General features: G+C 62.9%; 103 protein-coding genes and 1 other RNA gene (1 of these 104 only partly in view). 39 read left to right on the top strand and 65 right to left on the bottom strand.

All coding sequences use genetic code 11. The features are described 5' to 3' along the window. Positions 1 to 90: 90 nt before the first annotated feature. From fnrA to OCX61_RS07800, 4 genes are all read left to right on the top strand, one after another. Entirely contained in the window at positions 91 to 825 is a 735-nt protein-coding gene (fnrA, locus tag OCX61_RS07815) for a Crp/Fnr family transcriptional regulator FnrA (protein ID WP_261943288.1), read from the top strand. A 55-nt stretch (positions 826 to 880) separates the two neighbouring features. Next, on the top strand, positions 881 to 1429 hold the full coding sequence (locus tag OCX61_RS07810) for an adenine phosphoribosyltransferase (protein ID WP_009683910.1): 549 nt from the start codon (positions 881 to 883) through the stop codon (positions 1427 to 1429). Between the two features lie 448 nt (positions 1430 to 1877). Continuing rightward, entirely contained in the window at positions 1878 to 2762 is an 885-nt protein-coding gene (gene murI / locus OCX61_RS07805) for a glutamate racemase (RefSeq protein ID WP_261943287.1), read from the top strand. A 101-nt stretch (positions 2763 to 2863) separates the two neighbouring features. Further along, positions 2864 to 4081: an MFS transporter gene (locus OCX61_RS07800; protein ID WP_261943286.1), complete on the top strand. Its 1218-nt coding sequence runs from the start codon at positions 2864 to 2866 to the stop codon at positions 4079 to 4081. Positions 4082 to 4181: 100 nt separating this feature from the next. Here OCX61_RS07800 and recR read toward each other — a convergent pair whose 3' ends face one another. From recR to dnaX, 3 genes are all read right to left on the bottom strand, one after another. Continuing rightward, entirely contained in the window at positions 4182 to 4784 is a 603-nt protein-coding gene (recR, locus tag OCX61_RS07795; RefSeq protein ID WP_261943285.1) for a recombination mediator RecR, read from the bottom strand. An 88-nt stretch (positions 4785 to 4872) separates the two neighbouring features. Continuing rightward, positions 4873 to 5208: a YbaB/EbfC family nucleoid-associated protein gene (locus OCX61_RS07790; RefSeq protein WP_056801432.1), complete on the bottom strand. Its 336-nt coding sequence runs from the start codon at positions 5206 to 5208 to the stop codon at positions 4873 to 4875. A gap of 64 nt (positions 5209 to 5272) precedes the next feature. Next, positions 5273 to 7318: a DNA polymerase III subunit gamma/tau gene (gene dnaX, locus OCX61_RS07785; protein ID WP_261943284.1), complete on the bottom strand. Its 2046-nt coding sequence runs from the start codon at positions 7316 to 7318 to the stop codon at positions 5273 to 5275. A 123-nt stretch (positions 7319 to 7441) separates the two neighbouring features. On the opposite strand from dnaX, the gene OCX61_RS07780 reads away from it, so the two are divergent. Next, the gene (locus OCX61_RS07780) at positions 7442 to 8212 is read left to right on the top strand and encodes a substrate-binding periplasmic protein (RefSeq protein ID WP_261943283.1); all 771 of its coding nucleotides are present in this window, start codon (positions 7442 to 7444) and stop codon (positions 8210 to 8212) included. 255 nt (positions 8213 to 8467) lie between these two features. Here the strand turns inward: OCX61_RS07780 and OCX61_RS07775 are convergent, their stop codons facing one another. From OCX61_RS07775 to OCX61_RS07750, 6 genes are all read right to left on the bottom strand, one after another. Then, positions 8468 to 9421 carry an EamA family transporter gene (locus OCX61_RS07775; RefSeq protein ID WP_261943282.1) on the bottom strand — a complete coding sequence of 318 codons (954 nt, stop codon included), beginning with the start codon at positions 9419 to 9421 and terminating at the stop codon, positions 8468 to 8470. 208 nt (positions 9422 to 9629) lie between these two features. After that, an RNA gene (gene ffs / locus OCX61_RS07770) (signal recognition particle sRNA small type) lies at positions 9630 to 9726 on the bottom strand. Positions 9727 to 9938: 212 nt separating this feature from the next. Next, on the bottom strand, positions 9939 to 12269 hold the full coding sequence (gene ligA, locus OCX61_RS07765) for an NAD-dependent DNA ligase LigA (protein ID WP_261943281.1): 2331 nt from the start codon (positions 12267 to 12269) through the stop codon (positions 9939 to 9941). A 236-nt stretch (positions 12270 to 12505) separates the two neighbouring features. Further along, the gene (gene zipA / locus OCX61_RS07760; protein ID WP_261943280.1) at positions 12506 to 13396 is read right to left on the bottom strand and encodes a cell division protein ZipA; all 891 of its coding nucleotides are present in this window, start codon (positions 13394 to 13396) and stop codon (positions 12506 to 12508) included. Positions 13397 to 13600: 204 nt separating this feature from the next. Further along, on the bottom strand, positions 13601 to 17089 hold the full coding sequence (gene smc, locus OCX61_RS07755) for a chromosome segregation protein SMC (RefSeq protein WP_261943279.1): 3489 nt from the start codon (positions 17087 to 17089) through the stop codon (positions 13601 to 13603). A 3-nt stretch (positions 17090 to 17092) separates the two neighbouring features. Next, positions 17093 to 17752, bottom strand: coding sequence for a GntR family transcriptional regulator (locus tag OCX61_RS07750; RefSeq protein ID WP_261943278.1), 660 nt, complete (start codon positions 17750 to 17752; stop codon positions 17093 to 17095). A gap of 267 nt (positions 17753 to 18019) precedes the next feature. Here OCX61_RS07750 and xdhA point away from each other — a divergent pair, with 267 nt between their 5' ends. The 4 genes from xdhA to guaD all read left to right on the top strand — a co-directional run bounded on the left by xdhA (position 18020) and on the right by guaD (position 24157). Then, on the top strand, positions 18020 to 19474 hold the full coding sequence (gene xdhA / locus OCX61_RS07745; RefSeq protein ID WP_261943277.1) for a xanthine dehydrogenase small subunit: 1455 nt from the start codon (positions 18020 to 18022) through the stop codon (positions 19472 to 19474). After that, positions 19467 to 21866 (top strand): xanthine dehydrogenase molybdopterin binding subunit, encoded by a 2400-nt coding sequence (gene xdhB, locus OCX61_RS07740; RefSeq protein WP_261943276.1) that lies wholly within the window; start codon positions 19467 to 19469, stop codon positions 21864 to 21866. Before xdhA ends, xdhB begins: the two co-directional genes overlap by 8 nt. 130 nt (positions 21867 to 21996) lie before the next feature. After that, positions 21997 to 22842, top strand: a complete 846-nt coding sequence (gene xdhC / locus OCX61_RS07735; protein WP_261943275.1) for a xanthine dehydrogenase accessory protein XdhC — start codon at positions 21997 to 21999, stop codon at positions 22840 to 22842. Positions 22843 to 22852: 10 nt separating this feature from the next. Then, a complete protein-coding gene (gene guaD, locus OCX61_RS07730) occupies positions 22853 to 24157 on the top strand; it encodes a guanine deaminase (protein ID WP_261943274.1) in 1305 nt (434 codons plus the stop codon). Here guaD and aqpZ read toward each other — a convergent pair. Together aqpZ and OCX61_RS07720 are read right to left on the bottom strand one after the other, a co-directional pair. Continuing rightward, entirely contained in the window at positions 24154 to 24852 is a 699-nt protein-coding gene (gene aqpZ / locus OCX61_RS07725; protein ID WP_261943273.1) for an aquaporin Z, read from the bottom strand. The genes guaD and aqpZ overlap by 4 nt on opposite strands. 153 nt (positions 24853 to 25005) lie before the next feature. Further along, on the bottom strand, positions 25006 to 25761 hold the full coding sequence (locus OCX61_RS07720) for a GntR family transcriptional regulator (protein ID WP_261943272.1): 756 nt from the start codon (positions 25759 to 25761) through the stop codon (positions 25006 to 25008). 285 nt (positions 25762 to 26046) lie between these two features. Here OCX61_RS07720 and OCX61_RS07715 point away from each other — a divergent pair, with 285 nt between their 5' ends. Further along, the gene (locus OCX61_RS07715; RefSeq protein ID WP_400810113.1) at positions 26047 to 27396 is read left to right on the top strand and encodes an NCS2 family permease; all 1350 of its coding nucleotides are present in this window, start codon (positions 26047 to 26049) and stop codon (positions 27394 to 27396) included. A gap of 244 nt (positions 27397 to 27640) precedes the next feature. Here OCX61_RS07715 and uraH read toward each other — a convergent pair whose 3' ends face one another. Further along, positions 27641 to 27994 (bottom strand): hydroxyisourate hydrolase, encoded by a 354-nt coding sequence (gene uraH, locus OCX61_RS07710; RefSeq protein ID WP_261943271.1) that lies wholly within the window; start codon positions 27992 to 27994, stop codon positions 27641 to 27643. A gap of 376 nt (positions 27995 to 28370) precedes the next feature. Here uraH and puuE point away from each other — a divergent pair, with 376 nt between their 5' ends. From puuE to OCX61_RS07675, 7 genes are all read left to right on the top strand, one after another. After that, the gene (puuE, locus tag OCX61_RS07705; RefSeq protein WP_085677852.1) at positions 28371 to 29297 is read left to right on the top strand and encodes an allantoinase PuuE; all 927 of its coding nucleotides are present in this window, start codon (positions 28371 to 28373) and stop codon (positions 29295 to 29297) included. Further along, on the top strand, positions 29297 to 29812 hold the full coding sequence (uraD, locus tag OCX61_RS07700) for a 2-oxo-4-hydroxy-4-carboxy-5-ureidoimidazoline decarboxylase (RefSeq protein WP_133974293.1): 516 nt from the start codon (positions 29297 to 29299) through the stop codon (positions 29810 to 29812). Before puuE ends, uraD begins: the two co-directional genes overlap by 1 nt. 49 nt (positions 29813 to 29861) lie before the next feature. After that, positions 29862 to 30365 carry an ureidoglycolate lyase gene (locus tag OCX61_RS07695; RefSeq protein ID WP_003254333.1) on the top strand — a complete coding sequence of 168 codons (504 nt, stop codon included), beginning with the start codon at positions 29862 to 29864 and terminating at the stop codon, positions 30363 to 30365. 45 nt (positions 30366 to 30410) lie between these two features. Next, on the top strand, positions 30411 to 31739 hold the full coding sequence (locus OCX61_RS07690; protein ID WP_261943270.1) for a urate hydroxylase PuuD: 1329 nt from the start codon (positions 30411 to 30413) through the stop codon (positions 31737 to 31739). Between the two features lie 214 nt (positions 31740 to 31953). Continuing rightward, positions 31954 to 33309 (top strand): nucleobase:cation symporter-2 family protein, encoded by a 1356-nt coding sequence (locus OCX61_RS07685; RefSeq protein ID WP_261943269.1) that lies wholly within the window; start codon positions 31954 to 31956, stop codon positions 33307 to 33309. A 144-nt stretch (positions 33310 to 33453) separates the two neighbouring features. Continuing rightward, entirely contained in the window at positions 33454 to 34239 is a 786-nt protein-coding gene (locus OCX61_RS07680; protein ID WP_261943268.1) for an outer membrane protein OmpK, read from the top strand. A gap of 353 nt (positions 34240 to 34592) precedes the next feature. After that, the gene (locus tag OCX61_RS07675) at positions 34593 to 35375 is read left to right on the top strand and encodes an outer membrane protein OmpK (RefSeq protein ID WP_261943267.1); all 783 of its coding nucleotides are present in this window, start codon (positions 34593 to 34595) and stop codon (positions 35373 to 35375) included. A 66-nt stretch (positions 35376 to 35441) separates the two neighbouring features. Here the strand turns inward: OCX61_RS07675 and OCX61_RS07670 are convergent, their stop codons facing one another. Further along, on the bottom strand, positions 35442 to 35753 hold the full coding sequence (locus tag OCX61_RS07670) for a hypothetical protein (RefSeq protein ID WP_261943266.1): 312 nt from the start codon (positions 35751 to 35753) through the stop codon (positions 35442 to 35444). Positions 35754 to 35906: 153 nt separating this feature from the next. Between OCX61_RS07670 and OCX61_RS07665 the strand changes: the two genes are divergently transcribed. Continuing rightward, positions 35907 to 37850: an LTA synthase family protein gene (locus tag OCX61_RS07665; RefSeq protein ID WP_261943265.1), complete on the top strand. Its 1944-nt coding sequence runs from the start codon at positions 35907 to 35909 to the stop codon at positions 37848 to 37850. A 202-nt stretch (positions 37851 to 38052) separates the two neighbouring features. On the opposite strand, the gene OCX61_RS07660 is transcribed toward OCX61_RS07665, so the two are convergent. Continuing rightward, positions 38053 to 38967, bottom strand: a complete 915-nt coding sequence (locus OCX61_RS07660) for a DUF808 domain-containing protein (protein ID WP_261943264.1) — start codon at positions 38965 to 38967, stop codon at positions 38053 to 38055. Between the two features lie 132 nt (positions 38968 to 39099). Between OCX61_RS07660 and OCX61_RS07655 the strand changes: the two genes are divergently transcribed. Then, positions 39100 to 39711: a TetR/AcrR family transcriptional regulator gene (locus tag OCX61_RS07655; RefSeq protein ID WP_261943263.1), complete on the top strand. Its 612-nt coding sequence runs from the start codon at positions 39100 to 39102 to the stop codon at positions 39709 to 39711. 111 nt (positions 39712 to 39822) lie between these two features. Here the strand turns inward: OCX61_RS07655 and OCX61_RS07650 are convergent, their stop codons facing one another. Beyond that, complete coding sequence (locus OCX61_RS07650) at positions 39823 to 40263, bottom strand: GlcG/HbpS family heme-binding protein (protein WP_261943262.1); 441 nt, start codon at positions 40261 to 40263, stop codon at positions 39823 to 39825. 257 nt (positions 40264 to 40520) lie between these two features. On the opposite strand from OCX61_RS07650, the gene gcl reads away from it, so the two are divergent. The 8 genes from gcl to OCX61_RS07610 all read left to right on the top strand — a co-directional run bounded on the left by gcl (position 40521) and on the right by OCX61_RS07610 (position 50272). Further along, positions 40521 to 42296 carry a glyoxylate carboligase gene (gcl, locus tag OCX61_RS07645; protein ID WP_085601235.1) on the top strand — a complete coding sequence of 592 codons (1776 nt, stop codon included), beginning with the start codon at positions 40521 to 40523 and terminating at the stop codon, positions 42294 to 42296. A gap of 68 nt (positions 42297 to 42364) precedes the next feature. Continuing rightward, positions 42365 to 43147, top strand: coding sequence for a hydroxypyruvate isomerase (hyi, locus tag OCX61_RS07640; RefSeq protein WP_261943261.1), 783 nt, complete (start codon positions 42365 to 42367; stop codon positions 43145 to 43147). A gap of 166 nt (positions 43148 to 43313) precedes the next feature. After that, positions 43314 to 44207 (top strand): 2-hydroxy-3-oxopropionate reductase, encoded by an 894-nt coding sequence (locus tag OCX61_RS07635; protein ID WP_261943260.1) that lies wholly within the window; start codon positions 43314 to 43316, stop codon positions 44205 to 44207. A gap of 242 nt (positions 44208 to 44449) precedes the next feature. Next, positions 44450 to 45724, top strand: a complete 1275-nt coding sequence (locus tag OCX61_RS07630; protein WP_261943259.1) for a glycerate kinase type-2 family protein — start codon at positions 44450 to 44452, stop codon at positions 45722 to 45724. Beyond that, positions 45721 to 47136, top strand: coding sequence for a pyruvate kinase (pyk, locus tag OCX61_RS07625; RefSeq protein ID WP_261943258.1), 1416 nt, complete (start codon positions 45721 to 45723; stop codon positions 47134 to 47136). The genes OCX61_RS07630 and pyk overlap by 4 nt, the downstream gene beginning before the upstream one ends. A gap of 186 nt (positions 47137 to 47322) precedes the next feature. After that, positions 47323 to 48195 carry an urea transporter gene (locus tag OCX61_RS07620; RefSeq protein ID WP_261943257.1) on the top strand — a complete coding sequence of 291 codons (873 nt, stop codon included), beginning with the start codon at positions 47323 to 47325 and terminating at the stop codon, positions 48193 to 48195. Between the two features lie 45 nt (positions 48196 to 48240). Then, positions 48241 to 49062 (top strand): ion transporter, encoded by an 822-nt coding sequence (locus tag OCX61_RS07615; protein ID WP_261943256.1) that lies wholly within the window; start codon positions 48241 to 48243, stop codon positions 49060 to 49062. A 208-nt stretch (positions 49063 to 49270) separates the two neighbouring features. Next, positions 49271 to 50272, top strand: a complete 1002-nt coding sequence (locus tag OCX61_RS07610; RefSeq protein ID WP_186603284.1) for a sulfate ABC transporter substrate-binding protein — start codon at positions 49271 to 49273, stop codon at positions 50270 to 50272. A 273-nt stretch (positions 50273 to 50545) separates the two neighbouring features. On the opposite strand, the gene OCX61_RS07605 is transcribed toward OCX61_RS07610, so the two are convergent. Both OCX61_RS07605 and OCX61_RS07600 read right to left on the bottom strand, forming a co-directional pair. Continuing rightward, positions 50546 to 51472, bottom strand: a complete 927-nt coding sequence (locus tag OCX61_RS07605) for a class I SAM-dependent methyltransferase (protein ID WP_261943255.1) — start codon at positions 51470 to 51472, stop codon at positions 50546 to 50548. A 33-nt stretch (positions 51473 to 51505) separates the two neighbouring features. Next, positions 51506 to 52402, bottom strand: a complete 897-nt coding sequence (locus tag OCX61_RS07600; protein WP_261943254.1) for a DMT family transporter — start codon at positions 52400 to 52402, stop codon at positions 51506 to 51508. 133 nt (positions 52403 to 52535) lie between these two features. Here OCX61_RS07600 and OCX61_RS07595 point away from each other — a divergent pair, with 133 nt between their 5' ends. The 3 genes from OCX61_RS07595 to OCX61_RS07585 all read left to right on the top strand — a co-directional run bounded on the left by OCX61_RS07595 (position 52536) and on the right by OCX61_RS07585 (position 55759). After that, entirely contained in the window at positions 52536 to 52973 is a 438-nt protein-coding gene (locus OCX61_RS07595) for an Lrp/AsnC family transcriptional regulator (protein WP_261943253.1), read from the top strand. 508 nt (positions 52974 to 53481) lie between these two features. Then, positions 53482 to 55014, top strand: coding sequence for an NCS1 family nucleobase:cation symporter-1 (locus OCX61_RS07590; RefSeq protein WP_261943252.1), 1533 nt, complete (start codon positions 53482 to 53484; stop codon positions 55012 to 55014). 16 nt (positions 55015 to 55030) lie between these two features. Next, positions 55031 to 55759, top strand: a complete 729-nt coding sequence (locus OCX61_RS07585; protein ID WP_261943251.1) for an aspartate/glutamate racemase family protein — start codon at positions 55031 to 55033, stop codon at positions 55757 to 55759. 118 nt (positions 55760 to 55877) lie between these two features. Here OCX61_RS07585 and OCX61_RS07580 read toward each other — a convergent pair whose 3' ends face one another. From OCX61_RS07580 to OCX61_RS07570, 3 genes are all read right to left on the bottom strand, one after another. Further along, positions 55878 to 57071 (bottom strand): D-amino acid dehydrogenase, encoded by a 1194-nt coding sequence (locus OCX61_RS07580; protein ID WP_261943250.1) that lies wholly within the window; start codon positions 57069 to 57071, stop codon positions 55878 to 55880. A 45-nt stretch (positions 57072 to 57116) separates the two neighbouring features. Continuing rightward, on the bottom strand, positions 57117 to 57779 hold the full coding sequence (locus OCX61_RS07575) for a histidine phosphatase family protein (RefSeq protein ID WP_261943249.1): 663 nt from the start codon (positions 57777 to 57779) through the stop codon (positions 57117 to 57119). Between the two features lie 520 nt (positions 57780 to 58299). Next, positions 58300 to 58638, bottom strand: coding sequence for an FKBP-type peptidyl-prolyl cis-trans isomerase (locus OCX61_RS07570; protein WP_261943248.1), 339 nt, complete (start codon positions 58636 to 58638; stop codon positions 58300 to 58302). A 242-nt stretch (positions 58639 to 58880) separates the two neighbouring features. Here OCX61_RS07570 and OCX61_RS07565 point away from each other — a divergent pair, with 242 nt between their 5' ends. The 6 genes from OCX61_RS07565 to OCX61_RS07540 all read left to right on the top strand — a co-directional run bounded on the left by OCX61_RS07565 (position 58881) and on the right by OCX61_RS07540 (position 69475). Further along, entirely contained in the window at positions 58881 to 59564 is a 684-nt protein-coding gene (locus tag OCX61_RS07565) for a hypothetical protein (RefSeq protein WP_261943247.1), read from the top strand. Positions 59565 to 59663: 99 nt separating this feature from the next. Then, complete coding sequence (locus OCX61_RS07560; RefSeq protein ID WP_261943246.1) at positions 59664 to 61121, top strand: Ig-like domain-containing protein; 1458 nt, start codon at positions 59664 to 59666, stop codon at positions 61119 to 61121. A 115-nt stretch (positions 61122 to 61236) separates the two neighbouring features. Continuing rightward, positions 61237 to 63573, top strand: coding sequence for a hypothetical protein (locus tag OCX61_RS07555; protein WP_261943245.1), 2337 nt, complete (start codon positions 61237 to 61239; stop codon positions 63571 to 63573). A 278-nt stretch (positions 63574 to 63851) separates the two neighbouring features. Beyond that, positions 63852 to 66089 carry an autotransporter outer membrane beta-barrel domain-containing protein gene (locus OCX61_RS07550; RefSeq protein ID WP_261943244.1) on the top strand — a complete coding sequence of 746 codons (2238 nt, stop codon included), beginning with the start codon at positions 63852 to 63854 and terminating at the stop codon, positions 66087 to 66089. A 271-nt stretch (positions 66090 to 66360) separates the two neighbouring features. Next, positions 66361 to 68376, top strand: coding sequence for a hypothetical protein (locus OCX61_RS07545; protein WP_261943243.1), 2016 nt, complete (start codon positions 66361 to 66363; stop codon positions 68374 to 68376). 208 nt (positions 68377 to 68584) lie between these two features. Continuing rightward, positions 68585 to 69475, top strand: a complete 891-nt coding sequence (locus tag OCX61_RS07540; RefSeq protein WP_261943242.1) for a hypothetical protein — start codon at positions 68585 to 68587, stop codon at positions 69473 to 69475. A 63-nt stretch (positions 69476 to 69538) separates the two neighbouring features. Here the strand turns inward: OCX61_RS07540 and OCX61_RS07535 are convergent, their stop codons facing one another. The 12 genes from OCX61_RS07535 to ccmA all read right to left on the bottom strand — a co-directional run bounded on the left by OCX61_RS07535 (position 69539) and on the right by ccmA (position 79077). Continuing rightward, positions 69539 to 70327 (bottom strand): PhzF family protein, encoded by a 789-nt coding sequence (locus OCX61_RS07535; protein ID WP_261943241.1) that lies wholly within the window; start codon positions 70325 to 70327, stop codon positions 69539 to 69541. A 45-nt stretch (positions 70328 to 70372) separates the two neighbouring features. Then, positions 70373 to 71311, bottom strand: a complete 939-nt coding sequence (locus OCX61_RS07530; protein WP_261943240.1) for a 2-hydroxyacid dehydrogenase — start codon at positions 71309 to 71311, stop codon at positions 70373 to 70375. 426 nt (positions 71312 to 71737) lie between these two features. Further along, positions 71738 to 72157, bottom strand: a complete 420-nt coding sequence (locus OCX61_RS07525; RefSeq protein ID WP_261943239.1) for a hypothetical protein — start codon at positions 72155 to 72157, stop codon at positions 71738 to 71740. 12 nt (positions 72158 to 72169) lie between these two features. Further along, positions 72170 to 73360 (bottom strand): c-type cytochrome biogenesis protein CcmI, encoded by a 1191-nt coding sequence (ccmI, locus tag OCX61_RS07520; RefSeq protein ID WP_261943238.1) that lies wholly within the window; start codon positions 73358 to 73360, stop codon positions 72170 to 72172. Then, positions 73353 to 73829: a cytochrome c-type biogenesis protein gene (locus tag OCX61_RS07515; RefSeq protein WP_261943237.1), complete on the bottom strand. Its 477-nt coding sequence runs from the start codon at positions 73827 to 73829 to the stop codon at positions 73353 to 73355. The genes ccmI and OCX61_RS07515 overlap by 8 nt, the downstream gene beginning before the upstream one ends. After that, positions 73826 to 74362 (bottom strand): DsbE family thiol:disulfide interchange protein, encoded by a 537-nt coding sequence (locus OCX61_RS07510; RefSeq protein WP_261943236.1) that lies wholly within the window; start codon positions 74360 to 74362, stop codon positions 73826 to 73828. Before OCX61_RS07510 ends, OCX61_RS07515 begins: the two co-directional genes overlap by 4 nt. Then, complete coding sequence (locus OCX61_RS07505) at positions 74359 to 76332, bottom strand: heme lyase CcmF/NrfE family subunit (protein WP_261944279.1); 1974 nt, start codon at positions 76330 to 76332, stop codon at positions 74359 to 74361. Before OCX61_RS07505 ends, OCX61_RS07510 begins: the two co-directional genes overlap by 4 nt. Positions 76333 to 76343: 11 nt before the next feature. After that, entirely contained in the window at positions 76344 to 76799 is a 456-nt protein-coding gene (gene ccmE, locus OCX61_RS07500) for a cytochrome c maturation protein CcmE (protein WP_261943235.1), read from the bottom strand. Beyond that, complete coding sequence (gene ccmD / locus OCX61_RS07495) at positions 76796 to 76972, bottom strand: heme exporter protein CcmD (protein WP_261943234.1); 177 nt, start codon at positions 76970 to 76972, stop codon at positions 76796 to 76798. The genes ccmE and ccmD overlap by 4 nt, the downstream gene beginning before the upstream one ends. Beyond that, complete coding sequence (locus tag OCX61_RS07490) at positions 76969 to 77736, bottom strand: heme ABC transporter permease (RefSeq protein WP_060508368.1); 768 nt, start codon at positions 77734 to 77736, stop codon at positions 76969 to 76971. The genes ccmD and OCX61_RS07490 overlap by 4 nt, the downstream gene beginning before the upstream one ends. Before the next feature lie 43 nt (positions 77737 to 77779). After that, positions 77780 to 78457 (bottom strand): heme exporter protein CcmB, encoded by a 678-nt coding sequence (gene ccmB / locus OCX61_RS07485; protein ID WP_371263234.1) that lies wholly within the window; start codon positions 78455 to 78457, stop codon positions 77780 to 77782. Beyond that, positions 78445 to 79077 carry a cytochrome c biogenesis heme-transporting ATPase CcmA gene (gene ccmA / locus OCX61_RS07480; RefSeq protein WP_261943233.1) on the bottom strand — a complete coding sequence of 211 codons (633 nt, stop codon included), beginning with the start codon at positions 79075 to 79077 and terminating at the stop codon, positions 78445 to 78447. The genes ccmB and ccmA overlap by 13 nt, the downstream gene beginning before the upstream one ends. A gap of 132 nt (positions 79078 to 79209) precedes the next feature. On the opposite strand from ccmA, the gene fliK reads away from it, so the two are divergent. The 3 genes from fliK to OCX61_RS07465 all read left to right on the top strand — a co-directional run bounded on the left by fliK (position 79210) and on the right by OCX61_RS07465 (position 83924). Continuing rightward, a complete protein-coding gene (fliK, locus tag OCX61_RS07475; protein ID WP_261943232.1) occupies positions 79210 to 80766 on the top strand; it encodes a flagellar hook-length control protein FliK in 1557 nt (518 codons plus the stop codon). Continuing rightward, positions 80763 to 81104: an EscU/YscU/HrcU family type III secretion system export apparatus switch protein gene (locus OCX61_RS07470; protein WP_261943231.1), complete on the top strand. Its 342-nt coding sequence runs from the start codon at positions 80763 to 80765 to the stop codon at positions 81102 to 81104. Before fliK ends, OCX61_RS07470 begins: the two co-directional genes overlap by 4 nt. A 66-nt stretch (positions 81105 to 81170) precedes the next feature. After that, positions 81171 to 83924, top strand: a complete 2754-nt coding sequence (locus OCX61_RS07465) for a dermonecrotic toxin domain-containing protein (protein ID WP_261943230.1) — start codon at positions 81171 to 81173, stop codon at positions 83922 to 83924. 36 nt (positions 83925 to 83960) lie between these two features. On the opposite strand, the gene OCX61_RS07460 is transcribed toward OCX61_RS07465, so the two are convergent. The 33 genes from OCX61_RS07460 to OCX61_RS07300 form a co-directional block, all read right to left on the bottom strand. Continuing rightward, positions 83961 to 84356 carry a DUF2802 domain-containing protein gene (locus OCX61_RS07460; RefSeq protein ID WP_261943229.1) on the bottom strand — a complete coding sequence of 132 codons (396 nt, stop codon included), beginning with the start codon at positions 84354 to 84356 and terminating at the stop codon, positions 83961 to 83963. A gap of 1 nt (position 84357) precedes the next feature. Further along, positions 84358 to 84837 (bottom strand): chemotaxis protein CheW, encoded by a 480-nt coding sequence (locus tag OCX61_RS07455; protein ID WP_016393802.1) that lies wholly within the window; start codon positions 84835 to 84837, stop codon positions 84358 to 84360. Between the two features lie 43 nt (positions 84838 to 84880). Continuing rightward, complete coding sequence (locus OCX61_RS07450; RefSeq protein WP_261943228.1) at positions 84881 to 85780, bottom strand: CheW domain-containing protein; 900 nt, start codon at positions 85778 to 85780, stop codon at positions 84881 to 84883. Continuing rightward, positions 85777 to 86568 carry a ParA family protein gene (locus OCX61_RS07445; RefSeq protein ID WP_261943227.1) on the bottom strand — a complete coding sequence of 264 codons (792 nt, stop codon included), beginning with the start codon at positions 86566 to 86568 and terminating at the stop codon, positions 85777 to 85779. The genes OCX61_RS07450 and OCX61_RS07445 overlap by 4 nt, the downstream gene beginning before the upstream one ends. A gap of 211 nt (positions 86569 to 86779) precedes the next feature. Beyond that, the gene (gene motD, locus OCX61_RS07440) at positions 86780 to 87637 is read right to left on the bottom strand and encodes a flagellar motor protein MotD (RefSeq protein WP_261943226.1); all 858 of its coding nucleotides are present in this window, start codon (positions 87635 to 87637) and stop codon (positions 86780 to 86782) included. 3 nt (positions 87638 to 87640) lie between these two features. Next, positions 87641 to 88381, bottom strand: a complete 741-nt coding sequence (locus tag OCX61_RS07435; RefSeq protein WP_261943225.1) for a flagellar motor protein — start codon at positions 88379 to 88381, stop codon at positions 87641 to 87643. Then, on the bottom strand, positions 88381 to 89511 hold the full coding sequence (locus tag OCX61_RS07430; RefSeq protein WP_261943224.1) for a protein-glutamate methylesterase/protein-glutamine glutaminase: 1131 nt from the start codon (positions 89509 to 89511) through the stop codon (positions 88381 to 88383). The genes OCX61_RS07435 and OCX61_RS07430 overlap by 1 nt, the downstream gene beginning before the upstream one ends. Positions 89512 to 89558: 47 nt before the next feature. Next, positions 89559 to 91784, bottom strand: a complete 2226-nt coding sequence (locus tag OCX61_RS07425; RefSeq protein ID WP_261943223.1) for a chemotaxis protein CheA — start codon at positions 91782 to 91784, stop codon at positions 89559 to 89561. A 12-nt stretch (positions 91785 to 91796) separates the two neighbouring features. Next, complete coding sequence (locus OCX61_RS07420) at positions 91797 to 92585, bottom strand: protein phosphatase CheZ (protein ID WP_261943222.1); 789 nt, start codon at positions 92583 to 92585, stop codon at positions 91797 to 91799. 20 nt (positions 92586 to 92605) lie between these two features. Continuing rightward, the gene (locus OCX61_RS07415; protein WP_197891551.1) at positions 92606 to 92980 is read right to left on the bottom strand and encodes a chemotaxis response regulator CheY; all 375 of its coding nucleotides are present in this window, start codon (positions 92978 to 92980) and stop codon (positions 92606 to 92608) included. A 119-nt stretch (positions 92981 to 93099) separates the two neighbouring features. Beyond that, the gene (gene fliA, locus OCX61_RS07410; protein WP_261943221.1) at positions 93100 to 93840 is read right to left on the bottom strand and encodes an RNA polymerase sigma factor FliA; all 741 of its coding nucleotides are present in this window, start codon (positions 93838 to 93840) and stop codon (positions 93100 to 93102) included. Then, positions 93837 to 94670: a flagellar synthesis regulator FleN gene (fleN, locus tag OCX61_RS07405; RefSeq protein ID WP_054884183.1), complete on the bottom strand. Its 834-nt coding sequence runs from the start codon at positions 94668 to 94670 to the stop codon at positions 93837 to 93839. The genes fliA and fleN overlap by 4 nt, the downstream gene beginning before the upstream one ends. A gap of 93 nt (positions 94671 to 94763) precedes the next feature. Beyond that, complete coding sequence (gene flhF / locus OCX61_RS07400; RefSeq protein ID WP_261943220.1) at positions 94764 to 96071, bottom strand: flagellar biosynthesis GTPase FlhF; 1308 nt, start codon at positions 96069 to 96071, stop codon at positions 94764 to 94766. A gap of 11 nt (positions 96072 to 96082) precedes the next feature. Next, positions 96083 to 98212: a flagellar biosynthesis protein FlhA gene (flhA, locus tag OCX61_RS07395; protein WP_261943219.1), complete on the bottom strand. Its 2130-nt coding sequence runs from the start codon at positions 98210 to 98212 to the stop codon at positions 96083 to 96085. A gap of 114 nt (positions 98213 to 98326) precedes the next feature. Next, the gene (gene flhB, locus OCX61_RS07390) at positions 98327 to 99469 is read right to left on the bottom strand and encodes a flagellar biosynthesis protein FlhB (protein ID WP_261943218.1); all 1143 of its coding nucleotides are present in this window, start codon (positions 99467 to 99469) and stop codon (positions 98327 to 98329) included. A gap of 2 nt (positions 99470 to 99471) precedes the next feature. Further along, positions 99472 to 100248 (bottom strand): flagellar biosynthetic protein FliR, encoded by a 777-nt coding sequence (gene fliR, locus OCX61_RS07385; RefSeq protein ID WP_261943217.1) that lies wholly within the window; start codon positions 100246 to 100248, stop codon positions 99472 to 99474. Positions 100249 to 100255: 7 nt separating this feature from the next. Then, on the bottom strand, positions 100256 to 100525 hold the full coding sequence (gene fliQ, locus OCX61_RS07380) for a flagellar biosynthesis protein FliQ (RefSeq protein WP_027921194.1): 270 nt from the start codon (positions 100523 to 100525) through the stop codon (positions 100256 to 100258). A 21-nt stretch (positions 100526 to 100546) separates the two neighbouring features. Continuing rightward, a complete protein-coding gene (gene fliP, locus OCX61_RS07375; RefSeq protein WP_400810146.1) occupies positions 100547 to 101326 on the bottom strand; it encodes a flagellar type III secretion system pore protein FliP in 780 nt (259 codons plus the stop codon). Further along, on the bottom strand, positions 101326 to 101772 hold the full coding sequence (gene fliO / locus OCX61_RS07370) for a flagellar biosynthetic protein FliO (protein ID WP_261943216.1): 447 nt from the start codon (positions 101770 to 101772) through the stop codon (positions 101326 to 101328). Before fliO ends, fliP begins: the two co-directional genes overlap by 1 nt. Before the next feature lie 12 nt (positions 101773 to 101784). Beyond that, positions 101785 to 102249 (bottom strand): flagellar motor switch protein FliN, encoded by a 465-nt coding sequence (fliN, locus tag OCX61_RS07365; RefSeq protein ID WP_110636814.1) that lies wholly within the window; start codon positions 102247 to 102249, stop codon positions 101785 to 101787. Positions 102250 to 102296: 47 nt separating this feature from the next. Then, on the bottom strand, positions 102297 to 103265 hold the full coding sequence (gene fliM / locus OCX61_RS07360) for a flagellar motor switch protein FliM (protein WP_027921190.1): 969 nt from the start codon (positions 103263 to 103265) through the stop codon (positions 102297 to 102299). 9 nt (positions 103266 to 103274) lie between these two features. Further along, the gene (fliL, locus tag OCX61_RS07355; RefSeq protein ID WP_261943215.1) at positions 103275 to 103772 is read right to left on the bottom strand and encodes a flagellar basal body-associated protein FliL; all 498 of its coding nucleotides are present in this window, start codon (positions 103770 to 103772) and stop codon (positions 103275 to 103277) included. 366 nt (positions 103773 to 104138) lie between these two features. Next, complete coding sequence (locus tag OCX61_RS07350) at positions 104139 to 105443, bottom strand: flagellar hook-length control protein FliK (RefSeq protein ID WP_261943214.1); 1305 nt, start codon at positions 105441 to 105443, stop codon at positions 104139 to 104141. Positions 105444 to 105514: 71 nt separating this feature from the next. Continuing rightward, complete coding sequence (locus OCX61_RS07345) at positions 105515 to 105862, bottom strand: Hpt domain-containing protein (RefSeq protein WP_261943213.1); 348 nt, start codon at positions 105860 to 105862, stop codon at positions 105515 to 105517. Positions 105863 to 105922: 60 nt separating this feature from the next. Beyond that, positions 105923 to 107614 (bottom strand): fused response regulator/phosphatase, encoded by a 1692-nt coding sequence (locus tag OCX61_RS07340; protein ID WP_261943212.1) that lies wholly within the window; start codon positions 107612 to 107614, stop codon positions 105923 to 105925. An 8-nt stretch (positions 107615 to 107622) separates the two neighbouring features. Next, entirely contained in the window at positions 107623 to 107928 is a 306-nt protein-coding gene (locus tag OCX61_RS07335) for an STAS domain-containing protein (protein WP_110636523.1), read from the bottom strand. Between the two features lie 187 nt (positions 107929 to 108115). Beyond that, positions 108116 to 108568, bottom strand: a complete 453-nt coding sequence (gene fliJ / locus OCX61_RS07330; protein ID WP_261943211.1) for a flagellar export protein FliJ — start codon at positions 108566 to 108568, stop codon at positions 108116 to 108118. A 6-nt stretch (positions 108569 to 108574) separates the two neighbouring features. Then, complete coding sequence (gene fliI / locus OCX61_RS07325) at positions 108575 to 109933, bottom strand: flagellar protein export ATPase FliI (RefSeq protein ID WP_261943210.1); 1359 nt, start codon at positions 109931 to 109933, stop codon at positions 108575 to 108577. Beyond that, the gene (fliH, locus tag OCX61_RS07320; protein ID WP_261943209.1) at positions 109923 to 110687 is read right to left on the bottom strand and encodes a flagellar assembly protein FliH; all 765 of its coding nucleotides are present in this window, start codon (positions 110685 to 110687) and stop codon (positions 109923 to 109925) included. Before fliH ends, fliI begins: the two co-directional genes overlap by 11 nt. A gap of 141 nt (positions 110688 to 110828) precedes the next feature. Then, positions 110829 to 111848, bottom strand: coding sequence for a flagellar motor switch protein FliG (gene fliG, locus OCX61_RS07315; protein ID WP_054887156.1), 1020 nt, complete (start codon positions 111846 to 111848; stop codon positions 110829 to 110831). Then, positions 111841 to 113616, bottom strand: a complete 1776-nt coding sequence (gene fliF / locus OCX61_RS07310) for a flagellar basal-body MS-ring/collar protein FliF (protein WP_261943208.1) — start codon at positions 113614 to 113616, stop codon at positions 111841 to 111843. Before fliF ends, fliG begins: the two co-directional genes overlap by 8 nt. A 15-nt stretch (positions 113617 to 113631) precedes the next feature. Beyond that, positions 113632 to 113964 carry a flagellar hook-basal body complex protein FliE gene (gene fliE / locus OCX61_RS07305; protein ID WP_060508304.1) on the bottom strand — a complete coding sequence of 111 codons (333 nt, stop codon included), beginning with the start codon at positions 113962 to 113964 and terminating at the stop codon, positions 113632 to 113634. Between the two features lie 106 nt (positions 113965 to 114070). Continuing rightward, positions 114071 to 115343, bottom strand: partial view of a sigma-54-dependent transcriptional regulator gene (locus OCX61_RS07300; RefSeq protein ID WP_261943207.1) — the 3' portion only. The gene runs 104 nt beyond the window's last position; only the last 1273 of its 1377 coding nucleotides appear in the window; its start codon lies beyond the right edge, outside the window; its stop codon occupies positions 114071 to 114073.

Raw genomic sequence — 115343 nt, 5'->3', positions numbered from 1 at the left:
TTCGCACCATCCTAGCGGACACTGGCCTACACCCTCTGTCGTGAGTTACCCTTACGACTTATGTGTGCTTTCCCACAAGGATCGATTCAAATGTCCGAGCCAGTCAAACTGCGCCCTCAAAACCAGGCCCATTGCAAGGACTGCAGCCTGGCCCCTCTGTGCCTGCCTCTTTCGCTCAACCTGGAAGACATGGATGCACTGGATGAAATCGTCAAGCGCGGGCGCCCGCTGAAAAAAGGCGAGTTCCTGTTCCGCCAGGGTGACAATTTTGGCTCGGTTTACGCCGTACGTTCCGGCGCCCTCAAGACCTTCAGCCTGAGCGACAGCGGCGAAGAACAGATCACCGGCTTCCACCTGCCCAGCGAGCTGGTCGGCCTGTCCGGCATGGACACCGAGGCCTACCCGGTGTCGGCCCAGGCCCAGGAAACCACCTCGGTCTGTGAAATCCCCTTCGAGCGCCTCGATGAGCTTTCCGTTCAGTTGCCACAGCTGCGTCGCCAACTGATGCGAGTAATGAGCCGCGAAATCCGCGACGACCAGCAGATGATGCTGCTGCTGTCGAAGAAGACCGCCGACGAACGCATCGCCACCTTCCTGGTCAACCTGTCTGCGCGCTTCCGCGCCCGCGGCTACTCGGCCAACCAGTTCCGCCTGAGCATGTCGCGCAACGAGATCGGCAACTACCTGGGGCTGGCGGTGGAAACCGTGTCCCGGGTGTTCACGCGCTTCCAGCAGAACGGCCTGATCCGCGCCGAAGGCAAGGAAGTGCACATCCTCGACCCGATCCAGCTGTGTGCGCTGGCCGGCGGTGCAATCGAGGCCTGAGGGCCGCGTTTAGCGGGTATACTTTGGCATTCGTTTTCCCAGGATACCCGCAACAATGCACAGCGACGCCTTCGACCTCAAAGCCCTGATCCGCCCGGTAGTGGACTTCCCCAAGCCCGGCGTGATCTTCCGCGACATCACCCCGCTGTTCCAGTCGCCGCGCGGGCTGCGCTATGTGGCCGACCAGTTCATCGAGCGTTACGTCGAGGCTGAGTTCAGCCACATCGGCGCCATGGACGCCCGTGGCTTCCTGATTGGCTCGATCATCGCCCATCAATTGAACAAGCCGCTGATCCTGTTCCGCAAACAAGGCAAGCTGCCGGCTGACGTCTTGAGCGAGGGTTACCAGACCGAATACGGCGAGGCCTTCCTGGAAGTGCATGCCGACAGCCTGTGCGAAGGCGATTCGGTGCTGATCTTCGATGACCTGATTGCCACCGGCGGCACCTTGCTGGCCGCCGCCAACCTGGTGCGTCGCACCGGGGCACAGGTGTTCGAAGCGGCGGCGATCATCGACCTGCCGGAGCTGGATGGCTCGCGCCGACTGCAGGCGGCCGGGGTGCCGACCTTCTGCCTGACCGAGTTTTCCCTGAGCGAATACTGAGTTGCATTCAGGGCTGCTTTGCAGCCCATTCGCAAACAAGCCCGCCATACATGAGCAGTGCGGTAGCCTCACGTCCACCAGGCTGCTCATCCCCCCTCGAAATTAAACCCAAATGAAGGATTCGCTGGTTTTCCAGACGGTGCGGATTTTGTTCGTCGCATCGAAGCAATTTCATGCTTTTTCTTCCAAACAGAAAACTTGTCTCATGCAAACGCAAGAAATTAGCTACAGCATGAGAACTGTCCCCGCACTAAAGTCCTACCACAAAGCCTTCGATAATAAATCGCAATAATTACCGATGCGTGCACGCGCGAACGGCTTTCGAGGCTAACTACGGGGCCAGCGCCCGCTGGCTATCAAGGTTGGTGTTCACGTCAAGCTTGAGGAGCTCGCGCAAGATGCGGAACTCGGTCGCCACGCGTGCCATTAACGCATAAGGCTTAAATCGATGCCTATTCAGAAAGTGCTCTGTGCAACGGCCCTTACTTCTTGGCCAAATGACAACGCCGTATTCGATAGTCGACAACTGCTGGATTCCACATATCGCCCTGTAGTGGTACTGGACTCCGGCGTGGGTGGCTTGACGCTGGTAAGACAGCTGGAGCAATTAGCTCCAGAGGTGAGCATTCTCTATGTGGCGGATAACGGTTGGTTCCCTTACGGCAGCAAATCTGTGGCGACAGTCGCTTGCCGAGTGCAACAGCTGCTTGATCAGGTTTGCACGCGGGTCGATCCGCTGGCAGTCGTCATAGCATGCAATACGGCCTCGATAGCGCTAATCGACCATGGCCGCGTACCGTTCACTAAAGGGTATTTCCTGGTGACCCCACCCTTGGAAGAGGCTGTTCGAGCTTCTGCAAATGGAAAAATAGCTCTACTTGCAACCCTTGGCACTATTAAAAGCAAACATATCAGCACGACACTGGCTAAAGCCAGAACGCGCGCACAGATATGGCCAATAGCAGCCCAACGACTTGTCGAACTGTCTGAATATAAACTGGCTGGGCAACCGACCAGTCTCGCCTGCTTCTCCGAGCTTATCGACAGACACCTGACAACTGGGCAACGACTGGAAATTGACACTGTAATTCTGGGCTGCACACACTTCCCCCATCTACTGGGAGATTTGAAAACACTATTTCCGTCCGCCATCAAGTGGATTGATCCAGCAAAAGAAGTCGCACTACAAATAGCCTCTTCAATAAAAATTAACATCTCCACCCTGGGTCCGCCACCGAGGACCGTCATCTTTACCAGCATGCCGGGAACACGAAACTCTCAGCATGCATTCTCTAATTATGGGTTTCACGCAGCGTATTCATTTCTTACCTGACCACATCGTTACCCAAGGCTACCCGCGCCTGGTCGGGGCCATATGGCGACCCGCCCCGGATAGAAAAATATTCCTGCCTGCCTCAAAAGGAATTTAAGCAGATGAATCAGTTCAATCGCCGGTATCGATGGATAATCTTAGGCGCCGCCACGGCAGCACAAGCGAGCGCCTGCTTCTTCGTCCAAGGCCTTGGATCTATTGCACCGGACATCAAGTCCGAAATGAACCTTAGTAGCTGGCAGATCGGTGCGCTGGTTTCAGCTGCACAACTAATCCCCCTTGCCGGGCTTTTGATTGCTGGCGAACTACTGGACAGATACAGTGAACGGTTTGTTGTGGGTATAGGGACACTTATCGTTGGCTTTTCATTGTACGCAGCCATGCTGGCCAATTCGTATACGGAGTTACTTATCGCCCTGACAGCCTTGGGTTTCGGTTACAGCACTGCCCAACCAGGGGGAAGCAAATCGGTATCTCAGTGGTTCAAAGGAGACCAGCTAGGCTTTGCAATGGGCATTCGACAAGCCGGGTTACCACTGGGTGGTGCAATGGCTACGCTATTACTTCCCGTCATTGCCAGCCGATACTCCATTCACGCTGCTTTCCTGGCAGGCAGTTTGATAGCGATGCTAGGTGGCATTATGTTTATGCTTATTTACAGAACACCAGAACCACCACCCTTTACCGCAAAGAAACCAATCAATTTAACCTTGGCGGTTTCATCGCGGATTTCGATGGCAAAGCATCCCACCCTGCAAAAAATCATGCTGTCCGGCGCCAGCCTTACCGCCTCCCAGTATGCGATTTCAGTATTCTTGGTCTCGTACCTACACAGCTCCCTTGGGCTTGAAAGCTCCACCGCCACCATGATGTTCTTCGTAGTGCTCGGCGCTGGAATCGCCGGAAGAGTTATCCTCGCGAGCTGGAGCGACCATTGCAAGGCAGGTAGATACTTCCCCGTGTTGACCTGTCTTGGAAGCGTAGCTGTACTATTGATGATGTTGCCATTTTTGAAATGCCAAGATTTGGCAATCGTCAGCGTGTTCATGGCGCTGGTAGGCTTCTTTGCATATGGGTGGTATGGCCCTTGGGTCGCCTACATTGCAGAAGCTGCCCCGGCTGATCGCCAGGGCTTCGCACTGGGAATGGCCATGACGGCCAACCAGGTTTCGGTAGTGGTGGTGCCTCCGATCATTGGCCTATCGCAAGATGGCCTCGGCACCTTTACCTATGCCTGGACTGCGCTGGCAATTATTTGCGCCATTGTGCTGGTAACTACTGGCAAATGGAGCCATGCAGCCAAGCCAAGGATAGGGTGAACCAGGCAGCCGTCCGATAAGCGACTGCATGAGCCAGTCCAGGTCACCTTACCGGCAACCTCGCCAAGAACGGTCCGCCAAGCAGCCCCACAATCTCGAATTACAGGGATATCGGTCGGCGCCCGGCAAAGGCATGCGCCAGTGTCCCACCATCAACCAGTTCCAGTTCGCCGCCCAATGGCACACCATGGGCAATCCGCGAAGCTACCAAGCCCTTTTCGGCTAGCAACTGGGCGATGTAATGCGCCGTTGCCTCACCCTCCACGGTCGGGTTGGTCGCCAGGATCACTTCGGTGAAACTGCCCTGCTCCTCGATCCGCGCCATCAGCTGCGGCACACCGATCGCCTCAGGCCCCAGGCCATCGAGCGGCGACAAGTGCCCCTTGAGCACGAAGTAGCGCCCGCGGTAGCCGGTCTGCTCCACCGCATACACATCCATCGGCCCTTCCACCACGCACAGCTGCGTGTCGTCACGACGCGGGTCGCTGCACTGCGGGCACAACTCCTGCTCGGTCAGGGTGCGGCACTGACGGCAATGGCCAACGCCCTCCATGGCTTGGCTCAGGGCCTGAGCCAGGCGGGTGCCGCCGCTGCGGTCGCGCTCCAGCAGTTGCAAGGCCATACGCTGGGCGGTTTTCTGGCCGACGCCGGGCAAGATGCGCAAGGCATCGATCAATTGGCGGATCAGGGGGCTGAAACTCATGTATATGGGCCTGCAAATTCAGGAAACAGAATGAACAAGGGAGCAACGACCGCATGGCCGTTACTCCCCATTTTGAAGCAAGAGCCGATCAGAACGGCATCTTGAAGCCCGGCGGCAGCTGCATGCCAGCGGTCATGCCGCCCATTTTTTCCTGGCTGTTCTGCTCGATCTTGCGCACGGCATCGTTCAGCGCAGCGGCGATCAGGTCTTCCAGCACTTCCTTGTCGTCTTCATCGGTCGACATCAGGCTCTGGTCGATGCTGACACGCTTGACGTCGTGACGACCGGTCATCACCACGCTCACCAAGCCGCCACCGGACTGGCCGGTGACTTCGGCGTTGGCCAGCTCTTCCTGCATCTTCTGCATCTTTTCCTGCATCTGCTGGGCCTGCTTCATCAGGCCGGCCATGCCACCTTTCATCATGGGGGTATACCTCGATTGGGTCATGTGATGCGGCCCTGCACGGGGCCGGCCGCATGGTTATCGGTTATTGGCCCTGGCTGACCAGAGCGTCCACAGGCTCAATAGTATCCTGTCGCACCTTGGCACCGAACTGCTTGATCATCTGCTGGATGAGCGGATCCTGCTCGATAGAGGTCACGGCATCCTGCTGACGCTCGGCACGTTTGCGCGCCGCTGCCTGCGCCGGGGTTTCCTGCTCCGGCAGGACCAGTTCGATACGCAGGTTCAGCGTGCGCCCCAGGTGCTGGTTGAGCGCCTCGTTGAGCCGGCGTTGCTGGGTGGTATTGAACAACGCGCCCTGGCCTGGGTCCAGGTGCAGCAGCCAGTCGTCACCATCAGCCGCGATCAGCGTACAGTTTGCTGCGATGTTGCCTGTCATCCCAGATACAGGCAACTGTGGGAATAATTCCAGCCATTGCAGAGCCAGCCCTGTCGCAGGCTTGGCAGCCGGCAACGGCTGGGGGGCGGCGACCGGCTTTTCTTCCTGGACGTGCTCTGCCAACTCGTCGAGGTAGCTGAAGCCTACCGGGTCGCTTTCGCCCCCGTAATAGTCCTCATCCATTGGCGGCTCGTCGTCGCGGTCCATGCCAACCGCAGCGTAAGCCGACGGGTCGAAGGGCGGCTCGTCGTAGGCAGGCTGGGTGTTTTGCGCGGCGGCAACCGGTGCTGGGGCTGGAGCCGGAGCCTGTACAGGCTCGGGCGCAGGCGCGGCAACGGGCTCCTCCCAAGGCAGGTCGATGACCTCTTCGACCACCACCGACTCAGGCGCGGCAACTTCGGGCTCTGGTTCAGGTTCTGGTTCCGGGGCCGCCTCCGCAACCGGTGCGACCTCAGCCTGTGGGGCAGCCGCCTGCGGCGCAGGCTGCGACACCGCAACGGCAGGCGCCTCGACCACAACGGCTGGCGCTGCCACCGGGGTTGCCGGATCAGCTGTGGCCTGGCTGATCCCCACTGGCTTTAGCACCGGCTTCGGCGCATCGTCGGTATCAGCCGGGCGGAACGCCAGCATCCGCAGCAGGACCATTTCGAATCCACCCCGCGGATCCGGCGCCAACGGCAGGTCGCGGCGGCCGATCAGGCCCATCTGGTAGTAGAACTGCACGTCTTCGGCCGGCAACGCCGAGGCCAGCGCCAGCACCCGGTCGCGATCGCCCTGGCCGTTGTCCACTGCCTCGGGCAGCGCCTGGGCGATGGCCACGCGGTGCAGCACATTGAGCATTTCGGCCAGCACGCCGCTCCAGTCCGGCCCCTGCTCGGCAAGGTTGCGCACGGCCTCGAGCAGCGCCCGCGCATCCCCTTCGAGCAGCGCCTGCAGCACACCATAAACCTGGCCGTGATCGAGACTGCCGAGCATGGCGCGTACATCAGCAGCCAATACCTTGCCCTCACCGAAGGCGATGGCCTGGTCGGTGAGGCTCATGGCGTCACGCATCGAACCGTCGGCAGCACGGCCAAGCAGCCACAGGGCATCCGCCTCGAACGGCACGTTTTCGGCCTGCAACACATGGCTCAGGTGCTCGACCACCCGCTCCGGGCTCATGTTCTTCAGCGAGAACTGCAGGCAGCGCGACAGGATGGTGGCCGGTAACTTCTGCGGATCGGTGGTGGCGAGGATGAACTTGACGTAGGGCGGCGGCTCTTCCAGCGTCTTGAGCAAGGCGTTGAACGAGTGGGTGGAGAGCATGTGCACTTCGTCGATCAGGTAGACCTTGAAGCGCCCACGGCTCGGCGCGTACTGAACGTTATCGAGCAGTTCGCGGGTGTCCTCGACCTTGGTGCGGCTGGCGGCGTCGATCTCGATCAGGTCGACGAAGCGCCCTTCGTCGATCTCCCGGCACACCGAGCAGGTGCCACAGGGCGTGGACGTTATGCCGGTCTCGCAGTTGAGGCATTTGGCGATGATTCGCGCAATGGTGGTCTTGCCCACCCCCCGCGTACCGGTGAACAGGTAGGCATGGTGCAGGCGCTGGTTGTCCAAGGCATTGATCAAGGCCTTGAGCACATGGGTCTGGCCGACCATTTCGCGGAACGAGCGCGGACGCCATTTACGTGCAAGAACCTGATAACTCATCGAAAAACCATCGCAGCCTGATCGAGCGGAAGATCGCTAATGCTAGCGGAGCGGGGGCAAAATTGCACCCTGCAAGGTTCGTCTAAGCTAAGCAACTGGCGCGCTGTTCAAGGAGGATGTGCATTGCGAAGTCTGCTGGCCCTGCTATTGCTCTGGTGCACGCACTGCCTGGCGGAACAACCGGTGCTGCGCTTTTCCGTGGCCGAAAGCTGGAGCATGCCATTGGTGCGGGTCGAAGGCGGCCAGCCAGTGGAGGGCCTGGTATTCGACCTTATCCAGGCACTGGCCCAGGAAGCCGGCGTGCGCCCGGAGTACCACGTGATGGCCCGCCTGCGCCTGCAGCAGGCGATGGATGCTGGCGATATCGATGTGCGCTGCTATGTGAGCAGCCAGTGGTTCAATGACCGGCCCGGCAATTTCGTCTGGAGCATTCCACTGATTCGACAGCGCGACGTCCTGGTCGGGCGCCCAGGCGACAGCGCCGCTACCCGGCCCGAGCAACTGCCACCCCAGGCGATTGGCACGGTGCTGGGTTATGCCTACGGCACTCTGGAGCCGCTGTTTGTCCAGGGGCGCTTGCAGCGCGAAGACAGCCGCAGCCAGCAACTGGCGTTGCAGAAGCTGCAGGTCGGGCGGTATCAGCATGCGGTGAGCAATGAGCTGTCGCTGCAATGGTTCAACCAGAGGCTACCGGTCGGCGAGCGGTTGCAGGTGCAGGCGGTGCTGGAGGAGCAGGCTCTGGGGTGCATGGTGAGGAATGACCCGGCGATGCCGACACAGGAGGTATTGCGGGCGTTGGTGCGGATGAGGCAGTCCGGGGAGATCGAACGGATTGTGCGGCGGTATGGGGCGACGGAGTATTCGGGGGAGGAGGTATCAGGGGTTCAACCTTGAGGCGGGGCTAGAAAGGGCTGACTGGGGAATGCGAGAAGGCCGCCACCAGCCCATCCGCCTGCCCACAGGCAATCTGCATCGCCCGCGGGCCATGATTACCCTAGGCAACCTGTCGCCACCCGTCTGATTGTCCGCGGGAAGCCCGCCTTTAGCATTTTGTGGTCGCTGTCGATTCAGTAATCGGGTGTGCAAGCCCAGCGCAGTGGCGGATGTCTCACCCTGACCTCGAGGAACTGGAAGAGGAAATGCGCAAAATCAGGAACGAGTCTCCCTGGCAAGCGCTGGTGTCTCTCGACCTCGCGGCAGGTCCGAGGGAATAGCCCCGTAGACGCCCGGCCGACCCCAGAGCCAGTGGCCGCAGAAGAAAATCATGATGCCAGTCAAGATCAGGCAAATGGCCAGCCATTGCCCGGAGCTCATCTTCTCGTCAAAAAAAAGCCAGGAAGTGGCAAGCCCGGATACCGGTATCAGTAATGACAAGGGCGCGACGTGTGTAGCCGGATACTTCTTCATCAGGTTGTTCCACACGCGATACCCCAGAATGGTCGTGACCAGGCTTTGGAAAAGCACCGAAAACACGGTTTGCCACGCCAGGCCACCGGCAAGGGTCTCGAATGCCGCCCACCCTTGCGAGGCAAGCGTGAGGAGCACAATGAACGGCAGCGCGTACAAGCTCGACCAGACGATGAAGGCCGTCATTTGGCCAGGGCGCTTGAGCTTGATCAACAGGTTGCACAACGCCCAGGCGAGCGCACCAAGCAGCACCAGCAGCAGACCGACCACCGTTGACGGCTGGCTGCTCGCCAACAGCATCACGCCCAACCCGCAAGCTGCGAAGACCATGCCCCAGGAATGGGCGGCGGTGATGCGCTCACGCAAGAAGACAGCGCTCAACAGGATGGTGAAGAACGCACTGAACTGCAGGAACACCGAGGACATGCCCGGACTCAAGCCTTGGTGCATGGCAAGGTTGACCACCCACCAGATACCCACGGCGAACAGCACGCCATATGCCGCCATGGCAGCCACTGAAACGCCTGCCGGACGCTGGATGAAAAACACCAGCGGCACTGCACAGAAGGTGAAGCGCAACAGCGTCAACAGATAGGGATCGAGCTCACGCAAGCCCAGCTCGATGACACCGTAGTTGCCCCCCCACAGGACTGTCACCAGAAGGCCAACGGTCAAATCACGCCTGCTCATTTTCATGCCTGCTCTCCAAGTTCAGCAGGCACCACTCTATTTTTGTCAGCGCCAGGTAGATGTAGGCACGCTCGTCGCTGCCTGTGAGAAAAGCTTCTCAGCTTGAACACAAGCGCTCATGCCGCATCGCATCCTTCAATGCGTGGGATTTTCACGGGTGATGAGTTAGGGACAGGCAAGACGCGGGATTTTCATACCCCGGAAATGGAGGCGGCCCCACCAGCCACACCCCGGCACTCGATGTTCCCGCTATGGCTGCTCCCTTCCGGGCCTGACCAGGTTAACGGGTAATCAATGCGGGGGGACCGATGGGGCCACCACTACGCGGCTCGCCAAGCAGCGAGCCGCGCCATTGTACCGGTCTGGGGCGAAGATACAACCTCTGAGCAAGAAAAAGTCATCATTTCTCAATGACTTGTCTGGGCTGCAGTGGCCAGCGTGGGCAAAAGAGGCCGTTGTAGGAGCAACTGTCTTGCTCAGTTTCCAGAATCTGGCCCGCTCCCACAGGGATTGTGTCAAGCCATCAAACGCTGATGCCCTGCTCCGCCAGGAAGGCTACGAAAGCCTCTTCATCCAGTACCTTCACGCCCAGCTCACTGGCCTTGGCCAGCTTCGAGCCGGCGCCAGGTCCAGCGACCACACAGTGAGTCTTGCCAGAAACGGAGCCGGCCACCTTGGCACCCAGGCCCTCCAGCTTCTCCTTGGCGATGTCCCGACTGAAGCGCTCCAGGGACCCTGTCAGCACCCAGGTCTGACCAGCCAGCGGCAGGCCTTCGGCAACCTTCTTCTCACTGCTCCAGTGCATGCCAAAGGCCAGCAGCTGCACCTCGATAGCACGGGCCAACTGCTGGTTGGCCTCGTCCTTGAAGAACTCGCGCACCGCTTCGGCCTGTTTTGCCGCCAGCGCCTGGCGCAGGTCGATGCCGTCAGCCGCGATGATCTTGTCCAGGCTGTCGAGCTTGGCTACCAGCTTCTCGGCTCCGGTCGGGCCGACCGAGGGAATGTCCAGCTTGGCGATCATGCCAGCAAGGGTCGTGCTGGCGGCGAACTCTGCAGCCAGCTCGCCCTCATCCTGCAGTTGCATGCCACTGGCCAGCAACTGCTCGATGACCTTGCGGTTGTGCTCGTCCTCGAAGAAGTTGTGGATCTCGTAGGCGACTTCCAGGCCGATGTCCGGCAGGTAGGTCAACACCTGCGGCAGCGCCTGCTGCACACGCGCAAGGCTGCCCAGCGAGCGCGCCAGGACCTTGGCGGTCTCCTCGCCGACATCCGGAATGCCCAGGGCGTAGATGAAGCGCGCCAGGCTTGGGCGCTTGCTGGCCTCGATGGCGTCCAGCAGCTTCTTGCTGGAGACCTCGGCAAAGCCCTCCAGACCGACGACCTGATCGAACTCTAGCTTGTACAAGTCTGCTGGCGAGCTGATCAGCCCTTCATCCACCAGTTGCTCGACGCTTTTCTCGCCCAGGCCATCGATGTCCATGGCGCGGCGCGAAACATAGTGAATGATCGCCTGCTTGAGCTGGGCAGCACAGGCCAGGCGGCCGACGCAGCGGTAAACCGCGCCTTCGCTGGTGGTTTCCTTGCCCTTGCTGCGCTTGACCAACTGGGTACGCTCGACCTGCGAGCCACACACCGGGCATGCGCTCGGCACCTGCACCGCACGGGCATCTTCGGGACGACGCTCCAGCACCACCTGCATGACCTGCGGAATCACGTCCCCGGCACGGCGAATAATCACCGTGTCACCGATGCGCAGCCCCAGCCGGGCGATTTCGTCCATGTTGTGCAGGGTGGCGTTGGACACCGTCACGCCCGCCACCTTGACCGGCTTCAGGCGCGCCACTGGCGTGACCGCACCGGTACGGCCGACCTGGAATTCAACGTCCAGCACCTCGGTGAGCTCTTCCATGGCCGGGAACTTGTGGGCAATGGCCCAGCGTGGCTCACGCGCGCGGAAACCCAGCTCGCGCTGGGCAGCCAGGCTGTTGACCTTGAACACCACGCCGTCGATCTCGTACGGCAGGCTGTTGCGCCGTTCGCCAATGTCGCGGTAGTAGGCCAGGCACTCTTCGATACCGGCCGCATGCTTGAGCTCGCGACTGATCGGCAGACCCCACTGCTTGAGCTGCTCGAGGATGCCGATATGGCTTTCGCCGATGCTCTCGGAGACCTGCCCGACGCCGTAGCAACAGAATTCCAGCGGGCGGCTGGCAGTGATCTTCGAATCCAGCTGGCGCAGGCTGCCAGCAGCGGCGTTGCGCGGGTTGGCGAAGGTCTTGCCACCGGCCTCGGCCTGGGCGGCATTGAGGCGGTCGAAGCCGGCCTTGCTCATGTACACCTCGCCCCGCACTTCGAGCACGGCGGGCCAGCCTTGGCCCTGCAGCTTCAGCGGGATGTTGCGCACGGTGCGCACGTTGGCGCTGATGTCTTCGCCGGTAGTGCCATCGCCACGGGTGGCGCCCTGCACCAACTGGCCGTCACGATAGAGCAGGCTCACCGCCAGGCCATCGAGTTTAGGCTCGCAGCTGAAGTCCACCGCGCCAGGCTGGTCGAGCCCCTCGACCACACGGCGGCCGAACTCGCGCAGGTCGGCCTCCTCGAAGGCGTTGCCCAGGCTGAGCATCGGCACTTCATGGCGCACCTGACTGAAGGCTGCCAGGGCAGCGCCGCCGACACGCTGGGTGGGCGAGTCGGGGGTCACCAGATGCGGGTGCTCGGCTTCAAGCGCCTTGAGCTCATTGAACAGGCGGTCGTATTCGGCGTCGGGCACGCTCGGCTCGTCGAGCACGTAGTAGCGGTAGTTGTGCTGGTCGAGCTCGGCGCGCAGTTCGTGGATTCGGGTTTCGGCGTTCATGGGTCATGGGTCTCTTGCAAAGCAAAAAGAGCAGCCTGGAGGGGGCTCGGGGCTCAAGACGCTTATTGCCTGTGCCGGCCCATTCGCGGGTAAACCCGCTCCCACAGGTACGGCACTGGCCTCAAGGCCTGCACCGTACCTGTGGGAGCGGGTTTACCCGCGAATGGGCCGGCACAGGCAAGGCAAGTCCTGAACCAACCAGCAACCCCCACAGGCTGCTCTTTCGTCTGGATCTATCAGCGTTTCTGGGTCAGCGCACGGCGCTCGAACTCGACGATACGCTGGCGGTAGTGCTCGATGGTCTGGGCAGTCAGCACGCTGCGCTGATCGTCCTTCAGTTCGCCATTGAGTTCGTGGGCCAGCTTGCGCGCTGCCGCCACCATCACGTCGAAGGCCTGCTTCGGATGACGCGGGCCAGGCAGGCCGAGGAAGAAGCTCACGGCACGGGTGCTGAAGTGGTCGATGTCATCCAGGTCGAAGATACCCGGCTTGACCGCGTTGGCCATGGAGAACAGCACCTCACCGTGACCGGCCATGCTTTCGTGGCGGTGGAAGATATCCATCTCGCCGAAACGCAGGCCGCTTTCGAGGATGTTCTGCAGCAGCGCTGGCCCCTTGAAACCGCCTTCGTCGCGGGAAATCACGCTGATCACCAGCACTTCCTCGACCGGTGGCAGCTCCTTGGCGGCGTTACCGGTGGCAGCAAAGCCGTTGCTGCGGGTGTTGTCGGCTGCAAAATCTTCGTCGGCATCGGCAAACAGGTCAGGCTCGCGCGGTTCGGCGGCCAGGTTCAGGTCGCCCTGCTGCTGCGCTTCGGCCGCACGCTTGCCACGCTTGCTGGCCTTGGCCGGCTTTGCTTCACGCTCACGTTCGCGCTCACGCGCCGGCGCACTGACCGAAGGCAGGTCGGTTTCGTCCAGCTCAGGCTCCTTCTGGGTTTCCAGCACCCGCGACGGGCCGAGCACTTCAGCGCTGCCCTCCTCGTCCGGCAGGTTGGAATAACTGCGATCCAGACGGAATTTCAGCTTGCCTTTTCCGCCGCGCATGCGGCGCCAGCCGTCGAAAAGAATACCGGCGATGACTATGACGCCGATGACGATCAGCCACTCGCGCAGACCGATTTCCATGTAATCCCGTGCCTCTATAAAAATATGCTTGAAAACAAAGGGTTCAAAGCCCTTTAACACGTGGCGCCAACTCTATGTTCTGACAGGCGTTTTACCCACGCAAAAAACGAGTGACATTAAGCTAGCACGACCAAAGACAACTTTACACCGTCTGTCGCACATGACAGGGGCATTTGCCTACGGTTTTCGCCCTATCTTCGCTCATCAGGCGTCTACCATGGCCAGGGCCTCCTCCACATCAACTGCAACAAGACGTGAACAACCGGGCTCGTGCATGGTCACCCCCATCAATTGGTCCGCCATCTCCATGGCAATCTTGTTATGGGTGATGTAGATGAACTGCACGCTTTCACTCATTTCCTTGACCAAACGGGCGTACCGCCCGACGTTGGCATCGTCCAGCGGCGCATCGACCTCGTCGAGCATGCAGAACGGTGCGGGGTTCAACTTGAAGATGGCAAACACCAGCGCCAATGCGGTCAGTGCTTTCTCGCCACCGGACAGCAGATGGATGGTGCTGTTCTTCTTGCCCGGCGGACGCGCCATGATCGTCACCCCTGTATCGAGTAGATCTTCGCCCGTCAGTTCCAGATAAGCGCTGCCACCACCGAAAACTTTTGGGAAAAGTGCCTGTAATCCGGCATTTATCTGATCAAAGGTATCCTTGAAGCGGTTGCGGGTTTCCTTGTCGATCTTGCGGATGACGTTTTCCAGGGTGTCCAGGGCCTCGACCAGGTCAGCGTCCTGGGCGTCCAGGTAACGCTTGCGCTCGGACTGCTGCTCGTACTCCTCGATGGCCGCCAGGTTGATCGCCCCCAGGCGCTGGATGCGGCCTTCGACCTGTTCCAGCTCCTGCTCGGTGCCCTGCTCGCTGGCGTCGGCCTCGACGGTGGCGAGCACGCCCTGCAAATCGTAGCCGTCGGCCAGCAATTGTTCCTGCAAGGTCTTGCGGCGGATGTCCAGCCCCTGGTTTTCCAGGCGCATCTGCTCCAGCTGGCCGCGCAGCAACTGGGCTTGCTGTTCGGCCTGGGTACGGCGCTTTTCGGCATCGCGCAGCGCGCGGTCAGCTTCGTCCATGTGCAGCCGCGCCAGGCGCATTTCCTCGTCGACGCTCATGCGCCGTTCCAGCAGTTCTTCGAGCTTCAGGCGCAGTTCTTCGAGCGGCGCCTCCCCCTCTTCCAGGTTCAGGCTCAACTGCTCCTGGCGTTCGCTCAGGCGTGCGGCCTGCTGCTCCAGACGCTCCAGGGCCTGGCGGGTGGAGTCGTGCTGAGCGCGCAGCGAACCCAGGCGCACCGCCAACTGGTGGGCGTGATCCTTGTGCTGGCGGGCTTCCTGGCGGATGCGATCAAGGCCTTCGCGCAAGGTGTCGCGGCGCGCCATCAATTGCTCGCGCTGCTCGGTGTCCTGAGCCATCAGGTCCAGCGCCTCCTGCAGCACCAGGCGCGCCTCGCCCAATTGCTCCTGCTCCAGGGCTCGCTGCTCCACGAGCTCGGCCAGCTCTTCCTGCAAGCGGCGGCGACGCAGTTCTACCTGCTCGGCGCGGGCACGCCCGGCCGACAGGCTGGCCTTGAGCTCACCGTGCTGGCGGCTTTCTTCCTGGGTGCGGCGGCGCAGTTGCTCTCGCTGCTCCTCCAGCTCCAGCTGCTGCTCGCGGGTTACCTGAAGCTTCTGCTCCAGTTGCTCCAACGCGGCCTCAAGTTCCAGCTGCTGCTGCCCCAGGCGGTCGATTTCCTGGCCACGGGCCAGCACGCCACCCTGGGCCTCGCCACCCCGGCTGACGCGCAGGAAATGGCGGCCAACCCAGTATCCATCACGGCTTACCAGGCTCTGCCCTTCGCCCAGCCTTGCGCGCCGTGCCAGGGCCTCGGCGAGGTCATCGACCGGCTGCACCTGGGCCAGCCACGGGGCCAGGTCGATACGCCCTTCGACCTTGTCGAGCAGGCTGCCGGGCTGGCGCTCGCCGCCCGCCGCCGACAGCAACAGGCGCAGTTCGCCCTGCTCCAGGCCGTTGAAATCCAGCCCGGCAAAATCGTCCAGCAACACGGCCTGCAAGTCGGCACCCAGCACGGTTTCCACCGCCAGCTCCCAACCCGGCTCTACGCGCAGGCCTTCGGCCAGCCGCGGACGCTGCTCCAGGCCTTGTTCGCGCAGCCAGTCGGCGGCGCCTGCGCCCGGCTCCAGCGCAGCCTGCTGCAACGCCTCCAGCGAGGCCAGGCGGCCGCCGAGGCGCTGCAGGTCGCCCTGCTGCTGTTGCTGGGCCTGGGTTGCTTGCTGCAGTTGCTCGCGCACGCTCTCCAGGCGCTCGACCACCTGCTCTTCCGACAACTGCAATTCTTCGAGCAGCATCTCGCTGCCGGCCAGTTGCTCGGAGAGCTCGAGCAGGGAAGCGTCCTGTGGATCCACACCCAACTGCTCACCTTCCTCGACCAGCTTGCGTTGGCGCTCGGCCAGGCGCTCCAGACTGGCTTCCAGCTGCTGCAGACGCGCTTGCTGCACTTCGGCCTGGCGCCGCGGCTCGGCGGAGCGGGTATTGAAACTGTCCCATTGCTCCTGCCAGCCGTGCATGCCCATTTCGGCCTCTTCGAGGGTGGCCGCAGACTCCTCGGCTGCGGCCAGGGTCAACTCCTGCTCAGGCTCGAGCATGGCCAACTCTTCGCCAAGGGTGGCCAGCAGGGTGCGGTCATGGCCCAGGTGCGATTCGGTTTCCTGGCGCGTGCGTTCGGCCTCCTTGAGGTCGTCCTGCAACTGGCGCAGGCGCTGCTGGCCGTGCTGGATGCTCTGCTCCACCCGGGCGATATCACCGGCCACCGAATAGAAGCGCCCCTGGACCTGGTTGAAACGCTCGGACAACTCATGGTGCCCGTCACGCAGGCGTTCGATGCTGGCATCGGCATTGCGCTGCTCGGCGACCAGCGCCTCGTGGGCGACATCCTGATCGCCAATCACTGCCTCGCGCTGGCGCACGCGCTCGTCCAGGTCGCGCCAGCGCAGGGCCGACAGGCGCGCCTTGAGCTGGCGCTCCTGGGCCTTGTACTCGCGGTACTTCTCGGCAGCCTGGGCCTGGCGGTGCAGGCGCTCGAGCTGCCGCTCCAGCTCTTCACGCAGGTCGGTCAGCCGCGCCAGGTTCTCCTGGGTGCGGCGGATGCGGCTTTCGGTTTCACGGCGGCGCTCCTTGTACTTGGAGATGCCGGCCGCCTCTTCGATGAAGTTGCGCAGCTCTTCGGGCTTGGCCTCGATCAGCTTGGAGATCATGCCCTGCTCGATGATCGAGTAGCTGCGCGGCCCCAGGCCGGTGCCGAGGAAAATGTCGGTGATGTCTCGGCGGCGGCACTTGGTGCCGTTCAGGTAATAGCTGTTCTGCCCGTCGCGGGTGACCTTGCGGCGGATGGAAATCTCGGCGTAGGCGGCGTACTCGCCGAGCAAGGTGGTTTCGCTGTTGTCGAACACCAGCTCGATGCTGGCCTGGCTCACCGGCTTGCGGCTGGTGGAGCCGTTGAAGATGACATCGGTCATCGACTCGCCGCGGAGGTTCTTCGCCGAACTCTCGCCCATCACCCAGCGTACCGCATCGATGATGTTGGACTTGCCGCAGCCGTTGGGGCCGACCACGGCCGCCATGTTGCTGGGGAAGTTGACCGTGGTCGGGTCGACGAACGACTTGAACCCGGCCAGGCGAATGCACTTCAGGCGCATCAGTCAGCCCCGGGCCAGCGCCGCCAGCACCAGTTCGCAGCTGCGCTGGCCATAGGCGGTGAGCACCTCGCGAATGCGCGGCAGGTCACGGGCAACCACAGCTTCGAGCAGGCGGGCGAACAGGTCGAGGTAGTCGTCCATGTTGGCCTGGCGCTGGTCCAGGGCCAGGTAGTAGGCGCGGCTCATGGCCGGCTGCAGGTTTTCCACGGTTTCCTGCAGGTAGGGGTTGTCGGCGAAGCGGTAGGCGGCGCGCATCACTGCGAAACTTTCGGCGACGAACACCTTGATGTCCTGCTGCTCACGGGCCTGGCGCAGACGCTGCTGAATGTCCAGAAACGTGCTCAGGTCGCCTTCGGTGCGCCATTTCTGTGCCACGGCATTGCCCAACAGGATGTAGAACTCGCCCATCAGGGTGCACAGGCTGCGCACGCTGCGCTCGTCCAGCTCGGTGACATGGGCGCCACGTCGCGGCAGGATCGCTACCAGATGGCGACGTTCGAGGATCAACAACGCTTCGCGCACCGAGCCGCGGCTGACACTGAGGGCCTGGGTGACCTTCTGCTCCTGGATCCGCTCACCGGGCGCAAGCTCGCCGCGGATGATACGTTCGGCCAGGTAGTCGGCAATCTGCTCGGAGAGGCTGTCCGGCGCCTTGAACGTCATGGTTTTCCTTCAAAATCATTGAACTGGGCACAAGGGAGCGATTGTAGCGCACTTGCCAGGCGCTCGCGCAGAGGGGCGCAGCGCTTTATTTGGCCTGCCAGGCAGCCAGCCAGGCGGCGCGATCTATGCTTGTAATATGAGCACTGCGTTCGGCTGGGCGTCGATATGCGCAATTTCCTGACCTTTTAGTCAGAAAATTATTGACCGCTGCGACAGGTCTGCTTATTGTCCGCCCAACAACAATAAAACCATTGCGAGGCCATCCCCGTGATCCAGTTTCTCGTCAACCAGGAGCTGCGTAGTGAGCATGCCCTGGACCCGAACATGACGGTGCTGCAGTACCTGCGCGAGCACCTGGGCAAACCCGGCACCAAGGAAGGTTGCGCCAGTGGCGACTGCGGTGCCTGCACCGTGGTCGTCGGCGAGCTTGTCCAGAACGAACAAGGCGAGGACAGCCTGCGCTACCGCAGCCTGAACTCGTGCCTCACCTTCGTTTCCTCTTTGCACGGCAAGCAACTGATCAGCGTCGAAGGCCTCAAGCACAACGGGCAGCTGCACAGCGTGCAACAGGCCATGGCCGATTGCCACGGTTCGCAATGCGGCTTCTGCACCCCCGGTTTCGTCATGTCGTTGTTCGCCTTGCAGAAGAACAGCCAGGGTGCCGACCTGCATCAGGCTCAGGAAGCCCTGGCCGGCAACCTGTGCCGCTGCACCGGTTACCGGCCGATCCTCGACGCCGCCGAGCAGAGCTGCCGCCAGCCTTGCCGCGACCAGTTCGACGCCCAGCAGGCGCAGACCATCGCCCGCCTCAAGGCCATCGCCCCCACCCAGACTGGCGAACTCAACAGCGGCGACAAGCGCTGCCTGGTGCCACTGACCGTGGCCGACCTGGCCGACCTGTACAGCTCGCACCCCGAAGCCCGCCTGCTGGCCGGTGGTACCGACCTGGCCCTGGAAGTCACCCAGTTCCACAAGACCCTGCCGGTGATGATCTACGTCGGCCACGTTGCCGAACTCAAGCGCATCGACAAGACCGCCAGCCACCTGGAAATCGGCGCTGCCACCCCGCTTACCGACTGCTACGGCGCGCTCAACGAGGAGTACCCGGACTTCGGCGACCTGCTGCACCGCTTCGCCTCGCTGCAGATTCGCAACCAGGGCACCCTGGGCGGCAACATCGGCAATGCCTCGCCGATCGGTGACTCGCCACCCCTGCTGATTGCCCTGGATGCGCAGGTGGTGCTGCGCCAGGGTGAGCGCCAGCGGGTGATGCCGCTGGAAGACTACTTCATCGACTACCGCATCACCGCCCGCCAGGACAGCGAGTTCATCGAGAAGATCATCGTGCCACGCGCCAGCAACGACTGGGCCTTCCGTGCCTACAAAGTGTCCAAGCGCCTGGACGACGACATCTCCGCCGTGTGCGCAGCCTTCAACCTGAGCATCGAAGACGGTGTGGTCAGCGGCGTGCGGATCGCCTTCGGCGGCATGGCAGCCACCCCCAAACGCGCCCGCGCCTGCGAAGCAGCCCTGCGCGGCAAGCCGTGGAACCAGGCCAGCATCGAGCGCGCCTGCCAGGCCCTGGCCGAAGACTTCACCCCGCTCAGCGACTTCCGCGCCAGCAAGGAGTACCGCCTGCTGACCGCGCAGAACCTGCTGCGCAAGTACTTCATCGAACAGCAAACGCCCTACATCGAGACCCGGGTGACCGACTATGTCTAACCATCACGTAGCCAAGAGCCAGGCCGAGATGGCCGAACTGTTCAGCCAGGACCTGACCACCGGTGTCGGCCGCAGCGTCAAGCACGACAGCGCCGACAAGCATGTATCAGGCGAAGCGCTGTACATCGACGATCGCCTGGAATTCCCCAACCAGCTGCACGTCTATGCGCGTACCGCAGACCGCGCCCATGCGCGCATCCTGCGCATCGACACCACGCCGTGCTATGCCTTCGAGGGCGTGCGCATCGCCATCACCCACGAAGACATCCCAGGACTGAAGGACATCGGCCCGGTGGTCGCCGGCGACCCGCTGCTGGCCATCGACAAGGTCGAGTTCTTCGGCCAGCCGGTGCTCGCCGTGGCGGCCCGCGACCTGGATACCGCACGCCGTGCAGCGATGGCCGCCATTGTCGAATACGAAGACCTGGAGCCGGTGCTGGACGTGGTCGATGCGCTGCGCAAGAAGCACTTCGTGCTCGACAGCCACACCCACCAGCGCGGCGATTCGGCCGCCGCCCTGGCCAGCGCCCCGCACCGCCTGCAAGGCACCCTGCACATCGGCGGCCAGGAGCACTTCTACCTGGAAACCCAGATCTCCTCGGTAATGCCCACCGAGGACGGCGGCATGATCGTCTACTGCTCCACGCAGAACCCCACCGAAGTGCAGAAGCTGGTCGCCGAAGTGCTCGACGTGCCAATGAACAAGGTGGTACTGGACATGCGCCGCATGGGCGGCGGCTTCGGCGGCAAGGAAACCCAGGCGGCAAGCCCGGCCTGCCTGTGCGCGGTGATCGCGCGCCTGACCGGCCAGCCGACCAAGATGCGCCTGCCTCGGGTCGAAGACATGACCATGACCGGCAAGCGCCACCCGTTCTACGTGGAGTACGACGTCGGTTTCGATGACGACGGCCGCCTGCACGGCATCAACCTCGACCTGGCCGGCAACTGCGGCTACTCGCCCGACCTGTCCGGTTCGATCGTCGACCGCGCCATGTTCCACTCCGACAACGCCTATTACCTGGGCGATGCCACCGTGCACGGGCACCGCTGCAAGACCAACACCGCCTCCAACACCGCCTACCGCGGCTTCGGCGGCCCGCAGGGCATGGTCGCCATCGAACAGGTGATGGACCACATCGCCCGCCACCTGGGCCGCGACCCACTGGCCGTGCGCAAGGCCAACTACTACGGCAAGACCGAGCGCAACGTCACCCACTACTACCAGACCGTCGAGCACAACATGCTCGAGGAAATGACCGCCGAGCTCGAAGCCAGCAGCGACTACGCCGAACGCCGCGAGTCGATCCGCCGCTTCAACGCCAACAGCCCGGTGCTGAAGAAGGGCCTGGCACTGACGCCAGTCAAGTTCGGTATCTCGTTCACCGCCACCTTCCTCAACCAGGCCGGGGCGCTGATCCACATCTACACCGACGGCAGCATTCACCTGAACCACGGCGGCACCGAGATGGGCCAGGGCCTGAACACCAAGGTGGCACAGGTGGTGGCGCAGGTGTTCCAGGTCGATTTCAGCCGCATCCAGATCACCGCCACCAACACCGACAAGGTGCCCAACACCTCGCCGACTGCAGCTTCCAGCGGTGCCGACCTGAACGGCAAGGCTGCCCAGAACGCCGCCGAGATCCTCAAGAAGCGCCTCACCGAGTTTGCCGCTCGGCACTATCAGGTGACCGAGGAAGACGTTGAGTTCCGCAATGGCCATGTGCGCGTACGCGACCAGATCGTCAGCTTCGAGCACCTGGTGCAGCAGGCCTACTTCGCCCAGGTATCGCTGTCGAGCACTGGCTTCTACCGCACGCCGAAGATCTACTACGACCGCAACCAGGCGCGCGGCCGGCCGTTCTACTACTTCGCCTTCGGCGCTGCCTGCGTGGAAGTGATCGTCGACACCCTGACCGGCGAGTACAAGATGTTGCGCGCCGACATTCTGCATGACGTGGGCGACTCGCTGAACCCGGCCATCGACATTGGCCAGGTCGAAGGCGGTTTCATCCAGGGCATGGGCTGGCTGACCACCGAAGAGCTGGTGTGGAACGCCAAGGGCAAGCTGATGACCAACGGCCCGGCCAGCTACAAGATCCCGGCGGTGGCCGACATGCCGCTGGACATGCGGGTGAAGCTGGTGGAGAACCGCAAGAACCCGGAAGACACCGTGTTCCATTCCAAGGCCGTGGGCGAGCCGCCGTTCATGCTCGGCATCGCCGCCTGGTGCGCAATCAAGGACGCCGTGGCCAGCATCGCCGACTATCGCGTGCAACCGAACATAGACGCGCCGGCGACACCGGAGCGGGTGTTGTGGGGTTGCGAGCAGATGCGCAAGGCGGTGGCAGCAGCGCAACCTGCTGAACCGGAACTGGAAACCGTCAGCCACTGACAGCGAGGAACCCTGTGGGAGCGGGCTTGCCCGCGAAGAAGGCAACACCGTTAATGGCACCGGCTCTGCCGGTGTTCGCGGGCAAGCCCGCTCCCACAGAGTCTGCGGCGCAACATAGAGAGGTTGCATCATGCACCAATGGATCAACGCCCTCGCCGACCACCAGTCCCGTGGCGAAGCCTGCGTGCTGGTGACCATCATCGAGGAGCGCGGTTCGACCCCGCGCAACGCTGGCTCGAAGATGGTCGTCAGCGCCAGCGGCCTGTTCGACACCATCGGCGGCGGCCACCTGGAATACAAGGCCCTGCACATCGCCCGGCAGATGCTCGAAGAACACCGCAGCACCCCGCACCTGGAGCGCTTCAGCCTCGGTGCCAGCCTCGGCCAGTGCTGCGGCGGTGCCACCGTGCTGCTGTTCGAGCCAATGGCTGCGGTGCAGGCGCAGATCGCCGTGTTCGGCGCGGGCCATGTCGGCCGTGCTCTGGTACCCTTGCTCGCCGCCCTGCCCTGCCGGGTGCGCTGGATCGACTCGCGTGAACAGGAATTCCCCGAATTCATCCCCAACGGGGTGAGCAAGATCGTCAGTGAGGAACCGGTCGACGAAGTCGCAGACCTGCCGCCAGGCAGCTACTGCATCGTCATGACCCACAACCACCAGCTCGACCTGGAACTGACCGCCGCCATTCTCAAGCGCAACGATTTCACCTGGTTCGGCCTGATTGGCTCGAAGACCAAACGGGTCAAGTTCGAGCACCGCCTGCGCGAGCGCGGCTACGACGATGCCGTGCTGGCGCGCATGCGTTGCCCGATGGGCCTGCCCGAGGTCAAGGGCAAGCTGCCGATCGAGATTGCCGTGTCCATCGCCGGCGAAATCATTGCCACCTACAACGCCTGCTTCGGCCAGCACGACGCTGCCGCCAACGCCGGCCCCATTGCCCAGTTGCTGCCGCCTTCCCGGCGCAGCCAAGCCATTTGACGAGTGTGTTATGACCGTTACCCGCAAAGCCTACCGTGCCGCCATCTTGCACAGCATCGCCGACCCGGCCGAGGTAGGCCTGGACGCTTCCCATGAGTACTTCGAAGACGGCCTGCTGGTGATCGACGATGGCCGCATCAGTGCCGTCGGCCCTGCCAGCGAGCTGCTGCCGAGCCTGGCCGCCGACATCGACGTAGTGCATTACCAGGACGCGCTGATCACCCCGGGCTTCATCGATACTCACATCCACTTCCCGCAGACCGGCATGATCGGCTCCTACGGCGAACAACTGCTGGACTGGCTGAACACCTACACCTTCCCTTGCGAGAAGCAATTTGCCGACAAGGATCATGCCGACAAGGTGGCGAAGATCTTCCTCAAGGAACTGCTGCGCAACGGCACCACCACTGCCCTGGTGTTCGGCAGCGTGCACCCGCAGTCGGTCAATGCCCTGTTCGAAGAGGCCGAGCGCCTGGACCTGCGGATGATTGCCGGCAAGGTGATGATGGACCGCAACGCCCCGGAGTACCTGACCGACACCGCCGAGTCCGGTTACACCGAGAGCAAGCAACTGATCGAGCGCTGGCACGGCAAGGGCCGCCTGCACTACGCGGTGACCCCGCGCTTCGCCCCGACCAGTACGCCGGAACAGCTGGCCCTGGCCGGCCAGTTGCTCAAGGAGCACCCCGGGGTGTACATGCACACGCACCTGTCGGAAAACCTCAAGGAAATCGACTGGGTCAAGTCGCTGTTCCCCGAGCAGAAGGGTTATCTGGACGTCTACGACCACTTCGAGCTGCTGGGCGAGCGCTCGGTATTCGCCCACGGCGTGCACCTGTGCGACGACGAATGCCAGCGCCTGGCCGAAACCGGCTCGGCCGTGGCGTTCTGCCCCACGTCCAACCTGTTCCTTGGCAGCGGCCTGTTCAACCTGCCGCAGGCCGAGCGTTTCAAGGTCAATGTGGGGCTGGGTACCGATGTGGGCGCCGGCACCAGTTTCTCGCTGCTCAATACCCTGAACGAGGCGTACAAGGTGATGCAGCTGCAAGGCGCGCGCCTGCACCCGTACAAGTCACTGTACCTGGCCACCCTCGGTGGCGCTCGCGCATTGCGCCTGGACGACCGCATCGGCAGCCTGCGCCCAGGCAACGATGCCGACTTCGTGGTGCTGGACTACAAAGCCACGCCGCTGCTGGACTACCGCATTCAACAGTCCAACAGCATCGAAGAAACCCTGTTCGTGCTCACCACCCTGGGTGACGACCGCACCGTGCGTGAAACCTACGCCGCCGGGCGTTGCGTGCACCAGCGCTAAGGTTCTTTCGCCAACCCCCGGTACAGCGCGCCGCCGATCGCAGCCCCGATCAGCGGCGCCACCCAGAACAGCCATAGCTGCTGCAGGGCCCAGCCACCGACGAGCAATGCCGGCCCCGTGCTGCGCGCGGGGTTGACCGAGGTATTGGTTACCGGGATCGAGATCAGGTGGATCAGGGTCAGGGCCAGGCCAATGGCAATCGGCGCAAAGCCTGCCGGAGCACGGGCATCGGTGGCGCCCATGATCACCACCAGGAACATCGCCGTCATCACCACTTCACTGACAAAGCCCGCCCCCAGCGAATAGCCGCCGGGCGAATGATCGGCGTAGCCGTTCGAAGCCAGGCCAGATGACAGCTCGAAGCCAGCCTTGCCGCTGGCGATAAAGTAGATCACCGCAGCCGCCAGGATCGCGCCGATGACTTGGGCAATAACGTAGGGCAGCAGCTCCTTGGCCGGGAAGCGCCCACCTACCACCAACCCGAACGATACCGCAGGGTTGAGATGACAGCCGGAGATATGGCCAATGGCGAATGCCATGGTCAGGACCGTGAGCCCGAACGCGAAAGCGACACCGAGAACACCGATGCCGATTGGCGAGCTGGCGGCCAGCACCGCACTGCCGCAGCCACCCAGCACCAACCAGAAAGTGCCCACCAGCTCGGCACCCATGCGCACACCCAGAGACGTAGCCATGAACCTCTCCTCAAGTAGTTGAACGCAAAAATGCGCAAGCCCAACCACATTGAAAAGGGGTTTGCAACTAGTAAATTTATCAGGTAAACGGCCAAAGGCCAGCAAACAAAAGGGCCGCATGCGGCCCTTTTTAAAATTCATCCTGGCAAACGATCAACCCTTGGCTGAGACCTTGGGCTTCTTCAGCAAGTGTGAGAACACGGCGTGCAGGTCGTCCGAGGCGCTCTCGTCGTCCAGGTTCAGCTTGCTGTCGATATGGTCCATGTGATGCATCATCAGGCTCACGGCCTGCTCGGCATCACGCGCCTCGATGGCATCGATCAGCTGCATGTGCTCGTCATAGGAGCAATGGGAACGGGTGCCGCTCTCGTACTGGGCAATGATCAGCGACGTCTGCGACACCAGGCTGCGCTGGAAGCTGACCAGCGGTGCATTGCCTGCGGCTTCGGCCAACTTGAGGTGGAACTCGCCAGAAAGGCGGATACCGGCGCCGCGGTCGCCACGGGAGAAGCTGTCGCGTTCCTCGCGCACCATCTGGCGCAGTTCGTTGAGCTGCTCCAGGGTGGCATGCTGCACGGCCAGCTCGGTGATGGCACGTTCGACCATGCGCCGCGAGAAGAACACCTGGCGCGCTTCTTCCACCGTCGGGCTGGCCACCACCGCACCACGATTGGGCCGCAGCAGCACCACGCTTTCATGGGCCAGGCGCGACAGTGCGCGGCGGATGATGGTGCGGCTGACGCCAAAGATCTCGCCCAGCGCTTCCTCGCTCAACTTGGTGCCCGGCGCCAATCGCTGCTCGAGGATGGCCTCGAAAATATGCGCGTAGACGATGTCGTCCTGGGTACCACTGCGGCCGGCCTTGCCAGTGCGCGCAGGTTTTTTCAGAGGTTGCAGCTGTTCGTTCATGGGCTCTCGAGGCACGAAGAGAAAGTATGGCGCCATTGTACACAGGCTGAGGCGATTCCGCAGGAGGCGTTTTACCTATATAGCCGTTATACGACGCATTGCGCACACAAAACATAAAACATTATTTGCATTCTTTGTACACAAAAGCATAATCCACCGAGCAACTTCTTGACCCGTAAGTCAATAAAACGCGTCAGACGTCTGCCTTCCCTCGTGGGGCCACCAAGTGCATTGCTCAGGATCCTGGCTCCAACAACAACAAGAAAGACTTGAGGAGTACTCGCTGTGGAAAGCCGCAAATCCGAAGCCCCTACGCTGGATCTCGCGCCACCGCTCGAAACGAGTTGGCTGGAGCGGATTTTCAAACTCAAGCAACACGGCAGCACGGTCAAAACTGAAATGATCGCCGGGGTGACCACCTTCATCACCATGGCCTACATCATCTTCGTCAACCCCAACATCATGGCCGACGCCGGCATCGACCATGGTGCCGCCTTCGTCGCCACCTGCATCGCCGCCGCGCTGGGCTGCCTGTTGATGGGCCTGTACGCCAACTGGCCGGTGGGCCTGGCGCCAGGCATGGGGCTGAATGCCTTCTTCACCTACACCGTGGTCGGCACCATGGGCTACAACTGGGAAACCGCGCTGGGGGCAGTGTTCGTCTCCGGCGTGCTGTTCATGTTCCTGACCTTGTCACGCGTGCGCGAATGGTTGCTCAACAGCATTCCGGTGAGCCTGCGCCATGCCATGGGGGCCGGCGTCGGATTGTTTCTCGGGCTGATCGGCCTGAAGACCGCCGGCATCATCGTCGACAGCCCGGCTACCCTGATCAAGCTGGGCTCGCTGCATGAACCAGGGCCGCTGCTGGCGGCGCTGTGCTTCCTGCTGATCGCCATCCTCAGCTACAAACGCGTGTTCGGCGCGATCCTGATCAGCATCATCGGCGTTACCCTGGCCGGCTGGGGCCTGGGCCTGGTCAAGTTCAGCGGAGTGATGTCGATGCCGCCGAGCCTGGCACCCACCTGGATGGCCATGGATGTGGCGGGCGTGTTCAACGTCAGCATGATCAGCGTGGTGCTGGCGTTCCTGTTCGTGCACATGTTCGACACCGCCGGCACACTGATGGGCGTGGCGCAGCGGGCCAACCTGGTGGCGCCGGACGGGCGCATCGAAAACCTGTCGCGGGCATTGAAGGCCGACAGCGCTTCGAGCGTGTTCGGCGCCGTGGTCGGCGTGCCACCGGTGACCAGCTATGTGGAAAGTGCCGCCGGTGTCGCCGCAGGTGGCCGGACCGGCCTGACGGCCGTGGTGGTGGGTATTCTGTTCGTCGCCGCGATGTTCTTCGCGCCGCTGGCCGGGATGATTCCGGCCTACGCGACCGCGGGCGCGCTGATCTACGTGGCGATGCTGATGATGGGCAGCATGGCGCATATTCATTGGGACGAAGCCACCGACAGCATCCCGGCGATCGTCACGGTGATCATGATGCCGCTGACCTTCTCGGTAGCAGACGGCATTGCCCTGGGCTTCATCAGTTATGTGGCGTTGAAGGCGGGTACTGGCAAGTACAAGGAAATCTCGGCCAGCCTTTGGGTACTGTGCGCGATCTTCATTGCCAAGTTCGTGTTCCTCTGACCGTCATTGCACCAACCAAGGGCGCCTCGGCGCCCTTTCTTTATTTCCAGAGCCTGTGCTGGCCTCTTCGCGGGTAAACCCGCTCCCACAGGACTGCCTTAGCCTTCAAGGTAGGCGCGGTATCTGTGGGAGCGGGTTTACCCGCGAAAAGGCCGGCACCGACAACACAAAAACAGCAGACGAAAAAAAGCCCGCCAGTGTGAGAGCGGGCCAAAGGACCTACGAAGATTCTTCTAGCGACCAACTAGCTTCCGCGGTAGGTCGAATAGCTGTACGGCGAGATCAGCAGCGGCACGTGGTAGTGCTCCTGCTTTTCATCGATGCCGAAACGCAACACGACAACATCAAGAAATGCCGGCTCCGGCAGCTGTACGCCGCGGGCACGGTAATAGGCGCCAGCGCTGAACTGCAGCTGGTAGACACCGGTACGGTAGTCGTCACCCTGCAGCAGCGGCGCGTCGACGCGGCCATCGCTGTTGGTCAGGGTAGTGTTCACCAGCTCCAGCTGCTGGCCTTCGACGCGGTACAGCTCGACTTTGATCGAGCTGCCTGGGCAGCCGTGCGCGGCATCCAGTACGTGTGTGGTCAAACGTCCCATCTGCTTGTCGCCTCTTGTTCAATCTATGGGCAAAAAATACACAGCCAACGCCCCAGTATAGGGCCTGCGATGTGCGGGAATGACGCCATTAAGACATTTCAACGTCAGATTGTACACAATTTTTTGATCCCTTCCGTCGCGACCTCATCAAACCGGCCACCAGTCGCAAATACAGGCACTGTGCAGAGCCCATCGTCATTAACTGACCAAACAGGCAGGTTTCTTGCAATGCATTCTCAAGCGACAAAAGGGAAGAAATGCGGAAAAACAGGCTTACAAAAGATTTCAGAAGTTGTATACAATCAGCCCATCCGGTGGTGCGACATCCCGACGCGGCCCGCCCACCCCGCACTAACACACAAGAAGGAAGACTGCAGTGAGCGCTGACTACCCTCGCGACCTGATCGGTTACGGCAACAACCCTCCTCACCCGCAATGGCCGGGCAACGCTCGCATCGCGCTGTCTTTCGTCCTCAACTACGAGGAAGGCGGCGAACGCAACATCCTGCACGGTGACAAAGAGTCCGAAGCCTTCCTTTCCGAAATGGTCGCTGCCCAGCCGCTGCAGGGTCAGCGCAACATGAGCATGGAATCGCTGTACGAGTACGGCAGCCGCGCCGGCGTCTGGCGCCTGCTCAAGCTGTTCAAGGACAGCGGCATCCCCCTGACCATCTTCGCCGTGGCCATGGCCGCCCAGCGCCACCCCGACGTGATCCGCGCCATGGCCGAAGCCGGCCACGAGATCTGCAGCCACGGCTACCGCTGGATCGACTACCAGAACATGGACGAGGCCCAGGAACGCGAGCACATGCTCGAAGCCATCCGCATCCTCACCGAACTCACCGGCGAACGCCCGCTGGGCTGGTACACCGGCCGCACCGGCCCGAACACCCGCCGCCTGGTGATGGAGGAAGGTGGCTTCCTCTATGACAGCGACACCTACGACGATGACCTGCCCTACTGGGAACCGAACAACCCTACCGGCAAGCCGCACCTGGTGATCCCGTACACCCTGGACACCAACGACATGCGCTTCACCCAGGTGCAGGGCTTCAACTGCGGCGAGCAGTTCTTCCAGTACCTGAAAGACGCCTTCGACGTGCTGTACGCCGAAGGCGCCGAAGCACCGAAGATGCTTTCCATCGGCCTGCATTGCCGCCTGGTAGGCCGCCCGGCGCGCCTGGCCGCGCTCAAGCGTTTCGTCGATTACGCCAAGAGCCACGAGCAGGTCTGGTTCGCCCGTCGCGTGGACATCGCCCGCCACTGGCACGCCACCCACCCGTACAAGAAAGAGAACGCCTGATGACCGCCTTCAACACCCTCAAGCCCTCCGCCCTGGACCGCGACGCCTTCGTCAAGGCTTTCGCCGACATCTACGAGCACTCGCCGTGGGTCGCCGAAAAAGCCTACGACCTTGGCCAGCTGGGTGAACTGGACGAGATCGAGGCGCTGCACCAGCGCATGAGCGACATCCTGCTGAGCGCCAACCACGCTGACCAGTTGGCGCTGATCAACGCTCACCCGGACCTCGCCGGCAAGGCCGCCATCCAGGGCGAGCTGACCGAATCGAGCACCAACGAGCAGGCCGGCGCCGGTATCCACCAGTGCACCGCCGAAGAATTCGCCCGTTTCACCGAACTGAACGACGCCTACAAGGCCAAGTTCCAGTTCCCGTTCATCATGGCGGTAAAAGGTAGCAACCGGCACCAGATCCTCGCCTCCTTCGAAAAACGCATCCACAACGATGCCGATGCCGAATTCAAGGAAGCCCTGGCGCAGATCAACCTGATCGCCCTGTTCCGCCTGCTGCAGCTGTAAGCAACAGCGAACCGTATTCAGAAAAACGAACAATAGAAGAGATAACCCCATGCGCACCCTGATGATCGAGCCCCTGACCAAAGAAGCCTTCGCCCAATTCGGAGACGTGATCGAAACCGATGGCAGCGACCACTTCATGATCAACAACGGCTCGACCATGCGTTTTCACAAGCTCGCCACGGTCGAGACCGCCGAGCCTGAAGACAAGGCGATCATCAGCATCTTCCGCGCCGACGCGCAGGACATGCCGCTGACCGTGCGCATGCTGGAGCGCCATCCGCTGGGCAGCCAGGCTTTCATCCCGCTGCTCGGCAACCCCTTTCTGATCGTGGTCGCGCCCGTTGGCGATGCACCTGTATCAGGCTTGGTCCGTGCCTTCCGCAGTAATGGCAGGCAGGGCGTTAATTACCATCGCGGCGTCTGGCACCACCCGGTGCTGACGATCGAAAAGCGGGATGACTTCCTGGTGGTTGATCGCAGTGGTTCTGGCAACAACTGCGATGAGCATTACTTCACCGAGGAACAGATGCTGATCCTCAATCCCCACCAATAAGAAAAGGTCGGTCATCGTTCACGGTGATCGGCAGAGGTACATACTGTGGAAGCACACCTTCACGAATGGCTGAACCTGAGCATTCGCTGGGTTCATATGATCACCGGTGTCGCCTGGATCGGTGCATCGTTCTACTTCGTCTGGCTGGAGAACCACCTGAACCGAAGCAACCCGCGCGATGGGTTGTCGGGTGATCTCTGGGCGATTCACGGCGGTGGTATCTACCACCTGGAGAAATACAAGCTCGCACCCCCGAAAATGCCCGAGAACCTGCACTGGTTCAAATGGGAAGCCTACTTCACCTGGATGTCCGGTATCGCCCTGCTGTGCGTGGTGTTCTACTGGAACCCGAGCCTGTACCTGCTGGCACCCGGCAGCACCCTGAGCGGTGCCGAAGGCGTGGCCATCGGTATCGGTTCGCTGATCGCCGGCTGGTTCATCTACGACTTCCTGTGCGACTCGCCGCTGGGCAAGCACCCTGCCCTGCTCGGTGCCGTACTGTTCGTCCTGATCATCGCTGCCTGCTTCGGCTTCAGCCTGGTGTTCAGCGGCCGTGGTGCATACCTGCACACCGGCGCGATCATCGGCACCATCATGGTCGGCAACGTGTTCCGCATCATCATGCCGGCCCAGCGCCAGCTGGTGGCCGCGATCGAGAACAACCAGACGCCGGATCCGGTACTGCCGGCAAAGGGCCTGCTGCGCTCGCGTCACAACAACTACTTCACCCTGCCGGTGCTGTTCATCATGATCAGCAACCACTTCCCGAGCACCTACGGTAGCCAGTACAACTGGCTGATCCTGGCCGGTATCGCAGTAGCCGCGGTTCTGATCCGCCACTACTTCAACACCCGCCACGACAGCAACAAGTACGCCTGGACCCTGCCAGTCGGCGCCCTGGCGATGATCTGCCTGGCCTATGTCACCGGTCCCAAGCCGATGGCAGTAAGCCCTGAGCAGGCGGCAGCGAAGATCGAGTACCAGCCACTGCCCGCCACCGCCGTAGGCGGCAAGACCGCCGCCGAGCTGCGCGCCGAGGAAGCCGCCAAGGCCGCCGAAACCCCAGCCGCGCCAGCCGAGGCCCCGGCCCAGGCGACCGCACAGGCTGCAGGTGGCGAATTCGACAAGATCCACAAAGTCATCCAGGAACGCTGCAGCGTGTGCCACTCGTCGAAACCGACCAGCCCGCTGTTCAGCGCAGCACCTGCCGGCGTGATGTTCGACACCCCGCAGCAGATCCAGGCCCAGGCCGCGCGCATTCAGGCGCAAGCGGTCGCCAGCCAGATCATGCCGCTGGGCAACATCACCCAGATGACCGCCGAAGAGCGCAAGCTCGTCGGTGACTGGATCGCCAAAGGCGCTCAAGTCAACTGATCCACCCTCTCCTGCCAGGGCGTCCGCGCGCCCTGGCGGGGGCGGCCTTGCGCCGCGAAGAGGCCGGTATCCCCGGCCTCGCCCTTACAGATTCACGCAACAAGCAAGCATCGAGCGTTCGACTGCGTGCGGGAACCTCAGGCTGCCTCCAACGGGCCTGCCGTATGCGACTGGCGCTTGGATCCGAGAATAAAAACAAAACTCGAGGTGCTGCATGTCCGAGTCACGCAAGGCGTACATCCCAGTTGCGCCGCCGCGACAGCCTCTGCCCCTGTTCCAACTGATCCTGGTTGGCCTGCAACATGTACTGCTGATGTACGGGGGTGCGATCGCCGTCCCTCTGATCATCGGCCAGGCCGCTGGTCTGTCCCGTGAAGAAGTCGCTTTCCTGATCAACGCCGACCTGCTGGTCGCCGGTGTCGCCACCATCATCCAGTCGTTCGGTATCGGCCCGGTGGGGATCCGCATGCCGGTGATGATGGGTGCCAGCTTCGCTGCCGTCGGCAGCATGGTGGCCATGGCCGGCATGCCGGGCGTAGGCCTGCAGGGGATCTTCGGCGCGACCATCGCTGCCGGGTTCTTCGGCATGCTGATCGCGCCGTTCATGTCCAAGGTCGTACGGTTCTTCCCGCCGCTGGTCACCGGTACGGTGATCACCTCGATTGGCCTGTCGCTGTTCCCGGTGGCAGTCAACTGGGCCGGTGGCGGCCAGAACGCAGAAACCTTCGGTTCGCCGATCTACCTGCTGGTGGCCGGCCTGGTGCTGGCGGTCATCCTGCTGATCAACCGCTTCATGCGCGGCTTCTGGGTCAACGTTTCGGTCCTGGTGGGCATGGGCCTGGGCTACATCCTGGCCGGTTCCATCGGCATGGTCGACCTATCCGGCCTGGGCGACACGCCGTGGCTGCAAGTGGTCACCCCACTGCACTTCGGCATGCCGACCTTCAGCCTGGCACCGATCCTGTCAATGTGCCTGGTGGTGGTGATCATCTTCGTCGAGTCCACGGGCATGTTCCTCGCCCTGGGCAAGGTGACTGATCGCGAGGTAACCCCCGGGATGCTGCGTCGCGGCCTGTTGTGCGATGCCGGTGCGTCGTTCATCGCCGGTTTCTTCAACACCTTCACCCACTCCTCGTTCGCCCAGAACATCGGCCTGGTGCAGATGACTGGCGTGCGTTGCCGTTACGTCACGGTAACGGCGGGTGCACTGCTGATCGTACTCAGCCTGCTGCCCAAGGCGGCCTTCCTGATCGCCTCGATCCCGCCCGCAGTACTGGGCGGCGCGTCCATCGCCATGTTCGGCATGGTCACCGCCACCGGGATCAAGATCCTCCAGGAAGCCGACATCGGCGACCGCCGCAACCAGCTGCTGGTGGCGGTGAGCGTCGGCTTTGGCCTGATCCCTGTGGTCAAGCCGGAGTTCTTCGCGCAGATGCCGCAGTGGATGGAGCCCATCACCCACAGCGGGATCGCCATGGCCACGGTCAGTGCCCTGGTGCTCAACGTGCTGTTCAACATCCTCGGTGGTGCCGAGCGCGCCGTGCACAACGACGCCTGCCACCAGCATTGAGCCCTGGGCGGGGCGGCGCAGTTGGCCGCCCCTGCTCATTCTCCGCAGTAACCGCTTCACCGTCGGCCCGCCGGAATGGGCCGCTCGGGGCGCCTGCGCGCCGAAAAAACCGCCAACAAAAACAATAAGTCCGGGAATCACAACATGAAGCGCATCACCTCGTCCCTGCTGCTGGGCAGCAGCCTGCTGGCCACCCTCCCCGCCCATGCAGGCGATTGGCTGCTGTGGCACGGCGAAAGCCTGACGTACCTGTACGGCAAGGACTTCAAGATCAACCCTGATATCCAGCAGACCATCACCTTCGAGCACGCCAACAAATGGAAGTACGGCGACACGTTCTTCTTCGTCGACAAGATCTTCTACAACGGCAAGGCTGACCGCAGCAAAGGCGAAGACACCTACTACGGTGAGTTCAGCCCACGCCTGTCGTTCGGCAAGATCCTCGACCGCAAGCTGGCCGTCGGCCCGATCAAGGACGTGCTGCTGGCGATGACCTACGAACGTGGCGAAGGCGACAACGAGGCCTACCTGATCGGCCCTGGCTTCGACCTGGACATTCCCGGCTTCAACTATTTCACCCTGAACTTCTACGTGCGCAACACCGAGGGTGACCGCCCCGGTGACAATGTCTGGCAGATCACCCCGGGCTGGTCCTACACCATCCCTGTGGGCAGGTCCGACATTCTGATCGACGGTTACATGGACTGGGTCCCGGACAACGACCAGAACAGCCGTGGCACCTACCACGCCAACCTGCACTTCAACCCGCAGGTCAAATACGACCTGGGCAAGGCCCTGAACCTGGGTGCCAAGCAGCTCTACGTCGGCTTCGAGTACAGCTACTGGAAAGACAAGTACGGCATCGACAGCCGCGGCAACCTGGACAGCAATCAGAGTGTCGCCAGCGCGCTGATCAAGGTACATTTCTGAAAACCTGATCAAACGCCCAGGTTTGAATCACAGTGCGCCAGGACGGAGCACTTGAGGCGCGGCGCGCAAGCCAGTAATCTGCGCGCCCCCTCGATCAAGGCAGGATGGATTCTGCCTGCGTTTACTGACCGCTCAGTCAATGAATTCGGGCGGTTGGCCAACGTGTTGCCAGCCTGAAATACCCATTTTCATCCGTTCAGAACGAGTCGAGCAGGAAGGTAGCAGCTAACCCCGAAAAGTTGGCGCAGCTCTTGCCAAACAACTGTGGCCAATCGAAAAAAGCTGACCCAAAAGACAAAAAAGCGCCTTTACCGAGCGCTGACAACAGATCAATCAAGGGAGCGACACTCGCAATGCGTACCATCAATAGCCTGATTCTCGCGGGCGGGCTGCTGGCCTGCGGCACCACCTTCGCCGGCGACCTGCTGCAGTGGCAGAACAACAGCCTGACCTACCTGTGGGGCAAGAACTTCAAGGTCAACCCCGATACTCAGCAAACCTTCACCTTCGAGCATGCCGATGGCTGGAAGTACGGCGATAACTTCTTCTTCGTCGACAAGATCTTCTACCAGGGCAAGAAGGACGCCAACAACGGCCCCAACAGTTACTACGGCGAGTTCAGCCCACGCCTGTCGTTCGGCAAGATCTTCGACCAGAAGCTGGAGTTCGGCCCGGTCAAGGACGTGCTGCTGGCTGCGACCTACGAGTTTGGCGAGGGTGACGTCGAGTCGTACCTGATCGGCCCTGGCTTCGACCTGAACATCCCGGGCTTCGACTACTTCCAGCTGAACTTCTACAACCGCATCCCGGACGGCAACCGCGCGGGCAAGAATGTCTGGCAGATCACCCCGGTCTGGTCCTATACCCTCCCGGTGGGCTCCTCCGACGTGCTGATCGACGGTTTCATGGACTGGGTAGTCGACAACGACGAGAACCGTCACGGTACCTACCACGCCAACCTGCACTTCAACCCGCAGATCAAGTACGACCTGGGTAAAGCCCTGCACCTGGGCGAGAAGCAGCTGTATGTGGGTGTCGAATACGACTACTGGAAGAACAAGTACGGCATCAAGGACAGCGATGGCTTCACCACCGACCAGAACACCATGAGCTTCCTGGTGAAAGTGCACTTCTGATTGGCTGAAACGTGACAGCGCCGTTAGCTGACGGCGCCGTCATGATCATGACTTGTAAGTTTAAGCTTACAGATTTTTAAGGTTTATCTTACTTACAATGAGAGCTGCCTTATAAGTCAAAAATATGAGCGCCGGCAGCAACATCCCAAATATCAGCAAAATCAGCTCCACTTCGTGGTGCGGGATCACCCGAAAGATATCCAGCACCAGCACTACCGCATTGATTGCCAATGCCAGGCCGAACATCGCACAGCACTTGTAAAGGGCCTGAGCGTCGGTACCCCGCAGCAGGAAGCCAAAGCCCAGCGCCCCCCAGGCCAATGCCGTGAGCAGGTAGAGTGCCAGGTGGTAGGCGTCGTAAGTCAGTACACCGAACATGTGCAACTCTCCTCCCGATCAAGTCTGAAATAACAATTGCGACTATAAAGCCACCCTCCTCGTGCGCACCGCAAATTTTTGACATTTTTTTTGCAAGTTATCGACTAGACTCGTGGCCCTCGCACAATCCAAGAATGAAAACAGGCCAACTTGATGCGTACTCCCCTCGCCGCGCCATGGCGCTATCTGCTGCTGCTTTGCTCAACCTGGTTCGGCATCTTCCTGCTGACACGCTTCATATTACTGGCGACTCATCTCGATGAGGTCAACGGCAATTACCTCTCGATGTTCTTCGACGGCGCCATTTACGACCTGAGCTTCCTCATCTACACGGCCCTGCCACTGGGTGTGTACCTGGTGCTGTGCCCGGACAGATTGTGGCGCTCACGTGCTCACCGCTGGCTGCTCGGCGGCCTGTTCGTGGTCAGCCTGTTCGTGATGCTGTTCGTCGCTGTGGCCGAGTGGCTGTTCTGGGACGAATTCGGCGTACGCTTCAACTTTATCGCTGTCGACTACCTGGTCTATTCCAAGGAAGTGCTGGATAACATCCGCGAGTCCTACCCGCTGCCGACGCTGCTCAGCGGCATCGCGGTGGCCGCGCTCCTGCTCGCACTGGTGCTGCGCAAGCCGCTGGCCCAGGCCCTCACCGGCCCCGGCAGCACCCTGCGCCAGCGCTTGCCCGGGCTGGCCGTGCTGGCCGTACTGGTTGGCCTGAACATCGTGGTGATCGATCAGCAGTTCCCGCGCGGCCAGGGTGGCAACGCCTACCAGCGCGAACTGGCCAGCAACGGCCCGTACCAGTTCTTCGCCGCCTTCCGCAACAACGAACTGGACTACACCCAGTTCTACGCCAGCCTCGGCGCCGGCGAAGTCGGCGCGCAGATGCACCAGGAGCTGGCCGAACCCAATGCCCGCTTCCAGGGCCAGGAGCCGCAGGACATCCGCCGCCACATCAGTGCCAACGGTCAGCAGCGCACCCCGAACATCATCCTGGTGACCATCGAAAGCTTCAGCGCCAAGTACATGGGCAGCAACGGCGATTCGCGCAACCTGACGCCGAACCTCGACGCCCTGCGCCGCGAGAGCCTGTATTTCAACAATTTCTACGCCACCGGCACCCGTACCGACCGCGGCCTGGAAGCCATCACCCTGTCGATCCCGCCTACCCCGGGCCGCTCGATCGTCAAGCGCATCGGCCGCGAAAGCGGCTACGCCAGCCTGGGCCAGCAACTGACCGCCAAAGGCTACGACGCCGTGTTCGTCTACGGTGGGCGCGGCTACTTCGACAACATGAACGCCTTCTTCAGCGGCAACGGCTACCGTATCGTCGACCAGAGCAGCGTCGCTGAAAGCGAAATCAGCTTCAAGAACGCCTGGGGCATGGCCGATGAGGACCTGTACCGGCAGACCCTGAAGCTGGCCGATGCCGATTACGCCGAGCAGAAACCGTTCTTCCTGCAACTGATGACCACCTCGAACCACCGCCCCTACACCTACCCGGACGGCCGCATCGACATCCCGTCAGGCGACGGCCGCGAAGGCGCGGTGAAATATACCGACCATGCCATCGCCCAGTTCATCAAGGAAGCCAAGGGCAAGCCGTGGTTCGACAACACGCTGTTCATCTTTGTCGCTGACCACACGGCCGGTAGCGCCGGGGTCGAAGACCTGCCGGTGAACAACTACCAGATCCCGCTGTGGATCTACGCTCCAAAGATGATCGAGCCCCGCGAAGACGCCCAGCTGGCCAGCCAGATCGACCTGGCACCGACCCTGCTGGGCCTGCTCAACTTCGACTACACCTCGACCTTCTTCGGCCGCGACCTGCTCAAGGAAGACAACCTGCCGCCACGTGTGCTGATCGGCAACTACCAGCACCTGGGGCTGTTCGACGGCAACAACCTGGCCATTCTCAGCCCGCGTGGCGGCATGCGTGTGCATGAAGATGCCTTGGGCAAGAGCCACGAAACCACGGTCGCCAGTGACAACCCGCTGATCCGCCGGGCGATTGCCTACTACCAGAGCGCCGCCTACGGCTTCAGCCAGGGCCTGCTGGCCTGGAAGCCAGACGAGCAAGGCGCCGCAGCCGGCAAGTAAGCCTTCCGCAGAATTGTCACGAGCTTCCAGGCGTGTGGGAGCCGCGCTTGTCGTGGCGACGAACCGCGTCGATGGGCCGCAAAGCGGCCCCACGATTTCAAGGTTGTTGCTTGAATTGCCGGGGCCGCTACGCGCCCCATCGACGCGGTTCGTCGCCACGACAAGCGCGGCTCCCACAGGGTGCTCGCCGTCACTCTGTACTTCAGATGGTGGGCCGCAGGGCACGCCACAGCTTGCTCACCACACTGACCACCGCCAGCACCACGGCCCCGGCCAGCACGCCGGCCACGCCATTGAGCAGGCCGCTGGTCAGCGCCCCTCCGCGCCCTTCGCTGAACGCCTCGACCGCGTGATGCAAAGGTGCCACGCCGTGTACCAGAATCCCGCCACCCACCAGGAACATCGCCGCGGTACCGATCACCGACAGGCTTTTCATCATGTAGGGGGCGGCACGCAGGATGCCGTTGCCGACGGCTCGGGCCAGGCTTGAAGACTTCTGCGCCATCCACAGCCCCAGGTCGTCGAGTTTGACGATACCGCCCACCAGCCCATACACACCGATGGTCATGACCACCGCAATGCCCGACAACACGATGATCTGCTGCGTCAGCGGTGAGTCGGCGACAATACCCAAGGTAATGGCGATGATTTCAGCGGACAGGATGAAGTCGGTACGCACCGCACCCTTGATCTTGCTTTTCTCGAACGCCACCAGGTCGACTGTGGCGTCGGCCACGGCTTCCTTGCGCGCCTCGTGCTGCCGCTCGTCCTCTTCCTTGCTGTGCAGGAACTTGTGCGCCAGCTTCTCGAAACCTTCAAAGCACAGGTAGGCGCCGCCGAGCATCAGCAGCGGCGTCACCGCCCAAGGGATGAACGCGCTGATCAACAGTGCTGCAGGCACCAGGATCGCCTTGTTCACCAGCGACCCCTTGGCCACCGCCCACACCACCGGAATCTCGCGCTCGGCGCGTACGCCGGTGACCTGCTGAGCATTGAGCGCCAGGTCGTCGCCCAGCACGCCTGCGGTCTTCTTTGCCGCGACCTTGGTCATCACCGAAACATCGTCGAGCACCGTGGCGATGTCGTCGATCAGTACCAGTAGACTGCTTCCTGCCATGTTTGCGGGTATCCAAATGAGTGAATGTGCCGGATTCTAGCCCAAAGCCGCTGCCTTGAGCGCCCGTCGGGCGCGGTGCTACCATGCCCGATCCCTCTTTGAGGTGGCCAGACACGAGGAAGATCCCTGACCATGAGCACCATTCGCGAGCGCAACAAGGAGCTGATCCTGCGCGCAGCCAGTGAAGAATTCGCCGACAAGGGCTTCGCCGCCACCAAGACCAGCGACATCGCCGCCAAGGCCGGCCTGCCCAAGCCGAACGTGTATTACTACTTCAAATCCAAGGACAACCTCTACCGCGAGGTCCTGGAGAGCATCATCGCGCCGATCATGCAGGCGTCGACGCCGTTCAATGCCGACGGTGACCCGAAAGAAGTGTTGAGTGCCTACATCCGCTCGAAGATCCGCATTTCGCGTGACCTGCCGCATGCCTCGAAGGTGTTCGCCAGCGAAATCATGCATGGTGCACCGCACCTGTCGCCGAGCCAGGTGGAGCAGCTGAACGAGCAGGCCCGGCACAACATCGAGTGCATCCAGCACTGGATCGACCGTGGGCAGATCGCCCATGTCGATGCCCACCACCTGATGTTCAGCATCTGGGCTGCGACCCAGACCTACGCCGACTTCGACTGGCAGATTTCGGCAGTGACCGGCAAGGCCAAGCTGGCCGACAGCGATTACGACGCCGCGGCCGACACCATCATCCGCATGGTGCTCAAGGGTTGTGAGCCCGAGGTGGCTTGAGGGCCATTCGCGGGCAAGCCCGCTCCCACAGGACTCACACAGCCTTCGAACCTGTGGTTATCCTGTGGGAGCGGGCTTGCCCGCGAATAGGCCAGAACAGACAGTAGCGATTTAAGCTGCTACACCCGCATCCGCCTTCAACCCCACCTCTTCGATCGCACTGATCGCGCACTGCTCGTCGATATCCGAGGTATCGCCGCTGATCCCGACCGCTCCCAGCACCTTGCCGTCCTGATCACGAATCAGCACACCGCCCGGCGCCGGTACTACCGGCCGCTCGCCCAACCCGTTCAACGCGGCGAAAAACGCCGGCCGTTGCTGCGCATCCAGCGCCAGCAAGCGCGAGCCCTTGCCCAGGGCAATCGCCCCCCAGGCCTTGCCGGTGGCCACTTGCGGGCGAATCAGGCTGGCGCCATCTTCGCGCTGCAAGGCCAGCAGGTGCCCACCGGCATCGAGCACGGCCACGGTCAGTGGCGCTGCATTGATCTTGCGGCCCGCCGCCAGCGCGGCGTTCACCAGGCTGACAGCGACTTTCAGGTTCAAAGCGTTCATGGAAAGGTCCTCTTCTTGTTGTGAGAAGCCCTGAGGGCAGGTGAAAAACCGATAAGCCAATAGAACACAACTGAATCTATTTTTGTATACAATAAATTGAAACGATCGTATGCGAGATCGCAAACAGCCGTTTTCACGGGCGCTCGAACGAAAGCGACCTTGTCCGACGAAAACCCGTTGACCTGAGCGGCCAGCCGTGAATACACTCTGGCAAAAAGCAAGTTGTATACAATTACAAAATCGATGAGGCACAAACCATGAGCAAAATGAGAGCAATCGATGCAGCCGTTCTGGTCATGCGCCGTGAAGGTGTAGATACCGCGTTCGGCATCCCGGGGGCTGCCATCAACCCGTTGTACTCGGCCCTGAAGAAAGTCGGTGGCATCGATCACGTCCTCGCTCGTCACGTCGAAGGCGCCTCGCACATGGCCGAGGGCTACACCCGTGCCAACCCAGGCAACATCGGCGTGTGCATCGGCACCTCCGGCCCAGCCGGCACCGACATGGTCACTGGCCTGTACAGCGCCTCGGCCGACTCCATCCCGATCCTGTGCATCACTGGCCAGGCGCCACGTGCCCGCTTGCACAAGGAAGACTTCCAGGCTGTCGACATCACCAACATCGTCAAGCCGGTGACCAAGTGGGCCACCACCGTTCTGGAACCAGGCCAGGTGCCTTACGCCTTCCAGAAGGCCTTCTATGAAATGCGCACCGGCCGCCCAGGCCCTGTGCTGATCGACCTGCCGTTCGACGTGCAGATGGCCGAAATCGAATTCGACATCGACGCTTACGAGCCGCTGCCCGTGCACAAGCCGTCCGCTACCCGCGTACAGGCCGAAAAAGCCCTGGCCCTGCTCAATGACGCCGAGCGCCCACTGCTGGTAGCCGGTGGCGGTATCATCAACGCCGACGCCAGCGACAAGCTGGTCGAGTTCGCCGAACTGACCGGCGTACCAGTGATCCCGACCCTGATGGGCTGGGGCACCATCCCGGACGACCACGCCCAGATGGTCGGCATGGTCGGCCTGCAGACCTCGCACCGCTACGGCAACGCCACCCTGCTGAAATCCGACCTGGTGTTCGGTATCGGCAACCGCTGGGCCAACCGCCACACCGGTTCGGTCGACGTCTACACCGAAGGCCGCAAGTTCGTCCACGTGGACATCGAACCGACCCAGATCGGCCGCGTGTTCACCCCGGACCTGGGTATCGTTTCCGACGCTGGCAAGGCCCTGGACGTGTTCCTCGAAGTGGCCCGCGAGTGGAAAGCCGCTGGCAAGCTGAAGTGCCGCAAGGCCTGGCTGCAAGACTGCCAGGAGCGCAAGGCCACCCTGCAGCGCAAGACCCACTTCGACAACGTGCCGGTCAAGCCGCAGCGCGTGTACGAAGAGATGAACCAGGTATTCGGCAAGGACACCTGCTACGTCAGCACCATCGGCCTGTCGCAGATCGCCGGCGCGCAGTTCCTGCACGTGTACAAGCCACGCCACTGGATCAACTGCGGCCAGGCCGGCCCGCTGGGCTGGACCATCCCTGCGGCGCTCGGTGTGGTCAAGGCCGACCCGAAACGCAAGGTCGTCGCGCTGTCGGGTGACTACGACTTCCAGTTCATGATCGAAGAACTGGCCGTAGGCGCGCAGTTCAACCTGCCGTACGTCCACGTGCTGGTGAACAACGCCTACCTGGGCCTGATCCGTCAGGCACAGCGTGGCTTCGACATGGATTACTGTGTACAACTGGCGTTCGAGAACATCAACTCGACCGACGCTGCCACCTACGGTGTCGACCACGTCGCCGTGGTCGAAGGCCTGGGCTGCAAGGCCATCCGTGTGTTCGAGCCGGCAGAGATCGCCCCTGCCCTGCTCAAGGCACAGAAGATGGCCGAAGAGTTCCGCGTGCCGGTCGTGGTCGAAGTGATCCTCGAGCGTGTGACCAACATTTCCATGGGCACCGAGATCAACGCGGTCAACGAGTTCGAAGACCTGGCCCTGGTCGGCAACGACGCGCCAACCGCCATCTCGCTGCTGGACTGATCGCCTGACGCCCCCGCGCCTGCCCCTGTTTGAGGGCGCCGGGGGCCTTCATCGCAAGGAGACAACTCATGCCTCGCTTCGCTGCCAACCTGTCCATGCTGTTCACCGAACAGGACTTCCTGGCCCGCTTCAAGGCTGCCGCCGACGCTGGTTTCAGCGGCGTCGAATACCTGTTCCCGTACGACTTCAGCGCCGCCGAAATCAAGCAGCAGCTGGACGCCAACGGCCTGACCCAGGTGCTGTTCAACCTGCCCGCTGGCGACTGGGCCAAGGGTGAGCGTGGCATCACCTGCCACCCTGACCGCATCGAAGAATTCCGCGCCGGGGTCGACAAGGCCATCGAGTACGCCAAGGTGCTGGGCAACACCCAGGTCAACGCCCTGGCCGGTATCCGCCCACAGGGCCCGGACTGCGCCACCGTACGCAAGACCTTCGTGGAAAACCTGCGCTACGCCGCCGACAAGCTGAAAGCCGCCGGGATCCGCCTGGTCATGGAAATGATCAACACCCGCGACATCCCAGGCTTCTACCTGAACACCACCAAGCAGGCCCTGGAAATCCAGGCCGAAGTGGGCAGCGACAACCTGTTCCTGCAGTACGACATCTACCACATGCAGATCATGGAAGGTGACCTGGCTCGCACCATGGAAGCCAACCTGAAACTGATCAACCACATCCAGCTGGCCGACAACCCAGGCCGCAACGAACCCGGCACCGGCGAGATCAACTACCGCTTCCTGTTCGAGCACCTGGACCGCATCGGCTACCAGGGCTGGGTGGGCGCGGAGTACAAGCCGCTGACCACCACAGAAGCAGGCCTGGGCTGGCTGAAAACCCATAACGCAATTTAAGAAACAACGCGGAACACTGTGGGAGGGGCTTGTCGAGGCGTCGAACCGCCGCGAACACCGGCGAAGCCGGTGCCACCCACCGAGTTGTCTGCTTCGCGGGCAAGCCCGCTCCCACAGGGGGCCAAGGCTCGCTTGAGATATCACAAATACAAAGAGGCATATTCTCATGGCTAAAATTGGATTCCTCGGCACCGGCATCATGGGCAAGCCCATGGCGCAGAACCTGCAGAAAGCAGGCCACAGCATCTTCGTTTCCACCCACCACGAGGCCGCACCGGCTGACCTGATCGCCGCTGGCGCAGTGGCCCTGGCCAACCCGAAGGAAGTGGCCCAGGAAGCCGAGTTCATCATCATCATGGTCCCGGACACCCCTCAGGTGGAAAGCGTCCTGTTCGGTGAAAACGGCGTCGCCGAAGGCGTGGGCCCGAACAAGGTAGTGATCGACATGAGCTCGATCTCCCCTACCGCGACCAAAGCCTTTGCCGAGAAGATCAAGGCCACCGGCGCCGCCTACCTGGACGCCCCGGTGTCCGGCGGTGAAGTCGGTGCCAAGGCTGCGACCCTGAGCATCATGGTCGGTGGCTGCCCGAAAGCCTTCGAGCGCACCCTGCCGCTGTTCGAAGCCATGGGCAAGAACATCACCCGCGTCGGTGGCAACGGTGACGGCCAGACCGCCAAGGTGGCCAACCAGATCATCGTAGCGCTGAACATCCAGGCTGTTGCCGAAGCCCTGCTGTTCGCCGCCAAGAACGGCGCCGACCCGGCCAAGGTACGTGAAGCACTGATGGGCGGCTTCGCTTCGTCGAAGATCCTCGAAGTGCACGCCGAGCGCATGATCAAAGGCACCTTCGACCCAGGCTTCCGCATCAACCTGCACCAGAAGGACCTCAACCTGGCCCTGCAAGGCGCCAAGGAACTGGGCATCAACCTGCCCAACACCTCCAATGCCCAGCAAGTGTTCAACACCTGCCAGGCCCTGGGCGGCGGCAACTGGGACCACTCGGCGCTGATCAAAGGCCTGGAGCACATGGCCAACTTCTCGATCCGCGACGACCAGTAAGTAATTTTTAGCCTTCACCGGCCTCTTCGCGGGTGAACCCGCTCCCACAGGTTTTACGCCGTCTTCAGCCTCTGTGAGGCCGTGTGGCAGCGGGTTTACCCGCGAAGAAGCCAACACCTTTGAACCTGCGACCACAGGTTCAAAGGTGGTACCGAGCAACACCCGCCCCTGGTTCGGCCTGCACGGAGGCAGTTCCAGGGGCGTTTTTGATTCTGCAGAACAACAATAATTGGGAGCCTGCCATGTCGGTCGATCCGCAAAAACTTCTCCGCGACCTGTTCGACACAGCCATCGCCGCCGCCCACCCGCGCCAAGTCCTCGAACCCTACCTGCCCGCCGACCGTAGCGGCCGGGTCATCGTCATCGGCGCCGGCAAGGCCGCAGCCGCCATGGCCGAAGTAGTGGAAAAGAGCTGGCAGGGCGAAGTCTGCGGCCTGGTCGTGACCCGCTACGGCCACGGTGCCAACTGCCAGAAGATCGAGGTGGTCGAAGCCGCTCACCCGGTCCCCGACGCCGCCGGCCTGGCCGTGGCCAAGCGCGTACTGGAGCTGGTCAGCAACCTCAACGAACAAGACCGCGTCATCTTCCTGCTGTCTGGCGGTGGGTCCGCCCTGCTGGCACTGCCAGCCGAAGGCCTGACCCTGGCTGACAAGCAACAGATCAACAAGGCGCTGCTCAAATCCGGCGCCACCATCGGCGAGATGAACTGCGTGCGCAAGCACCTCTCGGCGATCAAGGGCGGCCGCCTGGCCAAGGCCTGCTGGCCAGCCACCGTGTACACCTATGCCATTTCCGACGTGCCTGGCGACTTGGCCACCGTCATCGCCTCCGGCCCGACCGTGGCCGACCCGAGCACCTCGGCCGATGCCCTGGCGATCCTCAAACGCTACAACATCGAAGCACCGCAAGCCGTCATCGACTGGCTCAACAACCCCGCCTCGGAAACCGTCAAGGCCGATGACCCGGCCCTGGCCCGCAGCCACTTCCAGCTGATCGCCAAGCCCCAGCAATCGCTCGAAGCCGCCGCGGTCAAAGCCCGCCAGGCAGGCTTCAGCCCGCTGATCCTCGGTGACCTGGAAGGTGAATCGCGCGAAGTGGCCAAGGTGCACGCGGGTATCGCCCGGCAGATCGTGCTGCACGGGCAGCCGCTGAAGGCGCCGTGCGTGATCCTCTCTGGTGGTGAAACCACCGTAACCGTACGCGGCAACGGCCGTGGCGGGCGTAACGCCGAGTTCCTGCTCAGCCTCACCGAAAGCCTCAAGGGCTTGCCAGGCGTGTATGCCCTGGCCGGCGACACCGACGGCATCGACGGTTCGGAAGAAAACGCCGGCGCCTTCATGACCCCGAGCAGCTATGCCCGCGCCCAGGCCCTGGGCCTGTCGGCCAGCGACGAGTTGGACAACAACAACGGCTATGGCTACTTCGCCGCGCTCGACGCGCTGATCGTCACCGAGCCGACCCGCACCAACGTCAACGACTTCCGCGCCATCCTGATCCTCGAGACTGCCCAATCATGACGCCTGATAAAAAAGTAAAGATCCTCGCCACCCTCGGCCCTGCGATCAAAGGCATCGACGACATCCGCCAGCTGGTCGAAGCCGGGGTGAACATCTTCCGCCTCAACTTCAGCCACGGTGAACACGCCGACCACGCCCTGCGCTACCAGTGGATCCGTGAAGTCGAACAGCAGCTGAACTACCCGCTGGGCATCCTCATGGACCTGCAAGGGCCAAAACTGCGCGTCGGCCGCTTCGCCGAAGGCAAGGTCCAGCTGCAACGCGGCCAGGCCCTGCGCCTGGACCTCGACAAGGCCCCAGGCGACAGCCGCCGGGTCAACCTGCCGCACCCGGAGATCATCGCCGCGCTGGAGCCCGGCATGGACCTGCTGCTCGACGACGGCAAGCTGCGCCTGCGGGTAACCGCCAAGCACAGTGACGCCATCGACACCGAAGTGCTCAACGGTGGCGAGCTGTCCGACCGCAAGGGCGTCAACGTGCCGCAAGCGGTGCTCGACCTATCCCCGCTCACCGAAAAAGACCGCCGCGACCTGGCCTTCGGCCTGGAACTGGGCGTGGACTGGGTGGCCCTGTCGTTCGTGCAGCGCCCGGAAGACATCGTCGAGGCGCGCCAGCTGATCGGTGACCGTGCCTACCTGATGGCCAAGATCGAGAAGCCTTCGGCGGTCGAACAACTGCAAGCCATCGCGGAACTGGCGGATGCGATCATGGTGGCCCGTGGCGACCTGGGCGTGGAAGTGCCGGCCGAAAGCGTGCCGCAGATCCAGAAGCGCATCATCGGCACCTGCCGCCAGCTGGGCAAACCGGTGGTGGTGGCCACGCAGATGCTCGAATCGATGCGCTTCTCGCCGGCCCCGACCCGCGCCGAAGTCACCGACGTGGCCAACGCCGTGGCCGAAGGCGCCGATGCGGTGATGCTGTCGGCCGAAACCGCCTCCGGTGACTACCCGCTGGAAGCGGTGCAGATGATGAGCAAGATCATCCGCCAGGTGGAGAACGGCCCGGACTACCAGGCTCAGCTCGACGTCGGCCGGCCGAAAGCCGAGGCTACCGTATCGGACGCCATCAGCTGCGCGATCCGCCGTATCAGCGGCATCCTGCCGGTGGCGGTGCTGGTCAACTACAGCGAGTCGGGCGCCTCCACCCTGCGTGCCGCCCGCGAGCGGCCACGGGCGCCGATCCTCAACCTGACGCCGAACCTGGCCACCGCCCGCCGCCTGAGCGTGGCCTGGGGTGTGCACTCGGTGGTCAATGACCGCCTGCGCCAGGTCGACGAGGTGGTTTCCACCGCCCTGGAGATCGCCCAGGCGCAAGGTATGGCCAGCCGTGGCGACACGCTGTTGATCACTGCCGGTGTGCCGTTCGGCAAGCCGGGCTCGACTAATAGCTTGCGCATCGAGACCCTGGTCTAAGGATCTGCATCTCTCCTGTGGGAGCGGGCTTGCCCGCGAATGCGTCAGCTCAGGCAACGCCGTTGCACCTGCTGACCTCTTCGCGGGCAAGCCCGATCCCACAGGGATGATGCCGCGCCCTGTAACGGCGGAAAACCGAGGCCCAAAGAGGCCCACCGCCCTCCATCAACCTTGCTGACTGCCCCGATGTACACCAAAAATTTCGTCAACCCGTGCCCCGACTGGGCCACGGCGCTGCTCAACGGCTTCAGCCAGGTGCTGCTGCTGCGCAACCCCCTGTGCGGCCTGTGCTGCCTGCTGGCCATCCTGCTGACCGCCCCGAACCTGGTCGGCGGCGCCCTGCTCGGTGCCCTCGCCGGCCTGCTCACCGCCCAGCAACGCGGCTACGACCGCGCTGACCGCCAGGCCGGCCTGTACTGCTACAACGGCGTGCTGATCGGCATCCTCATCAGCGCCGTGCTGCCCTGGTCGGCGATTCTGCCGCCATTGATCATCGCCGCCGGCGGCCTGTCGAGCATCATCACCCACCAGTGGCGCAAGCGAGGTGGCAAGCTGCTGGTGGCCTATACCGCGCCATTCGTGCTGCTCGGTTGGGTTGCCCTGCTGTTCGCCAGCCCTGCGCCCAGCGGCTTCGTCGAAGCCGACCCGCTGTATGCCCTGGCACGGGGCGTGGGGCAGATCTTCCTGCTCGACCACCCCCTGGCCGGGTTGTTGATCACTGCCGGGATGTTCATTGCCAACCCCTATGCGGCAACCTGGGCCGTGCTCGGTTCGGCCATTGGCGGCGGCGTGGCCTTGCTGGCTGGCCAGGCGCAAGCTGCATGGCTGGGGTTGTTCGGTTTCAATGCCGCGCTGGCTGCGTTGGCCTTCAGCCGCCAGGGCGAAAAGCCTTGGGTGACGTTACTGGCGATTGCCCTGGCCCTGCTGCTGCAACCTCTGTTCAAGATATTGCCGGTAGCCGGCCTGACCGCACCCTTCGTCGCCGCCTGCTGGCTGATGCATCTGGGCAGCCACCTGGCCCAGCCCCGACAGCGCAACGCCAGCCGCTTGCACAGCTGAAACGCAGCCCCTAGGCTCAGCCCATCGCAACCGTGGAACGAGCCAATGAACAACCCTGCGAGCCTGCGCGAGCAGCTCTACGTCATCGTCTTCCAGACCGACACCGTGGCTGGAAGACGCTTCGACAAGATCCTCCTGCTGATCATCCTGGCCAGCCTGGTCACAGTGATCCTCGACAGCATCGACACTGTGCACCAGGGCTACGCCGGCCTGCTGGCCGCCATCGAATGGGGCTTCACCGCGATCTTCCTGGCCGAATACCTCACCCGCCTGTACTGCTCGCCCAAGCCCCTGCGCTACGCCTTCAGTTTCTATGGGTTGGTCGACCTGCTGGCGATCGTGCCGGGGATCATCGCCCTGTACTACAGCGACGCCCAGTACCTGCTGATTATCCGGGTGATCCGGATGCTGCGGATCTTCCGCGTGCTCAAGCTAAGCCCGTACCTCAAGCAAGCGCATTACCTGATGGAGGCACTGCGCGGCAGCAAGCAGAAGATCATCGTGTTCCTGGTCACCGTCTCGACCCTGGTGACCGTGTTCGGCACCTTGATGTATGTGATCGAAGGGCCGGAGCATGGGTTTACCAGCATCCCCAAAGGCATCTACTGGGCCATCGTCACCCTCACCACGGTGGGCTTTGGCGATATCGTGCCGAAGACGCCACTGGGCCAGGTGCTGTCGTCGCTGGTGATGATCACCGGTTATTCGATCATCGCCGTGCCGACCGGTATATTCACAGCAGAACTGGCCAATGCGATGCGCGGCGAGCAGCTGCAGCACGCTTGCCCGACCTGCAGCAAGAAGACCCACGAACACGGCGCGGCGTTCTGCTCGCGTTGTGGCAATGCGCTGTTTCCCAGGCAATGATGCTTGCCCGTTCCGGCCTCTTCGCGGGTAAACCCGCTCCCACAGGAGCGTCACAAACCTGAACTGTGCGCGGTCCCTGTGGGAGCGGGTTACCCGCGAAGAGGCCAGTACAGGCAGTGGCATAACCAAAGTCTTTTTTGTTCTTTAACCCCCACAAACCCGCCCGCTATAGTCGCAGGCAAACTGCCATCGATATCAAGGACGCAACGTGAAAAAGCTCTTCACCGCCTCACTGCTCGCCGCCGGCCTGGCGCTGGGCAACCTCGCCCAAGCCGCCCCGACCCTGCTCAACGTTTCCTACGACGTGATGCGCGACTTCTACAAGGACTACAACCCGGCCTTCCAGAAGCACTGGGAAGCCGAGCACAACGAGAAGGTCAATGTGCAGATGTCCTTCGGCGGCTCGAGCAAGCAGGCGCGTGCGGTTATCGACGGCCTGCCCGCCGATGTCATTACCATGAACATGGCCACCGACATCAATGCCCTGGCCGACAACGGCAAGCTGGTGCCGGACAACTGGGTGACCCGACTGCCGAACAACAGCGCCCCGTTTACTTCAGCCACCGTGTTCATCGTGCGCAAGGGCAACCCCAAGGCGCTGAAAGACTGGCCCGACCTGCTCAAGGACGGCGTGCAGGTGATCGTGCCCAACCCCAAGACTTCGGGTAATGGCCGCTACACCTACCTGTCGGCCTGGGGCTACGTGCTCAAGCAGGGCGGCGATGAAACCAAGGCCCGCGAATTCGTCGGCAAGCTGTTCAAGCAGGCACCGGTGCTCGACACTGGTGGCCGTGCTGCCACCACCACGTTCATGACCAACCAGATCGGCGACGTGTTGGTGACCTTCGAGAACGAAGCCGAGATGATCGCCCGCGAGTTCGGCCGCGATCAGTTCGAAGTGGTCTACCCGAGCGTGTCGGCCGAGGCCGAGCCGCCGGTAAGCGTGGTCGACAAGGTGGTCGCCAAGAAAGGCACCCAGGCCGTGGCCGAGGAATACCTGAAATACCTGTGGTCGCCAGCGGCCCAGGAAATTGCCGCGCAGAACTACCTGCGCCCGCGTGATGCAACCGTACTGGCCAAGTACACCGACCGCTTCCCGAAAGTCGACTTCCTGTCGGTGGAGAAGACCTTCGGTGACTGGCGTACCGTGCAGAAGACCCACTTCAATGATGGTGGCGTGTTCGACCAGATCTACACCAATCAGCAGTAATTGATGCAAGCATGACCGGCCTCTTCGCGGCTAAAGCCGCTCCCCCAGACACAGCGCAAAACCCTGTGGGAGCCGCGCTTGCCGGCGATGGGCCGCGAAGCGGCCCCGGTATATAAGTGATCGCTATCGACCCATGTCAAACGCAAGAATGTTGGGGCCGCTTCGCGGCCCATCGCCGGCAAGCGCGGCTCCCACAAGTACGGCGCACGCCTGGAAGCTGGCGATAATCGTGTGGGAGCGGCTTTAGCCGCGAAGAGGCCGGCACAGGCAACATCACACCTGGCGGAATACCAAGGCCTTCAGCCCCCCCGCCGGGTCCACATCAGGAAACTCCGGCGGGTTCTCCAGCCGCTGGACAAAGGCCAGCGATGGCGCCTGCTCGGCCATCCCCTCGATCAGAAACTCCGGCCCGATCCCCGGGTCGTTGACGCAGGCCAGCACCGTCCCGCCCTCACTGAGCAACTCCGGCAAGCGCCGCAGGATCTTGGCGTAATCCTGGGTCAGCACGAAGCTGCCACGCTGGAAGGTCGGCGGGTCGATGATGATCAGGTCGTAAGGCCCATACTTGCGCACCTTGCCCCACGACTTGAACAGCTCATGCCCCAGATACGCCACCCGCGACGCATCGTGGCCATTGAGGCGATGGTTGTCGCGCCCGCGCGATAGCGCAGACTTGGCCATGTCCAGGTTGACCACTTGCTCGGCACCGCCCGCAATCGCCGCCACCGAGAAACCGCAGGTGTAGGCGAACAGGTTCAGTACCCGCTTGCCCGCTGCCTGTTCACGCACCCAGCGCCGGCCGTAGCGCATGTCGAGGAACAGGCCGTTGTTCTGCCGCACGCCCAGGTCGAGCAGGTAGGTCAGGCCATCCTCGACCACCTCGCGTTGCTGGCAGGGTTCGCCCAGCAGCCACTGGCCCGGGCTGTCGGGCAGGTAACGGTGCTGGATGAGGATCGCCTGGCCGGCCCATTGCGGGCGCTCGGCCAGGTTGCGCAGCATGGCTTCCAGTTCGGCCAGCTGGCCCTCGGGTGGTTCGCGGAACAGCGCCACCGACAGCACACCCTGCAGCCAGTCCACCGTGACTTGCTCCAGGCCTTCCCAGCAACGGCCGCGGCCGTGGAACAGGCGGCGGGTTTCGGCGGGAGCAGGGTCAAGGGCAGCAAGCAGGTGCTGTTCGAGGGTGTGGATCGGCGAAGTCATGGCGGGTCGCAGGCAAATGAAAAGGCCGCCATTCTACCCCTTGGCTGGCACTTGTGCAGAACGGAACCACCAGCCCTGCTGCATACCCGCTGCCGCCAGCAGAATCAACGCCACCCCCAGCCACTGCAACGGCGCCAGGCGGTGCCCGAAGGCCACCCAGTCGACCAGGATTGCGGCAATCGGGTAGATGAACGACAGCGCACCGGTCAACGCCGTGGGCAGGCGCTGGATGGCGCTATACAGCAGCACATACATCAACCCGGTGTGGACCATGCCCAAGGTCACCAGGCTGGCGAGGGCCGACGGCTCGCCAGGCAATCCGCCGAGCGTCACCCACGGCGCCAGCAGCAGCACCCCGGTGGCGACCTGGATCAGTGCGATCAGGTGAGGTGGCGTGCCTTTCAGGCGTTTGATGATCAAGGCGGCAATCGCATAAAGAAACGCCGCACCCAGCGCCAGGGCGATGCCCTGCAAGTAGTCATCACCACTGGCTTGCCCCGCGCCGTGGGCGCTGACGATCGCCAGCATGCCAAGGAACGCCACGCTCAGCCAGGTGACCTTGGCGGCGGTGATCTTCTCGCCCAGGAACAGCGCTGCCAACCCCACCAGCATGAACGGCTGGACGTTGTACACCGCAGTGCCGATGGCAATCGACGCCCTCGAGTAGGAGGCGAACAGCAACACCCAGTTGCCGACGATGGCCACCCCACTGGCGATGGCCAGCAGGAATGCAGTCCGGGTTATCACGCCAGGCTTGAGGAAGCCGAACACCGCGCAGATCACCAGCAAAGTGCCGGTACCGAACACGCAGCGCCAGAACACCACGTCCAGCACCGGCTGCCCAGACACCAGCACGAACCAGCCGATGGTTCCGGAAATCAGCATGGCGGCAACCATTTCCAGCGAGCCACGGCGCAATGAATTGTCCATCTCACACCTCCCTTGGATGATGGCCATAGTATGCGGGGGGTCGCCGTGCACCTTCCAGCGGATAACCAAGGCATATCAGCCGGTTCACCTTTAATATCAAGGCAATTTCCCTGGATTGCCTGATGAGGTGCGCATGACCGACGCCATTGACCAACTGCTGATAAACGCCTTGATGGAAGACTCGCGCCGCTCGCTCAAGGCACTGGCGCAGATCAGCGGCCTCTCTGCCCCCAGCGTCAGCGAGCGCCTGCGCCGCCTGGAAGAACGCGGCGTGCTGCGCGGCTACACCGTGGATATCGAGCCGCGCAGCTTTGGCTACCAGCTGCAGGCCATCGTGCGCATTCGCCCGCTGCCGGGGCAGTTGCAGGAAGTGGAGCGGCAGATCATCGCCATCCCCGAGTTCACCGAGTGCGACAAGGTGACCGGCGAGGACTGCTTCATCGCCCGGCTGCATGTGCGCTCGATGGAGCAGCTCGATACCCTGCTCGACCGGATCAATGTGCTGGCCGAGACCAACACCGCGATCATCAAGAAGAGCCCGGTGAAGCGGCGGTTGCCGCCGATGGATTGAGTCCCTCCTACGCGATCACACAGTACCCTGTGGGAGCGGGCTTGCCCGCGAAGAGGCCCGACCTGGAAAAATCTGACTAATTTTTGTACACAAGAATGTCACCATAGGTGCCATTTTTGTGTGCACTTTTCCCGGTAACGCCCCAATACGTTACATGCATCGATCAACTAATTCTGACCAAACGATCAACTAAAAGGCCAACTAAAAAAAATTAACCTGTTCATTCGGTCAACTTATATTCGATTCATTTCATAAACTTAATTTTCAACTGCTTAGATTCAAAGTAGTGGCCATCTAACTCTCGTTTATCCCTGGCATGGAACTCGCTTTTGTGTGTTCGTGTTTTGTATACAAATTCAACAAAACATAAATACACAAGAACTCGCGGCGCCGGCCCAACACCGGCCGCCGCGCCCAGAACCCAGTGATGCCAAGCTGCACCGACGAGATGGCGAGCCCGTGCGCATGCCCGCTCATCGCAGTCCATGTGCATCAGGAGCCCGCCGGAATGAGTACCAGCCTCGACCTTGCCCCTGAACTATCCGTCGCCAGCACCAGCCCTGCTTCCACCCTTGCAGGCGATATGCCGCCACTCGCACTGAGCCCGCGCCTGCATAACCGCGACCTCGCACCCACCCGTACCGAAGGCCGCCGCTGGGGCCGCTACAGCATCTTTGCGCTGTGGACCAACGATGTGCACAACATTGCCAACTATTCCTTCGCCATGGGCTTGTTCGCCCTTGGCCTGGGTGGCTGGCAGATCCTGCTGTCGCTGGCGATCGGCGCGGCACTGGTGTACTTCTTCATGAACCTGTCCGGCTACATGGGGCAGAAGACCGGGGTGCCGTTCCCGGTCATCAGCCGCATCGCCTTCGGCATCCATGGCGCGCAGATACCGGCGCTGATCCGTGCGGTGATCGCCATCGCCTGGTTCGGCATCCAGACCTACCTGGCCTCGGTGGTGCTGCGCGTGCTGCTCACCGCCGTGTGGCCGCAAATGGCAGCCTACGACCATGACAGCATCCTCGGCCTGTCGAGCCTGGGCTGGGTGTGCTTCGTGGCGATCTGGCTGGTGCAGTTGGTGATCCTTGCCTACGGCATGGAGATGGTACGCCGCTACGAGGCCTTCGCCGGCCCGGTGATCCTGCTGACCGTGGCCGCCCTGGCAGTGTTCATGTACTTCAAGGCCGACGCGCGCATCGCCTGGTCGGTCGCCGAGCCACTGACCGGCTACGAAATGTGGCGCAACATCTTTGCCGGCGGCGCACTGTGGCTGGCGATCTACGGCACCCTGGTGCTGAACTTCTGTGATTTCGCCCGCTCCTCGCCCTGCCGCAAGACCATCCGCGTCGGCAACTTCTGGGGCCTGCCGGTGAACATCCTGGTGTTCGCGATGATCACCGTGGTGCTGTGCGGCGCGCAGTTCCAGATCAACGGCCAGATCATCGACAGCCCGACCCAGATCGTCGCCAGCATCCCCAGCACGCCGTTCCTGGTGCTCGGCTGCCTGGCGTTTCTGATCGTCACCGTGGCGGTGAACATCATGGCCAACTTCGTGGCCCCGGCCTTCGTGCTCAGCAACCTGGCGCCACGCCACCTCAACTTCCGCCGCGCCGGGTTGATCAGCGCCACCCTGGCGGTGCTGATCCTGCCCTGGAACCTCTACAACAGCCCGCTGGTAATCGTCTATTTCCTGTCCGGCCTCGGCGCCCTGCTCGGCCCGCTGTACGGGGTGATCATGGCCGACTACTGGTTGCTGCGAAAAGGCCGCATCAACGTGCCCGAGCTGTACACCGAGCACCCCACGGGCGCCTACCACTACAGCAAAGGCATCAACCTGCGCGCCGTGGCCGCCTTCGTGCCGGCAGCGCTGCTGGCCATCATCCTGGCCCTGGTGCCGAACTTCCATGGCATCGCGCCGTTTTCCTGGCTGATCGGCGCCGGCATCGCCGCCGCGGTGTACCTGCTGATCGCCCCGCGCAACCGCCAATACCACGATGTCAGCGGCGAATGCATCGCCGTCGACCACAGCAGCCATTGATCAAGGAGGACTGCCCATGCGTATTCTGATCGCCAACGTCAACACCACCGAAGCCATCACCGCAGCCATTGCCGAGCAGGCGCGCAGCGTCGCCGCGCCCGGCACCGAGATCATCGGCCTGACCCCCTGGTTCGGCGCCGAGTCGGTGGAGGGCAATTTCGAGAGCTACCTGGCTGCCATCGCCGTGATGGACCGGGTACTGGCCTACGACGGCCCCTACGATGCCGTGATCCAGGCCGGCTACGGCGAGCATGGCCGCGAAGGTCTGCAGGAGTTGCTCGACGTGCCGGTGGTGGACATCACCGATGCCGCCGCCAGCACGGCGATGTACCTGGGCCATGCCTACTCGGTGGTGACCACCCTGGACCGCACCGTGCCGCTGATCGAAGACCGGCTGAGGCTGTCTGGGTTGTATGACCGTTGCGCCTCGGTCCGCGCCAGTGGCCTGGCCGTGCTGGAGCTGGAAGAAGACCCGCAGCGCGCCGTGGAAGCCATCGTGCAGCAAGCCGAACGCGCCGTGCACGAGGACAAGGCCGAGGTGATCTGCCTGGGCTGTGGCGGCATGGCCGGGCTGGATGAACAGATCCGCCAGCGCACTGGCGTGCCGGTGGTGGATGGCGTGAGTGCGGCGGTGACCATTGCCGAGTCGCTGGTGCGGATGGGGCTCAGCACCTCCAAAGTGCGAACCTATGCCACACCGCGGGCGAAGAAGGTGATGGGCTGGCCGATGAAGTTCGGACGGTAATACTGCTTCGCCTGGTCCGCCCTCTTCGCGGGTAAACCCGCTCCCACAGGTACTGCACTGCATTCAAACACAGTGAGTAACCTGTGGGAGCGGGTTACCCGCGAAGAGGCCGGCACAGTCAACACAGCATCCGCGCCAGCCGCTCCGCGCTGCCACAAGCCAAGTTAAACCCCAAGGCCCCATGCCCCAGATTCAGCCACAGGTTGCGATAAGCCGAAGCCCCCACAATCGGTACGCCAGTCGGCGTCGCCGGCCGCATGCCTGCCCACTCCACCGCCGCTGCGTAATCCGCAGCCTGCGGCAAGGTCTCCAGCGCCTGCCGACGCATGCTGGCGAGCCTGCGCGCATCCACCGCTTCGTCGTAGCCAACGATATCCACCATCGCCGCCACCCGCAGCTGCTGATCAAGCCGTGCGTAGACGACCTTGCGCTCGTAGTCGGTGATGCTGAGCTCCGGTGCTCGATGCGCCGTGGCAATCGGTGCCGTCAGGCTGTAGCCCTTGAGCGGGTAGACCGGCAGCCGCAGTTTCGGTAACGCCAGCCCGGCACTTCGGTGGCCGGCGCACAGTACCAGGCGCTCGACATCCAGTTGCTCACGCCCCAGTTGCAGTGCCACCACCTGATCATCGCGGGTGATCAGCCGCGTGACCGGGCTGCTCAACAGGAACCGGCATTGCCCGGACGCGCGCAAGCGCTCTGCCAGCCGCTCGCAAAAACGATGGCAATCGGCGACTTCTTCATCCGCAGTCAGCACGGCACCGATAAAGGGCGCATCCGCCAACGCCGGCTCCAGCGCCTTGACTTCGCTGGCACCAAGCACCCGTTGATGACCGGGATCGAGCAGATGCTCGCGGCCATGGGCGAACGCTCGCTCACTGCGAAATGCCACCAGTTTGCCGTTCTGCCGCCAGGCAAAATCGTTCAGGCCGTCGTCCTCACGCCAGCGTTTCAGGGTGGCCTGGCTATGCAAGGCCAGCTCCAGCAACTGTGCAGCATTGCGCCGATTGACGCTGCTGCGGCAAGCCATCACGAACGCCAGCAGCCAGCGCCATTGCGCAGGGTCCAGGCGCAAGCGCAGGCGCAGCGGCGAGTCGCCGCGCAACAACCAGCCAAGCGCCTGCCACGGCACACCGGCATCGGCCAACGGCGCCACATAGCGATAGGAAAGTTGCCCGCCATTGGCAAAACTGGTCACTGAGGCCAACTGGTCCCGCGCCTCGACCAGTACCACCGACAGGCCTTCGCGCACCAGCGCATAGGCTGTCGCCAGGCCAACCACGCCACCACCGATTACCGTCACCCGTTGCGTCATTGCACTTCCCTGTCCTGACTGCAGTGCCAAGACAGTAGCAGCGGATCAGGTCGGGCAGCTATGGGCGCCGCCATTCAGGCCCTGGCGGACGTTGCGGCTGAGCAGGCTGGCCTTGCCGTCGTGCCAGGTCAGGGTGAGGACGTAGAGGGTATCGAAATCGTCGCCATTCCAGTCTTCGGTGATCACTCGCTCATCGCCCAACGCCTTGCCGGCCACGGCATTGATCAGTTCCGGCAGGTAGCCGTGGGACCAGGCGGTATAGACCGTGGCATTGCGGTACTTATCGCTGACCAGCTCGTCGGCGAGGGCGTCGGTGTCGTTGGCGCTGAAGTCGATGTTGACCGGCAAACCCAGGCGAATGGCGCTGGGGGTGATGGTCATCAGCGGGCGGATGTAGCTGTAGCTCTGGTCCTGGCTGCCTTCCTCGACATGCCGCGAGGGGTTGGCGGCGAACACGTAGTCGGCCTTGCCGAAACGCTCCGGCAGCAGGGTGGCCAGGTCGAGCGCACGATTGAGCCCCTGGCAGTTCAGTTGCCCCAGGCCTTCGCCGGGTTTTTCGGCATGGCGCAGGAATACCAGCGTCTGGGTGCCGTCGACCGGTTGGGCGCGGCTTTCGACCACTTCCAGTGCCAGCGGCACAGCCGCGGCGACGAGGGCCAGGCTGAGCACCAGGTGGCGGCGACGTCGAATGAAAGAGGGCAACTTCATGTGGGTGGGCTCTTGTGGCAAAAAGTATCTGGATACCCGCCACATTGCCCTGCGGCCTATGCCGAAGGGCATCCGTGTTGGTGATTGCCATCCTTGGCAACGAGCAGGACTCAGAGTGCCCTCGACCCGTTTGGTTCCTCCCTGAGTGTGGATGCCGTTCCCTAGGCAAGGATTACGTTAGTGCAGGTGTGTTGCAGAGATATTTAAGGCGGTCAGGTGTTCGCCTTGAGTTTTGTGGCGTTCTTGAGATCGAGCGCCGCCCGCGCGGCGCATCGCGAGCTGCGCTCGCTCCTACGTTTGTTTCGGGCCAATGATTCCTGGAGGATTTGCGCGCGGACGCCTTGGGGGTATGGCGCAATATCGCGTCGTGCCAACAAGGCGGTCGCGCGCGCCTGGCACAGGCGTTACTGGCCAGAAACAAACGTAGGAGCGAGCGCAGCTCGCGATGCGCCGCGCGGGCGGCGCTCGATCTCACAGGTGCTGCAAATCCCAAGTCAAGCGCATGCTGGCGCACGCGCATTCAATCATCCCGCGTCAGCACTTCCAGCAGTTCGATCTCGAAAGTGAGGTCCGAATTGGGCGGAATCGCCCCCACGCTACGTTCGCCATACCCCAGGTGCGTCGGCACCTGCAGCTTGCGTTTACCGCCCACGCGCATGCCCATCAGCCCCTGGTCCCAGCCTTTGATGACCCGGCCAGTGCCAATCACGCACTGGAAAGGTTTGCCGCGTGACCACGACGAGTCGAACTCGCTGCCGTCGGCCAGCCAGCCGGTGTACTGGGTGGTGATCAGGGCGCCTTTGACGGCGGCTTTGCCGTCGCCTTCGACGAGGTCGGTGATCTGCAGTTCGCTGCTCATGGAAAGCTCCAAGCTGTGATTCGGGGGCGTCGTTTTCTCAGGAATGCATGGGTTTGGCAAGTTTGCGCGGCGTGGTATGCCAGCGCATCGACCACTCTCCTCGCGCTGATCGCTACGCTGCGACGGCGGCGAAAACGTTGCGTCTGCATAGGTAGGCCGGCTGCCGACCTGACATTTTTGCCAGGTTACACAGCGCGCAAGGCTATGCACCATGGCGGGGAAACCCACAACAGGAGACCACCATGTCCAACCAACAACGCAAAGCCTGGGAGGCACCCAGCCTGCCGCAAGCTGAACCAGACCGCGACAATCCTGGACACCAATTCCTGTCCATCGCCAGGCTCTACGACATCTCCGGGGAAACCCTGACCTGCCAAGTGCCGATCTCGGCGGGCATGCTGGCAGGTGATATCGTCCGCGTGCGCGGGCGTTTCGGCGAGGTCATCTACGACGCGCCCGAAGTCGCCATCGCCAATCCGCCTCGCCCGCTGACAGTAGCGATGCCCAAGTTCATGCTCTATGGCGTTGCCGGTAATGTCATGGATCTGAACTTCGCACTGCGCAAGCCTGGAAGTGATTGGCAGATTTCCCAGAGCCGTAACATCAGGGTGGAGTCGCAGGCACTGACACTGCAACGCCCCAGCCTGCCCAAAGGTAGCCACACCCTGCAGATCGACTATCTGGGCATGAAAACCGGAGACAAGGTGCACGCTCGGCTATATAGCTCGCCAACCAGCTTTGTCCAACCCGATGACGTCACTGTCACACGAATTGCCCCCGTTCCGATCGAGATCTACCACTCATGGTTCGAAGCCAATCGCGACAAGCGCGTATGGCTGAACTATTCCGTATGGCGTAACGGGCAGCCGCGATGGCTGATATCCCAGGTGCTGTACATCGAAAGGCTGGAAGTGCCGTCTCAATGACCCCCGGCTTGCCGGGCCAGGGGCCTGAGCTTTGCCAGGCGCCTTGGCCCAACCCAGTAGTGCCTTTTGCACACCTGACCGCCGTTCAAGGACATAACTATGACAACCCCCAACGTTAGCTGGACTTTAGCCCTGGCATTATTGTTATCTGCCTGCTCCAGCCAGTTGCAGCCACCCGCTCCCATTCCGGCCCCCCCAACGTCGCCGCTCACCATCGTCGACGGTCCGACAACCGCCGCAGCACTGACAAAACGCTACAGCGACATGGCACAGGACTGTGAGGGCGCGAGCCGGCCGGCGTTCCTCTGCAACGGCGTGATCCTGCGCACTACCACCTACTCGCCCCGCTACGACGCCTGGAACCCAAGCCCGACAGCGGTGAGACTCGGCGCGGTATCATTCTCCTACCTGCGCCAGGACAGCAAATTCGCGCGCATGCCGTGGGGCGGCGAGAACGGCATGGTGCTGTATCCGATTTCCGCCTCGCCGCCAGACAAGATCAATATCGCTGTGTTGTGCTCCTATCCCATCGATGGCTGGACCGACGGCCGCGTCGGCAACCGCTGCGGCCAATATGGCAGCAACCCGACCAGCGTTTCCTGTGAACAGCAGGGCATCACCAGCGCAGCCCAATGGACCACGCTCTACACCCAGCAAGGTGGTGACAACACGAAAATCTGTGCCTTCAACGTACGCGGCAGCCAGAACCATCTGGCAGGCCCGGCGTTCTACCAGAGCCTGCTGGCCAAGAGCAGTGGCAACCCGACCGACAAACGCTTCACCCAACATAACGAGCTGGTGCATGGCCTCTGGGAGCAGAACATTCCCGCCAAGCTGCCCATCCAGGCATTCTTCTACACCACCCCGGCGGGCCTGAAGGATGCTTGGCAGGATCGCCTGAGCTTCCGCCACAAGGCCGAGATCGACCTGCCCCTGATCAAGATCACCCTGCCCACGAGCACTGCCGAACAGGCCCGTTTCGACTACATCGCTGCGGATAACATCGACCCACCGCTTAGCCTCGACGCCACGGCGGTAGCCCTGACCGGCAAGACCTACCTCATTCCTGACCACCCAGGCGTCGCGCCGGTCTACACCCCCGGCAGCAATGCAGTCGAACGCCATGCCAGCGGCGGCCAAATGCCCTACACCTATGCCAGCAGCAACCCCGGCGTCGCAGCCGTGGACCCGTATGGTCTGGTCACCGCCAAAGGCAACGGCACTGCGCAAATCAGCGTGACCGACGCCACTGGCCAGACCCGCGCGTACACGGTCAATGTGAGTAACGTGCTGAAGGTCTACCGCTTTCCAAAATCGAACTGGAACAACGCGTCGAGCGCCGTCGCTGCACAAGGTGCGCGCTTGCCCAGCGAACAGGAAGCGCATGAGTTGAAGGCAACATACGGCGGCCGCTGGCCTTTCGCTCATGCTTATCACTGGACGGCCAAGGACTGCGGTCTCGGCAAGCACCTGGCGCTGGAGCTGCACAACAGCTCGGTGGTCGGTATGTGCGCCTCGTTCATAACCTCGTATGAGGTAGTCGGCCTCAAACAATAAGTCAGCGTCAGGTGACACACGCATCAAGCCCTGTCACCTGGTAGTTATGTCAGTTGTGGGTGAACCGACCGGCTCATACGCTGGCAACTCCCTGTAGCATCTTGGAGCACACACCATGAACATGCCTGATGAAGCACTTAAGCGGCTCGCCGACTTGCCTAAACCATTCATCCCTGCCGCAGACGACGGTGGCCTTGGCTATACAGATATCGAAGACGATCCGGAGGGGTTCATCATTGTCACGGTTGGCCCCTATTTCAACATCCGGGATGGTGACCTTGTAGAGGTGTATTTCAACACCACCCGGGTCGCGTTCTATTCAGCGCAAGTTGGCGACACCAGCACATTGAACATTCGTGTTCGCAACAGCGAGCTCAAACAGCTCGGAGACGGTAAGTATGACGTCAAGTACTTCATCACCTTGTTCATCGGTGGCGGGAAGCTTGAATCCGACCCAACACCGGTAGAGATCAAGCTCACTGTTCCGGGTGGCCGGGACCCCAACCCCGACACCCCAGAACTCAACGAGAACCTGGCCTTGGCCTTCGTGGTACCCAACCCGGTACCCGCTGACGCCGCGTCAGCCACAGTCTTCATTAATATCTGGGAAAACATGAGCCTTGAAGATGTCCCGACCGTCAGCTGGGGCGGCTTCAAGATAAAGCTGCCCCCCTTGCCACCTGAGGAAATCAATAAACAGCAAAAGGTAGTGATTGACCGCGAGACGCTCAAAGACGTAGGGGGAGGCCGGGTGCCAGTCACCTATGAAATCCGCGACAGGGTGGGCAACCGCTCCAGATGGGCTCGTTACACGCTCGTAGATGTGGAATTCGAAGACCCCAACGCACCAGAAGCACCGTCTGTGGTAGTGAATGGCAAGCCTGTGGAAGAAATCGACCTGGCAATCCTGGGGGCGGACGACGTCATAGTCTGGGTGCCCCGCTACGAGGGAATTCAGCCTGGCCAGAAAGTGAAGGTAGAATCGCACGGCCTGACAGCTGGCAACGATCCCGTCAATCACGACAGCGACGTCTATGTGGTACCCAGCCCCATTCCTATCTTCCTTGAGTTCAAAATTCCCAACGCCAAGGTCATTCTGTTGGGTCAAGGTTCCGTACGGGTGCGTTATGTGGTCGATGAGCGGTGGCTCTCGAAAACGCTCCGTCTCCCGGTGACGGGCCAGCCTTTGTCACTCAAAGAGCCTGAGATGCCCGATGCCACAGAGGAGGGGGAACTCGATCCGGCATGGGTGCCCAATGGTGCAAGGTTTATCGTGCCCGCTTCACCAGCTATCAGGAAGGGCTACCGTGTCGATATCTTTTGGGACGGCCTTACGTCAGGTGGCGTCAAGGTCCCTTACACGGACTTCGATACAGTCACCGATCCTACGCAGCCACTGCACTTCAACATTCCTCACGCGGTCATCGCCTTGATCGCCGGTGGCACCGCCAAGGCGTATTACATTGCCAGCAACGGTGATGCCTCTCTGCCACCCTCGCTCGAATTGGACCTTCGAATCAAGGCAGCCGGCACAGAGCTATTGCCGATCGCGAGCGTTGACGGCGTGGTGGGCGGCAAGCTCGATGCCGATCGCCCCTCGACCATTCTGCGCATCAACTACCCCGGCATGGCCCGCATGGATCCCATCAACTGGGAGTGGAACGCTGCGCTGCCCACCCGCGGTATCATCACAGTCAGTACGGTTGGCGAGCAAACGGCGGTGATAGAGGGCACCTATATTGCCGGCAATCGAGACGAGGATGTCGTGGTCACCTACTCGGTTCCTGGAAAAGGGTCGTCCATACCCTTGCCGTTCCGCGTGGAAGGCTCCGCCCTATCGCCCGGCGAACCGGTGATTCCCAAAGCGCCAGGTAAACGCCTGAATTTTCATGAGGCCATGTATTACGATGACTTCCTGGAAGTGCAGGTATTGCCGTTCGCAGGCATGGCGCCAGGCCAAAACATCGAGCTGGAATGGAAAGGTCCTTACTTTACCTGGCGCGAAACGCTGCCGGTCGTCGCAGTGCAAACGCTGAAATTCAAAGTACCGCGTCTTGAAGTGGTCGATGCCATCGGCCGCCCGGTAGAGATCATCTACAGGGTCAACAGCGTTACCCCTTCACCCCTCTACGTGTTGAACATCGACAGCCAAGGGATGGAGATGCCACCGCCTCGCTATTTCCCGCAAGTAGGCTCGCCTACCGCCGCAGTGTCCATCTTGTCGCCGGACCAGCAGACCGGCCATAAAGGGCGCGTGCGCTTGTACGGGGTAAATCCGACGCCTTGGGATTCGACGGAAGAACACCTGCAAGCAGGCAGAGTCGAATACTTCCAAGTCCCCAGAAGCATCGTGGAGGAGAACAAAGGAAACGTGGTCTTGATCAACTACAGCATCTATCGCGGCAACAACGAACCGTTCAGGTTCTCCAGAGTCCTTCGCCTACAACTCTGAGGATGCGGCTGCTGCGCCCGGTGCAATACCGAGCGCAGCAGAGCGGTATCTGCACCGCAGTTTCCCGGCAAAAACTAACATTTTTACCAGGTTACATTCTGCCAACAGTCACTCAAGCTTGACCGCAAGCCTTGAGAGCGACGCCCGTAAGCCTTGGCGAATTTCATACTTTTCTTGGACTTGATCGGACTTTTCCTACAGGAAACGTCCCATCGCCCGTGCATTCTCCGCGCACCCAGCCGTTCTGGCTTCTGTAAAAAATTATTCCGGAGTCTACGATGAAACGACCTTCCCGCCTGACGACTCACAGCCCCTCACGCTATGCATGTCTGCTGCTGCTCGGTTGTAGCCCATTGGCCAGCCATGCTGCGGTCCTTGACGGCCCAGGGCAAAGCGCCACGGTCGAAGCCGGCACTCCCGCCGAGTTCTGGGAGGTGCGCAACGGCGCCAGCCTGGTCCTCAACCCCGGCAGCGAGGCCGATGGCGCGGGGTCAAGGCTGGACTCGGCCATCGCCCTGGTCAACGGCAGCAGCCTGACCGCCCAAGGTGCTACGATCCGCGCGGACGGGCGCGCCATCCTCAATAACCGGAGCACCCTGAGCCTGGCCGGTACCCGCGTCACGGCAAAGGAAAACGGCGATACTCCAGCGGGTGCGGAATTTTCCTCCGGGGTGGCATTGCTGATGCTCGGCGGCAACGCAACCGTCAGCGGTTCGGTGCTCGACGGCGAACGCCATGCCATCGCCATCAATTCCGATATCAGTGGTTCCAGCGCAGACCTTACCGCAGTGCTTGATATCGCCAGCAGCCAACTGGTGTCCAGCAACGGCAGTGCGATCTACATGGGCAATCTGTTCCCCGGCGAAGACGCCGCCCCTATCGCCCACATCACCCTGCGCGACGGCACGGTGGTCAGCGCAGGCAACGGCAACCTGCTGGAGGTCCACGATGACGCCCAGGCCTACCTGACCATCAGCGCCAGCGAAATCACCGGCAATATCACCTCAGAGGACACTGCCACTACCGAAGTGAGCCTGATCGAAAAGGCGATCCTGCGCGGCGCGATGCGAGGCGTCGACAAGGTAAACGTGGCTGACAGCGCCTCCTGGATCATCACCGACGACTCCAGCATCGGGCAGTTGAGCAATGGCGGTACGGTGGCCTTTTCCGACGGTGCCGCCGGCCGTACCCTGACCGTGGAAGGCGACTATGCCGGCAACGGCGGCACCCTGGTGTTCAACTCGGTACTCGGCGGCGACGATTCGCTCACCGACAAACTGGTCGTCAAGGGCGACACCAGTGGCAGCACCTCGGTACGCGTCAACAACCTGGGCGGCAGCGGCGCCAAGACCCTCAACGGCATCGAGCTGATCACCGTGGGGGGTAACTCGGCCGGGGAATTCCAGCAATCGGGCCGTATCGTCGCCGGCGCCTACGACTACCACCTGATGCGTGGCGAAGGCGACAACAGCGGCAACTGGTACCTGAGCAACGAGCTGAGCGACCCGGGCAACCCTGACCCGGGCCCAGGCCCGGCGCCTACCTTGGTGGTGCGCCCCGAAGGTGGCGCTTATGCTGCCAACCTCTACGCCATGAATACCCTGTTCGACGCCAGTGTCAGCGAACGCAGCGGCGAGACCGAGCGCGCCGACACCGTCACGGCCAATGGCAGGTCAAGCAACCTGTGGATGAAAAACAGCGGCGGCCATCAGCGTGCCACCGATAACTCCGGGCAGCTCAACACCCACACCAGCCGCTATGCCCTGCTGCTGGGCGCCGATCTGGCCGGTGGCATGACCCGTGACGGCGGCGCCTGGCGCGCCGGGGCCTTCGCCGGCTATGGCTACAGCCACGGTACCACTACCTCGCAGCTAACCAACCACCATGCCGGCAGCCAGGTCAAAGGCTACACCACGGGTGTCTACGGTACCTGGTACGCCGACGGTAACAGCGAGCAGGGGCTGTATACCGATGCGGTATTGCAGTACAGCTGGTTCGATGCCCAGGTAACCGGCGAAGATGTCACCAAGGAAAGCTACAGTGCCAGTGGCGTTTCCACTTCGCTCGAAGCCGGCTATGTGATGCGCAACGCCCTCGACAACGGCAGCGCCTGGTACCTGCAACCCAAGGCCAAGGTGTTCTGGTCCGGGGTGACACCCGACGATCACCGTGAAGACAACGGCACCATCGTCTCCAGCAACGGCAGCGATACCTTGAGCGTCAGCGTCGGTGCCCGGGCCTTCCTCAAGCTGAACTACAGCGGTGACGATACCCTGGTCGACAGTTTCAAGCCCTTCGTCGAAGCCAACTGGATCCATAACAGCCGCCAGGCCGGGGTCACCCTCGACGGTGCCAGCGTCAGCCAGGTCGGCACGCGCAACATCGCCGAATTCAAGGCCGGCGCTGAAGGCCGGATCAACCGCGACCTGACCATCACGGCTGCGCTGGCCCAGCAAGCGGGCAGCGACAACTTCTCTGACACAACTGCCTCGCTGGCCCTGCGCTGGTCGTTCTGACGCCTTGCCGCGCGGTGCCCAATGCACCGTGCGGCATGCCCGCCGCGTACCTTCGCGCACTATTCCCCGCCTTAACAGCCGCCGCTACCTAGTAAATCTGTCAGGTTACAAGCGCGCGTTTTTTGTCGAACATGGACCTGCGATCGCATTGGCTACAAAGGCTAGCTGAACAGCCGAAAGTACCCGCAACACCGCTGCCGAGCCCAGGCCTGACGAGGTCTGGGCGAGACAGCAGACAACCCCTGACTCCCTTTAGCCAATGGAACAAGCCATGACCCAATTTATCGACGTAGTCGCCAACAGCCGTGTACCCGCCAACTCCATCGCCCGTCGCACACTGATCAAGGGCCCGCTGACGTACAAGGCGACCCTGGTGTCGCCACCCGGTATCGTAGAATTCCCTGATCCACTGGTATTCCCTACCGAGGCCCTGGCCCCCCTGCCACCGTCCGGGGTCCCCGACAACCTGCTGCTGGCGAGCGTCCGCAACGACGATCTGACACTGGTGTTCCCGGTACCGCGCAAGGTACGCGACCCTGACCGTGACAAGGTACAGCTGTACGTCGATGGCAAATCCATTGGTACAGCTGTCACTTTCACCGGCTTCGTTATCGGTGACCCTTTCGAGATCGAACTGCCCGCCAGTGCACGCAGCGAAGGCACCCACACCATCGTGTACCGGGTGACCTACTTCCAGGGTGGCGGTGAAGAGGATGGCCCGAACCAGTCGTTCCGGGTTGACCTGACCGCCCCGGGCCGCCCGACCCTGGGCCAGCTCCTTGTGGATGAAGACATTGTCAGGAATGGCCTGACCCCGGATAAGCTCAAAAATGACGCCGGTACCGAATACCTGGAAAGCTTCGTGCCCAGCTATGAAGGCGTTGAACCTGGCGACTTACTCCAAGGCTATATCAACGACACCGTTGCACCGAACAGTACGGCAGAAAACCTCATCGGTGGTAGTGATGACGACGTAGAACTGCGCTTCGTGCGCGAAGACATCGAAGCCGCAGGCGATGGCGAGCTTAAATTCACTTATCTGATTACCGACCGTGCCGGCAACAACTCGCTGCCTTCAGAGTCGCTCGATCTGCGGGTACTGCTCAAGGGGGAACTGACTGGCCTGTTGGCTCCGGAAGTACCGTCCTTCGACGATGACGGCATTATCGACGAAGCCGACGCACGTGGCCCGGCAGACGTGATCATCCCCGCATTCACCGGCACCCCGGGTATCCAGCCGGGGGACCAGATCCAGCTGGTTTGGGATGAGCAGGCGCATACCCTTGTTCCAATTCCGGGAGGTACGGAGGATCAGCAACACACCGTCCAGGCCTCCTATGCCGCGCTCTACGACACCTGGAAAGCCGCGACCGGCGGCGCCAACCAGGTCGCCAACATTGATGTGTTGTACCGCATCGTGCGCAACGGACTGGTTGCCGGCACCTCCCCTGCCACCACCGTAGCTATCAACCTGTTCCAGGCCGGTGGCGACCCGGACCCAGAGAAGCCAGTACACCCCAACCTGAAGGCCGCCCTGCTGCTGTCGGCCAGTGGAGAGCGAAACGAGATCCCGGTGGAGGATTTCGACAAAAATGCCACCATCACCGTGTACTGGTACGACTCGCAGATACCGGAGCAGGAGCTGTTCCTTCTCAATGACCGGTTGAATGTCACCTACGGCAGCACACCGCTCACCGAGCGCGTCATCGGTGCAGCGGATGTAGCCAACAAGATCGACCTGGTGCTCCCCCTCACCGCGGCGCAGATCGGCAATGAAGGCTCGGGTGAGAAGGCCCTGAAGTACAGCGTAACCCGCCGCGTGGCTGGCGGCGCGGAGAACACCTCGAATTCACCGGAGCAGCCCGTCCTGGTCTCTGGTTCGGACGAACTGCCGGGCGGAGGTACCCTGCCGGATGCCAGTTACCGGCCGCTGAACAGCAACGGCGTGATCGGGCCTAATGAGATCAAGGCGGGGGTGTGGTTCGTGACACCGCATTACCTGAATAAAGAAATCAGCGACACGGTCTCGATCGACATCGTGCAACACCTGGATGAGAACCACACCCCTGGCGATACACCGATCGAAGAGACCAGGATCACGATGCGCAAAACCGTCGGACCCGACGATAAGGACACTGTCACCGAGTTCCCACTTGACGCCGCAAAGCTGGCGTTCCCGCTGGACCTTTGCCACATCTATGCCGAGTGGACCGCAGAGAACACCGCAGGCGCTGTCACCAACGACACAACGCACATCGTCATCGACAGCCGCGGTTACCGCCCCTGATCCAACCTGAACCACCACAACAGAACGAGGGGAGCCTGGCCGGCTCCCCTCTTTTTTTTGGCGACAGTACCTGTCATTTCTGCCAGTTGTACCTGGTCACCGCCCCCCATAATCTGACACCAACCCGGGCCAATCCACTCTTCTTTCTCACACCGATGCCTTCGTCGAGCACGCCGAAGCAGGTGAGCACACGCCCGAGGTTTGCCAGATGAACCGATTACTGCTGCTGTTCGTACCTTTACTGCTGGTTGCCTGCGTCAGCCAGGAAACGCCAACCCCTCCCTCCAAACCCCATGCCCCGGCCATCACCGTGGTCGATGGCCCGGCCACGGCGGAGGCCTTGACCAAGCGTTACAACGATACCCGCAGAAACTGTGGCAATGACAGCATGCCGGCATTCCTTTGCTCGGGAATCATCATTCGTGCCACTATCTACAGCGATAAATACGCCGCGTGGAATCCTAGTCCTGCAGCTATCGCGAAGGGCAGCGTTTCGTTTTCCTACTTGCGCAAGGACAACAACTTCCAGAAATTTGCCTGGGCACCGAATGATCCCAACGGTTTCATCTTTTACCCGATCATGGGCATGCCAGAGTTAAAGTCCAAAATCGCCATACTGTGTCACTTCCCCATGGATGGCTGGACCGACGCCCGACGTGATCGAGAAGCTTGCGGCGTTTACCCCGGGGTGGCTGGCAGCGAAGCTTGTCACCAGCAGGGCATCACCACAGGGGCCCAGTGGGTGGCCAAATATCCACCTGGGACGCGAGGCGACAGGATCTGCGGCTTCGATGTGCGTGACGAGCTCAACCATTATGCAGGCCCCAACTTCTATGCTGCCATGCAAGCCAAATGGATGAACTCGGGTTACTTCGGCGAGCAAAACGAAATGCTGTTGCGACTGTGGGGGCAAAATCAGGGCGAAAAGCTGCCGATTCAGGCATTTTTCTATGCATCGCAAGCGGGTCTCGAGCCTGCGCGAAAAAACAAACAGCGCTTCCTCGCCGAGGCTAAGATCAACCTGCCGATCATCAAGGTCACGCTGCCCACCGTGCCCTCTGGCAGCGCAACCTTCCAGTTCATTCCCGGCGACCAGTAGGCCCGCGCAGACTTGAATGCAAAGAGCGGTGTACTTCGGCTGCTGCGAAGTACACCGTATGGATCAGCAGTACACTACCCCACGCAGGAACAAGGCAGCCCGGCCACTGATGATCACCCGGCCATTGCCTGGCACTTCACAATGCAGCTGCCCTTTGCGCGCCCCGCCTTGTTCGCAGGTCAATGCGCGCTTGCCCAGCATGGCGGACCACAGCGGTGCCAGCGAGGTATGCGCAGAGCCGGTGACCGGGTCTTCGTTGACCCCAACCCGTGGGCCGAACCAACGGGTGACGAAATCATGATCGCGGCCGGCAGCCGTCACCGCGATGCCGCGTACGTCGAATGTCGACAGGGCAACGAAATCAGGCTTCAACGAGGCAAGTACCGCCAGGTCGTCGATCACCACCACATAATCATCCGAGCGATAGACCGCTCTGGCGCTGCTCAGCCCCAACGCCGCCAGCAGCCCGGCCGGCAGGTCGACAGCCACCGGCTGCTTGGCCGGAAAGTCCATCGCCAGCAGGCCGTCGGCCCCCCGGCTGACACGCAGTTCACCGCTACGGGTACTGAAGCGCAGCACCTCGGCCTGCTCGCCCAGTTGCTCGAACAGCACGTAGGCCGACGCCAGGGTGGCATGGCCGCACAGGTCAACTTCGACACTGGGGGTGAACCAGCGCAGGTCGAAGGTTTCGCCATTGCGCACGAAGTAGGCGGTTTCCGACAGGTTGTTCTCTTCGGCGATGCGTTGCAGCAGATCGTCCGGCAGCCAGCTTTGCAGCGGGATCACCGCCGCCGGGTTGCCACCAAAGGGCTCGGCGGAAAAGGCATCGACCTGGAAGATTTCGAGTTGCATCAAACGCTCCTTGTGATCCGGGCAATGCCGGGGGTATTGAAAGGTTTACGCACGAACCGGCGTGAGTACCGGCTCGCCAGCAAAGAAGGCCTGCAGGTTGCGCAGCACCAGGGTCACGGTGTCGCGTGCGGCCTCGGGCGACTGGCCGGCCACATGAGGCGTGAGTACTGTGTTGCCGAGGGCCTTGAGGGCATCTGGCACGACGGGTTCGTCATCGAACACATCGAGCGCGGCACCGGCGAGCCGGCCTTGTTCAAGGGCTGATACCAGCGCCTGGGTGTCGACCACGCTGGCCCGGGCGATATTCACCAGGTAACCCTCCGCGCCCAGTGCTTCGAGTACCTGGGCATCGACCAGATGGCGGGTATTGGCGCCACCGGGGGTGGCAACGACCAGAATGTCGACGGCCTCGGCCAGGTGCTTCGGGCTGTCGTACCAGGTGTAAGGCAGGTCCTGACGCGGGGTACGGCTGTGATAGCTGATGTTCATGTCAAAGCCCAGGCTGGCGCGTTTGGCGATGGCCTGGCCGACCGCGCCGAGGCCCAGCAGGCCCAGGCGCTTGCCGCTGACCGAAGGGCTGATCACCCGGTTCCACTCGCCGCGACGCGTACTGGCGTCGGCACGGGGAATGCCGCGCAACAGCGCCAGCAGCATGGCCAGGGTGTGGTCGGCGACAGCCGCGGCATTGGCGCCGGCACCATTGGTGACGGTGATGCCACGGGCGGCAGCAGCGGCCAGGTCGACCTGCTCGTAGCCGGCACCGATCACGCAGATGATCTGCAGCTTGGGCAAGGCGGCGATTTCAGCGGCGGTCAGGCCCAACGGACCACGGGTCAGCACGGCGTCGATCTCGCCGGCATGGCGCTGGATGGCGTCGGCGCGCAGGTGTGGGGATTGGGCACGAATCAGGCGGTAGCCGGCTTTTTCGAGTAAGGATAGATACTCGTCGACGGTTTCTACCAGTACCAGGACTGTCTTGCTCATGCCACCTCCTTGAATATCAGAGGGGCATTATGCGGAGTAACTGGCCGGTACAGTCAATCGGAAAAACAGCGAGGAATTGTACTGTATGGGTGAGTCGGGCTTCGGGGGTGTCTGGGCTTACAGGTGTACGCCGGGAGGGTTGCAGCGCCTGTGAGATCGAGCGCCGCCCGCGCGGCGCATCGCGAGCTACGCTCGCTCCTACGTTTGTTTCGGGCCAATTATTTCTGTAGAACTTGCGCGCGGACGCCTTGGCGCATGACTCGATATCGCGTTGTACCCATAAGGCGATCGCGCGCGTCTGTCACAGGCGTTACTGGCCCGAAACAAACGTAGGAGCGAGCGTAGCTCGCGATGCGCCGCGCGGGCGGCGCTCGATCTCACTGAGACCAAACATCTAACGGCGAACACCCCCGAGCCTCATCAAATTCATTGCCCGTAAGCGCGCCCCAACCCACCAGGCACACCGCTGCTGTCGGTCTCCTGCCACGGCCCGTCCGGGTTCAGCGACCAGCTCCAGCCATTGTCATAGCGGTAGTAGGTACGCTGCCGGTAAAACACATTGGTCTTGTTCTCCAGCACATACACCCCAAGCTTCGGGTCCCAGTGACTGGCGCCACCCGGCGGTGGCGCAAAGCTGGCAGAAGTACGCGGCATCGGTTTGGGGATCGGCGCCGGCTTGCTCGGCTGTGTCGACGGCTGGCCACCCGGCAACGGCTTCACCGCTGGCCCCTGGTGCGGTGGCACTTTCTCGATTGGCGGCGACGGCTGCTCGTACGGCTCGTGCACCGTACACGCGGACAAACCCAGGGCCAGGGTGATCAGGGTCAGGCGGACGGTGCTATGCATGGTGTTGTTCTCTTACTGGTCGGGGCTGTCGATGGTCAGGTGCTGGGTGGCCTGGGTGGTATTGGCCAGGGGTGCACCCTGGCCGATCCATTCGCCGTGGGTCGGCTGGCCGGCGCGGGATACACGTGCAACCAATTGGACTTCGGCGAACTGCGACAGTTTCATCTGCGGCAGCATAGCGTCAGCATCGGACAATTCCACTTCCAGCGGCAACTGCGCCACCGTCACCCGTTTGGCCGCCAATGGCATGGGCGGGCCATTTTTGGCACGGGCGAAGATGAACACGGTGTCGTCTGGCTTGACCTTGTCCTTGAGCGCCGCCGCCAGTTCCACCCGCACCTTCAGGCGGGCGGCCGCAGTGGCCTGCGGCTTGGCGCTGCTGCCGCCCAGGCGCTCAGCCGCGCGGTCGATGCCGCCTTGCAGCGCTGCCCGCGAGGCATCACCCTCGGGCAGTTGCGCCAGCAGACGGTTCCAGTAGTCGATGGCTTCCTGATAACGCTCGCCCTCGAAAGCGGCGATACCCCGCAAGCCAAGACTGGTGACTTCGTTCGGGTCGGCCTTGAGTGCTTCATCCGTCAGGGCCTGCACCTGGGCGCTCCACTGTTTCTCCGCCGCGAAGTACAACGCCTGGGCCCACTGGCCAAGCAGCTCGGGCTGGCGACCGGCCAAGGCCACGGCGCGCTCGTAGGCACGCGCGGCGTCGGCCGGACGTTGCTGGGCCATGTAGGCCCGGCCAAGGAAGTACAGGCCTTCGGCCGAGTCCGGCTGGGCCGCCACGGCACGCTCCAGGCGCGTGGTCATTTCGTCCATGGTCTTCGGCGCAGCGGCGAATTCCTGGGTCAGCTCGACCTTGTCCGCCGCACCGAAGTGCAGGTACAGCCCCAGTGCCAGGGCCGGCACCAGCACTGCCGCCAGCAATGGCAGGGCCTTGCCCAGGTGGCCCTGGCGCGCAGGTTCGGCACCTTCGGTGTCGGCCAGCAACTCGCGGGCGGCTTCGTCACGGCCCTTGGCCAGTTGCGCATCGTCGAGCACGCCAGCGGCCTGTTGGGCGGCGAGTTCGGCTACGCGCTCCTGGTACAGGGCGACGTTCAGGGCGGTGCGGTCTTCTTCCTGCTGCTGGCGACGGCCACGCAGGATCGGGATCAGCAGAAAGCCGAGGGCGGCGAGCAGCAACAGGCCCGCGCTAAGCCAGAATTCAGTCATGGGTCTGTTCTTTTTCCAGCAGTTTGGCGAGACGCTCGCGTTCTTCGACGGACAGTTGCTGTGCAGCCTGGGCCGCCGGGCCACGGCGACGACGGACGATCACCGCCAGCACCACGAAACCACCGGCCAGCAGGATGCCAGGGCCGAACCACAGCAACCAGGTGCGGCCACTGAGCGCCGGCTTGTAGCGCACGAAGTCGCCATAGCGGTCGACCATGAAGTCGACGATCTGCTGGTTGCTCTTGCCTTCGCCGAGCATGCGGAAGATCTCGCGGCGCAGGTCGGCGGCGATCGGTGCGTTGGAGTCGGCGATGTCCTGGTTCTGGCACTTGGGGCAGCGCAGTTCCTTGGTCAACTGCTGGTAACGCTCGCGCTCGGCGTCGTCACGGAACTGGTAGGTATCGATGGCCGCCTTGGCCACACCGGCCAGGCTCATGCCCAGCACGGCGGCTGCCAGCCAGCGCTTCATGGCTTGGCCTCGTCGACCAGGCCCTGGTACAGCGGCGCCAGCTGCTCGCGCCACACGCTGGCATCGACGATGCCGACGTGCTTGTAGCGGATGATGCCCTTGGCATCGATCAGGAAGGTTTCCGGCGCGCCATACACGCCCAGGTCCAGCCCCAGGCTACCCTGCTCGTCACGGATATCCAGCTGGTAGGGGTTGTGGAACTCGGCCAGCCACTTCTGCGCGGCGGCGTTGTCGTCCTTGTAGTTGATGCCGTGGATCACCACGCCCTGCTGGGCCAACTGGTTCAGGTACGGGTGCTCGACCTTGCACGACGGGCACCAGGTGGCCCACACGTTGACCAGTGCCGGCCGCCCGTGCAGGTCGGCCTGGGTCAGGTTGCGGTCACCCTGGGTCGAAGCCAGGGCGAACGTCGGGAACGGCTTGCCGATCATCGCCGACGGCAGCTCGTCAGGCTTGAGGAACAGCCCTTTGTAGAGAAAAACCGCCATCAGCAGGAATACCGCCAGTGGCACGACCATGATCCAACGCTTCATGCAGCAGCTCCAGACACGCCCAGGGCTTCACGCACCCGGGTCTTGACCTTGACGCGATAGCGCCGGTCGAAGGCCGCCAGCAACCCGCCCAGGCCGGTCAGCAGACCGCCCAGCCAGATCCAGCGGACGTAAGGCTTGATATGCACGCGCACCGCCCAGGCGCCGTTTTCCAGCGGCTCGCCCAGGGCAACGTACAGGTCACGGGTGAAACCGGCATCGATCCCGGCTTCGGTCATCATCGACTGCTGCACGGTGTACAGGCGCTTTTCCGGGTGCAGGGTGGTCACTTCACGACCTTCGCGGGTGACCACGATGGTGCCCTTGTCGGAAATGAAGTTCGGCCCTTCGAAGTGCTTGGCGCCTTCGAACAGGAAGTGATAGCCACCCAGCTCGACGCTTTCGCCCGGCGCCATGCGCAGATCGCGCTCGGCGCTGTTGTTGCTCGACAGCACCACGCCCAGGGCACACACCGCCAGGCCCAGGTGCGCCAGCTGCATGCCCCAGTAGCTGCGGGTCAAGCCACGCACACCCTTGGCCAGGCCTTTGTGGCGGGTCTTGTCAAAGATGTCACGCAGGCCACCGAGCACCACCCAGGCCGCCAGGGCGAAGGCGCTCAGCACCGGCCAGTCGAAGTCGTCGACCAAGAAGCCGGCGACCGGCGCCAGCACCGCACTGCCGATCAGTACCGGGGTCATCATGCCGACCAACCATTTGACCGGGGTGTCTTTCCAGCGCACCACCACACCCAGGCTCAGCACCACCATCAGCAATGCCATCAACGGCAGGAACAGGGCATCGAAGTATGGCGGGCCTACCGACAGCTTGGCCCCGGTCAGGGCATCGAGCACCAGCGGGTAAAGGGTACCGAGCAGGATCATCGAAGCCGCCACCACCAGCACCAGGTTGTTGGCCAGCAGCAGTGTTTCACGCGACAACAGGGCAAAGCCGACCTGGCTCTTGACCACCGGGGCGCGCAGGGCGAACAGGGTCAGCGAGCCACCGACCACGAACAACAGGAAGATCAGGATGAACACGCCGCGCGCCGGGTCGGCCGCAAACGCGTGCACCGAGGTCAGCACGCCCGAGCGGACCAGGAAGGTGCCCAGCAGGCTCAACGAGAACGCGGCGATCGCCAGCAGCACCGTCCAGCTCTTGAAGACACCGCGTTTTTCCGTCACCGCCAGCGAGTGGATCAGCGCGGTGCCCACCAGCCAAGGCATGAACGAGGCGTTTTCCACCGGGTCCCAGAACCACCAGCCGCCCCAACCCAGCTCGTAGTAGGCCCACCACGAGCCAAGGGTGATGCCGACGCCGAGGAAGGCCCAGGCGACGATGGTCCAGGGCCGCGACCAGCGCGCCCAGGCTGCGTCCAGGCGCCCGCCGAGCAGCGCGGCGATGGCGAAGGCGAAGGCCACCGAGAAGCCCACATAGCCCATGTACAGCATCGGTGGGTGGACGATCAGGCCAAAGTCCTGCAACAGCGGGTTGAGGTCACGGCCATCGGTCGGCACCTGGGGCAACAGGCGCTGGAACGGGTTGGACGTGATGATCAGGAAGCTCAGGAAGCCGACGCTGATCATGCCCATCACCGCCAGCACACGGGCCAGCATCACCTGCGGCAGCTGCCGCGAGAAGATCGACACGGCAAAGGTCCAGCCACCGAGGATCAATGCCCAAAGCAGCAGCGAACCTTCGTGGGCGCCCCAGACCGCACTGAACTTGTAGTACCACGGCAAGGCGCTGTTGGAGTTGCTGGCCACGTAGGCGACCGAGAAGTTGTCGGTCATGAACGCGTGGGTCAGGCAGGCAAAGGCGAAGACCAGGAAGGTGAACTGGCCCCAGGCTGCCGGGCGCGCCAGGCTCATCCACAGGCTGTCACCGCGCCAGGCACCGAGCAGCGGCACCGTGGCCTGCACGGCGGCGAAGCAGATCGCCAGGATCATCGCCAGTTGGCCGAGTTCGGGGATCACCAGCGCCGCGTTCATGGCTTGGCCTCCGCGCCGCTGGCCGCCTGGCCGCTTTCCTTCAGGGCCTTGGTGACCTCGGGCGGCATGTACTTCTCGTCGTGCTTGGCCAGTACCTCATCGGCGACCACCACACCGTCGCCGTTGAGCTTGCCAAGGGCCACGATGCCCTGCCCTTCGCGGAACAGGTCCGGGAGGATGCCGCGGTAAGTGATCGGCACGGACTTGTTGAAGTCGGTGACCACGAAGCGTACATCGAGCGAATCGGCGGAACGCTGCACCGAGCCCTTTTCGACCATGCCGCCCGCACGAATGCGGGTGTCCAGCGGCGCCTCGCCGTTGGCGATCTGGGTGGGGGTGTAGAACAGGTTGATATTCTGCTGCAGGGCGCTCAAGGCAAAGCCGACGGCAACCGCAACCCCGGCCAGCAGGCCGAGGATCAGGAACAGGCGTTTCTTGCGCTGCGGATTCACAGGTTGTTCTCCCGGCGCAAACGGCGCGCCTCATCTTGCAGGTAGCGACGGCGGGCCAACACCGGTGCGGCGACATTCAGCGCCAGCACCGCCAGGCAGATGCCATAGGCCGACCAGACATACAGGGCATGGTGGCCCATGGCGAGAAAATCGCCGAAGGAAGCGAAACTCATCGCGCGGCCCTCCGCCCCAGGCTGTTCAATACTTCATCCTTGACCCAACTGGCGCGCGCTTCGCGCTTGAGCACCTCAAGGCGCATGCGCAGCAGCAGCACGGCGCCGAAGAAACAGTAGAAGCCCAGCGCCGTGCACAGCAGCGGCAGCCACATCTCGGCCGGCATCGCCGGTTTTTCGGTGAGGGTGAAGGTGGCGCCCTGGTGCAAGGTGTTCCACCATTCTACCGAGTACTTGATGATCGGGATGTTGATCACGCCGACGATGGCCAGCACCGCGCAGGCCTTGGCCGCACTGTCACGGTTGCTGATGGCCTGGCCCAGGGCGATGATGCCGAAGTACAGGAACAGCAGGATCAGCATCGACGTCAGCCGCGCATCCCAGACCCACCAGCTGCCCCAGGTCGGCTTGCCCCAGATGGCCCCGGTGACCAGCGCCACGGCCGTCATCCAGGCGCCGATCGGCGCTGCGCATTGCAGGGCGACATCGGCCAGTTTCATCTTCCACACCAGCCCCACCGCGCCGGCCACGGCCAGCAGTACATAGCAGGACTGCGCCAGCATCGCCGCCGGCACGTGGATATAGATGATGCGGAAGCTATTGCCCTGCTGATAGTCCTCGGGGGCGAACGCCAGGCCCCAGACCACGCCGGTGACCAGCAGAAGGACAGCAGAGATGGCCAGCCATGGCAGCATGCGGCCGCTGATGGCATAGAACCATTTCGGCGAACCCAGTTTGTGGAACCACGTCCAGCTCATTTTCATCAGGTACATCCGGTATTAGCCGGGCTTGGGAGCCCGGGACTCGTTATTCGCCGACGCTGATCTTCAGGCCGGCCGCTATCGCAAAGGGTGCCAGGGTGACCGCCAGGGCCGTCAGGCTGGCGAGCCAGAGCAGATGGCCGGTGGCGGGCATATTCTGCAACGCCGCCTGCAACGCACCACTGCCCAGGATCAATACAGGGATATACAACGGCAGAATCAGCAACGCCAGTAACAAACCGCCGCGCTTGAGACCGACCGTCAGCGCAGCGCCGACCGCCCCCAGCAAGCTCAGTACCGGCGTGCCCAACAGCAGCGAACCAAGCAGCACCGGCAGGCAGTGGCTCGGCAATCCCAGCATCAGCGCCAGCAATGGCGCCAACAATACCAGCGCCAGCCCGGAAAAGATCCAGTGTGCCAGCACCTTGGCCAGCACCAGCATGGCCAGCGGGTGCGGCGACAGCACCCACTGCTCCAGCGAACCGTCCTCGAAATCACTGCGGAACAAGCCATCCAGTGACAACAGCACAGCCAGCAAAGCCGCAACCCAGACCAGCCCGGGCGACAAGGTTTGCAATAATTGGCTTTCCGGGCCAACCGCCAGCGGGAACAGGGCCACGACGATGGCGAAGAACACCAGCGGGTTGGCCAGCTCGGCCGGGCGGCGGAACAACAGGCGCGCTTCGCGGCGCAGCAACAGGATGAATACACTCATGCCGCCCATTGCCCCAGGTTCAGTTCGCGGTACCCGGACGGCTTGCGTTCAAGGGTGTGGTGCGTGGTCAGCACCACCGTGCCGCCCTGTTCACAGTGGGTTGCCAGGTGCGCTTCGAGCTGGGCCACACCCTGCTTGTCGAGGGCAGTGAAGGGTTCGTCGAGGATCCACAGCGGCGGGCTGCTCAGGTGCAGCCGGGCCAGGGCCACACGGCGCTGCTGGCCGGCGGACAGGGTATGACAAGGGACGTCTTCGAAACCGCGCAGGCCGACCGCCGCCAGCGCCGCCCAGATCGCTTCGGCGCTGGCCGGCTGATGCAGGGCGCAGAGCCAGGTGAGGTTCTCTTCGGCGGTGAGCAGGTCCTTGATGCCGGCGGCGTGGCCGATCCACAGCAGGATGCTGGCCAAGGCATGGCGCTGTTCGCTCAGCGGCTGGCCAGCCAGCAGGATCTGCCCGGCGGTCGGCTGCATCAGCCCGGCCAACAGGCGCAGCAGGCTGGTCTTGCCGCTGCCGTTGGGGCCGCTGATCTGCAGCATGTCACCGGGGCGCAGCTCGAAATCGAGGTGCTCGAACAACAGGCGCCAGTCGCGCTCGCAGGCCAGGCCCACGGCTTGGAGGTGAAGGGTCACGGATTCGCCTTATCTATATGCTTCTCAAGTCGCCCACCTCGCTGCCGTTATACTGGCAGTGACAGGCGGCAGGCATTATTACATGTGCTGCCACGCTGCCAAGAGGGCGGGTTCCACAGGTTGTATACAATCATGACTGAAATCAATAGTCTCGGCGCACAAACCGCGATCAATCCGCAGGCGATCAAGGCCCAGCTGACCGGCGAACTGCTCAACCTGACCCAGGCCCAACCCGGCCTGCTCAAACCGGGTGAAACCGCTCAGGCCGAAGTGCTGACGATGCGCCAGAGCGGCAGTACCTTCCAGTTGCTGCTGCAGGTGATCCAGGCCAATGGCAGCCAGACCCAGGTCCAGGCCAGTGCCAACCAGCCGATTCCACCGGGTAGCCAGCTCACCGTCAGCCAGCCTGAGAGCAACCGCCTGGCCGTGATGCTGCAGCAGGCCAGCGCCAGCAATGTCGCCACCCTCACCCAGCTCGACACCAGCAAGGTCCCGGTGGGCACCCTGCTGCAGGGCAAGGTACTGACCAATCAGGCGCTGCCCCAGGCTGCAGGCGCAGCGGCCAGCTTCCGCTCGCTGGTCAGCTTGCTCAATACCGCCCAGGCCGGCGCCACGCTGACCATCGACAGCCCGCGCCCGCTGCCGATCGGCAGCCTGCTCAGCGCCCTGGTGCAAGGCGACCAGGCGCTGCGCTTCGTGCCCCTGAGCGGTCGCCAGGAACAGTTGAACATCGCCCAGCAGTTGCTCACCCAGCAAGGCCGCCAGGCCTCCCTGCCCGGCCTGCTCAGCGCCCTGCAGCAGATTGCCAGCAGCCCTGCCAGCGAGGGCGAGTTGCGCACGGTCGCCAGCACGCTGCTGGCCAGCCTGCCGGACGCCCGCCAGCTGAGTGACGGCAAGGCCGTGGCCCAGGCACTGAACAACAGTGGTGTCTTCCTCGAGGCAAAGCTGCTGGGTGGGCTGGGAGCCAACGTGGCCACCGACCTCAAGGCACAGCTGGTCAGGCTGGTGGCCCAGGCCACGCTCAGTGCGCCGGCCAGCCCGGTGGTCGCTGCCAGCGGCCTGGCCCAGGCCTTGCCAGCCCTGGCACGCGGCGCGCTGGGCATGCTCGACCGGGTCACCCCCAGATCGCCGCCTGGCGCGTTTCCACTGCCTTCCAGGTTGTTGCAGGCGATGGAAAACGAAGGTGACCTGCAACAGTTGTTGCGCCTGGCCGCCGCCGCCATCTCGCGCCTGCAGAGCCATGCCCTGAGCAGCCTGCAACAGTCCGGTACGCTGGACAACGGCAACCTGCAAACCACCTGGCAGGCCGAGATCCCGGTGCGCCACGGCCAGGAATTCATCCCCTTGCAAGTGAAGCTGCAGCGCGAGGAAACCCCGGAACAGCACGCCGAGCGCCAGCACGAGCAGCAAGATCCTCAGCAAGCACTGTGGCGCATCGAGCTGGCCTTCGACCTCGCCCCGCTGGGCCCGCTGCAGGTTCAGGCTCAACTGGTCCAGGGGCGCCTGTCCGGCCAGTTGTGGGCCGAGCATGAACCGACCGCACGACTGATCGACAGCCAGCTCGGCGAGCTGCGCGCACGCCTGCTGGCTCGCGGCCTGGAAGTGGGCGACCTGGAATGCCACCCCGGCATTCCACCACAGGGCCCGCGCACACGGGTGGAACAACGTTGGGTAGATGAAACCGCATGACCGACAAGCAACCCCGCCAGGCCATCGCCCTCAACTACGATGGCCAGCAAGCCCCGACCCTTACCGCCAAAGGTGATGACGAACTGGCCGAGGCGATCCTGGCCCTGGCCCGTGAACATGAGGTGCCGATCTACGAGAACGCCGAACTGGTACGCCTGCTGGCGCGCCTGGAGCTGGGCGAGCAGATTCCGCCAGCGCTGTACCTGACGATTGCCGAAATCATTGCCTTTGCCTGGCAGTTGCGTGGCAAGGTGCCCGTCGGCTTCAACGACGAAGCCGCTGCGCCGCGGGATATCACGCCACAGCCGCCGTTGTTGCCGCAGCCTGGGCAGCGCTAATTATCTACCGCCACTGTCAGCACTAACCGTTCAGCCTTGCCGCTCCCTCACAGCAAGGTGAACCCCATGCCCACACGCCACATCAATGCTGCAGGCATTCAGTACGTCCGCGACCACCTCAGTCACGTCCCCCGCCCCGACCACGCGGCGAGCCAGGCTATTCGGCAATGGCTCCTGCAACAGGGTCATGATGTCGACCCGCAGCAGATAGACGCCGTCACGCTGCATTACCGCCCCGAGGGTTCCGGCGGCAATCTGGTGGTGGTCACGCAAAGCTTGAGCCTGCCCCAGGCGGTGCTGAACAACTGGCAGGGGGAATCCGCCAACGACCTGCTCGGCGACCTGTTTCACGCCCCTTGGGCCGGACACCTGCCTGACGGCCCGCTGCGGCTGGTCGAAACCCTGCCGGCACCGTCCTTCAACTCCTACGGCGCTCCCTACGCGGTATTCAACGGGCTGTTCCGCCGGACCACGCCCCAACGCTATGACGCGTCCACCCACCTGCCGATAGCAGCCGAAGCCTTCCAGCGCTTCATCCACGACCTGGACTTCCACACCCCCTTCAAAGCCCAGCTGGATCGCTACTGGAACCAGCACCTGCAGGGCCATCGCCTGGCCAGCAGGCTCAACTTCATCGCGGCCTGCAACAAGCAGGTCAGCGAAGGCAGCCTCAGCGAGCCCGCCAGGAAGCTGGCATGGCAAGCCGCCGGGCTGATGCCCGGTGCCGACAAGCTGCGGCTCAGCACACTGAGCATCTATGGTTATGCGGCGACCGACTTGTTGTACCTGAACGACCCGAGTAGCGACCTGACCTTGCTGTACCTGCCTGGCAACAGTTCACCCCTGCTGGAGTTCGCCAGCGAAATGCTGCTCAAGGACTGGATTGGCCTACAGTGCAAGGACCCGGCCAAGCGCGAGGCCCTGAAACTGCATTTTCGCCTTGCCGACCGCCCGCAAGGCCTCGATTTCAGTGGCCTGGATACCGCGCTCGAGGGTTTGGCCGACTACCCGAACAGCCACCGCCTGCCTCCCGAACATGGCTACTTCAACGACGATGGCACCTGGCCGCCACGCACCTATGTCAATTACCGCCCTGCCAAATACAACCCCAGGATCGACGGTGACCTGTTCCAGGCACTGGCCGAACGACAGCGCCAGCGCAGCTACGACGATGCCGATTTCCTGATCACCCGCGACAGCCAGGTCAGCAAGACGCGCTGGCTGGGCTACCTGAGCACGACGCTGAACCTGCTGGCACCGCTGTGCCTGGTCGTCCCGGGCCTGGCACCTCTGTTGGCGGCGGGCGGCATCGTGCAGTTCGGCCTGGGGCTGGATCAGGCAATCAATGGCAAGTCGCTGCAGGAGAAGCAAGCGGGGGTTGGCAACATCACCTGGGGGCTGTTCAATGCCGCGCCCCTGGCAATCGGCGGCGTTACCCGGGCCAAGGCCCTGTTCATGTACAAGCGCGATGGCTTCGTCCTGCCGAAACGGCTCAACGGGCAGATCGGCTACCCCTTGAGCCCGACCACCGCACCCCGTTTTCCGGAACCCGAAGGTGTTCGCTACTTCCACTACCCCGAGCCAATCGAGCCGCTACCGGACGGCGACCAGACCATCGCCGCTGCGGTGCTTCGCACGCCGCGCTATGACGGCGATGTGGACAACCTCGAGGCCAGTATCGGCGGCTACAACGTGCGCGTGGTCTACGACCTCCAGCGGGATGTGTTCATCAGCGAAGACGACCTCAACGACGTCGAGCCGCTCGGCTACCTGGCAACCCCCGCCAGCATGAACCTGTTACCCGCCCCCGCCTCCCGGGTCGTCACCGATGCCATGCGCTCTCGCAGCCTGCGTGCACTGGGCGTCGATCTGCCGCTGCCGGTGAACATCCCGACCCCGGCCCCCAACAGTTTCCCGATACCCAAAAAGATCTCCTGCCTTTGGGTAGGTGACAAAATCATCTCCGGCGAACTGCTGAGCAACCTGGGCAACAATGCGGCCCGGCTCAAGGACAGCGAATATGCCATGCGCCTGTTCCTGTCCAAGGCCGACCCGCAGGTCTACGCCGAAAACCTGCGCCTGCTGGCCGAGCAGGCACCGGGGCTGCAGGTGCTGCCGCTGGAAGAGCAAGCGTTCTTCCGGGCCTTTCGCCAGAGCAGGTACTACGCACAGTACGACGCCGCCCTGGATGGCAACGGCGGCATCGCCACCAACTACGCCTCGGCATCGGACGTACTGCGCTATCCGATGCTGCACCACGAGGGTGGTTTGTACATGGATGTCGACGACACCCTGCTGGCCGCGGGCGAGCATCCACAGGTCATCGATGGGCAGCCGCATGGCAATCCCGCCGAAGCCATCGACCAGGTCGAGCTGCGCACCACCGCCGACGGCCTGCTGCTGGCGCCGCCGATGTCCAGTGAAAAACTGTCGATGAACTACCTTTACAACACCAGCATGATCGGCAGCCACGCCGGCAACCCCACGCTGGAAGCGATTGCCGACGAAATGCTGGCGCGCTACCAGACCAACCCGGACTTCTATGACAGCAAGCCCAGCCTGGCCGACGACCCGGCGAACTTCTACCGCTATGCCAGGCGCCTGAGCCACCTCACCGGCCCAGCCTTGCTCAGCGACGTGATCGACCGCCAACTGCCGGCATTGCGCACCTTGCGGCAGATCGTCAACCTCTACACCATGCCCCGGATCAACGCCTATCAGTTCGTCGACCTGCCCCGCGCCCAGGAGACCATGCACGCGCTATTGCCTTTCAACCGGTTCGCCAAGGTCGGCGGCAATCACTCCTGGAGCAGAACCTGAACCAGAGGCCGGGCGGAGCCTGTGCAGTTGGCGGGGTTATCCGCCGCGGTGCAGCTTGCTCATCAGCTCCGCCTCGGCCTGGGTCAGGCCGCAGGTTTCGGTGAGTTCCGATACGCTGGCGCCCATGCCCACCAGCTTGGCGGCCTGGGTGAAGGTGACGCTGTTGGGGTCGCGCTGCTCCAGCTGCTGGAGTTTCTCCGGCAGCGGGGCGACGGTGGCGCGCAGCTCATGGAGGGCCTCGCCCATGCGCACGGTACCGTTCTGGTAGTCGTCCAGGCGCTTGGCCAGGTCCTTGATGCGCTGGTCGCGCAGGGCATCACCCACGGCCTGCTGCGCCGCCAGTTCGCGCTGGCGCTTGCTGTAGTTGAGGAAGAACCACAGGCTCAGGGCCCACAGCAGCGCCAGGAAGATTACCGCCACCTCGAAGATCAACTCAGATGTTCTCCAGCTCGGACCACTCTTCCTCGGTCATCATCTTGTCCAGCTCGACCAGGATCAGCAGTTCGCCGTTCTTGTTGCACACGCCTTGAATGAACTTGGCCGACTCTTCGTTACCCACGTTCGGCGCCGTTTCGATTTCCGACTGACGCAGGTACACCACCTCGGCGACGCTGTCGACCAGGATGCCGACCACTTGCTTGTCGGCCTCGATGATGACGATACGGGTGTTGTCGGTCACGTCCGACGGCATCAGGCCGAAGCGCTGGCGGGTGTCGATCACCGTCACCACGTTGCCGCGCAGGTTGATGATGCCCAGCACGTAGCTTGGCGCGCCCGGTACCGGTGCGATCTCGGTGTAGCGCAGCACCTCCTGCACCTGCATGACGTTGATGCCGTAGGACTCGTTGTCCAGACGGAAGGTTACCCACTGCAGGATCGGATCTTCAGAACCTTGCGCAGACGACTTTTTCATTCCCCTAGCCCTCTAAATCCGCTGTTGGCGGTTGTGTTCGGTGTCATTTCTGTTTGGCATGCAACTGCTTGACCGCGCCGCTGGCGATCAGCTCGGCCAGTTCGGCGACGTCGAGCAGTGCACACATGTGTTCGATAACCGTGCCGGCCAACCATGGCCGCTGGCCACGCTGGCTGCGCCACTTGATCTCGGCCGGATCCAGGCGCAGCGAACGGCTGACCTGATGCACCGCCAGGCCCCACTCGTAGCCCTGCACGGAAATCACGTAATTCAGGCCCTGGCGGAAATCATCGCGGTAGCGGTCGGGCATCACCCAGCGCGCCGTGTCCAGCACCTTCAAGTTGCCCGCCTGGCACGTCAGAATGCCAAGGAACCAGTCCGGCTGGCCGAACAGCGGCGTCAGCTCCTGGCCCTCCAGGCTGTAGATCGAGCCCAGACAAACCAGCGGCACCGCCAGGGTCAGCCCGGCGACGTCGAACAGCAGGCACTCGAATGGCTCGGCAGCCCAGGCCGGCCGGCCATCGACGCTGGTCGGCGGTGCCGGCGTGTCTGCCATGCTTGCCGCTGGCAGGTGCACTTCCACCAAGGGTGCAACCGGCTCCGGCGTCGGCACCTCGGTGAGCACCGGGATGCTGGCTTCAGCCACCACTGCAGTGTCGACCACTGCAGTGTCGACCACTGCCACCAGCGGCTGCTCGACCGGCAGTACAGCTGGCAGCACCTTCACCTGCCGCTCGGCAAAAGGCCGGGCTGCGGGTGTTGGCTGGCGAGCATCGCGCGCCTGTTCTTCGCGCACGGCAGCGGCGAACTCATCACTGGCCTCGGCCGCTTCAGCCGGCGTTGGCAGTTCGAGGAAATCCTCGGTCTCGGTGGCCTCCTGCAACAACCCATCGAGGTACGACTGCAGGGCCAGTTGCGGCTTGGTGCCCACGGGCCGGTTCATGAAGCCACCTGCGCGGCCGGTTTGTAGGTCAGCATATGCTTGAGCAGTGCCCGGTAGGCGATCACGCCGCGGCTCTTGCCGTCGAACTGGGACGGCGTGACGCCATTGCGGCTGGCGTCGCGCAGGCGCGTGTCGACCGGGATATAACCCTGCCACACCTGCTGTTCATAGGTATCGCGCAACACCTTGAGGGTGCCCAGCGAAGCCTGGGTCCGGCGGTCGAACAGGGTTGGTACGATCTGGTAAGGCAGTGCCTGCTTGCGCGAGCGGTTGACCATGGTCAAGGTGCCGATCATGCGCTCCAGGCCCTTCACCGCGAGAAATTCGGTCTGCACCGGAATTACCAGCTGCTGGCTGGCCGCCAGGGCATTGACCATCAGCACACCGAGCAGCGGCGGGCTGTCGATCAAGGCAAAATCAAAATCCTGCCACAACTGCGCCAGACTCTTGGCGATCACCAGGCCCAGGCCACTCTGCCCTGGCGACTGGCGTTCCAGCACCGCCAGTGCAGTGCTCGACGGCAGCAACGAGATGCGCTCATCGCTGGTCGGCAGCAACAACTGCCCCGGCAGGCCCTCGGGCACGCTGCCCTTGTGCAGGAACAGGTCGTAGCAGCTGTGCTCCAGGGCGTCCGGGTTATGCCCGAAGTAACTGGTCATCGAGCCATGCGGGTCGAGGTCGACGACGACCACGCGCTTGCCCGCCTCGGCCAGCAGGCCGGCCAAGGCAATGGTGGTGGTGGTCTTGCCGACGCCACCTTTTTGATTGGCTACTGCCCAGACTCTCATAGGACAACTCTTGTCTCATTGGCATTGCAGGGCCGCTGTGGGAGCGGGTTCACCCGCGAAGCAGGCGACGCGGTGGATGGCACGGGCTTCGCCCGTGTTCGCGGCGGTTCGACGTCTCGATGAACCCGCTCCCACAATGATCGCGCAGGCTTCAAAAAATCGAACAAGACAACTGCCCCCATTAGGTTTGCGGTGACGGAGAATTGACGGCTCACTTCGCCGTCGTCGCTGCTGGGGCTGGCGGTGCACTTTGTGTGCCAGCACGGCGCAGCGCCGCATCCGGGGTGGCGTTGGCACTGCCCGAGCCGGTCAGGCTGCGGCGCACGTCGAGGTTGCGGGAAATCACCAGCACTACCCGGCGATTGCGCGCACGCCCTTCGGCGCTGTCGTTGCTGGCCACCGGCTGGTACTCGCCGTAACCCACCGAGGCCATGCGCGCCGGGTTGACCCCTTCCATGGCCAGCAGGCGCACGATGCTCGCCGCCCGCGCCGCCGACAGTTCCCAGTTGGTCGGGTACTGTGCCGTACGAATCGGCAGGTTGTCGGTGAAGCCTTCGACATGCACCGGGTTGGCGAACGGCTTGAGGATGCTGCCGACTTTCTCGATGATGGCGAACGCCTTGTCACTGGGCATGGCATCGCCACTGCCGAACAACAGGGACGAGTTCAGCTCGATTTCCACCCACAGCTCGTTGCCGCGCACGGTCATCTGGTCGGACTTGATCAGGTCGCCGAAGGCATCGCGCACGTCGTCGCTGATGCTCTTCAGCGGGTCGACGCTGGTCTGCGCCAGGCCTGCGTCGGTCTGCTCGCTGTCCTTGATCAAAGGTTCAGCCGGTTTCACGCTGAGCGGTTGCTCATCGCCGATCGGGATCGGCTTCATGCTCCGCTCAGGGTCGTTGAACACCCCGAGCAGCGCTTGCGAGATGACCTTGTACTTGCCCTCGTTGATCGAGGAGATCGAATACATGACCACGAAGAAGGCGAACAGCAAGGTGATGAAGTCGGCGTACGACACCAGCCAGCGTTCGTGATTCTCGTGCTCCTCGGTATGACGGCGACGGCGCATGGCTTACTCCATGAAGCCTTGCAGCTTCAGCTCGATCGAGCGCGGGTTCTCGCCCTCGGCAATCGACAGCAGGCCTTCGAGCAGCATCTCGCGGTAGCGCGACTGGCGCATGACGATGGCCTTCAGCTTGTTGGCGATCGGCAGCAGGATCAGGTTGGCACTGGCCACGCCGTAGATGGTGGCGACGAAGGCCACGGCGATGCCGTTACCCAGTTGCGACGGGTCGGCCAGATTGCCCATGACGTGGATCAGGCCCATGACCGCACCGATGATACCGATGGTCGGGGCATAGCCGCCCATGCTCTCGAACACTTTGGCAGCCTGGATATCACGGCTTTCCTGGGTCAGGAAGTCGACTTCGAGGATGCTGCGGATCGATTCCGGCTCGGCGCCATCGACCAGCAGTTGCAGGCCCTTGCGGGCGTACGGGTCGGGTTCGGCATCAGCCACGCCTTCCAGGCCGAGCAGGCCTTCCTTGCGTGCCACCAGGCTCCAGTTGACCACCCGGTCGATACCCCCGGCCAGGTCGACCCGCGGCGGGAAGAAGATCCAGCGCAGGATCTGCAGCGCGCGCTTGAAGGCCGACAGCGGCGACTGCAGCAATGCTGCCGCCAGGGTGCCACCGAGCACGATCAGGCCGGCCGGGCCATTGAGCAAGGCACCGACGTGGCCACCTTCGAGGAAGTTGCCGCCAACGATGGCGACGAACGCCAGGATCAGGCCAATCAGGCTGAGCACATCCATCAGACGCACGCCTCGACCAGGTGTTTGCCGATTTCATCCAGGCTGTACACCGCGTCGGCCAGGTTGGCTTTGACGATGGCCATAGGCATGCCGTAGATCACACAGCTGGCCTCATCCTGGGCCCACACCGTGCTGCCGCCCTGCTTGAGCAGGCGCGCACCTTCACGGCCATCGGCGCCCATGCCGGTGAGCACCACCGACAACACCTTGTCGCCATAGGACTTGGCCGCCGAACCAAAAGTGATGTCCACGCACGGCTTGTAGTTCAGGCGTTCGTCACCGGGCAGGATCTTCACCGCGCCACGGCCGTCGATCATCATCTGCTTGCCGCCAGGGGCCAGCAGCGCCAGGCCCGGGCGCAGCATGTCACCGTCTTCGGCTTCCTTGACGCTGATCTTGCACAGCTTGTCGAGGCGTTCGGCAAAGGCCTTGGTGAAGGCCGCCGGCATGTGCTGGATCAGCACGATCGGCGCCGGGAAGTTCGCCGGCAACTGGGTCAGCACACGCTGCAGGGCCACCGGGCCGCCAGTGGACGTACCGATCGCCACCAGCTTGTAAGGCTTGCGCTTGGGCGCCGGGGAATGCGATGCGGCCGGCGCCGGTGCCGGCGCACGAACAGGCGCGGCAGTGCGTACCGGCGCGGCGCTGGCCAGGCTGCTGGCGGGTGCATGGCTGCTGGCCGGTGCAGGCGCGGTGACCGGCGCGTGGCTGGCGTAGCTGCCAAAACGGCGGTTGCTGCGCGAGATGGTATGCACCTTCTCGCACAGCAGTTGCTTGACCTTTTCCGGGTTGCGCGAGATGTCTTCGAAGTTCTTCGGCAGGTAATCCACCGCACCGGCATCCAGCGCGTCGAGGGTGACGCGGGCACCTTCGTGGGTCAGCGAGGAGAACATCAACACCGGCGTCGGGCAGCGCTGCATGATGTGCCGCACTGCGGTGATGCCATCCATCATGGGCATTTCGTAGTCCATGGTGATGACATCGGGTTTGAGCGCCAGTGCCTGGTCGATCGCTTCCCTGCCGTTGGTCGCGGTGCCGACCACCTGGATGGTCGGGTCCGCCGAGAGGATTTCCGAAACGCGGCGGCGGAAGAAACCGGAATCATCCACCACCAGGACCTTGACTGCCATAAACACTCCATTAGGCGGCGCAACCTGCCAGGGTGCGCCGCCGAAAATCAGATACGCCGTGCCGCGTAACGCTTGAGCATGCTCGGCACGTCGAGAATCAGCGCGATGCGGCCGTCACCGGTGATGGTGGCGCCGGACATGCCCGGCGTGCCCTGCAGCATCTTGCCCAGCGGCTTGATCACCACCTCTTCCTGGCCCACCAGCTGGTCGACCACGAAGCCGATACGCTGGGTACCGACCGACAGGATCACCACATGGCCCTCACGCTGCTCCTCGTGCACCTGGCCCTGAACCAGCCAGCGCTTGAGGTAGAACAGCGGCAGCGCCTTGTCGCGCACGATCACCACTTCCTGGCCGTCGACCACGTTGGTACGCGACAGGTCGAGGTGGAAGATCTCGTTGACGTTGACCAGCGGGAAGGCGAACGCCTGGTTGCCCAGCATCACCATCAGGGTCGGCATGATCGCCAGGGTCAGCGGCACCTTGATGACGATCTTCGAACCCTGGCCCTTGGCCGAGAAGATGTTGATCGAGCCGTTGAGCTGGGAAATCTTGGTCTTAACCACATCCATGCCGACGCCGCGGCCGGACACGTCGGAAATCTCGGTCTTGGTCGAGAAGCCCGGGGCGAAGATCAGGTTGTAGCAGTCCGATTCGCTCAAACGGTCGGCGGCGTCCTTGTCCATCAGGCCCTTTTCCACGGCCTTGGCGCGCAGGATGCTCGGGTCCATGCCCTTGCCGTCGTCAGAGATCGACAGCAGGATGTGGTCACCTTCCTGCTCGGCCGACAGCACCACGCGCCCGGTGCGCGCCTTGCCCGCAGCTTCGCGCTCGTCGGGCATCTCGACACCGTGGTCGACGGCGTTGCGCACCAGGTGCACCAGCGGGTCGGCCAGGGCCTCGACAAGGTTCTTGTCGAGGTCGGTCTCTTCACCGACCAGTTCCAGGTTGATCTCTTTCTTCAGCTGCCGCGCCAGGTCGCGAACCAGGCGTGGGAAGCGCCCGAAGACCTTCTTGATCGGCTGCATACGGGTCTTCATCACCGCCGTCTGCAGGTCGGCGGTGACCACGTCGAGGTTGGACACGGCCTTGGACATGGCCTCGTCGCCGCTGTTAAGGCCCAGGCGCACCAGGCGGTTACGCACCAGCACCAGTTCGCCGACCATATTCATGATCTCGTCCAGGCGCGCGGTGTCGACGCGTACGGTGGTCTCCGCTTCGCTGGCAGGCTTTTCCGCGGCCGCGGCCGGGGTGCGCGCTGGCGCGGCAGGCTTGGCTGCGGTGACGTTGCCAGGTGCAGCAGCGGCCGGGGCAGCAGCAGGCCTGGCGACCGGCTTGCTTTCAGCCTTTTCTGCAACCGGCGCGGCCACGGCGGCAGGCGCCTGGGCAACGGCAGCCTCACCGGTGAACTTGCCCTTGCCGTGCAGCTGGTCGAGCAGCGCTTCGAACTCGTGCTCGGTGATCTCGTCACCACTGGCTGGCGCGGCAGCGCTTTCCACTGCAACTGCGGCAGCTGGCAAGGCATCGGCCTGGAAGGTGCCCTTGCCGTGCAACTGGTCCAGCAACGACTCGAATTCTTCGTCGGTGATCTCGTCGCTCACAGGCGCACTGGCGTCGACCACCGCTTCGGCGGCGGCCACTTCAGGCGAGAACTGGCCCTTGCCATGCAACTGGTCGAGCAGCGATTCGAACTCGGCGTCGGTGATCTCGTCACCCGAGCCGCTCAGGGTCTCGCCCTGCAGCTGCGCGTCGAAGGCGGCCGCTTCGGCCTTGACCGCGTCGAGCGAGTCGAGCAGTTGTTCGAACTCGGTGTCGGTGATGTCCGCCTCTGCCGCCACAGGCTCCGGCGCAGCTTCGACCACCGCGGCCGGGGCGTCGGCGCTGGCAGGCTCCGCCAGGCGCGACAAGGCCGCCAGCAGCTCCGGAGTGGCCGGGGTCACTTCACTGCGCTCACGCACCTGGCCGAACATGCTGTTGACCGTATCCAGCGCCTCGAGCACCACATCCATCAGTTCCGCGTCGACCCGGCGCTCACCTTTGCGCAGGATGTCGAACACGTTCTCAGCGATGTGGCAGCACTCCACCAGCTCGTTCAGCTGAAGGAAGCCGGCGCCCCCTTTTACAGTGTGGAAACCGCGAAAGATCGCATTGAGCAGGTCGGCATCGTCGGGCCGGCTTTCCAGCTCGACCAGTTGCTCGGACAGTTGCTCAAGAATTTCGCCGGCTTCTACCAGGAAATCCTGAAGGATTTCTTCATCGGCGCCGAAGCTCATTAAACGTGCTCCTTAAAAACCCAGGCTGGACAGCAGATCGTCGACGTCGTCCTGACCGGACACAACGTCTTCACGCTTATCGGCATGAATCTGCGGACCTTCACCCCGAGTCGGATGTTTTTCTTGATCTTTTTCAGCGCGCAGCTGCTGGTGGTCATGTTCGATACCGGCAAAGCGGTCGACCTGACTGGCCATCAGCACGAGCTTGAGCAGATTGCTTTCCACTTCGGTCACCAGCGCGGTCACGCGCTTGATCACCTGGCCAGTCAGGTCCTGATAGTCCTGGGCCAGCAGAATGTCGTTGAGATGGCCGGCAACCTTGCGGTTCCCCTCGGCGCTGTGCGTCAGGAAACTGTCGACGCGCTTGACCAGCTCACGAAACTCCGGCGCTGCGACTTCGCGGCGCATGAAGCGCTGCCAGTCGACGCTCAAGCTTTGTGCCTCGGCCGACAGGTCGTTGAGCACCGGGGTGCTCTCCTCCACCAGGTCCATGGTGCGGTTGGCAGCGCCCTCGGTGAGCTTGACCACGTAGGACAGGCGCTCGGTGGCGTCGGTGATCTGCGAAACTTCCTCGGCCTGCGGCATGCGCGGGTCGATCTGGAAGCTGACGATCGCGCTGTGCAGCTCACGGGTGAGCTTGCCGACTTCCTGATACAGGCCGCGATCGCGGGTCTGGTTGAGCTGATGGATCAGCTGCACCGCCTCGCCGAAGCGCCCCCGCTCCAGGCTCTCGACCAGCTCCTGAGCATGTTTCTTCAGGGTCGTCTCGAACTCCCCCAAAGACGTCTGTGTTGATTCCATGGCGCCCCCCCTGACGTGACTCAGCCGTTGACGCGTTCGAAGATCTTCTCGATCTTTTCTTTGAGCACCTGGGCGGTGAACGGTTTGACCACGTAACCATTGACCCCGGCCTGGGCCGCTTCGATGATCTGGTCGCGCTTGGCTTCGGCGGTCACCATCAGCACCGGCATGCTTTTCAGGCGATCGTGGGCACGCACCTTGCGCAACAAGTCGATACCGGACATGCCGGGCATGTTCCAGTCGGTCACCAGGAAGTCGTAATGGCCGCTTTCGAGCATCGGCAGCGCGGTAGTGCCGTCATCGGCTTCATCGGTGTTGGTGAAGCCCAGGTCACGCAACAGGTTCTTGATGATCCGCCGCATCGTCGAAAAGTCGTCAACGATGAGGATTTTCATGTCTTTGTTCAAGTAGACCTCCAAGCAGTCTCAAACGCGCTCGGCTGCGAGCACGCGTATTCATTCAATTCGGTGCAACATGGAAAACACGTGGAAAACGACTGCAACGACCCCCGGGCTCAACGCGCCCGCCATTCCCCCAGGCGGCTGCGCAGGCGCGCGGCACACTGGCTGTGCAACTGGCTGACACGCGACTCGCTGACCCCCAGTACCTCACCGATTTCCTTGAGGTTCAGCTCTTCGTCGTAGTACAGCGCCAACACCAGCCGCTCACGCTCCGGCAAGTTGGCGATCGCATCGGTCAGGGCAGCCTGGAAGCGCTCGTCCTCCAGATCGCGCGACGGCTCGATCTGGCCACTGACGCCGTCCTCGTGCAGCCCTTCGTGCTCGCCGTCCTGCAACAGGTCGTCGAAACTGAACAGGCGGCTCCCCAAGGTATCGTTCAAGATCCCGTAGTAATCATCGAGACTCAACTGGAGTTCGGCAGCAACTTCATGATCTTTAGCGTCGCGACCGGTTCTTGCTTCCACGGCGCGCATCGCGTCACTGACCATGCGCGTATTGCGGTGCACCGAACGCGGTGCCCAATCGCCCTTGCGGACCTCATCGAGCATCGCCCCGCGGATGCGGATGCCGGCGTAGGTTTCAAAGCTGGCACCCTTGCTGGCGTCATACTTGTTGGCCACTTCCAGCAGGCCGATCATGCCGGCCTGGATCAGGTCCTCGACCTGAACATTGGCGGGCAGGCGTGCCAGCAGGTGGTAGGCAATGCGCTTGACCAGCGGCGCGTAGCGTTCCACCAGCTCGAACTGGGCGTCTTTCGACGCCTTGCTGTACATCTTGAAGCCGCTCGCGTTCATAGCACGGGCCCTGCGCTGGTGGGTTGCACCAGGCGTTCGACGAAGAACTCAAGATGCCCGCGCGGGTTGGCGGGCAGCGGCCAGCTGTCGACTTTCTGCGCGATGGCCTTGAAGGCCAGGGCGCACTTGGAGCGCGGGAACGCCTCATACACCGCGCGCTGCTTCTGCACGGCCTTGCGCACGCTCTCGTCGTACGGCACGGCGCCGACGTATTGCAGGGCGACGTCGAGGAAGCGGTCGGTGACCTTGGTCAACTTGGCGAACAGGTTGCGCCCTTCCTGCGGGCTCTGGGCCATGTTGGCCAGCACGCGGAAACGGTTCATGCCGTAGTCGCGGTTGAGCAGCTTGATCAGCGCGTAGGCGTCGGTGATCGAGGTAGGCTCGTCGCACACCACCAGCAGCACTTCCTGGGCTGCGCGAACAAAGCTGACTACCGAGTCACCAATACCCGCAGCGGTGTCGATCACCAGCACGTCGAGGTTGTCGCCGATCTCGCTGAACGCCTGGATCAGCCCGGCATGCTGGGCCGGTGCCAGGTGCACCATGCTCTGGGTACCCGAGGCAGCCGGCACGATGCGCACACCGCCCGGCCCCTGCAACAGCACATCACGCAGCTCGCAGCGCCCTTCGATGACATCAGCCAGGGTGCGTTTCGGGGTAAGGCCCAGCAACACGTCGACATTGGCCAGGCCAAGGTCGGCGTCCAGCAACATCACCCGACGGCCGAGCTCGGCCAGCGCCAGGGACAAGTTCACTGAAACGTTAGTCTTGCCGACGCCACCTTTGCCACCAGTGACGGCGATCACCTGTACGGGATGCATGCTACCCATGTTCGTTGTTTACCTTGTCTCGCTTGGACCCAAGCCACACGCGGGGCGACACTGCCAGCCCCGGAATGTAGGTACTTTGCATACGCTTCATCCTCAACCCGCGCGCCGCGGGTTGTGGTAGAGATCAGCGAACATGTCGGCCATCGCCTCTTCGCTGGGCTCGTCCTGCAACTGCACGTTCACCGCGCGGGTCACCAACTGGTGCGGGCGCGGCAGGTGCAGGTCGTCAGGAATGCGCGGACCATCGGTGAGGTAGGCCACGGGCAGTTCATGACTGATGGCCAGGCTCAGCACGTCGCCGAGGCTCGCCGTTTCATCGAGTTTGGTCAGGATGCAGCCGGCCAGGCCGCAGCGCTTGTAGCTGTGGTAGGCGGCGGTCAGCACCTGCTTCTGGCTGGTGGTGGCCAGCACCAGGTAGTTCTTCGCGGCAATGCCCCGTCCGGCCAGGGTTTCCAGTTGCATGCGCAGGGCCGGGTCGCTGGCCTGCAGGCCGGCGGTATCGATCAGCACCACGCGCTTGCGCAGCAGCGGCTCCAGCGCCGCTGCCAGCGACTGGCCCGGATCGACGTAGGTCACGGGCACGTTAAGGATGCGCCCCAGGGTCTTGAGCTGCTCCTGGGCACCGATGCGGAAGCTGTCCATGCTCACCAGGGCCAAGTTCTGCGGGCCGTACTTGAGCACATAACGCGCCGCCAGCTTGGCCAGGGTGGTGGTCTTGCCCATGCCGGCCGGGCCGACCATGGCGATCACGCCCCCCTCTTCGATCGGTTCGACCTGAGGCACTTCGATCATCCGTGCCAGGTGCGCCAGCAGCATCCGCCAAGCCTGGCGCGGTTCTTCGATCTCGTTGGTGAGGTCGAGCAGCTCGCGGGCGATCGGGCCGGACAGGCCGATGCGTTGCAGGCGACGCCAAAGGTTGGCCTGGGCCGGCTTGCTGCCCTGCAGCTGGTTCCAGGCCAGCGAGCCGAGCTGCACTTCGAGCAGTTCGCGCAGGCCCGACAGCTCCGAACGCATGGCATCGAACAGGCGCGGATCGACGGCTGGCTGCGCCGGCGCAGGCGCCGGGGCCGGCACATCGACGTGCGGTTCGATCAGCGGCTCGGCCGCCGTCAGCGACTGGCCGGCGAACAATTGGCGGTTGCCTTCGCTGGCCTCGGCACGGTTGTCCAGCTCGGCCTGGGCAGTGGCAATGCGCGACTGGGTCTTGCGCAGCTCTTCTTCCAGCTCGGCATTGGGCACGCGTGGGGCCAGCGCGGACAGCTTGTAGTCCAGCGCGGCGGTCAGCTCGACACCACCGGCGATGCGGCGGTTGCCGATGATGGCGGCATCGGAGCCCAGCTCATCACGGACCAGCTTCATGGCCTGACGCATATCGGCGGCGAAAAAACGCTTGACTTGCATAACCCACTACCTCAGCCGTTGGGGCCCACTGTGGCAACGATGGTGACTTGCTTGTTATCCGGTATTTCCTGATACGCCAGAACATGCAAATTCGGTACAGCCAGGCGGCCGAAGCGCGACAGCATGGCACGGATCGGGCCAGCTACCAGGAGAATGGCCGGCTGGCCTTGCATTTCCTGGCGCTGGCAGGCGTCGATCAACGAACGCTGCAGCTTTTCGGCCATGCTCGGCTCAAGAAGAACACCGTCTTCCTGACCTTGCCCGGCCCTTTGCAAACTATTGAGCAAGATCTGTTCCAACCTTGGCTCCAGGGTGATCACAGGCAGCTCGGGCTCAACGCCGACAATGCTTTGGACAATGGCACGACACAATCCGACGCGCACCGCCGCCACCAGCGCGGCGGTATCTTGACTCTTGCCGGCATTGTTGGCGATGGCCTCGGCAATACTGCGAATGTCACGCACCGGCACTTGCTCGGACAGCAATGCTTGCAGGACCTTGAGCAGCCCCGACAAGGAAATGACACCGGGCACCAGCTCTTCTGCAAGTTTAGGCGAAGCCTTGGACAATACCTGCAACAGCTGCTGAACCTCTTCGTGGCCGATCAGCTCATGGCAGTGCTTCTGCAGGATCTGGTTGAGGTGGGTGGCTACCACGGTACTGGCATCGACCACGGTGTACCCCAGCGACTGCGCCTGGGCACGCTGGCCGACGTCGATCCACACCGCCTCCAGGCCGAATGCCGGGTCGCGCGCGGCGATGCCGTTGAGCACACCAAACACCTGCCCCGGGTTGATCGCCAGCTCGCGGTCAGGGTAGATATCGGCCTCGGCGAGGATCACCCCCATCAGCGTCAGGCGATAGGCGCTCGGCTGCAGGTCGAGGTTGTCGCGGATATGCACGGTCGGCATGAGGAAGCCCAGGTCCTGGGACAGCTTCTTGCGCACCCCCTTGATTCGCGCCAGCAGCTGGCCACCCTGGTTGCGGTCGACCAGTGGAATCAGCCGGTAGCCGACTTCCAGACCGATCATGTCGATCGGCGTCACGTCGTCCCAGCCCAGCTCCTTGGTTTCCATTGCGCGCTGCGGCGACGGCAACAGGTCCTGCTGGCGCTGCGCCTCCTTCTGCGCGTCGAGCTTGGCCTTCTGCTGCTTCTTCCACACCAGGTAGGCACCGCCCCCGGCCAGCAGGCCGAGGCTGAGGAAGGCGATGTGCGGCATGCCCGGCACCAGGCCCATGATGATCATCAGCGCCGCAGACACACCCAGCGCCTTGGGCGAGTCGAACATCTGGCGATTGATCAGTTTGCCCATGTCCTCGGATCCCGAGGCTCGGGTGACCATGATCGCCGCAGCGGTGGACAGCAGCAGTGATGGCAATTGCGCCACCAAACCGTCACCAATGGTCAGCAAGGCGTAAACTTTGCCCGCATCGCTGAACGACATGTTGTGTTGCAGCATACCGATCAGCATGCCACCGATCAGGTTGATGAACAGGATCAGCAGGCCGGCGATGGCGTCACCGCGGACGAACTTGCTGGCACCGTCCATCGAACCGTAGAACTCGGCCTCCTGGGCCACCTCGGCGCGGCGCGCCTTGGCCTGGGCCTGGTCGATCAGGCCAGCGTTGAGGTCAGCGTCGATGGCCATCTGCTTGCCAGGCATGGCGTCGAGGGTGAAGCGTGCGCTCACCTCGGAAATACGCCCGGCACCTTTGGTGACCACCACGAAGTTGATGATCATGAGGATGGCGAACACCACCGCACCGACCACGTAGTTGCCGCCGATCACCACCTCGCCGAAGGCCTGGATCACTTTACCGGCAGCGCCGTGGCCCTCCTGGCCATGAAGCATGACCACTCGCGTGGAAGCCACGTTCAGCGCCAGGCGCAGCAAGGTCGCCACCAGCAGGATGGTGGGGAACGCGGCGAAATCCAATGGACGCAGGGCGTACACGCAGACCAGCAGGACGACGATCGAAAGGGCGATGTTGAAGGTGAAGAACACGTCGAGCAGGAACGGCGGTATCGGCAACATCATCATTGCCAACATCACCAGCAGCAGCAACGGCACGCCCAGGTTGCCCCGGCCGAGCCCGGCCAGGTTGTTGCGGGCGTTGCTGATTAACTGAGTGCGATCCACCGCGAGTCCTCTTGATGCAAAACTTTGACGCCCAAGGGGCGCTTGGGCGTGGCTTTGCAAGAAGCCTTCCAACTTTGTACGGCTATGGATTTATGTTGCCTGTACAGGCCCGAATCAATTGTCGCGCCGCAAGTCCGGCGGAATCGGCAGATCACCCTTGAGCGGCTCCGGCCGCTTGCCTTTACCAGCGCGGTACTGGCGGATCTGGAACACGTAGGCCAGCACCTGTGCCACCGCCAGGTACAGCCCCGCCGGGATTTCCCCCTCGACCTCGGTGGAGTAGTAGATCGCCCGCGCCAGGGCTGGCGACTCAAGGATCTGCACCTTGTGCTCGACGCCGATCTCGCGAATCTTCAAGGCGATGAAGTCGGTGCCCTTGGCCACCAGCAGCGGCGCCACCCCACCCTTCTCGGGGTCGTACTGCAGGGCCACGGCATAGTGCGTCGGGTTGGTGATGATCACATCGGCCTCGGGCACGGCGGCCATCATGCGCCGCTGCGACACCTCTCGCTGCAACTGACGGATGCGCTGCTTGACCTCAGGCTTGCCTTCGCTGTCCTTGTACTCGTCCTTGATCTCCTGCTTGGTCATCTTCAGCTTCTTGTGGGTCTGCCACAGCTGGTATGGCACGTCGGCCGCGGCAATCAGCAGCAGGCCGGCCGCCATCCACAGGGCGCTCCAGCCAACCACCTGGACACTGTGGATGATCGCCTGCTCCAGAGGCTCGTTGGCAATGGCCAGCAGCGCCTGGCGGTCATTGCCCAACACCACCAGCGCCACCACCAGGATCACCATGAACTTGGCCATGGCCTTGAGCAGTTCGGTCAACGAGTTCAGCGAAAACATCCGCTTGATACCCGACAATGGATTCATGCGGCTGAACTTGGGTTGCAACAGGCTGCCCGAGAAAATGAACCCGCCGAGGGCAATGGGCGAAACGAAGGCGATGACGAACAGCAGCATGAGGATCGGCTGCACCGCCCAGATCGCCATCTTGCCCGAAGCCAGCAGGAACATGCCCATCGAGCGCTCGTCGGTGAGCACCTCGCGGGTCAGGGAAAAATTCAGCTGCATCAGCTTCATCAAGGTTTCCGCCAGGTTGCCGCCGAAGGCCAGCAGCGCGCCGGCGCCGGCCAGGGTCGAGGCAACCGTGTTGAGCTCCTTGGACCGGGCGATCTCGCCTTTTTCCCGCGCGTCGCGCTTGCGCTTGTCGGTGGGGTCTTCCGTCTTGTCCTGGCCGCTCTCGCTCTCTGCCATGCTCAGCGCACCCTCACCAGCTCACGCAGCCATTGCAGCGCCTCACTGGCCAACGTCTGGTAGTGGGAAAGCACATCGGCCAGCCCTACCCAGAAGATACCCATGCCCAGCACCAGGGTCAGCGGAAAACCAATGGAAAAGATGTTCAGCTGCGGCGCGGCACGAGTCATCACGCCGAAGGCGATGTTCACCACCAGCAGTGCGGTGATCGCCGGCAGGATCAGCAACAGGCCGGCCCCGAACACCCACCCCAGGCGGCCAGCCATTTCCCAGAACTGATTGACCACCAGGGCGTGGCCCACCGGCAAGGTGGTGAAGCTCTCGGTCATGACCTCGAACACCACCAGATGGCCGTTCATCAGCAAGAACAGCACACTCACCAGCATGGTCATGAACTGGCTGACCACTGCGACGTTGACCCCGTTGGCCGGGTCGACCATCGAGGCAAAGGCCATGCCCATCTGCACGGCAATGATCTGCCCGGCAATGACGAAGGCCTGGAACAGCAGCTGCAGGGAGAAACCGAACAACGCGCCGACGATGACCTGCTCGCCACACAGCAGCAGGCCGCGCAGGCTCAACGGGTCAAACTCCGGCAGCGGCGGCAACGCCGGCACGATCACCACGGTAATGGCCACCGCCACGTACAGGCGGATGCGCGCCGGCAGCATGCGCGTGCCGAAGATCGGCATGGTCATCAGCACCGCGGTCACCCGGAACAGCGGCAGGATGAAGGTGGCGACCCAGGTGCCGATCTGCGCGTCGGTCAGCTCCAGCATGGCAGGCTCAACCGATCAGCTGCGGGATGCTGGTGTACAGGCCGGTGATGTACTCCATGAACTTCTGCACCAGCCAGGGCCCGGCAACGATCAGCGTGACCAGCATCACCAGCAGGCGCGGCAGGAAGCTCAAGGTCTGTTCGTTGATCTGTGTGGCGGCCTGGAACATGGCCACGATCAGGCCGACCAGCAGGCTCGGCACCACCAGCACGGCAACCATCAAGGTGGTCAGCCACAGCGCATCACGAAACAGGTCGACAGCTACTTCAGGTGTCATGCGGGGCTCTCCCTGGCGGCGTCAGACGCCGCCGAAACTGCCGGCCAAGGTACCCATGATCAGCGCCCAGCCATCGACCAGGACAAACAGCATGATCTTGAACGGCAGCGAGATGATCAACGGCGACAACATCATCATACCCATGGCCATCAGCACACTGGCCACCACCATGTCGATGATCAGGAACGGGATGAAGATCATGAAACCGATCTGGAACGCGGTTTTCAGTTCCGAGGTGACGAACGCCGGCACCAGGATCGTCAGCGGCACCTGATCGGGGCCAGCAATGTCGGTGCGCTTGGACAGGCGCATGAACAGATCGAGGTCACTCTGCCGGGTCTGCGCCAGCATGAAGTCCTTGAGCGGTCCCTGGGCCTTTTCGATGGCCTGCTGGGCCGTCATCTTCTCGCTCAGGTATGGCTGCAGGGCATCCTGGTTCACCCGGTCGAACACCGGCGCCATGATGAACATCGTCAGGAACAGCGCCATGCCGGTCAGCACCTGGTTCGACGGCGTCTGCTGCAGGCCCAGGGCCTGACGCAAGATCGAGAACACGATGATGATGCGGGTGAAGCTGGTCATCAGGATGACGAACGCCGGAATGAAGCTTAGCGCCGTCATGATCAGCAGGATCTGCAGGCTGACCGAATACTCCTGCTGCCCGTCCGCAGTGTTGGACAGGGTAATGGCCGGAATCGACAACGGGTCGGCGGCCAGGGCCAGCGGTGCAGCAAGCAGCAGGGCGAGCGGCACCAAGGTGCTCAACGACGTTTTCAACAGCAGGCGCAAGGCGCGGGTCATCACTTCTTGTCCTTCTGGTCCTTGCCCATCAGCTCCATCAGCCGCTGGGCAAACTCCGGCGTCGCCTGGCGCGCGCTGGCGGGTACTTCGACGGGTTCGGCCAGCACGTGCAACGCCTCGATGCTGCCCGGGGCATGGCCGATAAGGATCTGCTCCTTGCCAACCTGAACCAGCAACAGCCGGTCACGCGGGCCAATGGTGCGGCTGCCGACGATCTCGATCACCTGCCCGCCCTTGGGCGTGGCGCCCTGCATGCGGCGTAGCACCCAGGCCAGCAAGAAGATCAGGCCCACCACCAGCAACAGGCCGAACACCATCTGTGCCAGCTGCCCGCCGAGGCTGCCGGGCGCAGCCGCCGGCGCCGCAACCGGGCTGGCAGCAGGGTTGGCGGCCGCGATGGCCACTTCACTGGCCAGCAGCGCGGCAAAGGCCGTCACGGCCCGCATCGTGCCCTTCACTCAGCGCAGCTTCTTGATGCGTTCGCTAGGGCTGATCACGTCAGTCAGGCGGATGCCGAACTTCTCGTTGACCACGACCACTTCGCCATGGGCGATCAGCGTGCCATTGACCAGCACATCGAGCGGTTCACCGGCCAGGCGGTCGAGTTCGATCACCGAGCCCTGGTTGAGCTGCAGCAGGTTGCGGATATTGATTTCGGTGCTGCCCACTTCCATGGAAATGCTCACTGGAATATCCAGGATCACATCCAGGTTCGGCCCTTCGAGGCTGACGTTCTCATTCGGCCGCGGGGAGCTGGCGAATTCTTCCATCGGCAGGCGACCGGCACCGGGCTTGCCGCTGTCACCGGCGAGCAACGCGTCGATGTCGGACTGGCCGGCATCACCGGTTTCTTCCAGGGCCGCGGCCCACTCATCGGCCAGGGCCTGGTCTTCCGGGGAAGTGATCTCGTTTTCGTTAGCCATGATGTCCTCGACAGGCATTCAATTCGTAAAGAGCGACCGGCACGCCGTCAGCGGCGTTCGATCGGGTCAATGATCTGCAGGGCCAGGTTGCCCTTGTGCGAGCCCAGGCGCGCCTTGAACGACGGCACGCCATTGGCGCGCAGCACCAGGTGCTCGGGCAGCTCCACCGGGATCACGTCGCCGGCCTGCATGTGCAGGATGTCGCGCAGCTTCAACTGGCGGCGGGCGACCGTGGCGGTCAGCGGCACGGAAACGTCCAGCACGTCCTCGCGCAGGGCCTTGACCCAGCGTTCGTCCTGGTCGTCGAGGTCAGACTGGAAGCCCGCATCGAGCATTTCCCGCACCGGCTCGATCATCGAATACGGCATGGTCACATGCAGGTCGCCCCCGCCGCCGTCCAGTTCGATATGGAAGGTCGAGACCACCACCGCCTCGCTCGGGCCGACGATGTTGGCCATGGCCGGGTTGACCTCGGAGTTCATGTACTCGAAGTTGACCGGCATGATCGCCTGCCAGGCTTCCTTGAGGTCGACGAAGCACTGGTCCAGCACCATGCGCACCACACGCAGCTCGGTGGGGGTGAATTCGCGGCCTTCGATCTTGGCGTGACGACCGTCACCGCCAAAGAAGTTGTCCACCAGCTTGAACACCAGCTTGGCGTCGAGAATGAACAGTGCGGTACCACGCAGCGGCTTGATCTTGACCAGGTTGAGGCTGGTCGGCACGTACAGCGAATGCACGTACTCGCCGAACTTCATCACCTGCACGCCACCCACTGCCACGTCGGCCGAGCGCCGCAAAAGGTTGAACATGCTGATGCGGGTGTAGCGGGCAAACCGCTCGTTGATCATTTCCAGGGTCGGCATGCGACCGCGCACGATCCGATCCTGGCTGGTCAGGTCGTAGCTCTTGATGCTGCCGGGCTCGGCAACGCTCTCGGTCTGTACCAGCCCATCGTCGACGCCATGCAACAGGGCATCGATCTCATCCTGGGACAGCAGGTCCTGTACGGCCATTGCGGACTCCTACTGCAATACGAAATTGGTGAACAGCAGCTGGTCGACCACCGGCTTGCCGACTTCCTTCTGCGCCACTTCCTGAACCACCGCGGTGGCTTTCTGACGCAGCATCTCCTGGCCCACCGAACTGGCCGCCAAGGTGTCGAAGCCCTGCCCGGAGAACATCATCACCAGGTTGTTGCGGATTACCGGCATGTGCACCGAGAGTGCGTCCAGGTCGGCCTGGCTACGGCCTTGCATGGTGATGCTCAGCTGCATGTAGCGCTGGCGGCCGTTCTGGTTGAAGTTGACCACGAAGGCGGGGGCCAGCGGCACGTAGATCGCGGGGGCCTTGACGTTGGTAGCGGCCGCTTCAGGGGCGGGCGCCGATTCACTCTTGTGCATGATGAACCAGGTGGCACCGACCGACAGGCCGACCGCCAGCAACAGGGCCAGCACCAGCAGCAGGATCAGCTTGAGTTTGCCTTTTGCGGCGGGGTCTTTCACTGCGTCGCTCTTCGCCATGCCAATAATCCGTCGTCCATCGGGGTTTCAAAGGAGGATGACGTGGCTTGAGCAAGTGTTATGCCAGGTTTGGATTGAGAGTGTCTGGATTGAGAGGTGTGGCGCCTGTGACATCGAGCGCCGCCCGCGCGGCGCATCGCGAGCTGCGCTCGCTCCTACGTTTGTTTCGGGCCAATTATTCCTGCGGGATTTGCGCGCGAACGCCTTGGCGCCTGACTCGATATGGAGTCGTACAAACCAGGCGGTCGCGCGCGCCTGCCACAAACGTTACTGGCCCGAAACAAACGTAGGAGCGAGCGCAGCTCGCGATGCGCCGCGCGGGCGGCGCTCGATCTCACAGGCGCCGCATATTCAAATGCAGGCCCATCAAGCGTAGTAATCGACAGCACTGTCGCCAATGACCACCTGCTGCTCGACAGCCCGCGAGCCGTCGCCCAACTCACTACCCTGCTCGCCCCTCTGCGCCCGGCGCGCAGCGACCCCGGACAGCTGCGAGCCGTCCTGCTGCGCCTGCTGCTGTTGCTGGCGCGACTGGTCTGCGACGTTGACGTCCGGCTGCGCCAGCCCCTGCTGGGCAAACAGTTCGCGCAGGCGATACACCTGGCTGTCCAGCGCATCACGCACGCCAGCATGGCCACTGACGAAGGTGATCTGGGTGGATTGGTCAGTCGCGACATTGACACGGATATCGAGGCGCCCGAGCTCAGCCGGCTCCAGCTGGATATCCGCCGACTTGAGGTTCTGACTGGACAGGTACATGACCCGGTTGACCAGGCCTTCGGCCCAGGCGCCCTGGTTCATCTGCAAGGGCTGATGCAACGGGTTGGCGTTAACCGGCAGCGCATTGGCAGTCTTGGCGGTAACCGCCTGGGTCAGGCTGGCCAGGCGGTTGGCAAAGTCGTCGACGCGGGTATCGCTGCTGGCGCTCTTGGTGTCCTTGAGGCCATCTTCGATCAAGGCGCCGAAGGCCTTGTCACCGGTCTCGGACTTCCCTGCTTCACCCTCGACCTTGTCGATCAGGGTCGCCAACGGATTGACGGCCGCTTGCCCATCATCGGATTGAGCCTTGGTTGTGTCAGTTGCATGGGCCGATGTCGTGCCCTTGGCCTGGGCAGTCTGCTCCAATGCCAGGCGCAAGGTCGGCAGGTTGGCCAAGGGGTCGGCATCCGGGTCGAAGGCATCAGCCTCGGACTCTTCTGCCAACGGCTCGCTAACCTCGGCCACGGGCGCCTGCTGGATAGCGGCCTGCAAGACCGGCGCCACGGCTTCGGCCTGGGCCTGCAACAATTGCGCGCCGGGCTGCGCATCAGTGACCTGGCCCGCGACCAGGCTGGCATCGAGCGAACCCGAGTCGCTGGCGGTGGCAGCATCGGTAGCAGGCTGCGTGGCATCGTCTGCTGGCAATTTGTTGCCGTCATCGGCAACCGCCGGCTTGTCGGCGGCCTGCTGCTTGCCGCCCCGGGCAACATCAGGCTTGTCCTTGGGGCCGGGCTGAACCACCTTGTCATTGCGCGCGGGCGCCTTGTCACGCCCCTGTCCGGCCATGACCTGATCGAAGCCGCCGCCCTGCCCGCCCGCCGCCTGCAGCGGCTTGTCCACCCGCGAGGAACCCGCGTTCGACGGCTTGCTCAGGGTGTTGGCTTGCAACAAAGGGTTGGGTGCGACAGGCATTGAACGGTCTCCGCGCCAGAAACTGGAATATCATCTGGCTACAGATACGCAAGAGTCGCGCCAACTTGCCATCAGTTAGCCGAAACGCGCTCACGTTCGCCGCGATAGAAGCACTTCACTTCCAGGTATTCCCGGTCGATCTGGTTGATCAGATCCTCGATGCCATACAACTGCCGCACCTTCACCCGCTCTTCCAGCTGCTGGCACAACTGGGCAAGGCCAACAGCGCCCATGTTGCTGCTGCTGCCCTTGAAGCTGTGCGCGGCCATGCCGAGTTCATCGACGCTCTTGGCCTCATGCAGCTGGCTCAAGCGCCGCTCGGAATCTTCCAGAAAGGTTTCCAACAATTGCAGGTAGCCATCTTCCATGACCTCCTGCAAGTCGCTGAGTACCTTGTGGTCAATATGCTTGTCTGTCACTTGCTCACTCCTTGATCAAGCCGGATTATGCCTGAGCCGCCCCGCGGCCCTCCAGACGCATCACCAATCGAACTGAACGCGGGCACAACGGCCGCCTTCGCTCCACTCGGCACGGCTGCCAAGCCGCTTTACCAGGTTCAGCCCGCGCCCGCTCAAGTCCTGTTCCAGGGACGGGCGCGACAATACACCGCACACATCGAACCCCGCGCCACTGTCGCGAACCTCGATGGTAAGACGCCCACCCGCCCCTGACGGTTCCACCTTCAGGTCGATGCGCACGAAACCTTCGGCCAACGCGACCAAGCGCCGGGCCCGTTCCTGATAGTAGTCGGCAAACCCCTGCACATCACGCTTGAGCTGTGAATCCAGGCCCAGCACACCATGCTCCAGGGCATTGGAATAAAGCTCGCTGAGCACACTGTGCAAGGCACCGGTGCGCGGCCGCAGCCCATGGATTTCCTGCAACAACTGCACCAGATAGGGCACGGGATTGAAACGCTTGAGGCTTTCGCCCCGCAACTCGAAGCCCAGCGACCAGTCCAGCGGGCTGGAGCGTCCACTGTCGGAATACAAGGTTGGCGCAGGCACCCGCTCTTCGCCACTGAACATGCGAATATCACACAGGCTGATGTCATCCCGGGGGCGCCCACCGAAACGCTCCAGGGCCTGCATCACTTCGTCGAACAACTGCGCCGGGTCGCGATTGGCCCCCAGCACCTCGCGCAAGCGCTCGACGCCGAACAGGCGCTCCTGCTCGTCTGCGGTATCGACCACGCCATCGGACAGCAGCAGCAGCCGCTCACCCGCCGCCAGCGGCAACACCTCGGTACTGTCGTCGAAGCGCTCCGGCGCCAGGATACCCAGTGGCAAGTGCCGCGAACCCAGGCAGCCGAGTACTGCGCCATCGGCAGAAAGCCGATAGCCATCCGGCATCCCGCCATTCCACACTTCCACGGCACCGCGCTGCACGCTGATCTTGAGCAGCAGCGCGCAGCAGAACATGTCCACCGGCAGGATGCGCTTGAGCTTGGCGTTCATCTCGCGCAGCATCTGTGCCAGGCCGTAACCCTTGGCAGTCATGCCATAGAACACTTCCGCCAGCGGCATCGCGCCGACTGCGGCGGGTAGACCATGGCCGGTGAAGTCGCCGAGCAACACATGCATGTCACCCGCCGGGGTGAACGCCGCCAGCAACAGGTCGCCATTGAACAGGGCGTAAGGCGACTGCAGGTAACGAATGTTCGGTGCGGTGATGCAGCCGGAGTGGGCGACCTTGTCGAACACCGCCTTGGCCACCCGTTGTTCGTTGAGCAGGTGGTGATGGTGGCGGGTGATCTGGTCACGCTGCTCGAGCACGGTCGCCTGCAAGCGCCGCAGGCGGTCCATGGCGCGGATCTTGGCACCGAGGATCACCGCACTGTAGGGCTTGGCCATGAAGTCGTCGCCCCCGGCCTCCAGGCAACGCACCAAGGCATCCTCCTCGTTCAGCGAGGTCAGGAAGATGATCGGCACCAGCGCCTCGCCGGCCAGCGCCTTGATCTGCCGCGCGGCCTCGAAACCATCCATCACCGGCATCAAGGCGTCGAGCAACACCAGCTGCGGGCGCTTCTCGACAAACAACGCCACGGCTTGTTCGCCATTTTCCGCGGTGAACACCTGGTGCCCCTGGCGACGGACGATCTGCGCCAGCAGCAGGCGGTCGACCGCCCCGTCCTCAGCCACCAGCACGGTCAACGCCTGTTCGGCCGGCATCTGGGCGTTCAACTGATATCGAACAGTTTTTCGAAATTGGAAATCGCCAGGATCTTGCGCACGTCGGAGCTGGCATGTACCACGCGAACGTCCGAGTCGTCACCGCCGGCATGGTCACGTAGCAACAGCAGCATGCCCAGCGCGGAGCTGTCCAGATAGGTGGCGTCCTTCAGGTCGACCACCACCGAGTCGGGTCTTTTAGGCTGGCGTTCGTAGGCATCACGAAATTCCTGATGCTTGCCAAAATCGAAGCGCCCCTTGACCTTGATCGTGAGCTTTTTGCCGTCCTGCGAAAAGTCTGTCTCGACTGCCATGCTAGCGATTCCTTCGATGATGGCGAATGCAACTCTTCAAGGTTTAGCAGCCAGTGGCCGGACTATCAAGGCAAGCCTGTGCCGGCCTCTTCGCGGGTCAAGCCCGCTCCCACAGTGATCACCACAATCTCAAGCATTGCGTGGTCCCTGTGGGAGCGGGCTTGCCCCGCGAAGAGGCCGGCACAGGTTACAAATGACCTTGCCGCGGCAAGCGCTGCGACAGCTCGTCCAGCAAACGCTGCTCGCGCTTGTCTTCGGCCCGCCGTGCCTCCTCCATGTACCGCTGCACCAGCTTGCGCAGCCCTTCCACCCGGGCATAGGCCTGCTGCCAGGTGCCACGGGCATTCTTCAGGTTGTTCTCATGCCAGGCCAGGCTCTGGCGCTGCTGGGTCATGGCCGTTTCCAGCTGGGCCAGAAAGCGCTGGTAGTTGAGCAGCCAGCTGCCGTTCACGCCCTGCCCGCCGCGGTTGATCCACTGCGCCTGATACCCTTCGCGGAACGACTCCAGCTCTGCCAGCTTGGCCTGGGCCTGAACCACTTGCTGCTGGAACTGCCCCACGCGCTGGGCGGCCTTGCGCTCAGCCTCTTCGGCCATGTCGACCACAGGGGCCAGGCGGGCAGCGCGACCGGGCAGGCTCATGACCTATCAGCCTTTCGCCGGCGGCGTGAAGATCGCCCCCAGCTCGGTGCGGCTCTGGCCCATGCCGACATTTTCGTCCAGCCCCTGGCGCAGGAAGTCCACCAGCCGCGGCTGCAAGGCAATCGCCAGGTCGGTTTCCGGGTCGCCACCGGCCACATAGGCGCCCACGCTGATCAGGTCGCGACTCTGCGACAGCCTTGACCACAGTTGCTTGAATTTCTGTGCCTGGCGCAAGTGGTCGGCATCCACCACCTGCGGCATGACCCGGCTGATCGAAGCTTCGATGTCGATCGCCGGATAATGCCCCTCCTCGGCCAGGCGCCGGGACAACACGAAGTGGCCGTCGAGCACACCCCGCGCCGAGTCGGCGATCGGGTCCTGCTGGTCGTCACCCTCGGACAGCACGGTGTAAAAGGCTGTAATCGAACCACCACCGGGCTCGCCGTTACCAGCGCGCTCCACCAGCTTGGGCAGCTTGGCGAACACCGACGGCGGATAGCCGCGGGTAGCCGGTGGCTCACCGATGGCCAGGGCGATTTCGCGCTGAGCCTGGGCAAAACGGGTCAGCGAATCCATCAGCAGCAGGACGTTCTTGCCCTTGTCGCGGAAGTATTCGGCAATGCGCGTGCAGTACATGGCCGCGCGCAAACGCATCAGCGGCGCATCGTCAGCGGGCGATGCCACGACCACCGAGCGCTTGAGCCCCTCCTCGCCGAGGATGTGCTCGATGAATTCCTTGACCTCGCGGCCCCGCTCGCCAATCAGGCCGACGACGATGATGTCCGCTTCGGTGAAGCGGGTCATCATGCCCAGCAACACCGATTTACCGACGCCAGTGCCGGCGAACAGGCCCAGGCGCTGGCCACGGCCGACGGTGAGCAGACCATTGATGCTGCGAATACCGACGTCCAGCGGCTTGCTGATCGGATCACGGTTGAGCGGGTTGATGATCGGCCCGTCCATCGGCACCCAGTCTTCTGCGCGCATGCCGCCCTTGCCGTCGAGGGCGCGCCCGGCACCGTCGAGCACCCGGCCAAGCATGCTCATGCCCATGGGCAGGCGCCCACTGTCGTCCAGCGGCACCACGCGCGCGCCCGGCGCGATGCCAGCGATGCTGCCCACCGGCATCAGGAACACCTTGTTGCCGGCAAAGCCCATCACCTCGGCCTCGACCTGCACCGGGTGGTAGCTGTCGTCGTTGATCACCAGGCAACGCCCGCCTACCGCGGCGCGCAGGCCTTCGGCTTCGAGGGTAAGGCCGACCATGCGCAGCAGGCGGCCTTCGACCACCGGTTGCACCGGCAGCGCGATCGCCTCGGCGTAACCGCCCAGGCGCTTGCCGAAGCTGGTGCGGTCAAGGCGCATCGCTGGTGTCCAGTTCCACCGACATGTCCGCAGCCGCCGGGTGCAGGGCTTGGTCATGCAACTGGTCGAACAATTGCGCCACGGCTTTTTCGATGCGAGTTTCCATGGTCGCATCGATGCGGCTGTGGAGGGTCTCGATCCGGCAGCCACCTGGCAGCAGGGCTTCGTCTTCGAGTAGTTTCCAGCTCTCCTCATGGCGTTCGCGCAGGGCCTTGGCCAGCTCGAAATCCTGCGGGTTGAGGTGGATGCGGATGTTGTCGGCGCCCATCGGCAGCAGCTTCAGCGCCTCGCGCAGCACCTGGGTGATCTGGCTGGAATCGCTGCGCAGTTCGCGGCCGATGACCTGGCGCGCCATGTGCGCAACCAGATGCACCACACTGCGTTCGATCTGCGTGTCCTGCTCGGCGATCGGCTCGAGCAGGTGGCCCATCAGTTGCTCCAGGCTGGCCAGCTTGATGGCCAGTGCCTCCTCGGCCTCCTGGCGCACCTTCAGCTGGGTACTGTGGAAGCCCTCGCGCTCGCCAGTGGCGAAGCCTTCGTTGTAGGCCTCCTGGCGGATCGCCTCGAGTTCTTCGAGGGTCAACGGCTGGACTTCCTCCAGCGGTACTTCCTCGACCTCTTCCTCGACGACTTCCGGCTCCGGCTCGGGTTGCGGCTCTGGCTCCGGGTCGAAGCTGGGCAGCGCCCAGACGTCGACGCCCTCGAGGTCGCGGGCGCGGATCAGGTCACTGGGATGGGATTCTTTGGTGGGCATGTTCTCAGCTACTCAACAACGACCGATGCAGTCCCGTGGGAGCGGGCTTGCCCGCGAAGCAGGCACCGCGGTGAATGGCACCGGCTTCGCCGGTGTTCGCGGGCAAGCCCGCTCCCACAGTGGGTTCGTGTCGCCTGTGGATCAGATCATTTCCTCGGCACCCTTGCCGCCGAGCACGATCTCGCCGGCCTCTGCCATGCGGCGGGCGATGGTGAGGATTTCCTTCTGCGCCGTTTCCACGTCGCTGACGCGCACCGGGCCCTTGGCCTCGAGGTCGTCGCGCAGCAGCTCGGAGGCACGCTTGGACATGTTCTTGAAGATCTTGTCCTTGACCCGCTCGTCGGCGCCCTTGAGCGACACCACCAGCACGTCGGACGACACTTCACGCAGCAGCGCCTGGATACCGCGATCGTCGACGTCGGCCAGGTTGTTGAAGACGAACATCAGGTCTTCGATCTGTTCCGACAGGTCGCTGTCGATCTCGCGGATCGCATCCATCAGCGCACCCTCCACGGAACTGTCGAGGAAGTTCATGATATCGGCGGCGCGCTTGATGCCGCCCAGGGTGGTGCGCGCAGCATTGGAGTTGCCCGAGAACTGCTTCTCGAGGATCTGGTTCAGCTCCTTGAGCGCCGCCGGTTGCACGGTGTTGAGCGACGACACGCGCAGGACGATGTCCAGGCGCACCTTGTGGTCGAAGTTGCTCAGCACCTCACCCGCCTGGTCGGGGTCGAGGTAGGCCACCACGATGGCCTGGATCTGCGGGTGCTCGTAGCGGATCACATCGGCCACGGCGCGCGGCTCCATCCACTTGAGGCTGTCCAGGCCGCTGGTGTTGCCACCGAGCAGGATGCGGTCGACCAGGCCGTTGGCCTTGTCCTCGCCCAGGGCCTGGTTGAGCATCTTGCGGATGTAGGCATCAGAGCCCACGCCCAGGCTGGTCTGGTCGCCGACGATCTCGACGAACTCGCTCATCACCTGCTCGACCTGCTCGCGGTGCACGGTCCCCATCTGCGCCATGGCCACACCGACCCGCTGCACCTCTTTCGGGCCCATGTGCCGCAGTACTTGCGCAGCATCGGTCTCACCGAGCGACAGCAGCAGGATCGCGGCCTTGTCGACACGGCTCAGCTTGGCGGTAATGGCTCGATTGTCACTCATCGGCGTTGATCCACTCTTTGACGACCTGGGCTACGCGGCCCGGGTCTTCGGCCACCAGGCCTTTGATTGCGTTGAGCTGTGCTTCGTAACCCTCGGTAGGGCTCGGCAACAGAATGCTTGACGGGCCACCGAGGCTGACACGGTCGTTGGCCAGCTCGCCATCCAGACCGATCATCCCGCCCAGTTCCATATCGCTGTCCGCAGCAGCCTGCTTGCCGCCACCGGTGATGTTGTTGAGCACTGGACGCAGCACGCCGAACACCAGCACCAGGATGAACAGCACGCCCAGCACCTGCTTGACGATGTCCCAGAACCACGGCTGCTGGTAGAACGCGATATCGGCGATCTCTTCACCACGGTCGGCGGCGAACGGCACGTTGATCACCGTCACGCTGTCGCCACGGCTGGCATCGAAGCCCACCGCGTCCTGCACCAGGCGCGTGAAGCGGGCCAGGTCTTCAGCCCCCCAAGGGGCACGGGTGGTTTCGCCATTGGCATCGACCTTGACCTGGTCGTCGACCACCACCGCCACCGACAGGCGGGTCAGGCGACCCTGCTGCTGGCGGGTATGGCTGATCGAACGGTCCAGCTCGAAGTTCTTGGTGGTCTGCTCACGCTTGTCCGATGGATACGGCGCAAGCATTGGCTGGCCGGTGGCCGGGTCCATGATCTGCTGGCCGTTGGCATCCACCAGCGGCTGGCCTGGCTGGATCGCAGCGGCCGACCCGGCAGCACCACCGGTGGTTTGCGGCGCCGACGCCGGGCCAGGCGGCTGGTTGCTCAGCGCACCCGGAACGCCCTGCGGGCCTTGGCTGCTGGCACGTTGTTCATTGACCGCCTGCTCGCTGCGCAGTGCCGGTTGGTCCGGGTTGAACTGCTCGGAGGTCGACTCGACCGCACTGAAGTCCAGGTCGGCGGACACCTCTGCCTTGTAGCGGTCATTGCCCAGCACCGGCTGCAGGATGTTGTGCACACGCTGGGTGAGCATGCCTTCCATGCGGCGGCTGTAGTCGAACTGCTTGCCGGCCATGGTCAGCGCAGTGTCCTGCACCTGCTCCGAGAGCAGGTTGCCGCGCTGGTCGACCACGGTGACTTGCGACTTGTCCAGCTCGGGCACACTGGTCGCCACCAGGTTGACGATGGCCATTACCTGACCGGCTTCCAGCGAACGGCCCGGGTACAGCTCGACCAGCACCGAAGCGCTTGGCTTGCGCTCATCACGCACGAACACCGAGCTTTTCGGGATCGCCAGGTGCACGCGGGCAGCCTTGACGTTGTTCAGGCTGGAAACGGTACGCGCCAGCTCACCTTCCAGGCCACGACGATAGCGGGTGGCCTCCATGAACTGGCTGGTGCCCAGCCCTTGCTCTTTATCGAGCAACTCGAAGCCGACATTGCCATCGCTCGGCGCCACGCCGGCGGCCGCCAGCTTCAGGCGCGCACGGGAGAGGTCGTCGGCCTTGACCAGCAGAGCACCGGAGTTGGGCTCGACATGATAGGGAATGTCTGCGGAGGCCAGGGTATCCATGACCTGCTTGGTGTCCATGCCGGCCAGACTGCCGTACAGCGGCCGGTAATCGGGCTGCTGCGACCACAGCACCACGGCGAAGCCAATCGCCACGCTCGCTGCCAGCCCGACCAGCAGGCCGACCTGACGCAGCATGGGCATCTGCGAGATGTTTTCCAGGAACGCCATGTTCAACAGCGCCGGCTTGGAAGCTGGCGCTCCGCTCTTGGCGGGGGCGTTATCGACGACTGCATCAGCCATGACTTACTTCCGTCCTCAAACCGGCATCTGCATGATGTCCTGATACGCCTGGACCAGCTTGTTGCGCACCTGGGTCAATGCCTGCATGGACACGCTGGCTTTCTGCGAGGCGATCATCACGTCAGTCAGGTCGACGCCGCTCTTGCCGATCTCGAAGGCATTGGCCAGCTGGGTCGACGCCTGCTGGGTCTCGTTGACCTTGCCGATGGCCTGGCCGAGCATGTCGGCAAAGGTGCTTTGGCCAGGCGCCAGCTCGGGGGCGACAGTGGCTTTGGGCAGCGACATGGCATCGGCCTGCATGGCCCGCATGTCCAACATCAGACGATTGAATTCAACACCTTGGCTCATGACCTTCTCTCTCCGGCGGCCGCATTTTTTTGACACTCATGCGGCGGATAGCCCTGAACTAGCAACACGTGTGCCAGCCCGCACCGCAAACATATAAATGAGTGCTTCAGCCGAACAGGCTGGCTTCCACGTCGAGCCCGGCATCACGCATCTGCGCCAGTTTGTAGCGCAATGTACGCGGGCTGATGCCCAGCTTTTCGGCAGCTTCCTTGCGCCGCCCACGCTCGGCACGCAAGGTGTCGATGATCATCTGGAATTCATGACGACGCATATCGTCGCCCAGGCCACCCGAATCAACTACCACTTCCGCAGATGATGGCGATATAGTAGCAATCGCCCCGGCCGACAATGGAATGGCGCCAGCCAGACAAAAATCCGCCGCCTCGATCATCCCGCCCTGCTGCAGGATCAACGCCCGCTGCAAGGCGTTGTCCAGCTCGCGCACATTGCCCGGCCAGGCATGCGCCTGCAGGCACGCGCGCGCCTCGGCAGACAAGCGCACCGGCGCGTGCTTCATCTTCGCCACGTGGCGCGCCAGCAGGCGCTCGGCCAGCGGCAGGATATCGCCACTGCGCTCGCGCAGCGGTTGCCAGGCCAGCGGGAAAACCGAAAGGCGGTAGTACAGGTCTTCACGAAAGCGCCCCGCCGCCACTTCACCTGCCATGTCGCGGTTGCTGGTGGCCAGCACCCGGATATCCAGGGCGATCGGCTTGCGCCCGCCGACCCGTTCCACCTCGCGCTCCTGCAACACGCGCAGCAGCTTGGCCTGCAGGCCAAGGGGCATCTCGGAAATCTCGTCGAGCAGCAAGGTGCCACCCTCGGCCTGCTCGAACTTGCCGGCCTGGGCGGCAATGGCGCCAGTGAAGGCCCCCTTCTCGTGGCCGAACAGCGTGGCTTCGAGCATGTTGTCCGGGATCGCCGCGCAGTTGATCGCAACGAAAGGCTGCGCCGCCCGCGGCGACTGCTGGTGGATGTAGCGCGCCAGCACTTCCTTGCCAGTACCCGACTCACCGGAAATGAGCACGGTCGAGTCGCTGCGCGCCACCCGTGCAGCCAGCTCCAGCAACTGTCGACTGGCGGGCTCGCAGGCCACCGGCCCCTCATTGTCGGTCGCCGTCAGGCGCCCGGCGGCATGGCGTTCGACCAGGCTCAGCAAGGCCTTGGGCTCGAATGGCTTGACCAGATAATCCGCAGCCCCCTGGCGCATGGCCTCCACGGCACGCTCGACGGCCGCGTGGGCAGTCATCAGCAACACCGGCAACTGAGGCTGAAGACGGCGCAACTGCGCCAGCAACTGGTGCCCATCCATACCCGGCATGTTCACGTCGCTGACCACCAGGCTGTAAGACTCGCCCTCCACTGCCTGCAGCGCCTCCTCG

The sequence above is a fragment of the Pseudomonas sp. LRP2-20 genome, from assembly GCF_024349685.1.
GTDB lineage: Bacteria > Pseudomonadota > Gammaproteobacteria > Pseudomonadales > Pseudomonadaceae > Aquipseudomonas.
This window is presented reverse-complemented; position numbering and strand designations above follow the sequence as displayed.

What these genes read in the sequence shown, in the direction of transcription:
- fleN (WP_054884183.1), bottom strand. Translation starts at nt 94,670, where the DNA reads ATGGGTAGCATGCATCCCGTACAGGTGATCGCCGTCACTGGTGGCAAA.
- OCX61_RS07695 (WP_003254333.1), top strand. Translation starts at nt 29,862, where the DNA reads ATGCGCACCCTGATGATCGAGCCCCTGACCAAAGAAGCCTTCGCCCAA.
- aqpZ (WP_261943273.1), bottom strand. Translation starts at nt 24,852, where the DNA reads ATGGCTACGTCTCTGGGTGTGCGCATGGGTGCCGAGCTGGTGGGCACT.
- fliM (WP_027921190.1), bottom strand. Translation starts at nt 103,265, where the DNA reads ATGGCCGTACAGGACCTGCTGTCCCAGGATGAGATCGATGCCCTGTTG.
- OCX61_RS07685 (WP_261943269.1), top strand. Translation starts at nt 31,954, where the DNA reads ATGTCCGAGTCACGCAAGGCGTACATCCCAGTTGCGCCGCCGCGACAG.
- OCX61_RS07590 (WP_261943252.1), top strand. Translation starts at nt 53,482, where the DNA reads ATGAGTACCAGCCTCGACCTTGCCCCTGAACTATCCGTCGCCAGCACC.
- fliE (WP_060508304.1), bottom strand. Translation starts at nt 113,964, where the DNA reads ATGAGCCAAGGTGTTGAATTCAATCGTCTGATGTTGGACATGCGGGCC.
- fliF (WP_261943208.1), bottom strand. Translation starts at nt 113,616, where the DNA reads ATGGCTGATGCAGTCGTCGATAACGCCCCCGCCAAGAGCGGAGCGCCA.
- ligA (WP_261943281.1), bottom strand. Translation starts at nt 12,269, where the DNA reads ATGAACGCCGAAACCCGAATCCACGAACTGCGCGCCGAGCTCGACCAG.
- OCX61_RS07555 (WP_261943245.1), top strand. Translation starts at nt 61,237, where the DNA reads ATGAACATGCCTGATGAAGCACTTAAGCGGCTCGCCGACTTGCCTAAA.
- OCX61_RS07565 (WP_261943247.1), top strand. Translation starts at nt 58,881, where the DNA reads ATGTCCAACCAACAACGCAAAGCCTGGGAGGCACCCAGCCTGCCGCAA.
- fliI (WP_261943210.1), bottom strand. Translation starts at nt 109,933, where the DNA reads ATGCGCCTTGACCGCACCAGCTTCGGCAAGCGCCTGGGCGGTTACGCC.
- gcl (WP_085601235.1), top strand. Translation starts at nt 40,521, where the DNA reads ATGAGCAAAATGAGAGCAATCGATGCAGCCGTTCTGGTCATGCGCCGT.
- OCX61_RS07575 (WP_261943249.1), bottom strand. Translation starts at nt 57,779, where the DNA reads ATGAAGTTGCCCTCTTTCATTCGACGTCGCCGCCACCTGGTGCTCAGC.
- fliL (WP_261943215.1), bottom strand. Translation starts at nt 103,772, where the DNA reads ATGGCGAAGAGCGACGCAGTGAAAGACCCCGCCGCAAAAGGCAAACTC.
- OCX61_RS07810 (WP_009683910.1), top strand. Translation starts at nt 881, where the DNA reads ATGCACAGCGACGCCTTCGACCTCAAAGCCCTGATCCGCCCGGTAGTG.
- fliK (WP_261943232.1), top strand. Translation starts at nt 79,210, where the DNA reads ATGACTGAAATCAATAGTCTCGGCGCACAAACCGCGATCAATCCGCAG.
- OCX61_RS07665 (WP_261943265.1), top strand. Translation starts at nt 35,907, where the DNA reads ATGCGTACTCCCCTCGCCGCGCCATGGCGCTATCTGCTGCTGCTTTGC.
- fnrA (WP_261943288.1), top strand. Translation starts at nt 91, where the DNA reads ATGTCCGAGCCAGTCAAACTGCGCCCTCAAAACCAGGCCCATTGCAAG.
- OCX61_RS07550 (WP_261943244.1), top strand. Translation starts at nt 63,852, where the DNA reads ATGAAACGACCTTCCCGCCTGACGACTCACAGCCCCTCACGCTATGCA.
- OCX61_RS07465 (WP_261943230.1), top strand. Translation starts at nt 81,171, where the DNA reads ATGCCCACACGCCACATCAATGCTGCAGGCATTCAGTACGTCCGCGAC.
- uraD (WP_133974293.1), top strand. Translation starts at nt 29,297, where the DNA reads ATGACCGCCTTCAACACCCTCAAGCCCTCCGCCCTGGACCGCGACGCC.
- OCX61_RS07560 (WP_261943246.1), top strand. Translation starts at nt 59,664, where the DNA reads ATGACAACCCCCAACGTTAGCTGGACTTTAGCCCTGGCATTATTGTTA.
- OCX61_RS07545 (WP_261943243.1), top strand. Translation starts at nt 66,361, where the DNA reads ATGACCCAATTTATCGACGTAGTCGCCAACAGCCGTGTACCCGCCAAC.
- OCX61_RS07605 (WP_261943255.1), bottom strand. Translation starts at nt 51,472, where the DNA reads ATGACTTCGCCGATCCACACCCTCGAACAGCACCTGCTTGCTGCCCTT.
- OCX61_RS07510 (WP_261943236.1), bottom strand. Translation starts at nt 74,362, where the DNA reads ATGAAGCGTTGGATCATGGTCGTGCCACTGGCGGTATTCCTGCTGATG.
- murI (WP_261943287.1), top strand. Translation starts at nt 1,878, where the DNA reads ATGCCTATTCAGAAAGTGCTCTGTGCAACGGCCCTTACTTCTTGGCCA.
- OCX61_RS07620 (WP_261943257.1), top strand. Translation starts at nt 47,323, where the DNA reads ATGTACACCAAAAATTTCGTCAACCCGTGCCCCGACTGGGCCACGGCG.
- fliR (WP_261943217.1), bottom strand. Translation starts at nt 100,248, where the DNA reads ATGCTGGAGCTGACCGACGCGCAGATCGGCACCTGGGTCGCCACCTTC.
- zipA (WP_261943280.1), bottom strand. Translation starts at nt 13,396, where the DNA reads ATGGAAATCGGTCTGCGCGAGTGGCTGATCGTCATCGGCGTCATAGTC.
- OCX61_RS07335 (WP_110636523.1), bottom strand. Translation starts at nt 107,928, where the DNA reads ATGGCAGTCGAGACAGACTTTTCGCAGGACGGCAAAAAGCTCACGATC.
- OCX61_RS07775 (WP_261943282.1), bottom strand. Translation starts at nt 9,421, where the DNA reads ATGAAAATGAGCAGGCGTGATTTGACCGTTGGCCTTCTGGTGACAGTC.
- pyk (WP_261943258.1), top strand. Translation starts at nt 45,721, where the DNA reads ATGACGCCTGATAAAAAAGTAAAGATCCTCGCCACCCTCGGCCCTGCG.
- OCX61_RS07430 (WP_261943224.1), bottom strand. Translation starts at nt 89,511, where the DNA reads ATGGCAGTCAAGGTCCTGGTGGTGGATGATTCCGGTTTCTTCCGCCGC.
- OCX61_RS07425 (WP_261943223.1), bottom strand. Translation starts at nt 91,784, where the DNA reads ATGAGCTTCGGCGCCGATGAAGAAATCCTTCAGGATTTCCTGGTAGAA.
- fliQ (WP_027921194.1), bottom strand. Translation starts at nt 100,525, where the DNA reads ATGACACCTGAAGTAGCTGTCGACCTGTTTCGTGATGCGCTGTGGCTG.
- OCX61_RS07635 (WP_261943260.1), top strand. Translation starts at nt 43,314, where the DNA reads ATGGCTAAAATTGGATTCCTCGGCACCGGCATCATGGGCAAGCCCATG.
- OCX61_RS07595 (WP_261943253.1), top strand. Translation starts at nt 52,536, where the DNA reads ATGACCGACGCCATTGACCAACTGCTGATAAACGCCTTGATGGAAGAC.
- fliA (WP_261943221.1), bottom strand. Translation starts at nt 93,840, where the DNA reads ATGAACGCGAGCGGCTTCAAGATGTACAGCAAGGCGTCGAAAGACGCC.
- OCX61_RS07445 (WP_261943227.1), bottom strand. Translation starts at nt 86,568, where the DNA reads ATGAGAGTCTGGGCAGTAGCCAATCAAAAAGGTGGCGTCGGCAAGACC.
- fliJ (WP_261943211.1), bottom strand. Translation starts at nt 108,568, where the DNA reads ATGAGCCTGCCCGGTCGCGCTGCCCGCCTGGCCCCTGTGGTCGACATG.
- OCX61_RS07570 (WP_261943248.1), bottom strand. Translation starts at nt 58,638, where the DNA reads ATGAGCAGCGAACTGCAGATCACCGACCTCGTCGAAGGCGACGGCAAA.
- OCX61_RS07435 (WP_261943225.1), bottom strand. Translation starts at nt 88,381, where the DNA reads ATGGATGTGCTCAGCCTGATTGGCCTGATCCTGGCGTTCGTCGCCATC.
- OCX61_RS07585 (WP_261943251.1), top strand. Translation starts at nt 55,031, where the DNA reads ATGCGTATTCTGATCGCCAACGTCAACACCACCGAAGCCATCACCGCA.
- OCX61_RS07650 (WP_261943262.1), bottom strand. Translation starts at nt 40,263, where the DNA reads ATGAACGCTTTGAACCTGAAAGTCGCTGTCAGCCTGGTGAACGCCGCG.
- motD (WP_261943226.1), bottom strand. Translation starts at nt 87,637, where the DNA reads ATGCGCCGTCGCCGTCATACCGAGGAGCACGAGAATCACGAACGCTGG.
- ccmB (WP_371263234.1), bottom strand. Translation starts at nt 78,457, where the DNA reads ATGGGCGGCATGAGTGTATTCATCCTGTTGCTGCGCCGCGAAGCGCGC.
- OCX61_RS07455 (WP_016393802.1), bottom strand. Translation starts at nt 84,837, where the DNA reads ATGAAAAAGTCGTCTGCGCAAGGTTCTGAAGATCCGATCCTGCAGTGG.
- fliP (WP_400810146.1), bottom strand. Translation starts at nt 101,326, where the DNA reads ATGACCCGCGCCTTGCGCCTGCTGTTGAAAACGTCGTTGAGCACCTTG.
- OCX61_RS07680 (WP_261943268.1), top strand. Translation starts at nt 33,454, where the DNA reads ATGAAGCGCATCACCTCGTCCCTGCTGCTGGGCAGCAGCCTGCTGGCC.
- OCX61_RS07340 (WP_261943212.1), bottom strand. Translation starts at nt 107,614, where the DNA reads ATGCCGGCCGAACAGGCGTTGACCGTGCTGGTGGCTGAGGACGGGGCG.
- guaD (WP_261943274.1), top strand. Translation starts at nt 22,853, where the DNA reads ATGACCGTTACCCGCAAAGCCTACCGTGCCGCCATCTTGCACAGCATC.
- recR (WP_261943285.1), bottom strand. Translation starts at nt 4,784, where the DNA reads ATGAGTTTCAGCCCCCTGATCCGCCAATTGATCGATGCCTTGCGCATC.
- OCX61_RS07790 (WP_056801432.1), bottom strand. Translation starts at nt 5,208, where the DNA reads ATGATGAAAGGTGGCATGGCCGGCCTGATGAAGCAGGCCCAGCAGATG.
- OCX61_RS07670 (WP_261943266.1), bottom strand. Translation starts at nt 35,753, where the DNA reads ATGTTCGGTGTACTGACTTACGACGCCTACCACCTGGCACTCTACCTG.
- fliO (WP_261943216.1), bottom strand. Translation starts at nt 101,772, where the DNA reads ATGCGGGCCGTGACGGCCTTTGCCGCGCTGCTGGCCAGTGAAGTGGCC.
- fliN (WP_110636814.1), bottom strand. Translation starts at nt 102,249, where the DNA reads ATGGCTAACGAAAACGAGATCACTTCCCCGGAAGACCAGGCCCTGGCC.
- OCX61_RS07515 (WP_261943237.1), bottom strand. Translation starts at nt 73,829, where the DNA reads ATGAAGCGCTGGCTGGCAGCCGCCGTGCTGGGCATGAGCCTGGCCGGT.
- OCX61_RS07350 (WP_261943214.1), bottom strand. Translation starts at nt 105,443, where the DNA reads ATGCCTGTCGCACCCAACCCTTTGTTGCAAGCCAACACCCTGAGCAAG.
- OCX61_RS07580 (WP_261943250.1), bottom strand. Translation starts at nt 57,071, where the DNA reads ATGACGCAACGGGTGACGGTAATCGGTGGTGGCGTGGTTGGCCTGGCG.
- uraH (WP_261943271.1), bottom strand. Translation starts at nt 27,994, where the DNA reads ATGGGACGTTTGACCACACACGTACTGGATGCCGCGCACGGCTGCCCA.
- OCX61_RS07675 (WP_261943267.1), top strand. Translation starts at nt 34,593, where the DNA reads ATGCGTACCATCAATAGCCTGATTCTCGCGGGCGGGCTGCTGGCCTGC.
- OCX61_RS07720 (WP_261943272.1), bottom strand. Translation starts at nt 25,761, where the DNA reads ATGAACGAACAGCTGCAACCTCTGAAAAAACCTGCGCGCACTGGCAAG.
- dnaX (WP_261943284.1), bottom strand. Translation starts at nt 7,318, where the DNA reads ATGAGTTATCAGGTTCTTGCACGTAAATGGCGTCCGCGCTCGTTCCGC.
- ccmD (WP_261943234.1), bottom strand. Translation starts at nt 76,972, where the DNA reads ATGAGTTTCGCTTCCTTCGGCGATTTTCTCGCCATGGGCCACCATGCC.
- OCX61_RS07540 (WP_261943242.1), top strand. Translation starts at nt 68,585, where the DNA reads ATGAACCGATTACTGCTGCTGTTCGTACCTTTACTGCTGGTTGCCTGC.
- OCX61_RS07450 (WP_261943228.1), bottom strand. Translation starts at nt 85,780, where the DNA reads ATGAACCGGCCCGTGGGCACCAAGCCGCAACTGGCCCTGCAGTCGTAC.
- OCX61_RS07615 (WP_261943256.1), top strand. Translation starts at nt 48,241, where the DNA reads ATGAACAACCCTGCGAGCCTGCGCGAGCAGCTCTACGTCATCGTCTTC.
- OCX61_RS07750 (WP_261943278.1), bottom strand. Translation starts at nt 17,752, where the DNA reads ATGACGTTCAAGGCGCCGGACAGCCTCTCCGAGCAGATTGCCGACTAC.
- OCX61_RS07470 (WP_261943231.1), top strand. Translation starts at nt 80,763, where the DNA reads ATGACCGACAAGCAACCCCGCCAGGCCATCGCCCTCAACTACGATGGC.
- xdhB (WP_261943276.1), top strand. Translation starts at nt 19,467, where the DNA reads ATGTCTAACCATCACGTAGCCAAGAGCCAGGCCGAGATGGCCGAACTG.
- OCX61_RS07800 (WP_261943286.1), top strand. Translation starts at nt 2,864, where the DNA reads ATGAATCAGTTCAATCGCCGGTATCGATGGATAATCTTAGGCGCCGCC.
- fliG (WP_054887156.1), bottom strand. Translation starts at nt 111,848, where the DNA reads ATGAGTGACAATCGAGCCATTACCGCCAAGCTGAGCCGTGTCGACAAG.
- flhB (WP_261943218.1), bottom strand. Translation starts at nt 99,469, where the DNA reads ATGGCAGAGAGCGAGAGCGGCCAGGACAAGACGGAAGACCCCACCGAC.
- OCX61_RS07535 (WP_261943241.1), bottom strand. Translation starts at nt 70,327, where the DNA reads ATGCAACTCGAAATCTTCCAGGTCGATGCCTTTTCCGCCGAGCCCTTT.
- hyi (WP_261943261.1), top strand. Translation starts at nt 42,365, where the DNA reads ATGCCTCGCTTCGCTGCCAACCTGTCCATGCTGTTCACCGAACAGGAC.
- OCX61_RS07600 (WP_261943254.1), bottom strand. Translation starts at nt 52,402, where the DNA reads ATGGACAATTCATTGCGCCGTGGCTCGCTGGAAATGGTTGCCGCCATG.
- OCX61_RS07525 (WP_261943239.1), bottom strand. Translation starts at nt 72,157, where the DNA reads ATGCATAGCACCGTCCGCCTGACCCTGATCACCCTGGCCCTGGGTTTG.
- OCX61_RS07415 (WP_197891551.1), bottom strand. Translation starts at nt 92,980, where the DNA reads ATGAAAATCCTCATCGTTGACGACTTTTCGACGATGCGGCGGATCATC.
- smc (WP_261943279.1), bottom strand. Translation starts at nt 17,089, where the DNA reads ATGCGCCTGAAGTGCATTCGCCTGGCCGGGTTCAAGTCGTTCGTCGAC.
- OCX61_RS07490 (WP_060508368.1), bottom strand. Translation starts at nt 77,736, where the DNA reads ATGAAAATGAGCTGGACGTGGTTCCACAAACTGGGTTCGCCGAAATGG.
- fliH (WP_261943209.1), bottom strand. Translation starts at nt 110,687, where the DNA reads ATGCCCACCAAAGAATCCCATCCCAGTGACCTGATCCGCGCCCGCGAC.
- xdhC (WP_261943275.1), top strand. Translation starts at nt 21,997, where the DNA reads ATGCACCAATGGATCAACGCCCTCGCCGACCACCAGTCCCGTGGCGAA.
- flhF (WP_261943220.1), bottom strand. Translation starts at nt 96,071, where the DNA reads ATGCAAGTCAAGCGTTTTTTCGCCGCCGATATGCGTCAGGCCATGAAG.
- OCX61_RS07655 (WP_261943263.1), top strand. Translation starts at nt 39,100, where the DNA reads ATGAGCACCATTCGCGAGCGCAACAAGGAGCTGATCCTGCGCGCAGCC.
- ccmI (WP_261943238.1), bottom strand. Translation starts at nt 73,360, where the DNA reads ATGACTGAATTCTGGCTTAGCGCGGGCCTGTTGCTGCTCGCCGCCCTC.
- OCX61_RS07530 (WP_261943240.1), bottom strand. Translation starts at nt 71,311, where the DNA reads ATGAGCAAGACAGTCCTGGTACTGGTAGAAACCGTCGACGAGTATCTA.
- OCX61_RS07630 (WP_261943259.1), top strand. Translation starts at nt 44,450, where the DNA reads ATGTCGGTCGATCCGCAAAAACTTCTCCGCGACCTGTTCGACACAGCC.
- OCX61_RS07660 (WP_261943264.1), bottom strand. Translation starts at nt 38,967, where the DNA reads ATGGCAGGAAGCAGTCTACTGGTACTGATCGACGACATCGCCACGGTG.
- OCX61_RS07420 (WP_261943222.1), bottom strand. Translation starts at nt 92,585, where the DNA reads ATGGAATCAACACAGACGTCTTTGGGGGAGTTCGAGACGACCCTGAAG.